At 57.7% G+C, this 115,343-nt stretch carries 98 protein-coding genes, 1 tRNA gene and 4 pseudogenes (2 of these 103 only partly in view); 27 read left to right on the plus strand and 76 right to left on the minus strand.

Annotation, left to right across the window (positions count from 1 at the left end):
* The 9 genes from pdxA to ffh form a co-directional block, all read right to left on the minus strand.
* Nucleotides 1-181: the beginning of a 4-hydroxythreonine-4-phosphate dehydrogenase PdxA gene (gene pdxA / locus CAY53_RS06060; RefSeq protein ID WP_104936370.1), read on the minus strand. Its footprint begins 851 nt before the window's first position; the window shows 181 of its 1,032 coding nt (coding positions 1-181); it begins with the start codon at nucleotides 179-181; its stop codon lies off the left edge, out of view.
* A gap of 1 nt (nucleotide 182) precedes the next feature.
* Nucleotides 183-560 (minus strand): YraN family protein, encoded by a 378-nt coding sequence (locus CAY53_RS06065; protein WP_104936371.1) that lies wholly within the window; start codon nucleotides 558-560, stop codon nucleotides 183-185.
* A complete protein-coding gene (locus CAY53_RS06070; RefSeq protein WP_104937465.1) occupies nucleotides 547-1,248 on the minus strand; it encodes a ribonuclease HII in 702 nt (233 codons plus the stop codon). The genes CAY53_RS06065 and CAY53_RS06070 overlap by 14 nt, the downstream gene beginning before the upstream one ends.
* 113 nt (nucleotides 1,249-1,361) lie before the next feature.
* Complete coding sequence (gene rplS / locus CAY53_RS06075) at nucleotides 1,362-1,712, minus strand: 50S ribosomal protein L19 (protein ID WP_104936372.1); 351 nt, start codon at nucleotides 1,710-1,712, stop codon at nucleotides 1,362-1,364.
* Between the two features lie 166 nt (nucleotides 1,713-1,878).
* Entirely contained in the window at nucleotides 1,879-2,646 is a 768-nt protein-coding gene (gene trmD, locus CAY53_RS06080) for a tRNA (guanosine(37)-N1)-methyltransferase TrmD (RefSeq protein WP_104936373.1), read from the minus strand.
* Nucleotides 2,636-3,193, minus strand: a complete 558-nt coding sequence (rimM, locus tag CAY53_RS06085; protein WP_104936374.1) for a ribosome maturation factor RimM — start codon at nucleotides 3,191-3,193, stop codon at nucleotides 2,636-2,638. The genes trmD and rimM overlap by 11 nt, the downstream gene beginning before the upstream one ends.
* Nucleotides 3,194-3,231: 38 nt before the next feature.
* On the minus strand, nucleotides 3,232-3,474 hold the full coding sequence (locus CAY53_RS06090) for a KH domain-containing protein (RefSeq protein WP_104936375.1): 243 nt from the start codon (nucleotides 3,472-3,474) through the stop codon (nucleotides 3,232-3,234).
* An 11-nt stretch (nucleotides 3,475-3,485) separates the two neighbouring features.
* A complete protein-coding gene (gene rpsP, locus CAY53_RS06095; RefSeq protein ID WP_104936376.1) occupies nucleotides 3,486-3,734 on the minus strand; it encodes a 30S ribosomal protein S16 in 249 nt (82 codons plus the stop codon).
* A gap of 59 nt (nucleotides 3,735-3,793) precedes the next feature.
* Entirely contained in the window at nucleotides 3,794-5,143 is a 1,350-nt protein-coding gene (gene ffh / locus CAY53_RS06100) for a signal recognition particle protein (protein ID WP_104936377.1), read from the minus strand.
* Between the two features lie 239 nt (nucleotides 5,144-5,382).
* On the opposite strand from ffh, the gene CAY53_RS06105 reads away from it, so the two are divergent.
* A complete protein-coding gene (locus CAY53_RS06105) occupies nucleotides 5,383-5,964 on the plus strand; it encodes a TSCPD domain-containing protein (RefSeq protein WP_245874904.1) in 582 nt (193 codons plus the stop codon).
* On the opposite strand, the gene CAY53_RS06110 is transcribed toward CAY53_RS06105, so the two are convergent.
* Nucleotides 5,961-6,350 (minus strand): thioesterase family protein, encoded by a 390-nt coding sequence (locus CAY53_RS06110; protein WP_104936378.1) that lies wholly within the window; start codon nucleotides 6,348-6,350, stop codon nucleotides 5,961-5,963. The genes CAY53_RS06105 and CAY53_RS06110 overlap by 4 nt on opposite strands.
* 218 nt (nucleotides 6,351-6,568) lie before the next feature.
* Between CAY53_RS06110 and dnaE the strand changes: the two genes are divergently transcribed.
* Nucleotides 6,569-10,108 (plus strand): DNA polymerase III subunit alpha, encoded by a 3,540-nt coding sequence (gene dnaE, locus CAY53_RS06115; protein WP_104936379.1) that lies wholly within the window; start codon nucleotides 6,569-6,571, stop codon nucleotides 10,106-10,108.
* 486 nt (nucleotides 10,109-10,594) lie between these two features.
* Nucleotides 10,595-10,915, plus strand: a complete 321-nt coding sequence (locus CAY53_RS13910; protein WP_219842743.1) for an IS30 family transposase — start codon at nucleotides 10,595-10,597, stop codon at nucleotides 10,913-10,915.
* A gap of 112 nt (nucleotides 10,916-11,027) precedes the next feature.
* Here CAY53_RS13910 and CAY53_RS06125 read toward each other — a convergent pair whose 3' ends face one another.
* From CAY53_RS06125 to CAY53_RS12605, 6 genes are all read right to left on the minus strand, one after another.
* Nucleotides 11,028-12,224, minus strand: a complete 1,197-nt coding sequence (locus CAY53_RS06125) for a DegT/DnrJ/EryC1/StrS family aminotransferase (protein ID WP_104936380.1) — start codon at nucleotides 12,222-12,224, stop codon at nucleotides 11,028-11,030.
* A 352-nt stretch (nucleotides 12,225-12,576) separates the two neighbouring features.
* On the minus strand, nucleotides 12,577-13,392 hold the full coding sequence (locus CAY53_RS06130; protein ID WP_104936381.1) for a formyl transferase: 816 nt from the start codon (nucleotides 13,390-13,392) through the stop codon (nucleotides 12,577-12,579).
* Nucleotides 13,389-14,006: a sugar transferase gene (locus CAY53_RS06135; RefSeq protein WP_104936382.1), complete on the minus strand. Its 618-nt coding sequence runs from the start codon at nucleotides 14,004-14,006 to the stop codon at nucleotides 13,389-13,391. Before CAY53_RS06135 ends, CAY53_RS06130 begins: the two co-directional genes overlap by 4 nt.
* A 56-nt stretch (nucleotides 14,007-14,062) precedes the next feature.
* Nucleotides 14,063-15,232 carry a glycosyltransferase family 4 protein gene (locus CAY53_RS06140; protein ID WP_104936383.1) on the minus strand — a complete coding sequence of 390 codons (1,170 nt, stop codon included), beginning with the start codon at nucleotides 15,230-15,232 and terminating at the stop codon, nucleotides 14,063-14,065.
* Nucleotides 15,233-15,291: 59 nt separating this feature from the next.
* Entirely contained in the window at nucleotides 15,292-16,275 is a 984-nt protein-coding gene (locus CAY53_RS06145; RefSeq protein ID WP_219842615.1) for a hypothetical protein, read from the minus strand.
* Between the two features lie 619 nt (nucleotides 16,276-16,894).
* The gene (locus tag CAY53_RS12605) at nucleotides 16,895-17,191 is read right to left on the minus strand and encodes a hypothetical protein (RefSeq protein ID WP_146106429.1); all 297 of its coding nucleotides are present in this window, start codon (nucleotides 17,189-17,191) and stop codon (nucleotides 16,895-16,897) included.
* Nucleotides 17,192-17,544: 353 nt separating this feature from the next.
* On the opposite strand from CAY53_RS12605, the gene CAY53_RS13445 reads away from it, so the two are divergent.
* Nucleotides 17,545-17,793, plus strand: a complete 249-nt coding sequence (locus tag CAY53_RS13445) for an IS30 family transposase (RefSeq protein WP_146106430.1) — start codon at nucleotides 17,545-17,547, stop codon at nucleotides 17,791-17,793.
* Between the two features lie 99 nt (nucleotides 17,794-17,892).
* On the opposite strand, the gene CAY53_RS06150 is transcribed toward CAY53_RS13445, so the two are convergent.
* The 22 genes from CAY53_RS06150 to CAY53_RS06255 form a co-directional block, all read right to left on the minus strand.
* Nucleotides 17,893-19,032, minus strand: coding sequence for a glycosyltransferase family 4 protein (locus CAY53_RS06150; RefSeq protein ID WP_104936384.1), 1,140 nt, complete (start codon nucleotides 19,030-19,032; stop codon nucleotides 17,893-17,895).
* Between the two features lie 57 nt (nucleotides 19,033-19,089).
* Nucleotides 19,090-20,148 carry a non-hydrolyzing UDP-N-acetylglucosamine 2-epimerase gene (wecB, locus tag CAY53_RS06155; RefSeq protein ID WP_104936385.1) on the minus strand — a complete coding sequence of 353 codons (1,059 nt, stop codon included), beginning with the start codon at nucleotides 20,146-20,148 and terminating at the stop codon, nucleotides 19,090-19,092.
* A 200-nt stretch (nucleotides 20,149-20,348) separates the two neighbouring features.
* The gene (locus CAY53_RS06160) at nucleotides 20,349-21,455 is read right to left on the minus strand and encodes an N-acetyl sugar amidotransferase (RefSeq protein ID WP_104936386.1); all 1,107 of its coding nucleotides are present in this window, start codon (nucleotides 21,453-21,455) and stop codon (nucleotides 20,349-20,351) included.
* Nucleotides 21,452-22,918 carry a lipopolysaccharide biosynthesis protein gene (locus tag CAY53_RS06165; RefSeq protein WP_104936387.1) on the minus strand — a complete coding sequence of 489 codons (1,467 nt, stop codon included), beginning with the start codon at nucleotides 22,916-22,918 and terminating at the stop codon, nucleotides 21,452-21,454. The genes CAY53_RS06160 and CAY53_RS06165 overlap by 4 nt, the downstream gene beginning before the upstream one ends.
* A gap of 136 nt (nucleotides 22,919-23,054) precedes the next feature.
* Complete coding sequence (locus CAY53_RS06170; protein ID WP_104936388.1) at nucleotides 23,055-24,179, minus strand: hypothetical protein; 1,125 nt, start codon at nucleotides 24,177-24,179, stop codon at nucleotides 23,055-23,057.
* Between the two features lie 91 nt (nucleotides 24,180-24,270).
* Nucleotides 24,271-25,365, minus strand: a complete 1,095-nt coding sequence (locus tag CAY53_RS06175) for a DegT/DnrJ/EryC1/StrS family aminotransferase (RefSeq protein WP_104936389.1) — start codon at nucleotides 25,363-25,365, stop codon at nucleotides 24,271-24,273.
* A complete protein-coding gene (locus tag CAY53_RS06180) occupies nucleotides 25,362-25,949 on the minus strand; it encodes an acyltransferase (protein WP_104936390.1) in 588 nt (195 codons plus the stop codon). The genes CAY53_RS06175 and CAY53_RS06180 overlap by 4 nt, the downstream gene beginning before the upstream one ends.
* Before the next feature lie 3 nt (nucleotides 25,950-25,952).
* Nucleotides 25,953-27,005, minus strand: a complete 1,053-nt coding sequence (locus CAY53_RS06185; protein WP_104936391.1) for a Gfo/Idh/MocA family protein — start codon at nucleotides 27,003-27,005, stop codon at nucleotides 25,953-25,955.
* 90 nt (nucleotides 27,006-27,095) lie between these two features.
* Nucleotides 27,096-28,802: a nucleotide sugar dehydrogenase gene (locus CAY53_RS06190; RefSeq protein WP_104936392.1), complete on the minus strand. Its 1,707-nt coding sequence runs from the start codon at nucleotides 28,800-28,802 to the stop codon at nucleotides 27,096-27,098.
* A gap of 113 nt (nucleotides 28,803-28,915) precedes the next feature.
* A complete protein-coding gene (locus tag CAY53_RS06195; RefSeq protein ID WP_245874742.1) occupies nucleotides 28,916-30,865 on the minus strand; it encodes a polysaccharide biosynthesis protein in 1,950 nt (649 codons plus the stop codon).
* Between the two features lie 237 nt (nucleotides 30,866-31,102).
* Nucleotides 31,103-32,545, minus strand: a complete 1,443-nt coding sequence (locus CAY53_RS06200) for a hypothetical protein (protein ID WP_104936393.1) — start codon at nucleotides 32,543-32,545, stop codon at nucleotides 31,103-31,105.
* Nucleotides 32,546-32,563: 18 nt separating this feature from the next.
* Nucleotides 32,564-33,334, minus strand: a complete 771-nt coding sequence (locus CAY53_RS06205) for a hypothetical protein (protein ID WP_104936394.1) — start codon at nucleotides 33,332-33,334, stop codon at nucleotides 32,564-32,566.
* A gap of 3 nt (nucleotides 33,335-33,337) precedes the next feature.
* Nucleotides 33,338-34,414, minus strand: a complete 1,077-nt coding sequence (locus CAY53_RS06210; protein ID WP_146106431.1) for a DUF6077 domain-containing protein — start codon at nucleotides 34,412-34,414, stop codon at nucleotides 33,338-33,340.
* A 396-nt stretch (nucleotides 34,415-34,810) separates the two neighbouring features.
* Entirely contained in the window at nucleotides 34,811-35,689 is an 879-nt protein-coding gene (gene rsmA / locus CAY53_RS06215; protein WP_245874743.1) for a 16S rRNA (adenine(1518)-N(6)/adenine(1519)-N(6))-dimethyltransferase RsmA, read from the minus strand.
* Nucleotides 35,655-36,659: a tRNA (adenosine(37)-N6)-threonylcarbamoyltransferase complex transferase subunit TsaD gene (tsaD, locus tag CAY53_RS06220; protein WP_104936397.1), complete on the minus strand. Its 1,005-nt coding sequence runs from the start codon at nucleotides 36,657-36,659 to the stop codon at nucleotides 35,655-35,657. Before tsaD ends, rsmA begins: the two co-directional genes overlap by 35 nt.
* Before the next feature lies 1 nt (nucleotide 36,660).
* On the minus strand, nucleotides 36,661-37,392 hold the full coding sequence (locus tag CAY53_RS06225) for an amino acid ABC transporter permease (protein ID WP_104936398.1): 732 nt from the start codon (nucleotides 37,390-37,392) through the stop codon (nucleotides 36,661-36,663).
* Nucleotides 37,393-37,401: 9 nt separating this feature from the next.
* Nucleotides 37,402-38,148 (minus strand): amino acid ABC transporter ATP-binding protein, encoded by a 747-nt coding sequence (locus CAY53_RS06230; protein WP_104936399.1) that lies wholly within the window; start codon nucleotides 38,146-38,148, stop codon nucleotides 37,402-37,404.
* A complete protein-coding gene (locus tag CAY53_RS06235; RefSeq protein WP_104936400.1) occupies nucleotides 38,145-38,825 on the minus strand; it encodes an amino acid ABC transporter permease in 681 nt (226 codons plus the stop codon). Before CAY53_RS06235 ends, CAY53_RS06230 begins: the two co-directional genes overlap by 4 nt.
* A gap of 45 nt (nucleotides 38,826-38,870) precedes the next feature.
* Nucleotides 38,871-39,620 (minus strand): ABC transporter substrate-binding protein, encoded by a 750-nt coding sequence (locus CAY53_RS06240; RefSeq protein ID WP_104937469.1) that lies wholly within the window; start codon nucleotides 39,618-39,620, stop codon nucleotides 38,871-38,873.
* A 393-nt stretch (nucleotides 39,621-40,013) separates the two neighbouring features.
* Nucleotides 40,014-41,861 carry an ABC-F family ATP-binding cassette domain-containing protein gene (locus CAY53_RS06245; protein WP_104936401.1) on the minus strand — a complete coding sequence of 616 codons (1,848 nt, stop codon included), beginning with the start codon at nucleotides 41,859-41,861 and terminating at the stop codon, nucleotides 40,014-40,016.
* Between the two features lie 374 nt (nucleotides 41,862-42,235).
* Nucleotides 42,236-43,039 (minus strand): dihydropteroate synthase, encoded by an 804-nt coding sequence (folP, locus tag CAY53_RS06250; protein WP_219842616.1) that lies wholly within the window; start codon nucleotides 43,037-43,039, stop codon nucleotides 42,236-42,238.
* A gap of 438 nt (nucleotides 43,040-43,477) precedes the next feature.
* Entirely contained in the window at nucleotides 43,478-44,317 is an 840-nt protein-coding gene (locus CAY53_RS06255; protein ID WP_104936402.1) for a DMT family transporter, read from the minus strand.
* Nucleotides 44,318-44,853: 536 nt separating this feature from the next.
* Between CAY53_RS06255 and CAY53_RS06260 the strand changes: the two are divergent.
* The 3 genes and pseudogenes from CAY53_RS06260 to CAY53_RS06270 form a co-directional block, all read left to right on the plus strand.
* A pseudogene (locus CAY53_RS06260) lies at nucleotides 44,854-45,735 on the plus strand (DUF262 domain-containing protein); the annotation flags it as partial.
* A 115-nt stretch (nucleotides 45,736-45,850) separates the two neighbouring features.
* Nucleotides 45,851-46,843, plus strand: coding sequence for an IS30 family transposase (locus CAY53_RS06265; protein WP_104936404.1), 993 nt, complete (start codon nucleotides 45,851-45,853; stop codon nucleotides 46,841-46,843).
* Nucleotides 46,844-46,869: 26 nt separating this feature from the next.
* Nucleotides 46,870-47,877 carry a hypothetical protein gene (locus CAY53_RS06270; RefSeq protein ID WP_219842617.1) on the plus strand — a complete coding sequence of 336 codons (1,008 nt, stop codon included), beginning with the start codon at nucleotides 46,870-46,872 and terminating at the stop codon, nucleotides 47,875-47,877.
* A 979-nt stretch (nucleotides 47,878-48,856) separates the two neighbouring features.
* Here CAY53_RS06270 and CAY53_RS06275 read toward each other — a convergent pair.
* From CAY53_RS06275 to malQ, 3 genes are all read right to left on the minus strand, one after another.
* Nucleotides 48,857-48,932: transfer RNA gene (locus tag CAY53_RS06275), tRNA-Glu, on the minus strand.
* A 104-nt stretch (nucleotides 48,933-49,036) separates the two neighbouring features.
* The gene (locus tag CAY53_RS06280) at nucleotides 49,037-49,606 is read right to left on the minus strand and encodes a flavodoxin family protein (protein ID WP_104936405.1); all 570 of its coding nucleotides are present in this window, start codon (nucleotides 49,604-49,606) and stop codon (nucleotides 49,037-49,039) included.
* On the minus strand, nucleotides 49,587-51,158 hold the full coding sequence (gene malQ / locus CAY53_RS06285) for a 4-alpha-glucanotransferase (protein ID WP_104936406.1): 1,572 nt from the start codon (nucleotides 51,156-51,158) through the stop codon (nucleotides 49,587-49,589). Before malQ ends, CAY53_RS06280 begins: the two co-directional genes overlap by 20 nt.
* A 217-nt stretch (nucleotides 51,159-51,375) precedes the next feature.
* Here malQ and CAY53_RS06290 point away from each other — a divergent pair, with 217 nt between their 5' ends.
* The 8 genes from CAY53_RS06290 (at nucleotide 51,376) to CAY53_RS06325 (ending at nucleotide 59,443) form a co-directional block, all read left to right on the plus strand.
* Nucleotides 51,376-52,695 (plus strand): sigma-70 family RNA polymerase sigma factor, encoded by a 1,320-nt coding sequence (locus CAY53_RS06290; RefSeq protein ID WP_104936407.1) that lies wholly within the window; start codon nucleotides 51,376-51,378, stop codon nucleotides 52,693-52,695.
* A 107-nt stretch (nucleotides 52,696-52,802) separates the two neighbouring features.
* Nucleotides 52,803-53,900 (plus strand): aminofutalosine synthase MqnE, encoded by a 1,098-nt coding sequence (mqnE, locus tag CAY53_RS06295; RefSeq protein WP_104936408.1) that lies wholly within the window; start codon nucleotides 52,803-52,805, stop codon nucleotides 53,898-53,900.
* On the plus strand, nucleotides 53,900-54,961 hold the full coding sequence (mqnC, locus tag CAY53_RS06300) for a cyclic dehypoxanthinyl futalosine synthase (protein ID WP_104936409.1): 1,062 nt from the start codon (nucleotides 53,900-53,902) through the stop codon (nucleotides 54,959-54,961). Before mqnE ends, mqnC begins: the two co-directional genes overlap by 1 nt.
* On the plus strand, nucleotides 54,961-56,175 hold the full coding sequence (locus CAY53_RS06305; RefSeq protein ID WP_104936410.1) for an amidohydrolase family protein: 1,215 nt from the start codon (nucleotides 54,961-54,963) through the stop codon (nucleotides 56,173-56,175). The genes mqnC and CAY53_RS06305 overlap by 1 nt, the downstream gene beginning before the upstream one ends.
* Complete coding sequence (locus tag CAY53_RS06310; RefSeq protein ID WP_104936411.1) at nucleotides 56,172-57,005, plus strand: menaquinone biosynthetic enzyme MqnA/MqnD family protein; 834 nt, start codon at nucleotides 56,172-56,174, stop codon at nucleotides 57,003-57,005. The genes CAY53_RS06305 and CAY53_RS06310 overlap by 4 nt, the downstream gene beginning before the upstream one ends.
* 12 nt (nucleotides 57,006-57,017) lie before the next feature.
* The gene (locus CAY53_RS06315; protein WP_104936412.1) at nucleotides 57,018-57,740 is read left to right on the plus strand and encodes a ubiquinone/menaquinone biosynthesis methyltransferase; all 723 of its coding nucleotides are present in this window, start codon (nucleotides 57,018-57,020) and stop codon (nucleotides 57,738-57,740) included.
* 1 nt (nucleotide 57,741) lies between these two features.
* A complete protein-coding gene (locus tag CAY53_RS06320; protein ID WP_104936413.1) occupies nucleotides 57,742-58,596 on the plus strand; it encodes a UbiA-like polyprenyltransferase in 855 nt (284 codons plus the stop codon).
* Between the two features lies 1 nt (nucleotide 58,597).
* Nucleotides 58,598-59,443 carry a DUF3108 domain-containing protein gene (locus CAY53_RS06325; RefSeq protein ID WP_104936414.1) on the plus strand — a complete coding sequence of 282 codons (846 nt, stop codon included), beginning with the start codon at nucleotides 58,598-58,600 and terminating at the stop codon, nucleotides 59,441-59,443.
* 120 nt (nucleotides 59,444-59,563) lie between these two features.
* Here CAY53_RS06325 and CAY53_RS06330 read toward each other — a convergent pair whose 3' ends face one another.
* The 5 genes from CAY53_RS06330 to CAY53_RS06350 all read right to left on the minus strand — a co-directional run bounded on the left by CAY53_RS06330 (nucleotide 59,564) and on the right by CAY53_RS06350 (nucleotide 64,580).
* Nucleotides 59,564-60,043, minus strand: a complete 480-nt coding sequence (locus tag CAY53_RS06330) for a single-stranded DNA-binding protein (RefSeq protein ID WP_104937471.1) — start codon at nucleotides 60,041-60,043, stop codon at nucleotides 59,564-59,566.
* Between the two features lie 120 nt (nucleotides 60,044-60,163).
* Complete coding sequence (locus CAY53_RS06335; protein ID WP_181040198.1) at nucleotides 60,164-60,532, minus strand: hypothetical protein; 369 nt, start codon at nucleotides 60,530-60,532, stop codon at nucleotides 60,164-60,166.
* Nucleotides 60,533-60,546: 14 nt separating this feature from the next.
* Nucleotides 60,547-62,265 (minus strand): hypothetical protein, encoded by a 1,719-nt coding sequence (locus tag CAY53_RS06340; protein ID WP_104936415.1) that lies wholly within the window; start codon nucleotides 62,263-62,265, stop codon nucleotides 60,547-60,549.
* A gap of 6 nt (nucleotides 62,266-62,271) precedes the next feature.
* On the minus strand, nucleotides 62,272-63,807 hold the full coding sequence (locus tag CAY53_RS06345; protein ID WP_104936416.1) for a YifB family Mg chelatase-like AAA ATPase: 1,536 nt from the start codon (nucleotides 63,805-63,807) through the stop codon (nucleotides 62,272-62,274).
* Nucleotides 63,789-64,580: a tRNA1(Val) (adenine(37)-N6)-methyltransferase gene (locus tag CAY53_RS06350; protein WP_181040199.1), complete on the minus strand. Its 792-nt coding sequence runs from the start codon at nucleotides 64,578-64,580 to the stop codon at nucleotides 63,789-63,791. Before CAY53_RS06350 ends, CAY53_RS06345 begins: the two co-directional genes overlap by 19 nt.
* Before the next feature lie 126 nt (nucleotides 64,581-64,706).
* Here CAY53_RS06350 and queD point away from each other — a divergent pair, with 126 nt between their 5' ends.
* Complete coding sequence (gene queD / locus CAY53_RS12615) at nucleotides 64,707-65,084, plus strand: 6-carboxytetrahydropterin synthase QueD (RefSeq protein WP_219842618.1); 378 nt, start codon at nucleotides 64,707-64,709, stop codon at nucleotides 65,082-65,084.
* Nucleotides 65,068-65,739 carry a 7-carboxy-7-deazaguanine synthase QueE gene (locus tag CAY53_RS06355; protein ID WP_104936418.1) on the plus strand — a complete coding sequence of 224 codons (672 nt, stop codon included), beginning with the start codon at nucleotides 65,068-65,070 and terminating at the stop codon, nucleotides 65,737-65,739. The genes queD and CAY53_RS06355 overlap by 17 nt, the downstream gene beginning before the upstream one ends.
* Nucleotides 65,740-65,799: 60 nt before the next feature.
* Here the strand turns inward: CAY53_RS06355 and CAY53_RS06360 are convergent, their stop codons facing one another.
* The 6 genes from CAY53_RS06360 to CAY53_RS06385 form a co-directional block, all read right to left on the minus strand.
* Nucleotides 65,800-67,422: a DUF4153 domain-containing protein gene (locus CAY53_RS06360; RefSeq protein WP_104936419.1), complete on the minus strand. Its 1,623-nt coding sequence runs from the start codon at nucleotides 67,420-67,422 to the stop codon at nucleotides 65,800-65,802.
* Between the two features lie 92 nt (nucleotides 67,423-67,514).
* Nucleotides 67,515-68,768 carry a peptidase U32 family protein gene (locus CAY53_RS06365; RefSeq protein ID WP_104936420.1) on the minus strand — a complete coding sequence of 418 codons (1,254 nt, stop codon included), beginning with the start codon at nucleotides 68,766-68,768 and terminating at the stop codon, nucleotides 67,515-67,517.
* Nucleotides 68,765-70,192 (minus strand): pyridoxal phosphate-dependent decarboxylase family protein, encoded by a 1,428-nt coding sequence (locus CAY53_RS06370; protein WP_245874744.1) that lies wholly within the window; start codon nucleotides 70,190-70,192, stop codon nucleotides 68,765-68,767. The genes CAY53_RS06365 and CAY53_RS06370 overlap by 4 nt, the downstream gene beginning before the upstream one ends.
* Before the next feature lie 11 nt (nucleotides 70,193-70,203).
* Nucleotides 70,204-70,887: an XTP/dITP diphosphatase gene (locus CAY53_RS06375; protein WP_104936421.1), complete on the minus strand. Its 684-nt coding sequence runs from the start codon at nucleotides 70,885-70,887 to the stop codon at nucleotides 70,204-70,206.
* 401 nt (nucleotides 70,888-71,288) lie between these two features.
* Nucleotides 71,289-71,696 (minus strand): GNAT family N-acetyltransferase, encoded by a 408-nt coding sequence (locus CAY53_RS06380; RefSeq protein WP_104936422.1) that lies wholly within the window; start codon nucleotides 71,694-71,696, stop codon nucleotides 71,289-71,291.
* A gap of 121 nt (nucleotides 71,697-71,817) precedes the next feature.
* Nucleotides 71,818-73,341, minus strand: a complete 1,524-nt coding sequence (locus CAY53_RS06385) for an LTA synthase family protein (RefSeq protein ID WP_181040200.1) — start codon at nucleotides 73,339-73,341, stop codon at nucleotides 71,818-71,820.
* 1,044 nt (nucleotides 73,342-74,385) lie between these two features.
* Here CAY53_RS06385 and CAY53_RS06395 point away from each other — a divergent pair.
* The 5 genes from CAY53_RS06395 (at nucleotide 74,386) to CAY53_RS06415 (ending at nucleotide 81,779) form a co-directional block, all read left to right on the plus strand.
* Entirely contained in the window at nucleotides 74,386-75,771 is a 1,386-nt protein-coding gene (locus CAY53_RS06395; RefSeq protein WP_104936425.1) for an FAD-linked oxidase C-terminal domain-containing protein, read from the plus strand.
* 12 nt (nucleotides 75,772-75,783) lie between these two features.
* Nucleotides 75,784-77,079, plus strand: a complete 1,296-nt coding sequence (locus tag CAY53_RS06400; protein ID WP_104936426.1) for a (Fe-S)-binding protein — start codon at nucleotides 75,784-75,786, stop codon at nucleotides 77,077-77,079.
* Nucleotides 77,080-77,148: 69 nt separating this feature from the next.
* Nucleotides 77,149-77,775: a LutC/YkgG family protein gene (locus CAY53_RS06405; RefSeq protein WP_104936427.1), complete on the plus strand. Its 627-nt coding sequence runs from the start codon at nucleotides 77,149-77,151 to the stop codon at nucleotides 77,773-77,775.
* A 3-nt stretch (nucleotides 77,776-77,778) separates the two neighbouring features.
* Nucleotides 77,779-79,953 carry an L-lactate dehydrogenase (quinone) large subunit LdhH gene (ldhH, locus tag CAY53_RS06410; protein ID WP_104936428.1) on the plus strand — a complete coding sequence of 725 codons (2,175 nt, stop codon included), beginning with the start codon at nucleotides 77,779-77,781 and terminating at the stop codon, nucleotides 79,951-79,953.
* 68 nt (nucleotides 79,954-80,021) lie between these two features.
* Nucleotides 80,022-81,779 carry an L-lactate permease gene (locus CAY53_RS06415; RefSeq protein WP_104936429.1) on the plus strand — a complete coding sequence of 586 codons (1,758 nt, stop codon included), beginning with the start codon at nucleotides 80,022-80,024 and terminating at the stop codon, nucleotides 81,777-81,779.
* Between the two features lie 220 nt (nucleotides 81,780-81,999).
* Here the strand turns inward: CAY53_RS06415 and gspE are convergent, their stop codons facing one another.
* The 15 genes from gspE to CAY53_RS06490 form a co-directional block, all read right to left on the minus strand.
* Nucleotides 82,000-83,739 carry a type II secretion system ATPase GspE gene (gene gspE / locus CAY53_RS06420; protein ID WP_104936430.1) on the minus strand — a complete coding sequence of 580 codons (1,740 nt, stop codon included), beginning with the start codon at nucleotides 83,737-83,739 and terminating at the stop codon, nucleotides 82,000-82,002.
* A gap of 1 nt (nucleotide 83,740) precedes the next feature.
* The gene (gspD, locus tag CAY53_RS06425) at nucleotides 83,741-85,957 is read right to left on the minus strand and encodes a type II secretion system secretin GspD (RefSeq protein ID WP_146106434.1); all 2,217 of its coding nucleotides are present in this window, start codon (nucleotides 85,955-85,957) and stop codon (nucleotides 83,741-83,743) included.
* A gap of 50 nt (nucleotides 85,958-86,007) precedes the next feature.
* Complete coding sequence (locus CAY53_RS06430; RefSeq protein WP_181040201.1) at nucleotides 86,008-86,754, minus strand: type II secretion system protein N; 747 nt, start codon at nucleotides 86,752-86,754, stop codon at nucleotides 86,008-86,010.
* Nucleotides 86,751-87,698 carry a type II secretion system protein GspN gene (gene gspN / locus CAY53_RS06435; protein WP_104936433.1) on the minus strand — a complete coding sequence of 316 codons (948 nt, stop codon included), beginning with the start codon at nucleotides 87,696-87,698 and terminating at the stop codon, nucleotides 86,751-86,753. Before gspN ends, CAY53_RS06430 begins: the two co-directional genes overlap by 4 nt.
* Nucleotides 87,695-88,219, minus strand: a complete 525-nt coding sequence (gene gspM / locus CAY53_RS06440; RefSeq protein WP_104936434.1) for a type II secretion system protein GspM — start codon at nucleotides 88,217-88,219, stop codon at nucleotides 87,695-87,697. The genes gspN and gspM overlap by 4 nt, the downstream gene beginning before the upstream one ends.
* The gene (locus CAY53_RS06445) at nucleotides 88,216-89,667 is read right to left on the minus strand and encodes a PilN domain-containing protein (protein ID WP_104936435.1); all 1,452 of its coding nucleotides are present in this window, start codon (nucleotides 89,665-89,667) and stop codon (nucleotides 88,216-88,218) included. Before CAY53_RS06445 ends, gspM begins: the two co-directional genes overlap by 4 nt.
* Before the next feature lie 310 nt (nucleotides 89,668-89,977).
* Nucleotides 89,978-91,027, minus strand: coding sequence for a type II secretion system minor pseudopilin (locus CAY53_RS06450; RefSeq protein WP_104936436.1), 1,050 nt, complete (start codon nucleotides 91,025-91,027; stop codon nucleotides 89,978-89,980).
* Complete coding sequence (locus CAY53_RS06455; protein ID WP_104936437.1) at nucleotides 91,024-91,731, minus strand: PulJ/GspJ family protein; 708 nt, start codon at nucleotides 91,729-91,731, stop codon at nucleotides 91,024-91,026. The genes CAY53_RS06450 and CAY53_RS06455 overlap by 4 nt, the downstream gene beginning before the upstream one ends.
* Nucleotides 91,728-92,156, minus strand: coding sequence for a prepilin-type N-terminal cleavage/methylation domain-containing protein (locus CAY53_RS06460; RefSeq protein ID WP_181040202.1), 429 nt, complete (start codon nucleotides 92,154-92,156; stop codon nucleotides 91,728-91,730). The genes CAY53_RS06455 and CAY53_RS06460 overlap by 4 nt, the downstream gene beginning before the upstream one ends.
* The gene (locus CAY53_RS06465) at nucleotides 92,137-92,664 is read right to left on the minus strand and encodes a prepilin-type N-terminal cleavage/methylation domain-containing protein (RefSeq protein ID WP_104936439.1); all 528 of its coding nucleotides are present in this window, start codon (nucleotides 92,662-92,664) and stop codon (nucleotides 92,137-92,139) included. The genes CAY53_RS06460 and CAY53_RS06465 overlap by 20 nt, the downstream gene beginning before the upstream one ends.
* On the minus strand, nucleotides 92,633-95,284 hold the full coding sequence (gspG, locus tag CAY53_RS13745; RefSeq protein ID WP_181040203.1) for a type II secretion system major pseudopilin GspG: 2,652 nt from the start codon (nucleotides 95,282-95,284) through the stop codon (nucleotides 92,633-92,635). The genes CAY53_RS06465 and gspG overlap by 32 nt, the downstream gene beginning before the upstream one ends.
* A gap of 253 nt (nucleotides 95,285-95,537) precedes the next feature.
* Nucleotides 95,538-96,230, minus strand: coding sequence for an ABC transporter ATP-binding protein (locus CAY53_RS06475; RefSeq protein WP_104936441.1), 693 nt, complete (start codon nucleotides 96,228-96,230; stop codon nucleotides 95,538-95,540).
* A complete protein-coding gene (locus tag CAY53_RS06480) occupies nucleotides 96,223-97,449 on the minus strand; it encodes a lipoprotein-releasing ABC transporter permease subunit (RefSeq protein ID WP_104936442.1) in 1,227 nt (408 codons plus the stop codon). The genes CAY53_RS06475 and CAY53_RS06480 overlap by 8 nt, the downstream gene beginning before the upstream one ends.
* Nucleotides 97,450-97,452: 3 nt before the next feature.
* Complete coding sequence (lysS, locus tag CAY53_RS06485) at nucleotides 97,453-98,940, minus strand: lysine--tRNA ligase (RefSeq protein ID WP_104936443.1); 1,488 nt, start codon at nucleotides 98,938-98,940, stop codon at nucleotides 97,453-97,455.
* Nucleotides 98,941-99,177: 237 nt separating this feature from the next.
* The gene (locus tag CAY53_RS06490; RefSeq protein WP_181040204.1) at nucleotides 99,178-101,547 is read right to left on the minus strand and encodes an ATP-binding protein; all 2,370 of its coding nucleotides are present in this window, start codon (nucleotides 101,545-101,547) and stop codon (nucleotides 99,178-99,180) included.
* A gap of 114 nt (nucleotides 101,548-101,661) precedes the next feature.
* On the opposite strand from CAY53_RS06490, the gene CAY53_RS06495 reads away from it, so the two are divergent.
* Complete coding sequence (locus CAY53_RS06495; RefSeq protein WP_104936445.1) at nucleotides 101,662-102,303, plus strand: hypothetical protein; 642 nt, start codon at nucleotides 101,662-101,664, stop codon at nucleotides 102,301-102,303.
* A 4-nt stretch (nucleotides 102,304-102,307) separates the two neighbouring features.
* Here CAY53_RS06495 and CAY53_RS06500 read toward each other — a convergent pair whose 3' ends face one another.
* On the minus strand, nucleotides 102,308-104,713 hold the full coding sequence (locus tag CAY53_RS06500) for a YfhO family protein (protein ID WP_104936446.1): 2,406 nt from the start codon (nucleotides 104,711-104,713) through the stop codon (nucleotides 102,308-102,310).
* A 147-nt stretch (nucleotides 104,714-104,860) separates the two neighbouring features.
* Here CAY53_RS06500 and CAY53_RS06505 point away from each other — a divergent pair, with 147 nt between their 5' ends.
* A complete protein-coding gene (locus CAY53_RS06505) occupies nucleotides 104,861-105,061 on the plus strand; it encodes a helix-turn-helix domain-containing protein (RefSeq protein WP_104936447.1) in 201 nt (66 codons plus the stop codon).
* A gap of 153 nt (nucleotides 105,062-105,214) precedes the next feature.
* Complete coding sequence (locus tag CAY53_RS06510) at nucleotides 105,215-105,673, plus strand: IS30 family transposase (RefSeq protein WP_181040205.1); 459 nt, start codon at nucleotides 105,215-105,217, stop codon at nucleotides 105,671-105,673.
* Here CAY53_RS06510 and CAY53_RS06515 read toward each other — a convergent pair.
* Nucleotides 105,662-106,878 (minus strand): annotated as a pseudogene (locus CAY53_RS06515) (ISL3 family transposase). The gene CAY53_RS06510 and the pseudogene CAY53_RS06515 sit on opposite strands and share 12 nt — an antisense overlap.
* A gap of 129 nt (nucleotides 106,879-107,007) precedes the next feature.
* On the opposite strand from CAY53_RS06515, the pseudogene CAY53_RS13460 reads away from it, so the two are divergent.
* Nucleotides 107,008-107,214 (plus strand): annotated as a pseudogene (locus CAY53_RS13460) (transposase); the annotation flags it as partial.
* An 8-nt stretch (nucleotides 107,215-107,222) separates the two neighbouring features.
* Here CAY53_RS13460 and CAY53_RS06520 read toward each other — a convergent pair.
* The 3 genes and pseudogenes from CAY53_RS06520 to CAY53_RS12620 form a co-directional block, all read right to left on the minus strand.
* A pseudogene (locus CAY53_RS06520) lies at nucleotides 107,223-108,014 on the minus strand (IS30 family transposase); the annotation flags it as partial.
* 186 nt (nucleotides 108,015-108,200) lie between these two features.
* Nucleotides 108,201-109,517 (minus strand): transposase, encoded by a 1,317-nt coding sequence (locus CAY53_RS06525; RefSeq protein WP_219842619.1) that lies wholly within the window; start codon nucleotides 109,515-109,517, stop codon nucleotides 108,201-108,203.
* A 402-nt stretch (nucleotides 109,518-109,919) separates the two neighbouring features.
* On the minus strand, nucleotides 109,920-110,120 hold the full coding sequence (locus tag CAY53_RS12620) for a hypothetical protein (RefSeq protein WP_146106435.1): 201 nt from the start codon (nucleotides 110,118-110,120) through the stop codon (nucleotides 109,920-109,922).
* Nucleotides 110,121-110,429: 309 nt separating this feature from the next.
* Between CAY53_RS12620 and CAY53_RS06530 the strand changes: the two genes are divergently transcribed.
* Nucleotides 110,430-111,770 carry a salicylate synthase gene (locus CAY53_RS06530; protein WP_104936450.1) on the plus strand — a complete coding sequence of 447 codons (1,341 nt, stop codon included), beginning with the start codon at nucleotides 110,430-110,432 and terminating at the stop codon, nucleotides 111,768-111,770.
* Between the two features lie 64 nt (nucleotides 111,771-111,834).
* On the opposite strand, the gene CAY53_RS13160 is transcribed toward CAY53_RS06530, so the two are convergent.
* From CAY53_RS13160 to pheT, 4 genes are all read right to left on the minus strand, one after another.
* The gene (locus CAY53_RS13160; protein WP_219842620.1) at nucleotides 111,835-112,149 is read right to left on the minus strand and encodes a hypothetical protein; all 315 of its coding nucleotides are present in this window, start codon (nucleotides 112,147-112,149) and stop codon (nucleotides 111,835-111,837) included.
* Complete coding sequence (locus tag CAY53_RS06535) at nucleotides 112,100-113,197, minus strand: transposase (RefSeq protein WP_219842621.1); 1,098 nt, start codon at nucleotides 113,195-113,197, stop codon at nucleotides 112,100-112,102. The genes CAY53_RS13160 and CAY53_RS06535 overlap by 50 nt, the downstream gene beginning before the upstream one ends.
* A 588-nt stretch (nucleotides 113,198-113,785) precedes the next feature.
* Nucleotides 113,786-114,076: an integration host factor subunit alpha gene (locus CAY53_RS06545; RefSeq protein WP_104936452.1), complete on the minus strand. Its 291-nt coding sequence runs from the start codon at nucleotides 114,074-114,076 to the stop codon at nucleotides 113,786-113,788.
* Nucleotides 114,073-115,343: the 3' portion of a phenylalanine--tRNA ligase subunit beta gene (pheT, locus tag CAY53_RS06550; protein ID WP_104936453.1), read on the minus strand. 1,186 nt of this gene lie beyond the right edge of the window; 1,271 of the gene's 2,457 nt are visible here — the last part of the coding sequence; the start codon falls outside the window, past its right edge — the gene reads right to left on this strand; it ends in the stop codon at nucleotides 114,073-114,075. Before pheT ends, CAY53_RS06545 begins: the two co-directional genes overlap by 4 nt.

Below are 115,343 nucleotides of genomic sequence, written 5' to 3' on the forward strand. Positions count from 1 at the left end.
GCCGGCGCGTGCCGGTCACCGCCGCCGCCCGGGCCAGGATATCCGTATCGCCAACCACGACCACGGGCCGTTCAGGGTCAGCCTGCCAGCCGTCTGTCCCGGCAAAGAGGCGCATGACGATTTCCGGCCCGATGCCGGCCGGGCAACCCATGCTGATGAGCAATGGCTTGGTCTGTCGCATGTCAGATGGCAGTCTCAAAGGCGTTTTCTATCTGTTCCAGATGCATGGCATGGCCTTCATGGTCAAGCTGAACCGCGATGACGTCAAAACGGGCCGGACATTGCTCCAGTCCCGCCTGCATCATATATTCCAAGGCTATTTTTGACAACCTGAGCCGTTTGGCCGCGGTCACGGCCTCGGCCGGGCTGCCGTAGCGGGCGGAGGAACGGGCCTTGACCTCGACAAAGACGAGGGTGTCCCGGTCCTGCGCGATGATGTCCACCTCGGCAAAGGCCCGGTAAAAATTGCGGGCCAGGATCTTGTAGCCTTTTGCCTGCAGGTAGCGGACCGCTGCCGCTTCCCCGGCCCGGCCGGCTGCCCTGCTGTCAGGTTTTTTCATCACGCCTGCCCGATGTGTTGTTGACAAAGTCCTGCACTCCACGAAAACTCATCCGGTGCTCAGGGCAGGGGCCGAAGCGGGCAATGGCATCCCGGTGTGCCCTGGTGGGATAGCCTTTGTTCTGCAGCCAGCCGTAGCGGGGATATTTTTCGTGGAGCTCTGCCATGAGCCGGTCCCGGTGGACCTTGGCCAGAATGGAAGCTGCGGCGATGGCGGCGCTCCTGCTCTCGCCGCGCACCAGTGTTTGCTGGGCCACGTTCAGGGGCATGGGAAACTTGCCGTCCACCAGCAGACAGGCGGGCAGGGCGCCGTTTTTCTCCGCACAGGAGAGCGCTGCCCGCTTCATGGCCAAAAGCGAGGCCTGCAGAATATTGATCCGGTCGATTTCCTGCGCGCTTGCCAGACCCAGGCCAAAGATTGCACCGTTTTCGTGCAGGATCCGGAAGAGCAGTTCCCGCTCTTTTTCGCTGGTTATCTTCGAGTCGCGGAAGATGCGGTACTCGCAGTCCGGCGGCAGAATGACGCAGGCCGCCACAACCGGCCCGGCCAAAGGCCCCCGGCCGGCCTCGTCCACACCCGCGACCGGCCTGATCCCCCGGGCCATGAGGCCGCGCTCGATGGCAAAGGTGTCGGCCGGATTTTTGACGGCAGGCAGGGGCAGGGTGGCAGTATCACGCCGGCGGCTCATGGCGCGCTCGCTTGCTGGCAGATGGCATACAAAAAACTCCGAAGGCCAGATGCAGGCGCTTGCCGTGCACATGGACTCCGGAGCTGGAAAGGCAGGCCGGCAATGCCGCCTGTTTACCTGTTCAGGCCACGCTCACGGATGCGGGCCGCCTTGCCGCGCAGTTCACGCAGATAGTAGAGACGGGAACGCCGCACCCGCCCCCGGGTCACAATTTCCACCTTCTCGAGCCTGGGGGAATGCAGGGCAAAGGTCTTTTCCACGCCCACGCCATGGGAGATCTTGCGCACCGTGAAGGTGGCGTTCATGTTGCCGCGCTTCCGGCGGATGACCACGCCCTGATACACCTGGACGCGCTCCTTGTTGCCTTCAATGATGCGGATATGCACCTTGACCGTGTCGCCGGGGCGAAAATCGGGCATATCGAAACGCATCTGCTCCAAATCAATCCTTTCAATGATATTCATAATATTCCCTTGTGAGATCTGAGGCGCACCTTACGCCTGAAGAGAGCAATTCATGCTTTTTTGTCATTTCACGGTACAGCCGGCTGCGCAGTACGGCTGCCGAAGGGATGACAGCCCATGGGCGAAATACCCCGAGGAGGCCTGAACTCCTGCTGGCAGGGGCTCCTCATGCCGTGCGTCCTCTCTGCGCCGCTTCGACCGCGGCAAGCAGGCCTTCCCTGTGCAGCAGTTTGCGCTCAGCCTGACTCAGGCTGAGTCCTGCAAGGAGGTCCGGTCGCCGCTCCAGGGTCAGACGGACGGACTCCAGAAATCTGTGCCGTTCCACGGCCGCATGGTCCCCGGAGAGCAGCACCCCAGGCACCGTCATGCCTGCAAACAGCGGCGGCCTGGTGTACTGATGGTGCTTCAGCAGGCTGCGGCTGAAACTGTCCTTCTCCGCCGAGTCCGCACAGCCCAATGCTCCCGGCAGCAGGCGGCACACCGCGTCAACAACCACCAGGGCGGCCAGTTCGCCGCCACTCAGCACGTAGTCGCCGATGGAGCATGCCTCATCGACAAAACGTGCGGTAAAGCGCTCGTCCACCCCCTCATAGCGGCCGCAAAGCAGGATCAGCTGATCGCAGTTCGTGGCATAGTCCTGCGCCCGCCCCTGCGAGAAGGGCAGGCCGCGCGGACTCATCAGAATCACCCGCCGTCGCTCGCCCACCCGCGGTACCGCGGCCAGGCAGGCGGCCAGCGGCTCCGCTTTCATGACCATGCCCTCGCCGCCGCCATAGGGCCGGTCGTCGGTTGTCCGGTGCGGGCCCGTGGCATGCTCCCGGATGTTATGGATACCGATGTCCAGAATCCCGGCCAGAATAGCCCGGCGCACAATGCCTTCGTTCAGTGGGGTGGTGAAAAAGTCCGGAAAGATGCTGAGCAGGTCAATGCGCATCGTGCCCCGAATCCCTTGCCACCAGCCCCTCGGGCAGGCTGAAAATCACGGCGTCCGCCTCCACCCGGGCAATAAAGGCCGCTACCGCCGGGATCAGGCTCTCGCCCTCGCCATGGCGAAGCACCAGCAGTGTCTGCGCCCCGTTGTCCATCACCGCCGTTATCCGGCCAAGGGGCAAACCTTCGCAGTCGCGGGCCTCCTTGCCCATCAGGTCGTGCAGGTACCACTCCCCGGCCTGAAGCTGGGGCAGATCCCTCCGCCTCACCCAGAGCGGGCAGCCGCGCAGCAACTCAGCCTCGTTCCGACTGTTGCAACCCGAGAGCTGCAACAGGGCGCCTTTGTCCGCCAGCCGCGCCTGCAGCACCTGGAACTCCCGTTTTTCTGCAGAGTCGCGGTCCCCTGCGGCGGAGAGAAAGACACGTCTGTAGGCCAGCATGTTTTCCGGAGCAGCCGTGCAGAGCGCCACGCTCACTTCACCACGCAGGCCGTGGGGCCGGGTAATCGTCCCCACCCGGACAAAGTCCTGCGCCGGCATCCGCTCAGACATGGCGATTCCGCTCCGCCAGGATGCAGGAGGTGTGTAGCTCAATTTGCGGCGGCTTTTTCCGCTATTTCCAACCGGGCCCGGCGGTCATCGGTTTGGGCGGCGGCCATAATCGCACGAATGGCCTTGGCTGTGCGGCCCTGTTTGCCAATGACCTTGCCGATGTCTTCCTGCGCCACGCGCAGCTCACAGGTGAGACCTTCTTCCGCTTCGCGCATGTCTACACAAACCTGATCCGGCTGGTCCACCAGGTTCTGCGCGATATAACGAACCAGCTCGCTCATCAGCAACAGTTTCAGGCCGCGCTGGCAGCCTGTTTCCTGATGAGGCTGCGCACGGTGACCGAGGGCACCGCGCCCTTGCCGACCCAGTGGTTCAGCTTTTCCGTATCGATTTTCACCGCAGCCGGGTCGCACTTGGGGTCATAGGTGCCCAGAATGTCCAGAAATTTGCCGTCGCGGGCGCATTGGCTGTCAGCCACGACGATACGGTAAAATGGACACTTTTTCCGACCCCTGCGCGTCAAACGGATATGCACTGCCATGTATTTTCCTCTTGTGATGGTGATGGGCCAGCAGCGGCCCAAGGTCTTTGATATATTTTTCAGCGGCGCAGGCCCTTGGGCACCTTGCGGTGCTTGGCACCCGCCAGAATGCCTTTTTCCTTCATCTGCCGCATCATCTTCAGCATCATGGCAAAACTCTTCAGCACCTGATTGACCTCGGCCACCGTGGTGCCCGAGCCTTTGGCGATGCGCTGCCGGCGGCTGGCGTCGATGATGCGGTGGTTGTTGCGCTCCTTCATGGTCATCGACTTGATGATGGCCTCGGTGCGCGCCAGTTGTTTTGCATCGGGCTTGGGCGCGTTCTGAAGCTGCTTCAGCTTGTTGATGCCCGGAATCATGCCCATAATCTGTTCCAGGCTGCCCATCCTCTTGATCTGCTGGATCTGGTCAAGAAAGTCGTCCAGGGAGAAGGTGTTTTTCTGGATCTTTTTGGCCAGCTTTTCGGCCTTCTTCTGGTCGACTACAGCCTCCGCCTTTTCAATCAGCGAAAGCACATCGCCCATGCCCAGAATGCGGGAGGCCACGCGGTCGGGGTGGAAGACATCCAGGGCGTCCATGGCCTCGCCCATGCCCACGAACTTGATGGGCTTGCCGGTGACCGACTTGATGGACAGGGCCGCGCCACCGCGGGCATCGCCTTCCATTTTGGTCAGGACCACGCCGGTAAGGGGCAGCTCGGTGTTGAAGGCGCCGGCCACGGTGACCGCATCCTGGCCGGTCATGGCGTCGGCCACGAAGAGGACCTCGGCAGGCGACACGGCCCCGGCAATGGCCTTCAGCTCGGCCATGAGTTCCTGGTCGATGTGCAGGCGGCCGGCGGTATCCAGAATGACCGTGTCCTGGCCCTTTTCCCGGGCACTGGCCACGGCTGCCCGGGCGATGTCCACCGGGTTCTGTTCTGCCGCGGAGGGAAACACCGGTACGCCTATCTGCTCGCCCAGAACGTGCAACTGCTCAATGGCCGCCGGGCGATAGACGTCAGCCGGAACCAGAAGCGGCCGGCGCTCCCTGCCTTTCAGCAGTCTTGCCAGCTTGGCCGAAGTGGTGGTCTTGCCGGAACCCTGCAGGCCGGCCATCATGATGACCACGGGCTGCGGCCCGTTCAGCTTCAGGGGCTGGGCCTCGCTGCCCAAAAGCCGCACCAGTTCATCGTGCACCACCTTGATGACCTGCTGGCCGGGGGACAGGCTGTCCAGCACATCCTGGCCCACGGCCTTGGCCGTCACCTTGGACACAAAGTCCCTGACCACACCCAGGTTCACATCCGCCTCCAGAAGGGCGGTGCGTACATCGTGCATGGCTTCCTGGATGTTTTCTTCCGTCAGGACGCCCTGGCCGCGAAGCTTTTTGAAAACGGATTCCAGTCGGTCGGTCAGATTCTCAAACATGGCATACCCGAGACAAAAGATGCATGCGGTGGCATGCAGGCGATTCTACCTATCACCATTTAAGATGCAAAGGATTTTCTTATCCTGATCAGCCGCAAATGTCAAGACTTTCAAGCGAATGGCCGCCTGTGGCGGGATTCTGCCGTTCTGTCCGTCTTTGCCGGTGTTTTCCGGACCGCTTTGTGCTAGATTTGCAGGCAACGTTTTTGCAGATTTGATGAATCGAATGCAAGGATACCATGATGGGAAAAGTGCAAGCACAGGGCCCGGCGGCCTGCCCGCTCTGCGGCAGGGCCATGGGCAAGGCCGATGTCGGCAGCGGCAAGACTGCAATCTGTCCGGACTGCGTCGCGCTGCTGGCCAGGGCGGTACGCGAGCAGCCGGAGCTGCTGCGGGAACTCTGGGCCGCCCAGCACGGCCAGCCGCCGGCGGCACCGCCGGGCAACGCCGTATCCGAACCGGAGCTGCCGGAGGTGCTGGACGCCAGACGCTACCGCACCATCGACCGTGACGGCAACAAGTGGTACCTGTCGGTCAGCGAGCTGAACGGCCGTCCGGTCGAGGTCTTTGCCTCCACCGCCTTTGACCGTGACCACGAACTCCAGTCACGCATTGCCAATCTCACCACCATTACCCGGCTTATTTCCATGGTGCTTCGCTATCTCTCGCTGGGCGAGACCCTCACCTATGAAAAATGCCTGAAACAGATTCAGCGCAGCTCCCGCCAGAAAGACGACCTGCCGGATATGCTCGTTGGTGTGCTGGGCCGTTACGTCATCAGCAGGACCGGCGAAGATTCGGCAGAAAAAGAGCCCTGTTAGCGGCCATTGGCCCTGGCCAGAAATTTTGTGTTTTCGATAATGAAGCGCTCGTGGCGGCCCCGGCCGATGATGCCGGCCTCGTCCTGCGCCTCCACCTCAAAAACCAGACGCCTTCGGTCGATTTCAACCAGTTTCGAGGTGCAGGACACCCGCCGCCCCATGGCCGTGGCGTGCTCGTGGGTGACATGCACCAGCGTGCCCACGGTGCCGTAGCCTTCCGGCAGGTGGGGCTGTACCGAGCGCAGGCAGGTCTTTTCCATGAGCGCGATCATGGCCGGCGTGGCCAAGACCGGAACCAGGCCGCTGCCGCAGTGCGGGGCGCTCAGTTCTTCCGTTACCGTGAGTGCTTCCTGGCCGGTGATGCCTTCCGGAATCGTAATTTCCATATCTTGCTCCGTTGCTTGCCAAAGTGGTGCGGGTTCCTTGCCGCCCCTTTTTATGCCACAGCCGGGCCTGCTTCCGCAAGGGGAGAGTCCGGCCTTTGCCTGCAGCCTTTTTCTGCTTTGGCCCGGCCGGAAATCGGGTAATATGCGGGTCGGAACCGCTCTGAACAGAACTGGAATCCAGAAAAATTCACAGGTATTTCAACATATTGTAAAAAATCATGGGCAACTTTGTTCATCTGCACCTGCACACCCATTACTCCTTTCTGGATGGCGCCATCCGTATTCCCGAACTGATGGACCGGGTACGGGAACTTGGCATGGATGCTGTGGCGATTACCGACCACGGGGTCATGTACGGTGCGCTGGAATTCTACGATGCGGCCAGAAAGGCCGGGATCAAGCCCATCATCGGCAGCGAACTCTACCTGGCCGAAAATGGCATGGATTCACGGGGTGCCAGGGCGGGGCGCAATTTTCATCTGGTTGCCCTGGCCATGAACGAAGCCGGCTACCACAACCTGGTGCAACTGGCTTCCATGGCCCAGGTGCACGGCTTTTACCGCAAGCCGCGCGTGGATTGGGAGCGGCTCTTCGAGCACAACGAAGGGCTCATCGTCACGAGCGCCTGTCTGCAGGGCGAGATTGCCTGGCGCTGCGTGCACGACGACCTGAAAACCGCGCGCCAGCGGGCAGTCGAGGTGCAGAAGGTCTTTGGCGACCGCTTTTATCTGGAGCTGCAGGAAAACGGCATCCCGGAACAGGCAGTGGCCAACCGGGCGCTCATGGAGATTGCGAAGGAACTGGGCATTGGCCTGGTGGCTACCAACGACTGTCACTATCTGCTGGCCGACGATGCCCAGGCCCATGCGGTGCTGCTCGCCATCCAGTGCGGCAAAACCCTGAACGATCCCGGCTGCTTCCGCTATTCCACCAACACGCTTTACGTGAAGTCGCCTGGGGAAATGGCCTCTGCCTTTGGCTATTGCCCGGAGGCCATCGAAAATACGGTCAGAATCGCCGAACGCTGCAACGTGGAATTCTCCTTTGGCAAGCCCTTTTTCCCCAAGTTCCCACTGGCCGAGGGCCATACCCTTGCGGGCGATTTCGAGGCCGCCTGCTGGAAGGGCTTCGAGACCCGCATGCAGGAGGTGGCCCGGCACCGCGAACTCGGCCCGGAGCTGCGGCAGCAGTACCACGACCGGCTGGTCATGGAGATCGATGTCATCAGGAAGATGGAGTTTCCGGCCTATTTTCTCATTGTGGCCGACTTCATCAACTGGGCCAAGGATCAGGGCATTCCGGTCGGGCCGGGCCGCGGCTCCGGCGCAGGCAGTCTGGCCGCTTTCTGCATGGCCATCACCGACATCGACCCCATTGCCTATGGCCTGATTTTCGAGCGCTTTCTGAATATCGAACGCAAATCCATGCCGGATTTCGACGTGGACTTCTGCCGCGACCGCAGGGACGAGGTGCTGGGCTATGTGCGCGAGCGCTACGGCGGAGACGACTACGTCTCGCAGATCGTGGCCTACGGCTCCATGAAGGCGCGCGGTGTGGTGCGCGACGTGGGGCGGGCCTTGGACGTGCCGCTGGCCGAGGTGGACAGGATCGCCAAGCTCGTGCCGGATGATCTGAACATCACGCTCACCAGGGCGCTGGCTCAGGAGCCGAGGCTCAAGGCGGCCATGCAGCAGGATCCCCTCATTCAGGAACTGATCAGGATCTCGCTCCGGCTCGAAGGTCTGGCGCGGCACAAGTCGGTGCATGCGGCCGGGGTGGTCATTTCGCCGTCTCCCATCACGGATTTCCTGCCGGTCTGCGTGAAGTCGGAAAAGGACGGCGATGTCCGGGAGATCGTCACCCAGTACGACAAAAACTATGTGGAAAAGGTGGGGCTCATCAAGTTCGATTTTCTGGGCCTGAAAACGCTCACCATGATCGACAAGGCGGTGCGCGGCATCGAGGCGCGATGCGGCAGGCACTTGGACATCAACCGGCTGGCCGTGGACGACCGGGAAACCTACCGGCTCCTCTGCCGGGGCGATTGCCTGGGTGTGTTCCAGTTGGAGAGCGACGGCATGCGCAATCTGGTGGTGCGGATGCAGCCGGAGCAGTTTACCGATCTGATCGCTTTGGTGGCGCTTTACCGGCCGGGTCCCCTGGATTCCGGCATGGTGGACGCCTTTGTGGACACCAAGCATGGCCGCCGGGAGGCCGAGTATCCGCTGCCGCAACTGAAGGATGTCCTGGAGGAAACCTACGGGGTTATCGTCTACCAGGAACAGGTCATGAAAATATCAAATATTCTGGCCGGTTACAGTTTGGGAGACGCGGACATCCTCCGCCGCGCCATGGGCAAGAAAAAGCCCGAAATCATGAAGCAGGAGCGCAGCCGCTTCATGGAGGGGGCCAGGAAAAACGGCATCGATCCGGAGCGGGCGGGGCATGTTTTTGATCTGATGGAGAAATTCGCGGGCTACGGTTTCAACAAGTCACACTCCGCAGGCTATGCCTTTGTCGCCTACCAGACCGCCTACCTGAAGGCCCACTATCCGGCGGAATTCATGGCCGCACTGTTGTCCTGTGACGTGGACAACACCGACAAGGTGGTCAAATACATTCAGGAATGCAGGCGCATGGGCATTGGGGTTCTGCCGCCGGATATCAATGCCTCGTTCCGGGACTTCACGGTCAGTGGCGACCGGGAGATCCGCTTTGGTCTGGCAGCCGTCAAGAACGTGGGCGGCGCGGCACTGGACGCCATCATCGAAGAGCGGGAAAAGGCCGGAGCCTACAGGTCGCTCACCGATTTCTGCATTCGCATCGACTCTGCCAAGGTGAACCGCAAGGTCATCGAAAGCCTGATCAAGGTCGGCGTGTTTGATTCGCTGAATGCCAACCGGGCGCAGTTGGCCGCCATGCTGGACGCGAGCATGGAGCGGGCCAAAGCGGTGTGGCGCGAGCGGCAAAGCGGGCAGATGAGCCTCTTCGGCGCCGGCCCGGTGGCCCTGCCGGAACATGGGGCGGAGGAGGTGGAGGCACCGGTGGTGGACAACTGGCCGGAACTGCAGCGGCTGGCCTATGAAAAGGAAATAGCGGGCTTTTATCTGACCGGGCATCCTTTGGAATCTGTGGCCGCCGAGCTGGAGCTGATGACGGATTTCCGGCTGGACAGGCTGGGTGAGGCGCTGAACGGTCAGGTCGTGCGCGTGGGCGGCCTGGTGGCTGCTTACCGAGAGCACAAGACCAAGAAGGGCGAGCGCATGGCCTTTGTGGTGCTGGAAGACCTGTCAGGCAAAGTGGATCTGACCGTTTTTCCGAGCCTCTTTGCCAGATACGATTCGCTGCTGACCAGCGATCAGCCGCTCATTGTGGTGGCCAATGTGGAACAGGCCGAGGAGGGGCCGAAACTGACCGCCGAGGATATCCGCACCTTGCCGGACGCGCTGGAGCACAGTTGCGAGCAGCTTGTGCTGCGCCTGCCGGCAGAGCGGCTGGCCCGCGAGCGGCTGGCCGGGCTCAAGGATCTTTTTTTCCAGCATCACGGCGGGGTTGCGGTCCAACTGGTGCTGGACTTTCCGGGCCGGGGCGAGGTGGACATCGATGCCGGGCCCGACCTGGGCGTGCGGCCGAACCGGGGCTTGTTCCGTGCTCTCAGGGCCGAGTTCGGCGATCAGGCGCTGCGTCTCAGGATGCGGGCGGCCAGGGCCGCGTCCAGAGGCGGCCGGGGCCGCTGGCGCAGAGAAGCGGAGGGCTAAGTGCTCATTGTCAATGCACCACTCGGTCAGGGTGAGAGAGGTGAAAGGGCAGGGCGGGATTCTGGTCGAGTTGGCAGCGCCAGGCAGCCGGCAGGAGCCTGCCATGTCCCGCAGCCATCTGATCCTAGCAGAGCGCATCGGCATCGAAGTAATTTGTAGCCATGGGCATGAGTTGCCGAACAATTGCTGCCTGCCCTGGCCCGCCACCACAGCACCATTTCCCGGGGGCCGCGCTATGACCGCCGCATGCGCCGCTCCGATCTGGTCGCCCGAACGGATTGCGAGCCGTCTGCGGCTGGACTATCCAGAGGATCAAGGCATGGGCACCAGTGGGAGACCATCTGCCCGCTGGATCTCTGCGGCCGCACTGCCTGGCGATGCCGGCAGCCGTCATTTGCGCCGCACCCACCGATGCCGCAGGCGGCAAGGCAGGTGCGGCCGGGGCAGATCCCGGGTGTATTGATATAGCCCGGCGGCCACAGCCTGTTGCAGGCGGATCTGGTCTGCGCTTCCAGGGGCCAGGCAGCGCTGCTCAGTTGCAAGGAGCGCAAGAGTCGCTTTCTGCTGCTGGCCAAGGCCCAAAGCAGAACGGCCGCCGCCTCGGGCGAGGGGCTTGTTCCGCGTTTGTGTGAGATATCACCAGACCTGCGAAAGACGTTGACGCTTGATAACGGTTCGGAAATGGCAGGCTTCAGGGGGCTGGAGTCGGCCACTGGCCTGCGCACGTATTTTTGCTGGCCGCATTCGCCCTGGCAGCGCGGCAGCAACTTACGGAGAAGATGCTCTTCACGGCAGCTCATCGGCTGAATAAGCGGCCCGCAACTGTTTAATCTACCATACTTCCGCTGAAGTTTTTAACCTTGCCCTCGCTGCTGCACTTGCATCTTGTGGTCATATACAGTCTTAAAGTCGAAATGCTCTAGCGGCCAGCTCTCCCCATTTCAGGAGTAGCCAGATGCATCACCTCTGTCAGCACCTCAATCGTCAGCTCCATATTTTCTTCACCGATTCCTGGATGCAGCAGGAACATGAGACTGGTTTCACCCAGTTCCCGGGCAAGGGGCAATCTTTCCTTGGGTCGCCAGCCGGTGTGCTCAAAGGCCTTTTCCAGATACACCTCGGAGCAGGAGCCTGAGTAGCAAGGCACTCCGCGCTGGTTGATCTCCCGCATGATACGATCACGGTCCCAGCCCGGCAGAAGCTGCTCCGGTTCCACAAAAACATAGCCTTTATAGGCGGCATGCTCGCTGCCTTCCGGCAGCAGAGGCACGCGCAAACCAGGGAGTTGCCGCGCCGCCTGCCAAAGCATCTGCAGGTTGTGCAGGCGCTCGGCGTGCCAGCCGGGCATGCGGCGCAGTTGAATGCGGCCAATGGCCGCCTGCATTTCCGTCATGCGCCAATTGGTGCCGAAACTCTCGTGCAGCCAGCGGAAACCAGAGGCATGCTTGCGTTCGTAAACCGCTTCCCAGCTTTTGCCGTGATCCTTGCAGGCCCACATCCGCGCCCACAGGGCGTGGTCATTCGTGGTCACCATGCCGCCTTCGCCGCCAGTGCTCATAATTTTATCCTGGCAGAAAGACCAAGCCCCCACGTGGCCAATGGCGCCAACCGAGCGCCCTTTGTATCTTGCGCCATGGGCCTGGGCGCAGTCTTCAATCACAAAAAGGCCGTGTTCCCCGGCAAGCGTCATTATCGCATCCATATCGCAGGGCCAACCCGCAAGATGAACGCATACTATCGCCCGTGTACGCGGACTGAGGACAGGGCGAATGGTCTCGGCACTGATATTCTGGGAATCGCGGTCTACGTCGGCGAACACCGGGACTGCGCCACAGTTGACAATGCAGGAGGCAGAGGCCAGAAAAGTCCTGGGCGTGACCACCACCTCATGGCCCGGGCCAATCCCCAAACCGTGCAAGGCCAGATCAAGGGCAACGGTGCCGTTGGCCAAGGCAATTGCATAATCTGTTTGCACCCAGGCGGCGAATTCCTGCTCAAACTTGCGGCACTCCTGGCCCGTCCAGTAGTTGACTTGGTTGGAGAGCAGAACCCTGCTGACCGCATCTGCTTCTTCTTGGGTATAGTGAGGCCAGGGAGCAAAGGGAGTGTTCAGCATGACAAAGTTGTCTATTTTTTGAAGAGGTATGTTTGTTGACCGCAACAAGTGTTTTGTGCTGCCTTCAATGCGATGCCGTGTTGTGGGTTGAACTGAATTTTTGGCACAGCCCAACTTGGACTCAACCTTTTTGCATTGGTCGGGCCGGATTGCCGATAACCGTTGTTTCCGGCGGCACATCCCTGTAACGAGCGGTTGTTTAGAATTTTTTGTTTAACAGCCCGTTGAAAAACTATATTTCAGATTTACAGGAATTGCAAAGTTTAAGTGACGCAGAATCAGTGAGTTGCCCTCCTGCCTTGCAAGGTTTTTGACTCGCAAGGCACATTGCTGCGGCTTTTTCAACGGGCTCTCAATCATTCTTTCCCTCATCAGTAGAGGGGGCAGGACAAGAAAACAATGAGCTGGAGTTGGGATCTGCCAAACTGGACAAAATTTGACGATTAATCAGCGTGTATCGTTTGCCATTTAATTCAATAAAGGCTCCATCGTAGGGGGGGAACCAAAAAGCTCGAATTTTCCGGTCAATGTCGTCGGTCGCGGGGTTCAGGCACTTCATATCTTCCAGCTCTTTTCTCGATAGATAGATTCCCCCTTTATTTTGTACTCGGTTAATACTGGCAGGATCATCAAGAACAGCATTAACAATTTCCATAAATAGGTCTTTAAGTACTTTTTGTGATTTTTTTTCAAGAGTTACCACTGTTTCAGTATAAAAATCAATTGGAAAATACTTTACTTTTATTATATCTCCCGTATCTATATTTTCATCTACAAAATGTGCAGAAACTGCCCATTTTGGTAAACCATGGAGAATTGCCAAGTTATATCCGCCAACTCCTTTAAAATCTGGGAGAGGTGCAGGATGAAAGTTTATGATTCCAATTTTTGGCATAGAAATAAACTCACATTTGAGCTTTTTCCAATACAATACTGAAAGACCAAGATCAAAAGATAGTCTCTCATTGCGCAGTGCCTGAATGGCAGATTCAGAATCAAAAAGTGGAATGCGGTAATTACGGGCCACATCTGATGTAATTGAATGTTGCAGATGCGTATCCGACAAAACTCCAACAACTTCTACATCTTTCCGGGTATCTAGCAACCATTGCAGGCATTTTGCAGCAACCTGCTTTCTACCAAGAAATAATATTTTTAATTTTTTCATAATTTTCCCTTGAATTTCACTTGCCCAATACCATTGGTATCATCAATATTTTCACGTAGCAATACCTTCTTTAAGGTTACTGCCAGAATTTTAACATCTACCCATAATGTCCAGTTGTCCACATACCATACATCCAGCTCAAATTTTTCTTCCCAGCTCAGGCTGTTGCGGCCGTTCACTTGGGCCCAGCCGGTTATGCCGGGTCTGACTTCATGCCGACGAGCCTGCTCGGCCGAATAGAGCGGCAGATATTCCATCAATAGGGGGCGTGGCCCCACCAGGCTCATGTCTCCCCTGAGTACATTCCATAATTCCGGCAATTCATCAAGGCTGGTGGCCCGCAGCCAGCGGCCCAACCTGGTCAGGCGTTCCGCATCCGGCAGGGGCCTGCCCTGCGCATCAAAGGCGCTGCGCATGGTGCGAAATTTTATGAGTTGAAACGGGCGGCCATGTAAGCCTGGACGGGTTTGACGAAAAAGTATCGGAGGCCCATGTGTTATCCGCACCAACATGGACAGGCCGAGCAAGGCGGGCCACATGAGGGCCAGTGCAATCGCGGTCATGCCCACATCAATCAGGCGTTTGCCAAAGCGCTTATAGCAGACAGATTGCATGATGATAAATTCCGTTGCCTTGAACGCAGCGATTTCTCATACAAGACTCAAGACAATCAAGATGCTGCAACAGTGGGAGGACATTGTCCGCATTTTGATGTTTTCGAACAAATCAGTTGAATCAGCCGTTGGTTGACCTTGCAGATGTCATAATGCTCCAGGGCAAGTTGCCGACTGGCCAGACCCATGGAAGTGATGAGTTCAGGGTGCTGCATGAATGCCATCATTTTTTCCGCCAGGAGCTCAGGGCTATGCACGGGCACCAAAAAGCCATTTACCCCATCGGCAACTGTCTGCCGGCACCCTGGAACATCGGTGGTAATGACCGGACGTCCCATCGCCAGAGCCTCCTGGGTACTTAGGGGAACTCCCTCCCGGTATGATGAGGGCAGCACAAAAACGCTCGTCTGGACAAGCCAGGGCTGTACCGGAACATGACCCTGCCATTCGACAATGCCTTCATCATACCATGCCTGCACCTCAGAACGTGTGATGGCTCCTGGATTCTCGTCAAGATCGCCAAGTAAAATAAATCGAACCTGAGGATTAATTTTTTTGACAATTCGGGCGGCATTTACATAATCTTCAACCCCTTTTTCACGGAGCAGCCGCGCCACCATTAAGAAGGTAAGGGGCTCCACTACAGGATGTGTAAAGGGCCACTTGTTCAAATCAACGCCAATGCCGCCGAGCAGGAATGTCTTGCTGGCTGGTAACAAGCGAGCAGCAATGAACTCATTTTGGTCGTCAGGATTGAGAAAAATCACTTTATCAGCGCAGGAAAGTCCCAGTTTATATAGCAGCATAACCAATCGTTTGAGCACACGACGCGCCAGAGAAAATCCTGTGGGGCTAGGAGTAAAAATGAATCCAAGACCTTCAATCAATGCAATCCGATACGGTACATCGGCCCACTTTGCTGCCAATGATCCGAATATTACAGGTTTGATAAAATAATTCAGAACGATATCTGGATGTATTCGCTTTAATAAACGGGCAAGTTGCCAAGTACTCAGAATATCGACAAATGGGTTCATGCCAACACGGCTCATAGAACAATCTATGGGGATAGCGCCTAGACTTTGAACAGCCATACGGGTCTCATCATCAAAGTTGGGGGCAAGTGTAAAAACTTGAATGCCCTTATCGCACAACGCCTTAATTAACTGACCCCGGAAATGTGTCAGGGATGGTGCATGAGATGTAATAAAAGCCAGTTTCAACATTATATTTTTTAAGTCAAATGTATTCAATGATATCAAAACTAAATACTATGATGAAAAGATTAAGTTTTACATTGAGTCATATTGTTTTTTGCTGATAAAATATAGAAATAACATAAATATATAGAAAAATAATTAAACATACGTAAGCGAATTGCAGTGCCAAGATTATCATTAGCTATAATCCAAATAGTTCCATATACGACGAAAAATATAATTAAGAACCTGTTAAATTTATCAGTAAATCTAATATTTAAGATTACATATATCAACATATAAATAAATGGTATTGATTCAATAACAAATACAAAAAATAATTTTATATTAATAATATATAATCCAAATAATTGATAAAGAGCGCTCTCTATATAATTAACAAGAAAAAATTTATAATTTGAAAAATCCAGCAGCATAGTACTTCCAGAATTCATTATAGAATCTGAAAAAAGAGTTCTATATTCCAATAAATTACTGAAACAACCAAAATAATTAGCAATAAATAAAATAATCATATATAGGAGAAAAATAAAAAAAATACGTGATTTGGTAAGTTTAATTTTCCAAACAATTAACGATATCAAAAAAGCAAAACCCAAATATGGTCTTAGCTTATACAAAAAAGTACCAAAGCATATTGATAAAATAAAATAAGGCAATTTATTTTTGTTAACCATAAATTTTTTTACAAATAAACATGAAAGCAGGAAAATAAACATCATAAAAACATCACGGTAAATGTCAAGTGTATAAAAAAATAGAGTTGGATAATATAGACAAATAAAAATAGCATATAAATATATTTTTTGCTGTTTATAATAATTCAATCCTACAATTTTTATAAATAATACGGGAATAAATATCTGATTAAGCAATAGTAGAAAATAAGAAACACCTTCTCTCGAATATAATGATGCATCATTCAAAAATCTTAATAATACAGGCCATATCTTAACTGCAACATCAGTAATACCAATGGCATAAGCATGATAATAGTCTGAATCATTTCCACCGCCTAAATTTATAGTAATTAAATTATTTTTTATCATAAAAAAAAGCACAATCTTGTAAAAAAATAAATTTATCAGTAGGATAAATAATATAATATTAGAGGATTTTAATTTTAACGACATAGTCATTTTATAATTTTATTAGAGGATGCATGCAAATTGCAAGTGCACTGGCGATTGCCTGGTTAAAAACCTCAGCGCAGTCTGGTAGTGTAAACATTTGCGCGGCCGGTTGTTCAGTTGCTCTGCGGCATCCAAAACCATCTTTTCCGTGATCTTGTGCAAGCTGCTGCCTCTTGGAAAATACTGCCGCAAAAGCCCACCCTCGTTTTCGTTTGTGCCACGCTCCACAGAGAATGCGGCCTGCAAAAGTACGCGCGCAGGTCTGCCCGCTCCAGCTCCCTAAACCCTGCCATTCCGGACCTTTATCCAGCGTCAAAGTCGTCCGCAGACATAGTGGTATCTCGCACAAACGCAGAACAGGCGCATCTTTGAAAGCGGCGGCCGTTTTGCTTTGGGCCCTGCCCAGCAGCAGAAAGCGACTTTTGCGCTCCTTACGATTGACCAGCGCTGACTTGTCTCTAGAGGCACAGACTAGATCCGCCTCCCCAGTCGCCTATGCGGGTTCTGCCTGCACGAGCTGTGGTTGCCGGGCTTATCAGCCCGTTGAAAAAGCCGCTGCAATGCGCATGGCGAGCAAAAAACCTTGTAAAACTGAAGAGCAACTCGCTGATTCTGCGTCATTTAAAATTTGCAATTCTTGTAGTCTGGAGCCTGAAATATAGTTTTTCAACGGGCTGTTATATCGCGTACGGGAAACAGGCGTCTGACCCGGGGCCGTACCTGCTTTGTCACCTCGGCCTCGATGGGTGCGGCGCAAATGGTGGCAACTGGTATCGGCAGGCTGTGCGGCGGCATAAATCCAGCGGTAGATGGTCTCCGGGCTGATGCGCATGGTTTGATCCTCTGCTGGATAGTCCGGGCGAATACGCCCTGCAATTTGCTCAGGCGCCAGTCGCTACGGGGCTTCTCATCGACTCGGGCGACCAGATCGGAGCGGCTCATGCGACGGTCATGGCGCGGCTCCCGGCACCGCCTGTATGGATTCGGCCAAGACACGTAGCGATTTTTCGGCAAAGCATTCCATGGCTACAAATAATTCGATAACAATGCATTCTTCCAAGGTCAGATGGCTATGGGACGTGGCGGGCTCCTTCTGGCTGCTTGGTGCTTGGCACTGCCAACTCTACCAAAATCCCGCCCTGTCCTTCTAACTTTTCATGCCCCTGCCCAGGTGGTGCGTTTGGAATGAGATTCTACCGGGCTCCTGTGTACTTTGCCCATCCCCACAGCCCTTGGGAGCGGGGTACAAACGAGAATACGAACGGACTCATTCGCGAATATCTGCCCAGGGGACTTGATTTCCGGGATGTGCAAAACGATGATGTTCTGCGGATTGTAGAAGGTCTGAACAAGCGCCCCAGAAAGTGTCTTGGCTTTCGTGCCCAGCGAGAGGCCTTTTTCACTTTGCCTGTTGCTTTTGGATTGAGAATCTAGGTTCCCTTTATACTGCAAATCCACACCAAATGACGAGGAGCCCTATTTTCTTTATATATTTATCGTTCATTTTTTGGTAATAAGTACTATTTCAATAATTTATATATCATCGCAAGCAGTTAAGTGATAATAAAGCTTTGAAAGAAACAATTTTTTATCAATCCACTCTTTTGCCATCTCGCGTACTTCTTCTTTGCCAAGATCACGGACTAAAAAAGCAAAGTTTATCAGTTCGCCAATGTCCCCCTCATTTTTTTTATAAAATTTCACATCTACGGGAAAAACGTCTTCAAAATCTCCACAAACGGGAAGTCCAAGCATTAAATATTCACGGACCTTTAGTGGGCAAGCCTGCTTCATTTTATTTCTATATAGTGCAAATGATGCCAAGCCTACCCAACACTGAGCACTCAGTTGCTTTATCTGTTCCTGTGACAAAACGCCATGCAGTCGTACTCGTGGATCATTGGTAAATCTATCTAATTGTGGTGGAACTTTACCTACTAAATGCAAAACAAATTGATGATTACTTTCAGTAATATTTTTTAAAAGAATGTCAAGCCCATGCCACGGTGCAAAATTTGCAACAAAAATAAATTCAGGAATATCTTTCTTTCTTTTATCAATAAGAATATTATTGCTAATTAGAATGCCATTAGGATAAATGAATTTAGTTTTTTTAGTTTTTTTAGTTCTGCTTATTTCATAATCAACTATTTCTTTTGTAACACCTATAATTCCTTTTGCATTATCAATTGCATAACGTCCAATAATAAGTTCCAGTATAGATCGTAGAAGTCCAATAAATTTACTGTACTGTGTTAACTCTGGAACTTCCATGGTATGATGTAAGAAAAATACAGGTTTTTTACATTTTTTCACGAACCATAACTGAAAGGGATCATGAACATAATATCGTAATAAAAATATATCTACATGATCCTGCTGCTGAAAAAGCCATCTAATATAGTTGTATCTCAGTTTTATCCAAGGAATAATTTTACTGCAAAATTTATCGCCATTTTCATTTTTTATCTTTTTATCCCTATATATAATATTATAACAACTATTTATATTATAAGGACAGTACATTTTTACTTCCCAACTTATACCTAGTTGATTTGCAGCATTCTGCTCATGCTGCATTTGCTGAATTATTCCAAAACTTGGAGAAAGCAAAGCAGCACTATGTAAGATATGAAGCACAGTTTTACCAGAATTACTATTTTTTAAATTCATACAGTCTACCTATTACTTATTTTAAAATTATTATTACCATCAAAGCTGATTTAGCTTTTAAGACTTAACAAGTCTCGATATAATTTTTTCAGCTGCCCTGCCATCTCCATAATAAAGAATTTTATGCTCCACATTTTTTCTTCTTAGAGCGCTCCCAATTTTCACTGGATCAGTACCTACCAATGTATTCCATCCGGCATCAACCAGTTCAACCCATTCGGTTTCATTCCGAAGTGTCACACATGGCTTGGCATGAAAATAGGCTTCCTTTTGGACACCTCCAGAATCTGTAGCGATCATTTCCGCATTCATCTCAAGCCAAATCATTTCCAAATATCCGACCGCCTCAGTTATATGCACATTGGAGGGCAAAGAAAGAGCGCACCTTTTAATCTGTGAACGTGTCCTCGGGTGGAGAGGCAGAATTACAGGTTTTCCAGCATCGCCAAGACCGGTTAAAATTGCCGCCAACAGCTTCTGATTATCCGTATTTTCAGCTCGATGAATGGTGGCAAGAATATATGCCTCCTTGCCAAGTTGCAGTGAATCAAACCACACAGGGCGTCGTGCGTGCTTACGGTAGAACAGTGCAGCATCAAACATCACATCACCAACCAGTTCCAAGCGCCCATTCGGAATACCTTCGTGTTTGAGATTTACCATGGCTGTTTCGGTTGGGGCAAATAATCGCTCCGATGCATGGTCGGTGAGAATTCGATTAATCTCCTCCGGCATGCGCCGGTTAAAACTTCTTAAACCGGCCTCCACGTGTGCCACCGGGAGATGTAGCTTCACGGCCGCCAGTGCACCAGCCAATGTTGAGTTTGTATCGCCATAAACAAGTACCCAATCCGGTTTTTCTGCCAGCATCACTTTCTCCAGAGCCTCAAGTTGACGCCCAGTCATCGCGGCATGCCCCACCCCACCAATACCAAGATTATAGTCGGGCTGTGGAATTTCCAATTCATCAAAGAAAATATTCGACATATTGGAGTCGTAGTGCTGCCCCGTATGGACAATTATTTCTTGTATATCATCACGTGTAGCTATCAGGCGAGATACAGTCGAAGCCTTGATAAATTGTGGTCGAGCACCAATGATAGTTAAGAGTTTCATTGAAAATGTAGGCCTCTAACAATTGTTAAAAACATTGTAGCAATGTGCATTGCAAGTAAAGAACTTCGTAAGGTAAAGGAGCAACTCAGTAATTCTGTGTTGCATGGAATTTCGAATTGCTGTAGCACAGGATCTGAAATATAGTTTCTCAACGGGTTACTAAGTGCAGTATCTTTCTTTCCAACAATCTGCCAAGCGTATTAATTAGCATGACTTATTATTTTTGATAAAATTTTTTTCAATTTCCTATATCTAGATATTAAATATTCATCATGCTGATGCGTTTTTGATTGCATAACTATATTAAATTCATGATTACTTAGATCTAATTTTTTTAAAATACTATTTATGGTGTTTTTCATTTCGGATTCATCGTAAATAGGCTTGTTTAATTCCTTTAATGCCTCATCGCGTGTTATTTGGCCCGAAACAATCATGCTTGATAAATGTGACTTTCTTTTGTCTACACCAAATTTTTCATAGAACCAATACTGTTGAATAAACTTTGTTAATTCATTTTCTAAATGTTTTCCTCCATAGTACTCAAAACCGCAGTATTTTTCAAGCTCCTTCATGGCATTAGTTCGATTATAGTCTATGAAATTTAGAGGACTAATCGTTTCTATCCTAAAAATAAATTTATCTATATCTTTTTTTATATCTGATATTAAATTAAGGTTGTTTAATTTTCCTTTTCCAAATTTCTTATGTATACAATTTATATTTCTTAGGTCATAGGCACTATGTGTATTTCCTTTTTGCAAAATACATTCAAGAGCGAAATTACTTCCAGACAAGAAGGTTTTTAAACAATTAGATTTTAGATATTTATATACACCAGCAAACAGTACATTATCCTGTGGTATAGCTAAGTTTGGGACGCCAGCGCGCATAAAAGCCTTTGTTAGCTCTTTAAATTGTATTGCATCTGGTTTAATAGTTTTCAAATTAAAATTTGGAAAATTAGATATCTTTTCAATATTCCTCTTGGAAACTTCTGTATCAAATCCGTCATCAATATGTACCGCCAAGATTTTTAATCCCCACTTTACAGAACCAAGATAAGCCAGGTATGATGAATCTAATCCACCTGATATACCCATGATACAATCATATTCAGTTCTACAACTTTTTAGTCTATTTATAAGTTTCTGTATTTTCTTCTGTCCTTTTTCATTGGGAAAATAAACTTTGCCCTTGATTTTAATTGCATTACTACAATAGTTACAATAACCTTCTTCATCAAAGGTTATGTATGTATCGGAGATATTATCCATAACACATCGTATACATTGTTTATATTTCATTTTTTCTTCACTGAGTAAGTTGATTTGTCACCCAACATCCTGCTGGAAATTTTCTGGTCAAAGCATAAACGGCCAGCACTAATCAATTCTGTCCACTCCTTGCAAAACAACCAGCCAACCAGAGGAAGAGCTGCTAACCAAAACAGAGCGTAATGAATCAACGCCGTTGGACCAAACAACACTGTTGCCACGGCAAAGGCGATGGTAAAGCCTACACATAGGTACAATTTGTTACGCGGAAACTGACGCCATACATGCGCTGAGGCTTCTGTTCCTGCCACGAAAAAAACCATATACGCCAACGCATTGGCCATAACTGCCCCACTGGCACCATGCTTGGGTACCAGCCAGAGATTCAACAGGACGTTAGCGGCGAGAGCGGCCAGCGTGACCCATACTGAAAGTTTGGTGCGGCGACTGATGCGAATCCCCACGCAGGTAATCTCGGACAACGTGTAAAGCAACGGTGGGGCAATGGCACAGAGCACTAGGTATTTGACGCTGATGTAATGCACAGGCAGTATATAATCGGTCAACCACGAAAAAATACCCGTCACGACAAAAATAGCGCATACCACCGATAGCGCTTGGCGGGCAACGGTATCCACGCGTACCATGTCAACGCCTTCCGCGACCCATTTGTAAACCATGGGGGCCCATATGACGGTAAAAATAGATTGAAAAATGGTCGCCGCGCCTGCAAATTTGCTAGCAACCGAGTAAATACCCAATTCACTCAAGGTTGATTGAGAGCGCAACACCAAGGTGCTAGTGGCAGTCAAACCCCAGTACGCCAAGCCTGAAATCATCAGGGGCAAGCCAAATTTGAGCAAAGCACGTGTTTGGTCCGGATTTGGCTGCGTTTCCAGTGCGAGCAACCATTCCTTGCGGGTGTTCCAAGCATACACTACTACCACAGTCAAAGTCGATGCTACAGTTATCCACAGCAGCGTCAAAAAATTACGCGTTGCACCTGTCCATAGCACAACTCCCAACAGTATCAATTGTGACGCTTTTGGCATGATTTGACTTATGGAAAATGCCAATCCACGCTCTTGCATGCGCAAGATGAGCGACAAAAAACGTGATATGTAGGAAGTTAAAATACAAACCAGAATCAATGGATAAAACCACGGATCCACTTCACAAAATAGCCAGGACGACAAGTTATTGCTAAATGGCAAGCTGACTGAGGCGCTTACTAACAGCAAATAAAATCCGGGCCGAAAACATAATTTTAATAATTGACTAGTATTACTGGTCTCATGAAATTCTCTTACGTAGGCTTGATCCAAGCCCAAGACTAACAATAGTAGGCAAAATGAAATCACCATATGCAGAATGTTGAGTCTTCCTACATCTTCAGGGCTAAATACCCAAGAGAATACCGGAACAGTAATTAAACCTAGTACGGCGCTAGCAATTGGGCCAAAGGCGAATCCTATAAAATTTTTAATTCCCATTGAAATTTAGAGCACAGTATGAATATAAAAGATACTGATTCAAAATTCTTGGTTATACCTTATCCTTGATGAGGTAATATTACTCAACGAAATTTATAGATTCCTAGTGAATTTATATAAGTGGTCACATAGAAGACTAACCAAATATTATATTAGCCCATATTTCTATATTTTCTTTCCAGGTTGAGGATCGGTCTATGAATTCTATTACAGATTTTTGCGGAAACAGGTGTTGTTTTTTTCCAGCAGAAATTTCAAGGGCTAGCGCCTCACCTATCCCATCAGTAGTATCGATAAGCCTTATGGCTGCTTTGTTTTCAATTAATTCTTGGTATGGTAACCAAGATCCAGCAATGATTCTACCGCCAGAATATAATACTTCTTGCATTGATGCGCTAAACTGGTCACTTGGCTGGATATTGATTAGAACATCAGTGCAACACCGTAATTCGGCAATATCCGCATATCCAAGAAAGTTATCAATTATTGAATAGTTTAAAATTTTATTTTTTTCTAATTCGCTGAGAATAATTTGTTTAGTCGATGGATCACCATAACCAAGATGAAAAACTAAAAAGCCTTTCTTGCGAATGTTCTCTGGAAGTAATGCGAATTTTTTGATAATCAGAGTTTGCATTTGGCTCCTGTGAGCATTATATCCGGCAGCAATTATAATTTTTTCTTCTGGGAATCCAAATTTTTTGCATGCGTCTTCTCTGGATAGTTTTTTTAGCTGAAATTTATTGATCTCATCCAAAACTGGCAGGCCAAACCTAGCAATTTTAAGCTTAGTTTTAGGAATAAAAAAATTTTTCTTATGAAAACGTTTCTTAGTTTCTGGATTTGTGAATACTATTTTATTAGATGACAAGTATATTACTTTTTGAAGTAATGCTCTCCACCCTTTCACTCTGCAAAAATCACTGCCTAAGATATTAAGGACAAGATTTTTTGTTTTCATTTTTATTAATATTATAAAAAACGATAGAAAAAAATGAACAAAGTGAATGATTATACAGTCATATTTTTCATCGAATTCACCTAATCCTTTTTTTATTGCATAACAAAAAAATATCTTATTTTTCAACCTGTTTCTTTGGGCCGTATTTAATAAAATATTAACTTGTTTCCTTGAATACCCTATTTCTGCTTTCCCATTGAAGGTAAGCAGGTCCACCAATATATTTTTGTTATACATTTGTCTAACGAAATCTTTAAGAAAGATACAATCTCCTTCTCCGATGATCAATATTTTTTTCATGACTCTGCAATAAGAATTGAAGTATGTGGTGAGATCTGGTGAATTTTCATTACAAATATGCCGGGTTTATCGTATACATATAGTATTGTTTCTAACATTGACATAATATAGCAACAATTTTATCCACATGGTTGTTCTGGAGATACGGGCTCATTGGCAGACTGATCACCAACTTTGCTGTATTCTCGGCTACCGGAGTAGGAGTGTGAAGATATAGCGATCGGTAGATTTCCTGGTTATTCAGAGGAATCGGATAGTGCACAGCAGTGGGAATACCTTCTCTTTTCAGGGCGACCTGAATCTTTTCCCTATCCTTGCTTAATATGGTGTATTGAGCAAAGACCGAGGTACGATCAGGCTGTTGAAGTATCCGGGAAAAATTGTTTTTATCCAGCATTCGGTTGTAACGGTCTCCGATTTCCTGCCGCTTTTCTATTTCCCAATCGAAACGATCAAGTTTGGCGAGCACCACCGCGCATTGCAGGGTATCCATGCGGCCCCCGACTCCAATGCGGGTATGCACATACCGTTTACTTTGCCCGTGCACACGGATTTCGCGACATGCCTGTGCCAAGCCTTCATCACTTGTAAATATAGCCCCCCCATCGCCATAACAGCCGAGAGGTTTACTGGGAAAGAAACTGGTACAGCCTATGGTTGAGAGATTGCAGCTTTTGCGCCCTTTGTACACCGCGCCAAAGCTCTGGGCCGCATCTTCGATGACCGGGATGTCCCCGTGACGTGCGGCCACGGCATTTATTTCATCCATATCCGCCGTTTGACCATACAGGCTGACCGGTATGATGGCCTTGGTTTTTGTAGTGATGGCCTCTTCAATCAGGCTGGCATTGATATTACAGGTATCCGCTTCGATGTCGACGAATACAGGAACGGCACCAAGTCGCACAATGGCTTCTGCAGTGGCCACGAACGTGAACGGGGTGGTGATAACCTCGTCACCAAGGCCGATGCCAAGGGCCATCAGGCTGATGAGCAGTGCCTCCGTTCCGCTGGCAACGGTGATGCAGTGCCTGGCACCCGTATAGGCGGCGAGGCGCTCTTCAAGTTCCTGTACCTCCGGCCCCATGATGTACTGACCATGTTCGAGAACGGCATTTATACGGGCCTGAATCTTGGGCTGCAGCGCCTGATACTGCGCCCTAAGGTCAATGAAAGGTAGATTCATGGCTCAATTCGCTCCAGTAGTGCTCCGCTTAAACGATACCGTGCGCCAGTGTGTGGGCAGGTGAATTGGCCATTGCCCTCAAGCGGCAGGGATATCTGTTCACCATATTCGCTCATCCAGCCGATCTGCCGGGCTGGTACGCCCACCATCAGGGCATAGGGAAGCACATCCTTATTGATGACGGCGCCGGCGGCAATAAAGGCGTACCGGCCTATGGTCACCCCGCAAACGATGGTGCAGTTTGCACCCAGAGTCGCACCCTGCCGAACTACGGTAGAGCGATACTCGTCTTTGCGGGATATGGCCGAGCGGGGGTTATAAACATTGGTAAAGACCATGGACGGGCCACAGAACACGTCATCTTCCAGAGTGACATTATCATAAACCGAGACGTTGTTTTGAATCTTGACGTTACTGCCAATGATAACCTTGTTGCCGACAAAGACATTCTGGCCCAAGGAGCACTGTTCGCCAATCACGGCTCCTGAACAGACATGCGCCCAGTGCCAGATGCGGCTGCCTTTTCCTATGCTCGCTCCTTCGTCAACAATGGCACTGGAGTGGACAAAGTATGCATTGTCCATCAGTCAATACTCCAGGGGCAGCGAGACGGTCCTGTTGTCGCGCGCCGACAGGTAGGTGGCGATCAGTACTTCCAGGGCTTTCAGACCTTCCCGGCCATCGGTTTCCGGTTCTGCCTCGCCGCGCAGGACATCGATAACGTTTTTGAAGTACAGGGGATGGCCAAAGCCGTAGACCGAGGTAGTCTGGTAATTGGCTTCCTTAACCTGGGCGTCGTAGTCCCTCGGCTCGGCAAATTCCCAGTGTTGAATGTCATTGACTGCCACCCCTCCAACCCGAACCGTGCCTTTTTCTCCGAGAATCGTGATCGAGCCCTCGAAGTTCTTCGGATAGGTGAGCATGGTCACGCTCATTGAGCCCATGGCGCCATTGCGCCAACGGATATTCATGACTCCAGTATCCTCGACTTCAATATTGCGTTCAAGCGTGCCGGTCATCGCCTGGATATCCGCAATCGGCCCGATGAGCCATTCGAGCAGATCAACATAGTGGCTCGCCTGGTTCATGAAGGCGCCGCCATCCAGCTCCCAGGTACCCCGCCATCTGGCACTGTCATAGTATTCCTGGGGCCGGGTCCAGAAGACGTTCAGGGTGACCATGTGAATCCGGCCAAAGCGTTTTTCAGTTATCGCCCTTTTCAGCAGTTGCAGGGTGGAATTCCTGCGGTTCTGCTTGATGACGAACAGGCGCACCTTGGCGGCATCACAGGCTTTGACCATGGCCAGACCGTCTTTCCATCTGGTGGCCATGGGTTTTTCGGTCATCACATGTACGCCATATTTGGCGGCCAGGATAGTCTGTTCCGGATGCAGGCCGCTGGGCGTACAGATGGAGAGCAGATCGATTTTGACCTCTTTGAGCATCTCGGCAAGGAGTCTGAATCCAGGCACCTGGAGTTCCTGCGACTTTGCCTCGAGTACGGCCTGGTCTGTATCGCAAATGGCGACCAGTTCCAGGTTGTCTGCATGTTTTTCAATAGAGGCAAAATGATTTTTGGAGATTCTGCCGCAACCGACAACCGCAATCCGAATCTTCCTGCCTGTGATGTTTGTGTGCATGGTTCTGATGCTTTTTGGATTGTTTGACTTTTTCAATACTGCACTGGTTCTTTGGCGATGTCAAGCCATCACGACGATGGCACTCCTGCCTCATTTGCCATTACGCACCATTTTCTTGATCCGCTGGATATGGCCGCGCCCTAGACCCTTGACTTCGCAGCCCAGTTCGAAATAGCGGGCAATGTGCTCGTCGCTGAGCAGGCCGAAGCAGTCAATAATCGCGGCCCTGGCGCCGATCATCTCTGTGACCTGCTCAGGGTTCAGGGCCCTGTAGGGCTCGTGAGGCACCGCCAGAATGACAGCATCGACTCCGGCCAGGGCGCCGGGCAGATCCTCGGCCATCCGCAATTCGCTCAGGTGCTCCTGGTTGCGGAAAAATCTCGCCCAGCTCTTGCCGGGCGCCGGATAGGAATCCTGCTTCTCAAACTCCCACCAGTGTTTGACATAGGGGTCGTGAGCTACCACCTCCGCACCCATCTCGACCAGTTTGCGTACGACCATTTCAGAGCCGCTGTAGCGGGTATCGCCTACATCCTGGCGGTACGAGGCGCCGAGTACGGCGATTCGCGAGGCAGCCACAATCCGGCCCATGTTGCGCAGCGCGTCACGAACCAGTTGGGCCACATGCAGGGCGCGGGTATCGTTGATATCTATGGCCAGCGGCGTCATCTTGAAGATATCGTCGTCAAAACCCATCAGGGTGTTGTAGGCCCAGACGCCCAAGCCGCCATCCTTGGGCAGGCAGTAGCCGCCAATGCCTGGCCCCGGAAAGATGATATTGTTGTGGGTAGGCCGCATCTTGATCGCCTTGATGACTTTCAGCAGGTCAACCCCGTTGCGCTCCGCAAAGCGGCTCCATTCGTCCAGAAAGGCAAGGATGGTGGCGCGGTACGAGTTTTCCACGATCTTGCAGGTTTCGGATTCGATAGGCCGGTCCAGCACGGTGAGGGGGAATTGCTCAACGTTGAGCACCTTACTGAGAAATTGCTGCACTCTGCTGCGGGCCTCATCGTTGACCCCGGAACAAACCCGCCAGAATTCCCGGATCGAGGCCACATACTGGCGACCCGGCATAACCCGTTCGTAGGAATGGGCAAGCAGGGGTTCAGGAACGCCGCTACTGTCTGCCCCATGCTTCTGGCCCAGGCCGCGTCGGCTAAAGGCCTTTTTCAGGATAGGGTAGGCCACGTATTCCGTGGTCCCGGGCGGCACCGTGGTTTCGATGAGCACAAGACAATGGGGCTGGATTCGCTCGCCAATAGCCTGCAGACTCTCCTCCAGCGCCTTGATCTCGGCATGGCCGTCGCGGACATTGCCCAGCGCGTTTTTGTGGTAGTCGCACTGCACATCCACTACCACCACATCGGCCAGGGCCAGGGCCTCGTAGGAAAAGGTCGCGGCGAGCGTCTTTTTTTCGTTAACGCAACGGGCGATCAGCGGTGCTACTTCCGGGTCCTCGGCTTCGACCGGGGCCCGGCCACGGTTCAAAAAAGGAATTTTCCAGTAGGAGCGTGAGCTTGGCCGCTGCATGCCAAGAACAAAGTACAGCGGCTCGCCTGTCTTCCGGTGGACCGCATCGGCCACCACGCCAGCCATTACCGCACCCACGAAGCCCACCCCCATGACCACGACGATTTCGCGGCCCAGACTGCGCTGTGCGCGGACGAGTTCCTGCAGACGCTGATTTTCCCGCTCAATGTCGGCAGGACCGGGCAGAGGAAAGGCCTGCCCATCAGGCGAGATCGAGACCTGATCACACGTTTGGGCTGGCTGGATGCGGGAGGAAGATGTGCTCATTGCTTGTGATCAATCCTGATGGACAATATTTTTGAGTCCAGATTTGCAGTGAAATATCTAGCCGTGTTCAGCTTCATCTGGAATCGGCAATTTTTTTCTGGATCACTCTTCCCTCAACAACTGGCATAGTCTGCCGTGTACTCCGGTACGATTTCATGCAGCGCGCTTTTTATACCACGACTATCATGTTGATTGGCTAGATGGACCAAGGTTTGCAGTTGACTGTGCAATTGCCGGCAGGAAGGCTGAATGTCACTTTTCAGCACCATAATTTTGCTGTGCTCTGTATCCACAATACCTTCGCCTTCAGTAATCAGCTCTTCGTACAGTTTTTCTCCTGCCCGCAAACCGACATAGGCAATCTCGATTTCTGTATCCGGATCCTTGCCGCACAGGAGGATGAGTTCTCTGGCCATTTCGGCAATCTTTATGGGCTGGCCCATTTTCAAGATGAAAATCTCCCCCCCCTCGCCCATAGAGCCCGCCTGCAGAATGAGCTGCGCTGCCTCGTCAACCGACATGAAATAGCGGGTAACCTCCGGGTGAGTGACGGTTACCGGTCCGCCCCGCTCGATTTGGCGTTTAAACAGGGGGATAACCGAACCGGATGAACCCAGCACATTGCCGAAACGCACTCCCATGAACAGAGTCTGGTGTTGTTTGGGCGCGGCCGCACGCCAGCCGGCGGTCAGGCAGGTATTTTGCCAGCACTGAGGATTGTACACCTGCATGAGCAGCTCCGTCACCCGTTTGGAGGCGCCCATGACATTGGTTGGCCGAACCGCCTTGTCAGTTGAGACGAGAACGAAACGCTCCACGCCATATAAGATGGCAGCCTCCATGACCAGTTGGCTGCCGAATATATTGTTATAGACTGCCTGCCAGGGGTTTCGTTCCACCAGCGGCACATGCTTGTAGGCAGCGGCGTGAAAGACCACCTGAGGCTGGTATGTGCTAAAAACATGCTCCAAAAGGCGGCGATCCTGCACCTTGCCCAGCACAGCCGCCGCCGGCACACCCTGGTGCTCGTGGCGCAACTCCATCTGTATCTTGTACAGGTTTTCTTCGCCTGCGTCAAAAAGCACTAGTTTGCCTGGCGAAAAGCGCAGAATCTGTCGGCACAGTTCCGAGCCTATGGATCCACCCGCCCCGGTAATCAGAATGGTTTTCCCGGTTAGATAGGCGCCGATCTGTGCATATTCCATGTGTATTTCCTGTCTGCCCAGGAGGTCTTTATAGTCAACCTCGCGAATACTGCGTACCGACAGTTTGCCATGAACAAGCTCACTAAATCCTGGCAAAATTTTATAAGGCAAAGCCGTCTCCTGACATAGGCGGACAATCGTGCGGATCCGCTGGGCATCTTGCCCCACCGAGGTGATAAGAATTTTCTGGGCATGGGTGAGTAGTGCCTGTTCTTTCAGATCCTTGATCAGGCCCACAATTGGCTTGCCATGTAATTTATAGCCAACAAGTGTTGGCTCGTCGCCCAGCAGGCCAACCACTTTGTACGGCAGATTGGAGTTGGATTCGGTTTCCCTGATTATTTTTTCTGCCTCGTCACCGGCGCCAATAAGGAGAATCCGTTCCTTGTTTTTATCTATATTCTTAATAGTTCTATTCCGAAAACTGACAAAATTGGTTTTTTGGTAGAGGAAGCGAATGGCCGCACGAAACAAAGAGATGAAGAGGAAAGTCAAGATCAGATCAAGCAGAAAAACAGATCGAGACAGTCCATCGAAGCGGTTGTAAAAGAAAACACTGCCTACAAGCACAGTGGTTGACAGAATTGAAGCAAAGCATATATGTAAAATATCATCAAAGCTTGTGTAGCGCCACATTCCTCTGTACAATCCAGCCAGATAGAAAATAGGTATTTTTATAACTATAATCAAAGGAATATATGTTATAAAGTTATGGTGCTGAATATGATAATTAAAATCAAAACGTATAACGTAGGCAAGGAAATGCGCAGCAATCAATAAAATAATATCAACAAAAAGGATGGCCCAGAAATGCCACCTTTGCATTGATGATATCAGTATATCTTTTTGCTTGTTCAAAAATATGGGTAACATTTGCTTTGCTCAATTTACAATGTGCCGGCAATCAAATTTCCTTTTTCTATAATATAGAATATATTCCAATTCTGGATGTGTGAATAATGCTATAGGATTTGTGTTTGATATTTAGCAGGAAATGTGTATATTTGCAGTTTGAATGTGCTAAAGTTCTTAAAGAACATTGACGCAATCGGTTCTTTCATAGTCAGAATTGGCAGATTTTACCGAACGTACATTCTAAATAATAATGCAGCCGATAATGTTCTTGCCACGTTCCTGGATCGTCTGTATCTCGTTTTCTATATCTCGGAATTTGGAAATTCCAACTTCTTCCACCAGAATGATATACTCATACTGGTCGATTTCATGGAGCGAGGCTAGCTGCTGGTCAACAAAGCACCATGCCTGCACAGTGCAGGATGCGAGTCGGTCGGCAAGACCCACTTGAATTTCCTGAATACGGGGCAAGGCAATAGTGCCCAGCAGGAGAACGCGCTCTCCTGCAGCAACGTGCATCCGGATATTCTCCACGGCGATGTCGAAGCGCTCCGCCCGATCAAGTCGGCTGAAGCGAGAGTTGTCACGCCATTGCAGCAACAGGCGATCCACGGCGAACATATGCCCACGTGTAGATTGGGGCGGGAAGACCGCCAGGCAGTTGAGTGGGTATCTGTCGAAAAGCTCGCTGTAAGAAAGCAGTCGACCGGACAAAAGGAGCGGGAGCGCAAGGAGTGTGGCAGTAGCACCAGCGCCAGCAAGGCCACCCAAAACCGCACCCTTGAGCAAAGCGCGTTTGCCGGAGTTGCCAGCAGCTTTGCGAGCGCCTGGTCTGGCCATCTTTTGGGGCTCTGTAAGACTACCATAGTTGTTGTACATGGTTTGCAGTTCGTTGTAGTATTGCGCCTGCTGGGAATACGTCTCTTGTTGAAAGTGTGCCAGATCAGGGTTAACATGCTCATATACGTATTTTTGCAATAACTGCGTGCCATTTTTTGGGTCAAACATGCCGGCAAGCAAAGAGAGGGCCTCTTCGGTCATGTTTTTGTCTGGCATGCTTATAGCCACTTGCACAATCTGCCGGTTATTCGGCAAGTGCACATTCATTGCCAGCCCCTGGTCGACTCTTTTTCCGTCAGTTCCTGGTACCCGTACGACCCGATGACTATTCATCGACTGCCCACCCAGTTCAATGGTACACATTTCACGGAAGTACTTGGGCTCTATTGAATATTTCTCAGCAAGAGGACGCCAGAAGGCATCTGAACGTACTTTTTCCAAATATGGATCAATGGGATCTATTGACTCACTCACATCACTTATGAGCACATTAATTATACCAATCACCTGATTGAGGGGGTCAATCTGCATACTAATGCTATTTTTAATGTATAGTTTTTCACTTTCAGTTCGTTCTAGATGATTTTTTATCTCAGATTCATAGTAAATTTTTAATTTTTTGTACATCAACATTTTATATTCATAGGATTGTTCAGGACTATATCCCGTATCATCATGTATGTACTGAATATCTCGGTGATTTTCATTGGTCTTGCTTTTGTTGATTGCAATAAATGCGCAAAAAAGAGCGCAAATCAAGGCAGCACAGGTGATTATGCGCCACTGCATCATAATCAATATAACCAATTGGCGTAGATCAATCTCTCGTTCTTTATCTTCCATGAGGATATAGCATATAAATTATTGATTAGTTTGTTTGTAAATATCGTATGAGCCGATCCGACTTTCTACTATCCAACCTAATTCTTTTAACTTCTCTTCATGTTTATTATTATGCCGTATAACCAAAACGCTCATTCCATTCTTGAGGTATTCCGATGTCATCGATTGCCACTGGGTTTGATCCAATAGATTTTCAAGCAGCATTCCAGTGCCTCTCCCCGTGACCGAGAGAATATTCGCATCATACTGGTGAATTTCTATAGTCACCTTTTCGGTGAAATATCCCCATTCCCCAGCATGATTTTGCCGTAAATAATCGGCAATCACGACAGTTTCATCCTGGAGCTTGAAGCGGTTCGAGCTGTGATAGAAATCACCCGAAAACTGTATGCGTCCTGCAAACAAAAACTGCCCGCTTGTGCCAATCGCAAGCAGGACAGCAAGCAGCGTGGCTCTTTTTCGCCACAGCCCCTTTTGCCTTCGCACCAGATCCGTGCCTGCACAGGCCAGGACGGTCTCCACCATCAAAACCCAGACAAAGCGAGGATAATAAGGCGGTGAGAATACTTTTGTCAACAACAGCCACGCAAGCGGCGGGCAGGCAAGCAAAATAAGCAGCACAAGCAGGGGCCACGCAGTTGTTCGCAAATCGGGCTTGTCACCTTTATGCAAAAGGCAATACAGCAGGGCCAGGAACCACAGCAGATAGTAATACCCACTGCCTATGACCCTTTCCGCGATCCATGCCAGTGTTGGCCAGAGCTGCGAGACTTCGTTCAGCGGGCCCATACGTTATTTGAGGATATGGTAGGCTATGCCTTGCGCCATAGCAGGGCTTCCTGCAAGAGCCAGGATCAGGCTTTGGCCAAAGCGCCTTGTTCGCCAAATTTGCCATAAACAGAAGGCAGCCAGTAACAAGGGCACAAAAACCGACGTCATGATGGTGGTCATGACTGCAGCCATTGTCACTGCCGTGAGTGCGCACCAATGCTCTCCCCGCAAACCCTGCGCTTGTTCCTGCACCAGCAGGAGAAACAGGAGGGGCAGGAAAATGGCAGCCAGCAGGGCCTTGCCCTGCCAAATGCGCAAAAGCAGGAAAGAGCCGGTAGACCATGCGGAAAAGCCGCCAAAGGCCAGGGCCGTACACATAATCAGCAGAAAAATCCAGTGATCTTCCGGATCGGGAAAGAAAGTCCGCGCGAGCAAAGAGTAGACCATGAAGGCCAGAGGAATCAGCACGCCTGGAAGAACGGTATGGCTCATGATGGCGGGATGGAGGCCCGACATCTTGGCATAGCAGGCGACCAGCAGGGGAAAAGGGGCGAGAATCCGCTGCCAGCCAACTCGCCATGGTCTCCTGGCGCCATCCTGATCAAGGCTGGCTCCTGTATAGGGACTGTGGCCATAAAGGGTATCGGTCTGCACGACACCAGTTACCAGGGCCACATAGGTGGCGTCATCCGCATCCTGGTGCTCCAGGAACACCGGAACGGCGGTCATGACGAGCATGCAGGCCAGTACCATGATGGGCAAGAGGGCTGGCTGACGCATGCGCTGGACCAAAGCGCGCAGCGGGGCCAAAAGCTCCTGCTTCAGCAGCATCAGGGAGGCAGCCGCGCAGAGCCCCCAGGCCATCGCAACCAAAACAAGCAGGCCCTTGAATTTGCCCCACCAGAGCGTACAGGGCAGAGCGATCAGCAGAAAGATGCCCCAGAGCAGAACAGTGCCAAAGACAATGGCGGACGCCACGCCCGGTTTCTGCCATTTCCAGCGTATGACCGGCAGGCAACCCACAATGTAGGGTATAATAAAAAAGAGCGAGACAATGAGCATACACTTCAGGACCAGCTCACCGATTCGCAGCATCATATCCATCTTATGCTATGCCTTTGTCAAGTGCCCGTTACCAGGCAGGTAAAGGAGAAAACAGAGATTTTTCGCCTCGCAGGCAGTACGGTTTTTCTTCTGTCAGCCCATGCAGTCGAGCTTTGCCCAACCGGAAGAGCCGCCTTGCAGCATCAGCGCATCAATGCCGCTGAAGCGATATCCCCGGCGCCCCTCAGGCGCTGACTTTGGCGGGGCGCGGCCGACGATTGGCATCTGATCAGGTCAACAGAGGGCCAACCATCAAGCCCCAAAATCCATGTCTGCAGCTTTATACCCGAAAGACCGTTACTCTACAAGCAATGCTCTCCGGTTCAGGCCCTGCATCATGCAGCCATGGCACGCACAGGCATCCGGGAGTGTCGGCAGGGGCGGGGAGCATCATGCCTGCATGATCCGGCACAGGCGCACGTAGTCGGCAAGCGAGAGCGTTTCGGCCCGGGCTGTGGCCGCGATATCCGCCGCCGCAAGCCAGGCGCAGAGTTCTGCCCGGTCGGCGGCCAGCGGCAGCAGGGCATTGGCCAGGGTCTTTCTGCGCCGGGCAAAGGTCGTCCGCACGATGCGGGTGAAAAGTGGCCGGTCAAAGGCACCCAAGGCTTCGAGCCGCTCAGGTTCCGGAAAAAAGCGAAGGCGTAAAATCAGGGAATCCACCTTGGGCCGCGGGTGAAAGGCAGAGGGCGGTACGGCAAAAAGCGGCTCCACATCGGCGCAGGCGGCCAGCAAAACCGTAGGCGCGCCGTAGTCCTTGTTGCCGGGCCGGGCAGCCAGGCGCAGCGCCAGCTCCCTTTGCAGCATCAGCACTGCCGAGTGCAGGCAGGCCCGCTGTGCCATAATCCGGAACAGGAAGGGGGTGGAAATGGCGTAAGGCAGGTTCGCCACGATTTTCAGGCGCTCACCGGGCCTGCAGAAGCTGGCCAAATCCACCTTGAGGATATCGGCGTGCACGAGCTGCACGTTTTGCGGCAGATCGCCTTGTTCCTCGTGCAGGCGTATGATGCCGCTGTCCGCCTCGATGCCCACGACCTCGTGCACTGCAGCGGCCAGGGGTCTGGTCAGGGCCCCCAGCCCCACGCCCACTTCCATGACGCGCTCCTGCGCCGAAAGACCTGCCGCAGCCACGATGCGGAGGGGCAGGTTCTCGTCCACCAGAAAATTCTGGCCCAGTCGCTTGTGGGGCGCAAGTCCCCGGGCCTCCAGGAGGCGTTTTGTTGCAAAGCGGTTCATTTCAGTGCAGGTGCGCGCGGGAATAGGCGTCGGCATCCGGCCCGCTGATCTCGCCCGCCTGAAAGGCATAAAAGCCTGCCATGGCAATCATGGCGGCGTTGTCGGTGCAGAAGATGGGCGAAGGCAGAAAGAGCGACAGGCCCTCTTCCCGGCAGCGTTTCGCGAGTTGCACCCGCAGATGCTGGTTGGCTGCCACGCCGCCGCCCAGAACCACCCGCTTATGCCCGTTTTCCCGTGCCGCGAGGAGGCTCTTTTCGACCAGCACCTCGCTCACTGCAGCCTGAAAAGAGGCGCAGATGTCCGGAATTGCGGCCGCATCCGGCCGCCCATTTGCAGGCAGAACATTCCTGACCGCAGTCTTGAGGCCGCTGAAGCTGAAGGTAAATCGCTCCTTGTCCAGCCAGGCGCGGGGGAAGTTGAAGGCCGTCGGGTCGCCGTGTTCAGCGAGTCTGGCGATAAGCGGCCCTCCGGGATAGCCCAGACCCAGCATTTTGGCCACCTTGTCAAAGGCCTCGCCCGCAGCGTCGTCCAGCGTGCGGCCCATGCAGACAAAAGCCGCAGGTCCCTCTACCCGGAAAAGCGCCGTGTTGCCGCCGGACACCAGAAGAGCGGTGTAGGGAAAGTCCGGGGCCAGGGGCTCCAGGAGACAGGCCAGCAGATGCCCGGCCAGATGGTTGACGCCCACGCAGGGCAAATGCCTGGCCAGCGCGACAGCCTTGGCAAAGGTGAAGCCCACCAGGAGCGAACCCACCAGTCCCGGCCCCTGGGTGGCGGCCAGCAGCTGGATGTCGTCAAGGGTGAGGCCGGCATCCTGCAGGGCGGCGGCCACCACCGGCTGTATCATTTCGATATGACGCCGGGAGGCCAGTTCGGGCACAATGCCGCCAAAGGGCCTGTGGATATCGTGCTGGCTGCTGATGCGGTTGGCGAGCACGCGGCGCCTGTCCGCCTCCACCACGGCGGCTGCCGTGTCATCGCAGGAGCTTTCTATGGCAAGGACGAGCATGTCAGGAGTTTCCGAATCCGGGAATGGCCAGTCGCTGCTCCAGCTTTTTCAGGAGCAGCATGGCCATGCTGACCAGCGCGAGATAGTACAGGGCAATGGCCATGAAGACCTCGGTAAAGCGGAAATGCTCCGTGGCAATGGTCTTGCCCTCGCCGGTCAGTTCCATGCAGGTCACGATATAGGCCAGCGAGGAATACTTGATCAGATAGATGATTTCATTGCCGCAGCCGTGCAGTGCGCGGCGGAATGCCTGCGGCAGGATGATGTAGAACAGTGTCTGCCAGGCGCCGAAACCCAGGGCCAGCGCCCCCAGGTATTGCCCCTTCTTGATGGAGAGAAAGGCGCCGCGCACATATTCGCTCTGATACGCGCCGCTGCAGAGCATGAAGCCAATCACCGCCGCCTGATAGGGCGACAGATACATCAGTGTCTTGAGGCGGTCCGCAAGCCGGGGACTGAAGGCCCTGAGCGGCTCTTCCAGGTGCATGTACAGGTCGGGCAGACCGTAGTACAGCACAAAGAGCTGCACCACAAGCGGCGTGCCGCGGAAGAGCGCCGCATAAAAATCGCCCAGCTTGCGCAGCCATCTGGGGCCGCAGGCCCGGCAACTGCCCGCCAGCAGGCCAATGGCCACCCCGCCGCAGGCCGCAGGCACGATCAGGGCCACGCTCATCCAGAGGCCCCGGTTCAGCGCGGCAAAGAGTTCGTGATAAAAGGGCGAAAGTTCCGGCATTGACGCGCCTCAGCCCACTTCGCCCAGATGGTTGCAGAAGGCCCGGGCCCGGCTGTCCGAGCCGGCGGCCAAAAGTAGCGCGGGCTCCCCCTGTTCCACGATTTGCCCTGCCTCCATGTAGAGCAGTTCGTCCGCCAATGTGGCGATCAGGCCCATCTGATGGGTGGCCATGAGCATGGTCATGCCCTGGGCGGCCAGCTCCTTGATGACCGCGATCACCTCGCCAATCAGCTCCGGATCGAGCGCACTTGTGGGCTCGTCCAGCAGCAGGACCCTGGGGTCCATGGCCAGCGCCCGGGCAATGGCTACCCGCTGCTTCTGTCCGCCGGAGAGCTGCGCCGGATAGAGATCGGCCTTGTCGGCCAGCCCGACCTGCTCCAGCTCGGAGCGGGCCCGGGCCTCGGCCTCCTTTTTGTTCAGCTTCTGCACCTTTCTGAGCGGAGTCGTGATGTTCGCGAGCGCGTTCAGATGGTCGAACAGGTTGAAATCCTGAAAAATCATGCCCACCTGCTGCCGCAGGCGGTACAGGCTCTTTTTGTCGCGCAGGTCAACCGGCCGGCCTTCCAGCCGGATTTCGCCTTCGTCCGGCTGCACCAGACAGTTGATGCACTGCAGAAGCGTGCTCTTGCCACCGCCGGAAGCGCCGATCAGTATCTTGATTTCACCCGGATTCAGGCTCAGGCTGACGCCCTTCAAGATACGCTGGCCCGCAAAGGATTTGCCGAGGTTTTTCACTTCGAGAACAGGCGTGCTCATGGTCGGGCTTCCCCAGAATAGCCGGGAATGCGCACCCGGCGCTCCAGTCGCCTGAGCGCTGCGACCCCGACCCAGGTCAGAAGGAAATACAGCAGCCCGGCGGCCAGATAGAGGGGCAGGTGCTGGTAGGTGCGCGAGGCCACAAACTGGGTACGGGCCATGATTTCCGGCGCGCCGATGACAAAGGCCAGGGCCGAATCTTTGAGAATGATCGAATATTCGTTGGACCAGGCCGGAATGGCCAGCCTGAGCGCCTGCGGCAGGATGATGCTGCGGATGACCGCCTGGTTGCTCATGCCGAGCGCGCTCGCGGCCCGGAATTGACCGCGCGGGAGCGAGAGTATTGCGCCCCGGAAGATATTGGCCTGGTAGGCGCCGGTGGTCAGCCCAAGCACCACGGCCACGGCGGCAAGAGCCGGAATTTGCAGGTGCAGCAGGGGAAAGAGGCCGAAATAAAAGAGAAAGAGCAGTGTCAGCACCGGTACGCCGCGGAAGAACCAGAGGTAGGCCGAAAGCGCCTGGCGCAGCCCCTGCGGCCCATAGACCAGGCCTGCGGCGGCGGGCACGCCGATGCAGAGGCCGATAGCCATGGCGGCAATCACGATGAGGGCGGTGTTCACCGTGCCTGCGAGCAGATAGGGCAGGGCGGTCAGTACGGTGTCGAGCTGGCTTTCCATGGGGCAAAAGGAGGCGGGCGGCCCGCAAAAGCCGCCCGCTCTTTTTTATTTGTTCAGTTCGTATTTCTCGATCAGCTTCTGCCATTCCGGCGAGGCCATGAGCTTCTTCAGGCTGGCGTTGACCTTGGCCAGCAGCTCGGTATCTTCCTTCCTGACCGCATAGCCAAAGTCCTCTTCAGGCATGCCGAAGGTGCCCAGGATCCTGATTGGCTTCTTGCCGGCAGCGTCGTTGGCAGGTGCGTCATCCATGGTCGCCGCGTCGATGCGGCCGTTCAGCAGGTCCTCCACCGCGAGCGGCGAGGAGCTGTAGTAGCGGATGCTCACATTGTAGCCCTTGGCCGCTGCCTCTTCCTTCAACCATTTGGCCTCCGGAGTGCCCTGCTGCACACCCAGGGTCTTCCTGCCGGTGAAGACCTCGTTCACCGTGAGTTTGCTGTCCTTTTTTGCCACCATGACCAGCTTGACCACCCAGTAGGGCTCCGTGAAGGCAACCTGCCTGGCCCGTTCCTTGTTGATGGTCATGCCCGAGGCGATGATGTCGATTTTTTTGGTGACCAGGCTGGTGACAATGCCATCCCACTCGATGGGCATGTGGGTGACTTCCATGCCGAGGTCTTTGGCGATCCAGTTCATGGCCTCCACGTCAAAGCCGCTGGGCTGACCGCTCTTGTCGATGAAGGCAAAGGGCGGGAAGTTGGCGTCAATGCCGTTGATGAGTTTTTGCTTTCCGGCGGCAAGAACCGGGCTGGCGGCAAAGTACAGGGCGCAGAGGACGAGCAGGAGCAGTTTTCGCATGGCAGATTCCTTCAGGTTGTGGGATTCAGGGTATGGGGCGGATTGCCTCTGAACGGGGCCCTGAAAGCGGGCGGCCTTCATCATTGGCAAAACGGCTCTGGATATAGTGAAAAACACTCCCGGTGTCAATCCTTGGGATGCAAGGGCGCCGCTTCCGCCGGCCAGGATCGGCTTGGGCCGCGTCCGGAGGCTGGCAAGGCGCCTGGCGCCGTGGGCAGCGGCTGCTGTGCACACAGCCTGATCCCAAAAAGAACGTTGGCGCCAGGGCCTTTTGGCCCATAAAAATGCCTTTGCCACACAAACACAGCAAGAACATGGGGAGCGATGGGTGGCTCTTGAGGCGGGAGCTCCCCTGGCCAAGAGGGGCTCATGTTGATTGCCCCTTGCGGCCCCTCACTTGCCCAGTTTCTCTTCCAGTTCGCTCCAGCGCTGGTACATGGCCTCAACCGCCTGGCTCAGGGCCTGCTGCCTTTGCCAGTATTCGGCAAGCTTTTGGGCATCGGCCATGATGTCCGGCTCCTGCATGCGGGACTGCAGGGCCTCCAGTTCCGCCTCGGTGCTCAGAATGTTCGCCTCCATCTGCTCGTATTCCCGCTGCTCCAGATAGGACAGGCGGCCGGGCCGGGCCTGCTTCTTTGGGGGATCGGGCCTCCTTCCCGCAGGCTGGGCGGTTTTGGCCGCTGCGCTCTGGGCGCTCCTGTCCCTGAGCCAGTCCAGCCACTGCCCGCAGTCGGCAAAATAGGCGCATTGGCCCTGGCCGTCAAAACCCAGCACCACGGAGCAGAGCCGGTCCAGAAGCAGGCGATCGTGCGTGACCAGCACCAGCGCGCCCGGAAATTCGGCCAGACTCTCTTCCAGAACGTTCAGTGAGGGGATGTCCAGATCGTTGGTCGGCTCGTCCAAAAGGAGGATGTCCGCAGGCCGGAGCATGAGCCGGGCCAGGAGGATACGCGCCTGCTCGCCGCCGGAAAGCCGGGCCACCGGCGTTTCAAGCTGGTCGGCTCGAAAGAGGAAGCGACGCGCCCAGCCCGCCACGTGCAGGCTTCGTCCCTGATACACCACACTGTCGCCCTCCGGCGCCAGGGCACGGCGCAGGGTCTGGCTCTGGTCCAGTTGTTCACGTTTCTGGTCAAAGCTTACGATCCGCACATTGTCGGCAAGCCGGATGGTTCCGCTGTCTGGCAGCAGCTCCGGCCGCTCCTCCGCGCTGGCCGCCAGAATGCGCATCAGTGTGGATTTGCCGCAGCCATTGTTGCCCGCCAGTCCCAGTTTGAGGCCGGGCGTGAGCAGGAGGTTCAGCCCGGAGAAGAGGGGGCGCTCAAAGGCCTTGGCCAGTCCGTGCGCTGCCAACAGCTTTCTGGTCTTGCGGTCGGTGCCCTCAAAATGGATGCCTGCCTGACCCTGTGCCCGGTTGCGCGTCTGCAGCCCGGTCAGTTCTTCCTGCAGACGGTTGGCTGCGTCAATGCGGTATTTGGCCTTGGTGGCCCGCGCCTTGGGGCCGCGCCGCAGCCACTCCGTTTCCCGCCGCATGGCGTTTGCAAGCCGCTCTTCCAGAACTCTCCGGCTCTCCAGAAGCTCCCGCCGCTTCTCGACAAAATCCGCATACCCGCCCCTGTTGGCAAACAGACCATGGGGATACACCCTGTCGAGTTCGATCACCCGATTGACTGTATTTTCCAGAAAGCGGCGGTCATGGCTGACCACAAGGCAGGCCTGGGGGCTGTCCGGCCAGTTCGCGGTCAGAAGCTGCTCCAGCCAGAGGATGCCCGCAATGTCCAGATGGTTCGTGGGTTCGTCCAGGATGAGCAGTTCCGGCCTGGACAGCAGGGCGCGGCACAGGGCCAGTCGCTTGCGCAGGCCGCCGGAGAGCGCTGCCACCCTTTGGCTGGAGTCGGTAAATTCCGCACGGCTGAGGAGTGTGTGTATTCGGATGTGCAGCTCCGCTTCGCCCAGATGCAACCCGCGGCCCGCAGTCTCCAGTGCGGCATAGAGGCTCTGGCTGTCGTCAAAGCGGTCACTCTGGGCCAGATAGCCGATGCCGAGCCCTTTTTGCAGCACAATGTCGCCGCTGTCCGGTGTTTCCAGCCCTGCCAGAATGCGGAGCAGGGTGGATTTGCCGGAACCGTTCGGGCCGATCAGCCCGATGCGGTCGCCGGGCTCAATGCCGAAGCGGAGTTCCCGGAAGAGTTCCTGTGCGCCAAAGGCCTTGCCTAAGGCCTGAACCTGCAACAATGCGGCCATGTGTTCCCTGGATGGTGGTAAAAAATGGAATGGATGCAAATGAAGGGTGCGGCACGCCGGACATGGTGCGGGGTGGATGCCCATTGGCAATGCCTCATCAGCCGGGGCGTACGCAGGATGCAAAGAGCTGGGGCCGTCTCCGGCCTGTGGCCTGTTTTCGCAGGCCGCATTGGCCATGGTAGCCCGGAACGGACGAAAAGGGCAATGGTCTTTTGCGGCAGTATGCTCCAGGAGGTGGCGGTTTCCGGCAGGTCACGGGGAACGGCCTGTCAATGCCGCAGAACGGCTGCACAGGCGACCGCGCACCGTTGAGCGTCCGCCGACCTTTTTGACCAGGCCCCCAGGGCCGTACCTGCAAGTCGAATACAGCGAACCTACCGGTTGATGTGCCCTTGCAGGGCAGCCTGCACCATAAGCGCCTCCCTGGTGGCGGCCACGTTGTGGACGCGCAGGATGGCGACGTTCTGTGCGGCACAGAAGGCAGAGACCAGGGCGGTGGCGAGATCCCGTTGCTGTGCTTCGCGCTGGCCCGTGATTTCGCCCAGAAAGCTCTTGCGGGAATGGCCGATCAGCAGGCGGCAGCCAAGGCGGGTAAAGGCCGGCAGATTGCGCAGAATGGCGAGATTGTGAGCGCTTGTCTTGCCAAAGCCCAGACCGGGATCAAGAATCATGCGGGCACGATCAATGCCCGCAGCCTCCAGGCATTCGATGCGGCGGACAAGGTAGCCCGCAATTTCCGCCACCACGTCCTCATAATGCGGGGCCAGTTGCATGGTGCGCGGCTCGCCCTGCCGGTGCATGAGCACCACCTCCGCCCCGCTCTCCCGCAGCACGGCAAGCATGGCCGGGTCTTCCTCCAGCGCGCTGATGTCATTGACGATGTTCGCACCCGCCAGCAGCGCCTGCCGGGCCACCTCGGCCTTGGTGGTGTCGATGGAAACCGGCAGACCGCTCTGCTCCCGGATGGCGCGTACCGCTGGCAACACCCGCGCCAGCTCCTCTTCGGGCGGCACCGGCTCCGCACCGGGCCGCGTGGATTCGCCGCCCACGTCAATGATATCCGCTCCGTCCGTCAGCAGTTCCTGAATGCGTGCCCGCAGATTGGCCTCCGTGCAGTACCGGCCCCCGTCCGAAAAGGAATCCGGCGTCACGTTCAAAATGCCCATGATTTGCGTCATAACTGGTTCTCCCTGTTTGATTTATATTTCTGGTAAACGAGCACAGCCGGGGAGCGGCGAACCGGGGCTTTTGGACCCCAACAGGCTGTCAAGGCCGTGAGCTGCCGGTTCAAAGGCCGCCAGACGAAGACCGGCCACACAAATCGCCCTATAACTGACAGAGGCTGCAATACAAAAAGAGGAGAAGAAGGCCTGAACCCGCCAATCATAACCTGTGGCAATTCTGCGTTTTTCTCTTTTGTACGCTTGTTTATAAAGTCCGTTATCATACGGGACTGCCTCTTTCCAGCTCCGCTGGCCTGGAATGCACGAAACGGCCTCTTTGTCATCACTGCCCCTGCAGCTCAAGCCAACGGCCGGGCAATCCTTGCAGGTCACCCGTGATCTGGCCATGCTGGCGCAACGTTATCAGGTCGTGTACGAAGCCATCGGGCGGGCTCAGCCCAAATGCAGCATCACGGCCCCGCCCATGACCAACAATATGGCCAGTACGCGGACCGGGGAAAGCTTTTCACCAAGAAATATCACGGCCAGGAACATGCCGAAAATAACCGAGCTTTCGCGCAGGGCCGCCACCAGGGCGATGGGGGCCACGGTCATGGCCCAGATGGCGACGCCGTAAGAACCCAGTCCGGCCAGACCGCCGCCGATGCCTACCACGGCCCGCTTGCGCAGGTAATGCAGGTAGTCTTTGCCGTAGCGACCCAGCACATAACAGTGCAGAGGCAGGATGTTCAAAAAGAAAATCCAGCATGCGTAGCTCAAGCCGTCGCCGCTGGCGCGCGCGCCGTAGCCGTCGGCAAGGGTGTAGCCCATGATGACAAAGGCGGTGCGCAGGGAGTAAAAAATGCCTTTAAGACCGGCCTTGCGACTCACTTGCTGTTCCAGGGCAAGGGTCAGGATACCCGAGCAGAGCAGCAGCACGCCGCCCCAGCCGGCGAGGCTCAAAGGCACGTCCAGAACGCAGAGCACCAGGGCCGTGAGCATGGGCGCGGTGCCGCGCATGATGGTGTAGCCTAAGGAAAGGTCTGCCACCTTGTAGGCCGCCGTGATGCAGAGATAATAGGCAAGGTGGCAACAGCAGGAGAGAGCCAGAAAGCCCCAGGTGTTTTTATCCGGCAGGGGTAGAAAAGGCAGCAGGCAGAGCGCGCCGAGGCCGCCGCCCAGCGCGTTCATGGCAGACTCGTACAGTTTGTTGGCCCCGCCTTTGACGATGATGTTCCAGGAGGCATGCAACAGGGCCGCGCCGAGCACAAGAAAGATGATCTGGCCGGACATAAGGCCACCTCGAAAAATAAGTTTGCGCCGTTCAAGGGGATTTTCCTTGGTCTTTTTGAGTGGCGAGAGCTTGCGGTCCGGCTGGGTTTCGCTATTTGTAACCGCTATCCAGCCGGTTTTTCAAACCTTGGCCGCATCCAAGGCTCCCTTTCAACCTTCGGGCGCAATACCCCAGGTCCGACCAGGGTACAGTATCTATCCAGGTTGCAGGGCAGGTTGCGCAGGCCGATTTCAGTCCTGGCCCGCACAACGCCTGTGCTGCCTCCTAGGGACATGGCGGGCTCCTTCTGGCTGAGTGGTTGTTGGTGCTTCCAACTCTACCAGAATCCCGCCTTGTCCTTCTAACTCTTCAAGCCCCTACCAGATGGTGCACTTGGAATTAGAATCTACCCCTCTCGGGAGGCTTTTTCAATTTCCCTGTTGCTTTTAGTTTGACAATCTAGCTTGCCATCGGTTTATATCAGGTGCCTTGTTTTATGCCTCCAATCTCGTGACTACATGGTCTAGACATTTTCATTTACACGGGATAGTTATCTATGGCCTACTCGACCTTCAAGACCAACCCTATCGACCTGATTGAACTGTTGAAAGATTGTCACTGCGGCAAGCTGCAATTGCCCGATTTTCAACGTAGTTGGGTGTGGGACGAGGACCGTATTAAAGCCCTGATCGCCTCAATCTCTCGCTCGTTCCCAGTCGGTGCGCTGATGGCGCTGGACACGGGCGGCGAAGTGAACTTCAAGCCACGTCCAGTAGAGGGTTCTCCGGCCCAAGCGAAGAACGCAACACCGCAATCCTTGCTTCTGGACGGTCAGCAGCGCATGACTTCACTGTATCAGGTGACGCTACGCAACAAGGTGGTCGAGACGGTCACGCCAAAAAACAAAAAGGTAAGACGTTGGTTCTACATCGACATCCGCAAGGCGCTGAATCCGACAGTTGACCGGGAGGAGGCCATCATTGGCGTGCCTGAGGACCGGATCAAACGCACCGCTTTTGGTCGTGACGTGGCGCTGGACCTGTCAGCACCCGCCAACGAATACGCACAGCTGATGTATCCGTTGACTCAGGTGTTCGATTGGGATCCTTGGCAGGATGGCTTCGACGAGCATTGGCGAGGCAATGAGCATGAGAAAGAGCGCAACATCTTCCGTATCTTCAAGCATCAGGTCCTGGAGAATTTCAAATCCTACCGCGTGCCGGTAATTTCACTGGACCGCGATACGTCCAAAGAGGCGGTGTGCGTGGTGTTTGAGAAGGTAAATACGGGTGGCAAAGCGCTGGATGCCTTCGAATTGGTCACGGCGATGTATGCAGCAGAGGGTCATGAGCTGCGCAAGGACTGGTATGGTGATGACAAGCACAATGGTCGGCACCGACGTTTCGTGGACACGATGCGCTTGGCTGATTCCGAGGCGGTAGATTCTCATTCCAAACGCACCACCTGGTAGGGGCATGAAGGGTTAGAAGGACAGGGCGGGATTCTGGTAGAGTTGGCAGCACCAACAACCACTCAGCCAGAAGGAGCCCGCCATGTCCCATACCCATCTTACTCTGGAAGAACGCGTCAGCATCGAAATATTTGTGTCCATGGGCATGAGTTGCCGGGAAATGGCCAGACGCCTGGGCAGGAGTCACAGCACTGTTTCCCGGGAGCTGCGCCGCAACGCAGGCTCTGCAAAAAAAGGTTATCGTGCGCAGAGCGCAGAGCGGCGTGCCCACAAAAGACGAAAGAGAGCAAGGCATTACCGCTGTATGCGCCGTCCCGAACTGATCACCTGGGTCGATGAAAAGTTGCGTGCAAACTGGTCTCCCGAGCAGATCGCGGGCCGCATCCGTCTGGAGTATCCAGAGGATCAAAAAATGCGTATCAGTACAGAGACTATCTACCGCTGGGTCTATGCAGCAGCACAATTCGGCGATACCAGCTACCGCCATTTACGCCGTGCCCACAAAAGGCGAAGGCGGCAAGCCAGGTATGGCCAGGGACGGCGCCTGTTCCCCGGACGTATTGATATCAGCCAGCGGCCGGGGATTGTTGCCGGGAGAACCCGCTTTGGTGACTGGGAAGCCGACCTTGTCTGTGCCTCCAAAGGAAAGGCGGCGCTGCTCACCTGTAACGAACGCAAGAGCCGCTTTCTCCTGCTGGCCAGGGTACAAGACAAGACAGCCGCGTCCTTCAATGCGGGGCTCATTTCCTGCCTGCGTGCTGTGCCGTCAAAGCTGAGGCAGACCTTGACGCTTGATAATGGTTCGGAAATGGCAGGCTTCAGGGCGCTGGAGGCAGCCACTGGCCTGCGCACGTATTTTTGTAAACCACATGCCCCGTGGCAACGTGGGACGAACGAAAACAGCAACGGGCTTTTGCGGCAGTATTTTCCCAGGGGCATCAGCTTGCACAAGATCACGGAAAAGATGGTTTCGGACGCCGCAGAACAACTGAATAACCGGCCGCGCAAATGTTTACACTACCAGACTCCCGCTGAGCTTTTTAACCAGGCCCTCACCGGTGCATTTGCAATTTGAATTCACCGGCGGGGATTATCGCCAACGTGAGCAATACGGACTTCCTGCAGGCGATCTCGCTGTTCTACACGCGCCAGCGCCGACGGGAGGCCGAACGTGCCGGCAAGGCAGGCAAGGATCTTCCGACCGTGATTGGTAACCGCCAAGCACTATTGAACTTGCCGCTGTCGGCCTACAAGCGGTACGAAAAGCAGGTAGAGCATGGCTTCGTGCAGGCGGCGAAGTTCCTGCACATGCAGCACATCTACCGCATCTTCGACCTGCCCTATCAGTCGCAAATCGTGCCGCTGGCGGCGATTCTTGCTGACATCGGCGAGGCATGGGAGCACGAGGCGCACCGCGCCAAGCTTGTGCGATGGTACTGGAATGGAGTGTTCGGCGAATTGTACGGCTCAGCGGTTGAGTCTCGCATCGCCCGCGATTTCATGGAGGTGCCTTGCTGGTTACAGGGCGGGCCGGAACCATCAACGGTGAGCGAAGTGATCTTCCGCGCCGGCCGCCTGAAGACCATGCACGCGCGCTTGTCTGCCGCCTACAAAGGCATCAACGCACTGCTGATGAAAGAAGGCGCGCAGGATTTTCGATCCGGACAGAAGTTCGACCATACGGTGTTTTTCGGAGAAAACGTCGATATCCACCACATTTTCCCGAAGGACTGGTGCAAGAAGCAGGGTATCAAGCCAGCGATATACGACTCCATCATCAACAAGACGCCTCTATCGTTTCGCACCAATCGCATCATCGGCGGTGTGGCACCCTCCAAATACTTGGCCAAGTTGGAGAACGGCGACAAGCAGACCCCGGCCATTGAACGGACCAGATTGGACGAGTACCTTCGAACACACTTGATCGATCCGACCATACTGCGTAATGATGACTTCGAAACCTTTATGGAGGATCGGCAGCGACAACTGCTTAGGCTAATCGAACAAGCGATCGGCAAGGCTGCCTACACTGGAGATGAGTCGGAAGAGGGTGTAGATGTGGAAGGCGATGCAGATGCGGTCGAAGCCGAAATGGTGATCGCATCATGATCGACAAAAAAATGTCTAACAACAGGTTGCAGCCGACGTTGTTCTGCTACGATCCCCAACGCGGCTGAACCTAGGGAGTAGATTCTCACTGCAAATGCACCACTTGGTCAGGGTGAGAAAAGGTGAAAAGGACAGGGCGGGATTCTGGTAGAGTTGGCAGTGTCAAGCACCAAGCATCCAGAAGGAACCCACCATGTCCCATAGCCATCTTACACCGGAGGAACGCATCGGCATCGAACTATTCGGAGCCATGGGATAATTTGCCGAAAAATCGCCACGTATCTCGGCCGAAGTCATACAAGCATTTGCCGGGAGCTGCGCCAGGGTAGCTCCAAAGCCGGCTACTGTGCCCGGACTGCTGACTGTCGGGCCCGAAAAAGACGAAAGACGCCGCGCCCACCGATGCCGCAGGTGGCAAGGCAGGTACAGGCACGGCAGACACCTGTTTCCCGGGTGTATTGACATATCTCAGCGGCCACAGCCTGTTGCCGACAGAACCTGCTATGGAGAGTGGAGGCCAATTTGGTCTGCGCTGCGGGAGGCAAGGCGGCGCTGGTCAGCTGCAACGAACGCAAAAGCCGGTTTCTGGTGTTGGTCAAGGCCTAAAGCAAGAGGGCCACCTCGTGCAATGCGGTTCTTATTCCTCGCTTGTGTGCTGTGCCATCAAGCTTGAGGCAGACGCTGACCCTTGATTTTTCTGCGGCCTGAATCTCATACACGGTTTTCACTTGGCTGAAATGAATCGTTTGCGGGCTTCAGGGCAGGCGTCCCGATCTGGGACAGATGCTCCCTGCAGCCCAGCGCCAGCACTGAAAGAGCCCTCCGGAACCAGATTCCAGGAGGGCTCTTTTTGTCCGCGCCGGGCAGGGCTGCGCAATCAAGCGGCCTGACAGAGGGGCAGAACTGAAAAAGCCCCCTCGGAACTTCCGTTCCAAGGAGGCTTGTCTGGTGCAAGTCAGCAAACTGGCTGAAATTATATTGGTGACCCCAACCGGGTTCGAACCGGTGTTACCGGCGTGAGAGGCCGATGTCCTAGACCACTAGACGATGGGGCCGCGCGGCCTGACGGCGTTTTGGTGGGCGATTATCTAAAATATCCGTGATGCTTTGTCAAGCGGCATTCCACCCTGGCTGGCATGGAATGGGCAATTCCCCGGTTTCAGGGATCTGCTCCGATGTGCCGCCCCAGTTCGAAGGCGGCCTGCATGCTTTCCGGCCGCTTTCGAACCGCGCCCCGGGCATCCACGCCCCGCACCACCACCTCGTCCCGGAAAACGATATTCATCGCATCGAAGGCATAGCGCAGGGTCAGGCGTGCGCCGTCAAAACATTTGGGACCACCGGTGGCCGCCACGCCGACGAAGTAGCCAAAGCGTCCCCTGCACGCGCTTTCCTGACCCAGGATGTGTTTCCGGCTCCAGAAGACCTGGCAGCGATCGACAAAGGCCTTGGCCTGGGCAGGTAGACCGTAGAAATAGATGGGCGAGCCGATGATCAGGTGCCTGACCTGTGCGATTCGGGCCGCCAGAGCGCTCATGTCGTCATCAAACGCGCAGAGGCCGGCGCGTTCACAAAGGCCGCAGGCGGTGCAGGGCGCGATCCGCATCCGGGCCAGCCGCACGACTTCGGCGTCCCCGCCTGCGGCCTGGATGCCATCCAGTACGCGGGCCAGAAGCATTTGCGTGTTGCCGCCTTCGCGTGGACTGCCGTTAAGTATGAGGACGCTCATCAGCCTTCTCCGGCTTCGGGGCCGCGGGCAGACGGCCGAACAGGCCGGTCAGGTCCCGGAGCCATTCGGCCAGCCCCTCATCGATGCGTTCGGCCGGACAGCGCCACAGCCAATTGCCCTCGGCCTGGCCTGGTCTGTTCATGCGGCAGTCGTTGCCAAAGCCCAGGAGATCCTGCATGGGAAATATGGCCAGCCGGGACGGGGCGGACATGGCCAGATAGATCAGATCAAGATGAAAATCGCCGGGATGGTCGCTGTGCGCCCGGGCCAGACGCCTGGCCTCCTGCCTGGAGGACTCGGGCACCTCCGGGTTCATATACCAGCCAACGGCGGTCTCGTTGTCATGGGTGCCGGTATAGATGACGCTTTCAGCCGGGCAGTTGTAGGGCAAATAGGGATTGTCCGGGTTCATGTCAAAGGCGAAGAGCAGAATCTTCATGCCAGGCAGGCCCAGGGCGTCGCGCAGCGCTTCGACTTCCGGGGTGATCACGCCCAGGTCTTCGGCGATGCAGGGCAGATGGCCCAGCCGTTTGGCCATTTCAAGGAAAAAGGGCAGGCCCGGACCAGGCCGCCAGGAGCCTTTGACCGCGGTTTGTTCCCCGGCCGGCACCGCCCAATAGGCTTCGAAGCCTCTGAAATGATCGAGCCTGAGGACGTCGGCGAATAAAAAATTTTGGCGCAGCCGCTGCTCCCACCAGTCGTAAAGGCGGCTCTGCACGGTTTTTTCGGCAGCGTTCCAGCGGTAGAGCGGATTGCCCCAACGCTGGCCGGTTTTGCTGAAATAGTCGGGCGGCACACCTGCAACATGGGTGGGCAGGCCGCTCGCGTCCAGTTCGAAAAGCTCCTGATGAGCCCATACGTCCGCACTGTCCAGGGCCACGTAAATGGGCATGTCGCCGATCAGGCGGACGCCCTGTTCGGCGGCGTGGCTTCTGAGGCGCTGCCACTGCCTGAAAAAGAGATATTGCAGAAAGCAGTGCCTGCGAATTGCCGTGTCGAGCTGTCTGCGCGCCCTGTCCAGGGGCGCTTGCTTGCGGCGGCGCAGCTCTTCCGGCCATTGGTACCAGGCGGCTCCGCCCTGGCTTTCCTTCAGGGCCAGAAAGAGACCATAGTCCAGCACCCAGGGATTTGCGGCCATGAAATCCTCCAACTGGCCGGCATGGGCGGGGCTCTGAAAGGCCGCCCAGGCAAGGGCGAAGAGGACTCTCTTGTGCTGGACTACCCTTTCATAATCAACGGTAAAAGCGGAAAAATCCGGACAGGCAAGCTGATGCGCCTCAAGGAGGCCGTCTGCCATCAGGAGTTCCGGGCTTATCAGGAGCGGATTGCCGGCCAGGGCCGAAACACTGGTGTAAGGCGAATGGCCTGTTCCGGCGCTCACAGGCCCCAGGGGCAGAATCTGCCAAAAGCTTTGCCCTGCACGCTGCAGAAAGTCCACGAAACGATAGGCGGCCGGTCCCAGATCCCCGATGCCGCACGCTCCGGGCAGGGAAAAAACCGGCAGGAGTACTCCGCTTGATCTTTGACTGAAAATGTTTACCTGTGTGGCCATCAATTGTCCCCAGAAAAAGAAAGGTATAAAAGCATCCTTACGCGCTGGCCACTTCTTTTTACCTGAAATAGCGGGAAAATGCTCCTGTTATCCCGCCGTGGCGAAACAGGGCCCACATGCATTCTCTGTTTGAGATTAGGCTGCATATCCTGTAAAATATAACGTTCATCCCTGTCTTCTCTGCCGGAAGACAGCACCATTCTCAGGGGGGAATGCTGTGTTATCAGACATCAAAAACGATCTTCTCGAGGCGGGAAAGGATGAAGGGTGCATCACCTTTCAGCACCTGAACGAACTCTTGCCCGATCAGGTCAAGGATCCTGGCGCCATTGAGGAACTGTTTGATTTTCTGGGCGAGAACAACATCGAGATTGTCACCCAGGAAAAATCCGGCAAGCGGATGACGCTGGCCGGTGAAGAGTGGACGGGCCGGAAAAACGCCGAGGAAGAAGGTGCGTCCGAGGCTCTGCCTGACAACGAAGACCACGAGCCGGAGGAGACCACGACCACCTATCTCCGGGAGATGGGTCAGTTCGACCTGCTCACACCCGAAGAGGAAGCCAGGTATTCGAAGACCATTCGGGAAGGTTTTGACGCCATCATCATGCTGATTCGGGAAGACAGGTCGGGAACCGAAGAAATCCGGATGCTGGCCGAGCGCATCGATCTGTGGGAGCGCCGTGACCCGATTCTGAAGCCCAAAAAGCAGCAGCTCAACTACATGCGCCAGTGCGTGCGCCGCGCCAACAGCAGGCACCCGGACTGCAGCGAACTCTTTGAACTGGCCACCAAGATCGAGGCCTACAATCGTAAGGTAGAGATTGCGAAGGACGCCATGATCCGCGCCAACCTCAGGCTCGTGGTGTCCATCGCCAAGCGCTACATGTATCAGGGCCTGACCCTGGCCGACCTGATTCAGGAAGGCAACCTGGGGCTCATGCGGGCCGTGTTTCGCTTCGACTACAAAAAGGGCAACAAGTTTTCGACCTATGCCTCTTGGTGGATCCGGCAGGCCATCACCCGCGCCATTCTGGACAAGACCCGCACCATCCGCCTGCCGGTGCACTTTCTGGAGTTGAGGAGCCAGTTCTTCAAAGCCTTTTATTCGCTCCTGAAGGAGCTGGGCCGTGAGCCCACGCCGGTGGAAATATCCAAAATGACCGATCTGCCCATGGACAAGATTCTGGCCATTCTGGAGGCGTCCCGCGAACCGATTTCCCTGGAAACGCCGGTGGGCGACGATGATTCGACCCTCGGCGATTTTCTGGAGAATCAGGACTCCGAATCGCCCTACGAGAGTGTGCAGAACCGGGAGCTGGCCAATCGGGTCAATGAGGTGCTCTCGACCCTGACCGAACGGGAAGAAAAAATTATCCGGCTTCGCTTCGGCATTGGCGAGCAGGCCGAATATACCCTGGAGGAAATCGGCAAGCGTTTCAAGGTGTCCCGCGAGCGCATCCGCCAGATCGAAAAGAAGGCGCTCATCCGCCTGCGTCACTCCAGCCGCCGGGAGAAACTCCGTTTTTTCCTTGATTGATCCGTTCGTTGCGATACCTGGCAACAGCCCCTTTCCCAAAAGGGGCTGTTGTATTTTCGGACTGCCCGCTTGTTTTGCGGCTGCCCTTTCCTGTCAGCAGGAATGACATGGACCTTTATATCGAACAGGCCGGACTCGGCCACATTCTGGAAAAGGTGCGCGCCGGCAAACGGCTGAGCCTTGCAGACGGCAAAACCCTTTACGAGCACCCGAATATTCTGGCGCTCGGCTATCTGGCCAATATCGTGCGCGAGCGGCTGAACGGCAAACGGGTGTACTTTATCTACAACCAGCACATCAACTACTCGAATATCTGCGTCAACCTGTGCAAGTTCTGCGCTTTTGGCCGTGAACGGGAAGACCCGCTGGCCTATGAGATGACGATCGACGAGATCCGGCGGAAGGTGCGGGAGCGGCTGGACGAGCCGATCGACGAGATCCATGTGGTGGGCAGCGTGCATCCGGATCTGCCCTTTTCCTGGTATCTGGAGATGCTGAAGGCCATTCACGAGGAAAGGCCCGGGGTGCATGTGCAGGCCTTTACCGGGGTGGAAATCCACCATCTGGCGCAGTTGGCCGGCAAATCCGTGGCAGAGGCGCTCAAGGAGCTGATGGCGGCCGGGCTGGGATCCATGCCCGGTGGCGGGGCCGAGGTGTTCAGCCCAAGGGTGCGGGCACTCACCTGCCCCAAAAAGATCTCCGGCGAAGAGTGGCTGCAGGTGGCCCGAACTGCCCACAAGCTGGGCCTCAAAACCAATGCCACCATGCTCTATGGCCATATCGAAACCCTGGACGAACGGCTGGAGCATCTGGATGCGCTCCGCCGCCTGCAGGACGAAACCCAGGGTTTTCTGGCCTTTATTCCCCTGGCCTATCATCCGAAAAACAACGAACTCGGCCAGGGCCGCAAGGCCACCACCGGCATCACGGACCTGAAAAACATCGCGGTGAGCCGGCTCATGCTGGACAATTTCCCGCATGTGAAGGCCTACTGGATCATGCTGGGCCAGAAGATGGCGCAGGTGGCGCTGGCCTTTGGCGCGGACGATCTGGACGGCACGGTCACGGAAGAGCGCATCACCCGCATGGCCGGCGGCGAGGCCGGGCAGGTGCTGGGCCATCAGACGCTCATCCGCCTGATTCGCGAGGCGGGCCTGGAACCGGTGCAGCGCGACACCCTCTACTCCAGTCTGAAGGTCTGCTGATGGCGCTCCCAGACCTCATGTCCCGCGTGGCAGCGGGGGAACGCGTTTCGGGCGGGGAATGGCTGGTGCTTGCGCGGGAGGCCAGCCTGCAGGAGCTGGGCTTTCTGGCCCATGCCATCCGGATGCGGCTGCACCCGGAGCCGCTCGTCACCTATGTGATTGACCGGAACATCAACTACACCGACATCTGCATCTCCGGCTGCAAGTTCTGCGCCTTCTTCCACGCGCCCGGAGACAGGGGCACGGTGCTGTCCCGGGAGGCGCTGGCGCAGAAAATCAGGGAAACCAGGGCCCTTGGCGGCACGCAGGTGCTGCTGCAGGGCGGCCTGCATCCGGACCTGCCTTTCTCCTTTTATGAGGAGATGCTCCGCTTCATGAAGGGCCTGGACATCCACGTGCACGGCTTTTCGCCGCCGGAAATCCAGCACTTCAGCAACTTGTCCGGCCTCCCCACCCGCGAGGTCATCAAGCGGCTGATAGCGGCCGGGCTGGACTCCATTCCGGGCGGCGGCGCGGAGATTCTGAACAACCGGGTGCGCCGGGAACTGGCGCCCAACAAATGCGATGCCGACACCTGGATCCGCATCATGGGCGAGGCGCACGAACAGGGGCTCAAAACCACGGCCACCATGATGTTCGGCCATATCGAGACCCTGGAGGAACGGCTGGAGCATCTGGAACGCGTGCGCAATCTGCAGGACCGCACAGGCGGCTTCACGGCCTTCATCCCCTGGCCCTTTCAGCCGGACAACACGCCTCTGGCCGCCAGCCGGCATATCGAAAAGACGAGCGCCGTGCACTATCTCAGGATGCTGGCCCTGAGCCGCATCTTCCTGGACAATGTGCCGAACCTGCAGGCTTCCTGGGTGACGCAGGGGCCGAAAATCGCCCAGCTCGCTTTATTTTTTGGGGCCAATGACTTTGGCTCCACCATGATCGAAGAGAACGTGGTGGCCGCGGCGGGCGTACATTTCCGGCTTTCGGAGCAGGAAATCCGCCGTCTGGTCACTGACGCCGGCTTCACGCCGCATCAGCGGCTCATGGATTATACGCTGGTCTGATGGCGATCGTTCTGCATACCGCCGCCTGGCTGGTCCCCGTGGCCGCGCTGCCCATCAAAAAGGGTGCGGTGGCGGTGGCAGCCGGGAAAATCGTAGCCGTCGGCCCGCTCGCCGAGGTGCAGGCCCGCTTTCCCGGCGTGGCCACGCACGATCACGGCGAGGCCGCGCTCACGCCGGCGCTCATCAATGCCCACAGCCATCTGGAGCTGGCCCATCTGCACGAATTGTCCCAGCAGCCGCACGTGGGCAGCTTCACTGCCTGGGTGGCCAAACTGCTTGCCCTGCGCAGCCAGAAGGGCGACAACGGCGCAGCGAGCGCCGCACTTGCCGAATGCCGGCGTCTGTATGACGAGGGCGTCTCCGTGCTGGCGGATATCGGCAACAGCGATCTGCCGCTGGATCTGATGGATCGCTTTCCGGGCAGGCTCCTGGCCTTTCACGAATATCTGGGCATAACGGAGCGGGACTCGGACAGGAACCGGGCACGGCTTCAGCTCGAAGCGGACAGCCGCCTGTGTAGCGCCCATGCGCCGTACTCCACCCATCCGGCTTTGCTGCAGGCCCTGAAGAGCCGCGCCCGGCGCCTGGGCCAGATCCTGCCCATTCATGTGGCCGAGCCGCCGGAGGAGCTGGAGCTTTTGCGCAGCGGCGGCGGCGAGATGGCAGCCTTCTCCCGTGCCCGCGCGCAGGACGAACTCCACTTTCAGCCCGCCGTGGCGCCGACGGAGGGCAGCATCCACTACCTCTACCGGCTGGGCCTTTTGGATGCGGAGACCCTCTGCGTCCACGCCGTGCACCTGAGCGAGGCCGAGCTGGATATTCTCGCCGGCACCGGAGCCAAGGTCTGCCTCTGCCCCGGCAGCAACCGCTTTCTGGGCGTCGGCAGCGCGCCGGTCCTGCGCTTTCTGGCCCACGGCATCCTGCCCGCCCTGGGCACGGACAGCAGCGCCAGCAATCCCGAACTCTCGCTCTGGCGGGAAATGCGGCTTCTGGCCGAAACGCCCGGCCTGAAGCCCGAGACCATCTTCGCCATGGCCACCCTGGGCGGCGCAGCGGCCCTGGGGCTGGACAGGGACTTCGGTTCCTTGGCAGTCGGCAAAAGCGCCGATATGATCCTGGTGCCCCTGGACAGGGCCGTTCCGGATCCGGCGGGACTCATGCAGGCGCTGGTCAGCCCGCCTGGACGGCACGTCATCAAAAGGATTGCGCCATGACAGCCACAGCCCGCATCGGCATGGTCAACTACATCAATGTGGCGCCGATTTACGAAATCTGGAAGGAAAAGCGCCTGCCCGCGTACTGGCAGGTGATCGAGGGCCATCCACGCCAGTTGAACGAGCTGCTCCTGGCGGACCGGATCGACATGGGTTTTGTCTCGGCCTTTGCCTATGCCCTGCACCCGGAGCGCTACCGGATCTTTTCCGGCCTGTCCATCAGCGCCACCGGCCCGGTGGGCAGCGTGTTCCTGTTTTCCAGGCTGCCGCCCGCCCAACTGGATGGCCGGCGGATCATCCTCACGAAGCAATCCGACACCTCCATCCGGCTGGTGCAGATCATCCTCGAGGAATGGTACCGGATCCGGCCCCGCTATGAGCAGGGACTGGTCTATGGGCCGGACTCGCAGGCCGGGGACGCGGCAGCGGTGCTGGCCATTGGCGACGATGCCCTGCGCATCAGCCGCGAGGGCAGCTACCCGGTGGCCATGGACCTGGGCGAAGCCTGGATGCGGCACACGGGCCTGCCCTTCGTGTTTTCAGTCTGGGTGGTGCGGGAGGATTTTGTGCGCGCGCAGCCGGAGGAGGCCCGCCGCATTCGGGAATGCCTGCTGGCCTGCCGCAGGGAAGGCCGGGCGCGGCTCCCCGAAATCTGCCGCAAGGCGGCGGCCCGCATTCCCATGGACTGCGGGGCCTGCGCCGGCTACCTGCGCGCCATCGAGCACGATCTGAGTCCGGTCAAGATCCAGGCCCTGGAGAAGTATTTTTCCTTCCTCGTCAGCCGGGGTGAAGTGCCCGAGAGCGCGGTGCCCGTCAAAATCTTTTCATAAGGCAAAAGCATCATGCCAATCCTGCCCAAACCGGAAGAAAAGAAGCAGTTTGTCCGGGAAAAATTTGCTGCCATAAGCCGGCGTTACGACCTGCTGAACTCCCTGCTCTCGCTCCACATCGACCGCTACTGGCGCTGGCGCGCGACCCGCCTTCTGGCGCACCGGCCCACGGGCTGGGTGCTGGATCTCTGCGCCGGCACCCTGCCCCTGGCCCTGGAACTGACCCGTCAGGCGAAAAGCCGGCAGGTGCTGGCCGTGGATTTCTGCGAAGACATGCTGGGCGCCGGCCTGAAAACGCTGCATCGGGACGGCCGTCTGACCCGCATCCACCCGGTCTGCGGCGACGGGGAAAGGCTGCCGGTCGCCACGAACACCTGTCTGGGCTGCACCATTGCCTTTGGCATCAGGAACCTGGGCAGTGCGGAAAAGGGGCTGGCGGAAATGCAGCGCATCCTCGCGCCCGGCGGCCGGCTGGTGATTCTGGAATTTTCCCGGCCCGGCAATCCGCTGGTCAGGCCGCTCTACCATTTTTATCTGAACAAATTTCTCCCCGCAGTGGGGGGCCTCATTTCCGGCGACAGGCAGGCCTACCAGTATCTGGCCGAGTCCATCGCCGCCTTTTACGCGCCGGAAACCCTGATGCGGATGATGCGCGAGGCCGGCTTTTCCGGGGTGCGGCGCGTGCCCCTGACCTGGGGCATTGCGTCCCTGTATATCGGTGACAAAGGAGTCTGAGATGTGGCAGAAGCTCGCTGTTCTCCTGGAAATGATCAAGTTCAGGCATTCGGTGTTCGCTCTGCCCTTTGCCCTGATGGCGCTGGTGCTGGCCGCCGGTGGCTGGCCGCCTCTGCGCGTGCTCTTCTGGGTCGTTGTGGCCATGGTGAGCGCCCGCACCGCCGCCATGACCTTCAACCGCATTGTGGACCGCCGCTTCGATGCGGAAAACCCGCGCACCGCGGGCCGCGCCATCCCCGCCGGGCTGGTGGGTCTGAAGGAATCCTGGCTTTTGGTCCTGGGCTCCTCGGCCCTGTTTTTTTTGGCCTGCGCACTCATCAACACCTGTACGCTGGCGCTTTCGCCCTTTGCCCTGGGGCTCGTTCTGTTCTACTCGCTCACCAAGCGTTTCACCTGGCTCTGCCACGTGGTGCTGGGGCTGGCGCTGGGGCTGGCGCCCGTGGGCGGCTGGGTGGCGATGACCGACAGCTTTGCCGGCTATCCCTGGTCGCTCAGTCTGGGCATTCTGCTCTGGGTGGCGGGCTTTGACTGCATCTATGCCTGCCTGGACGCGGATTTCGACCGCCAGGCCGGGCTCTGTTCCATGCCCGCCCGCTTCGGTCGGAAAAACAGCTTCCGGGTGGCCGTGATCTGCCACACCCTGGCCTTTCTGCTCTTCACCCTAACCGGCCTTTTGATGCACCTGAACGGCTGGTACTATCTGGGCATTGTCCTGACCGCAGCCGCACTGTTCTACCAGCACCTCATCGTGAAGCCGGACGATCTCTCGCGGATCAAGATGTCCTTCTTCTCCATGAACGGGCTCATTGCCCTCACCCTTTTTCTGAGCACCTGTCTGGCGCTTGCCACGGCCTGATATGTTTCCTCGCGCCTGTCTCTTCCTGCTGTCCCTGCTGCTCACCGCCACCACCGCTGCCGCAGCGGTGCGGGAGCTCTTGCCTTCGGAGGTGCTGCCCCATGCCCTGGCCGTCATCTTTTCCGGGCAGGAGCAGTTGCACTACGAGATCACCTGGAGTGGCGGGATCAAAATCGGCGAGGTCAGGATGGCCGTTGTGCCCGTGCCCTCCCGGCCGGGCGACTTCAGGATCGTGGCCAGCGTCAGGAGCAGTGGCCCGCTCGAATCCTTTTACCCGGTGAACGACACCTTCCAGTGTCTGGTGAGCGGCGACATGAAGCTGCCCCTGGGCTATGCGGTGCTCCAGGTGGAGGGACACGGCAACAGACGGACGCTCCGTGAGAGCATCTACAATCAGAAGGCCCGTGTGGTCAGGTACAGGAAAAACGGGGGCCCGGAAACGCTGCACTCCATGAGCGGCACGGCCTACAATGAAATTGCCGCCTTTCTCATCACCCGGGCGCTCAACTTTTCGGCTGACAGCGCGCACAAGCCCCTCGTGGTGCCTGCCTTTGTGGACGGCCGCCGCCACGAGGTCAGGGTGCGGCTGATGCGCCAGGAACCCAGGCGCTCCATCTTTGGCACCATTCCGACCCTCAAGGTGCAGCCCATCATGCAGTTCAAAGGCCTGTACGACAAGAGCGGCAGCACCGTGCTCTGGATCTCGGACGACCGCTGCCGGGTGCCGGTGGAGATCAAGTCCCGGATCGCGATCGGCGCTCTGGTGGCCCGCCTGAGCGAGTATCGAAACCCGGCCTGCCCGGAACTCTCCGTGCAGAAAGGCGGCAGACCGGAGGAGGGCGACTAGGATGGCTCAGGGGCAGACCCGCCCCGACCTTGCCACAGGTATTACCCCTGGCTGATGCCGGCCATTGCGGCCGGGGCGACGGGCGAAGTCCTCCTGTTTGCCCTTTGGAGCGTGCAATCGCTAAAACGGCACATCCTCGCCGGAACCGCTGCCGCCGTACGGGCCTGCCGGCTCCGGAAAGGGATCGCCACCGCCCTGGCCGCCGTAGCCGCCACCGCCGCTGCGCCGCCCACCACCGCCGTACTCGGGGTAGTCGCTGCCCGCGCCCCCGGCACTTCTCGAATCCAGCATCTTCATCTCGCGGGCCACAATCTCCGTGGTGTAGCGATCAGCCCCGCTCTGGTCCTGCCATTTCCGGGTCTGAATCTTGCCTTCGATATAAACGCGACTGCCCTTGTGCAGATACTGGCCGCAGATTTCAGCCAGCTTGCCCCAGACCACGATGCGGTGCCACTCCGTCTGTTCCTGGGTCTGGCCATCCTGGCCTTTCCAGCGTTCGGTGGTGGCCATGCGGAAGCTGGCCACCTGGGTTCCGCTCTGGGTGTAACGCAGCTCGGGATCGGCGCCCAGATTGCCGATCAGAATGGCTTTGTTGATCATATACCTGTCCTCGTTGTGGTTCGTAAAAAAGGAGCGGCCCCAGGCTGTCCACAGGGCCGCCCTGCTGTTTGCCTCTTGTCCTGCATACCGCATCCGGCCTGCGCCTGTAAAGCCCGACGCCTATTTTATCCGGGCGAATTTCGTGATCCTGGTGGCTTTTTTGGGGCTGGCCGGCGGTCCGTCCTCATGGGCCTTGAGCGGTATTTTGACGGCCTTGATGAAGTGTGGGTTGCCGCCCATGGTGAAGATCTCCTGCCCCGTGAACTGCGGCTCCCGAAGCGTCCAGACCACGGTCTGAATCGGCATGGACAGCAGGTGCAGGGTTACGTGCCACCACTCGTCACGCCGGGTTTCGTCCCGCTCGATGGGGCCAACCAGGGCATAGATCAGCAGTTGGGGTTCCCTGGCCGCCACCACCACCAGATCGCCCTCGTTGGTGTCATCCTTGAAAGACAGACTGCGTTTCAATTCCGCCACAAGGCGTTCCATATTCCCTCCCTTGTCTATTCTTTGCCCGGCGCTGGACCGGGGTGGATGCATTCCAGCATGGCCTGGGCCTCGTTGCCCGAAACGGCCAGTGCAAAATGACTGCTTTCGGCCAGACCAATGGTAGCCGCAAAGGGCAGGGCAACCTGGTGCACGAAGAGCTTCTGCCGGTTGCTCAGGATGGCCACGCCCCGCTCGTTCCTGGCCGAGGACAGGTAGCGCAGCAGCCAGGCGCCGGCATCCGCGACCTGCCGGTTCCTGAGAAAGAGATACACCGAGGCCCTGAGCGGCGCCCGCCACTCTGTCTGCGGCTCGGGCGCCACCGCTTCTTCCCCGCCCGCGGCCAGTTGGTTTTCCATATGCTGGAGCATGTAGAGATTGTCGGCCAGCACCAGTTGCCCGAACATGGGGGCAATCGCCGGCTGCATCATGCCGTCGGCCATGCCGATGATCGTGGCCTGGGAGCCGTGGCTCAGGCTGACCGTGCGCTTGGGGAAGTCCTGAAAATGGCGTTTCAGGTCGCTCTGTTCCTGTGCCGACAGTCCGGTCGTGAAGCGGCTGTACAGCGCAAAAAGCGGCTTCATCTGATTGTTCTGGTTGCGCTCGCCCCGGATGACCAGACCCAGTTCCGGGGCAAAGTGCCGGTAAAATCTGTCCGGGGTGAAGGACAGGCGGCCCAGAAAATTGCCCGCCGCAGCCAGGAGCGGAGCCCCCAGCTCGGTTGAGCTGATCAGGTCCGCCACCTTTGCGGCCACGGCCGGGGTCAGCCAGTTGCTCCAGAGGTGCAGCAGGGTCGCCGCATCCTGCGAGGCCGCGGCCGGAGGCCGGCCGGCTGCGGCCAGCCCACGCTCCCGCCGCCAGGCGTCCAGGACGCCCGGAGCAAAACGCAGGGTCAGATTCAGGCTGTCTGCACGGCTGCGCACCCTGTGGTCAATGATCGCCTGCTCGGGCGGCATATCCTGCCACAGGGGCTCCAGCGCCGAGGCCCAGAGCGGCTGGACTCTGAGCCCTGCGATATTGGCATAGCAAAAGAATTCACCGGCCTTGTCAGGCAGACGCCGATGCCGGGTGAGCCAGGCCTTTTCACCGTGGGCAGCCTGGATGCCGCCGATCATGTGCAGCACCGCCTGGTCAAGGCAGTGGGCGAGCGCTTCCCGGGCAAAGGCGCAGAGGGTGAGACCATAGGCCTGGCAGGCGTAGAGGATGCGGCCGTCCTGCAGGCGGTACCGACGGATGGGCAAACCCAGATAGGCCAGCTTCTGCCCGGGCGGATCCGGCAGGAGCTGCAGTTGCCGGTTTGCCAGGAGTGGCGTATCCTCCGGCAGAAAAAACACCATGCTGGCGCACAGGGAGGGCAGCAGCCCGGAACTGGCGCTGCGGTTGGGCAACAGCGCCAGCATGCCCCGGCCGGCCAGCAGTTCCGGCACCAGGGGCAGGCCCTGCAGGGATTGAACGAGCTGCAGACGCCTGGCGAAGCGAGCCGTGACCGTCTCCTCCACGCCAAGCTGGCGCAGGGTGTCCTGGAAATCCGCGCGGGCCAGCTGGCGGGCCATGGGACTGGCCGCCACCTGACCGGCAAAGCGCGCCATATCGTTCCAGTGCATGAACAGAAGGGTATCGGCCGGCAGGAGTTCATCGGGCCTGGGCGGGTCGTCGAGCCCCCTGGCCAGCCACCAGGCCACGGGTGCGGCCAGCAGGAGGAGGATGAGGACAAGCAGTCTCTGATGCAGATTCATGGCAGCTCAGGCGGGGCCGGAAAAGGCCAGACGGCGGTACTGCACCGCCTCGGCCACATGGACGTCGCGCAGGGCGGGCGCGGCTTCCAGATCGGCAATGGTGCGGGCGATTTTCAGAATACGGTAATAGGCCCTGGCCGAAAGTCCCAGACGGTTCACCGCCTGATGCAGGAGCGCGCTGGAGGCCGCGTCCAGCGGGCAGTGTTTTCCGACTTCCCTGGTACCCATCTGGGCGTTGCAGTAGAGCTGCTTTTCCCGGGCAAAGCGCTTGGCCTGGATCAGCCGCGCGGCCTGCACCCGCTTGCGGATGGCGGCCGAAGGCTCGCCGACCGGCTGGTTTAACAGCTCCTTGACCGGCACCGGCGGGGCTTCGATGTGCAGATCGATGCGGTCCAGAAGCGGTCCGGAAATCCGGCTGCGGTAGCGCTGCACGGCCAGGGGGGAACAGGTGCAGGGCCGCGCCGGATCGCCCAGATGGCCGCAGGGACAGGGATTCATGGCGGCCACCAGCATGAAGCGGGCCGGAAAGCGCAGGGAGGAGGCGGCCCGGGCGATGGTGACCCCGCCATCTTCCAGCGGCTGGCGCAGCACCTCCAGCACCTGCTTTCTGAATTCCGGAAGTTCGTCCAGAAAGAGCACGCCATTGTGGGCCAGAGACACCTCGCCCGGCCGGGGCGTCTGGCCCCCGCCTATCAGGCCCGCATCCGACACCGTGTGGTGCGGCGAACGAAAAGGCCGCACGGTGATGAGCGGCGACTCGGCCGGCAGGAGCCCTGCACAGGAATAGATGCGGCTGGTTTCATAGGCCTCGGCCAGGGTGAGGGCCGGCAGGATGGAGGGCAGCCGCCTGGCCATCATGGTCTTGCCCGTGCCCGGCACGCCACAGACCAGGATATTGTGGCCGCCGGCCGCAGCGATTTCAAAGGCCCGCTTCACCGACTTCTGGCCGCGCACCTCGGCAAAGTCCGGCAGATCCTGCCGTCCCGCCGCAAACACCGCCGCAATGTCCGCCTGGGCCGGCGTCAGGCTGGCCCGGCCGGCCAGAAAGTCCAGAGCCTGTTCGAGCCGTGCCGCGCCGTACGCCGCAATGCCTTCCACCAGGGCAGCCTCGCGCACATTGTCCAGCGGCACCAGCATCCGGCGGCAACCGTGGGCCCGGGCGGCCAGCGCCATGGGCAGCACGCCGGGCACGGGCCGGAGAGCGCCGTCCAGGGAGAGTTCGCCGCAGACCATGACGCCGTCCAGCAGCTCCGCTGCCAGAGCGCCGGCCGCAGCCAGGATGCCCAGAGCCATCGGCAGATCGTAACCGGTGCCTTCCTTCCGTACCGCGGCCGGGGCCAGATTCACCGTGATACGGCCCAGCGGAAAGCTGTAGCCGGAATTCTTGATGGCCGCCCGCACCCGGTCCTTGGCCTCGCGCACCGCGCCCTCGGCCAGGCCCACGGTGGCAAAGGAGGGCAGACCCTGGGCCAGATCCACCTCGACCTGCACCATACGGGCATCAACGCCTGCAAGCGTGGCGCTCAGGGCCTTGGCCAGCATGCTTCCTCCTGATACAGGCGCTGCATGGCCGCGGTATATGTTCCTTCCGGCCCGGCATGCAGATAAAAGGGTGGCAGCACCGTGCAGGCATCGCCCCCGTTTTTCAGGGCTTCAACCAGGAACAGCCTGGCCTGAACCGCGCCCGGATAGCTGTACAGCATCTGCACCCGCTTGGGCGCCAGGCGGCAGCTCATCAGCGCCATCTGCAACGCTGCCTGACTTGAGGCCCGATAGATGAAAACCGCCCGGCCCCTGTTCCTGAGGCCAAAGGCCGCGGCACGAACGAAGTCGGCCACACCGGCCGACAGATCGTGGCGTGCGCTGGCCTCCTGCGCATCCGGGCGGATACGGCCCCGGCCCTGCTGATAGTAGGGCGGATTGCACAAGACCAGATCAAAGGATTCCGGCCGGATCACGGTACCCAACTGCCGCAGATCCGCTTCCCGCGTCTGCACCCGGTCCGTCATGCCGTTGACCGCCGCGTTTGCCGCAGCCAGCCGGGCCAGCTCCGGCTGGCGCTCCAGCAGGGTCACCGTGCAGGAGGGCACACGGTAGGCGGCAATCAGCCCGACCACGCCACAGCCGCAACCCAGATCCAAAATCCGCCAGCCCGGCCTGGGCCGCACAAAATGGGCCAGGAGCACCGCATCCATGGAAAAACGGTAGCCGTGCCGGGGCTGGAAGAGCAGGAGGCGGCCGCCAAAAAGCCGGTCCTGACTGACTTCTCCCGCGGCTGCCGGAGAGACCTGTGCAGGCTGGACGCAGGCGCTCATGGGGGACACCGCCCGGGCCGCCAGGGCGAAAAATGCAAAAAACAGACTCGACAGTTCATGGCCAACATGTTTACCATTGAGCGCATACCGGGCGCAAGCCCGGCAACTGCACAGAGAGAGGAATGCGTGGATATCTTTATTGAAAGCCAATTTTCCGGCGGTCACCATCTCCGGGCCTATCCCGGCAACTGCGAACGGCCGCACGGCCACAACTGGAAGGTCAGGGTCACGGTCCGGGCGCGGAAACTGGACCGGCTCGGCATGGGCATCGATTTCCGGGAACTGAAGAGCCGTGTGGCCAGCGTGCTGGCGCAACTGGATCACCAGGATCTGAACGAACTCCCCGCCTTCAGGGAGATCAATCCCTCCTCGGAAAACATTGCGCTTTTTCTCTATCAGGCGCTGGAGCCGCTCCTCCACGACGGGCGCTATGCGCTTTTTTCGGTGGAAGTGCGGGAAACCGACAACACCGGGGTGATCTACTACGGTGCAGACCAGCGCTGAACTCGCGCTCTGCGAGTGTTTTTACTCCATCCAGGGCGAGTCCGCCCGCGCCGGTCTGCCCTGCCTTTTTTTTCGCCTGGCGGGCTGCAATCTGCGCTGCCTCTGGTGCGACTCCACCTACAGCTTTACGGGCGGCAGGCCGTGCACCGTGGCCGAGGCAGCGGCCTGGGCCCTGGGGCATGCCTGCCCACTCGTGGAGCTGACCGGCGGAGAACCGCTGCTGCAGGAGGGCGCCTATCCGCTGATTGAGCGACTTTTGGCGGGCGGCAAAGAGGTTTTGCTGGAGACCAACGGCACCCTGTCCCTGGCCCGGGTCCCCCTGGAAGTCAGCGTGATTCTGGATGTCAAATGCCCCGGCTCCGGCATGGCAGCGTATTTTTGCCCTGAAAATCTGGAACTGCTGGCACTCCGGAAAAAGCGAGGCAGTACGGATGAAGTCAAATTTGTGCTGGCCGATGAAACGGATTTCTTCTGGGCCCTGGACTTTGTGCGGAGGCACGGGCTCCACGCCCTGGTGCCGGTGCTCTTCTCCCCGGTCCGGCCGGGTCTGGAGCCGGAGCGTCTTGCCGAGCTGATGCTCGCCCATCAGGCCCCGGCCCGCCTGCAACTGCAACTCCATACCCTGCTCTGGCCAGGGCGGAAAAGGGGCGTGTAGCAGCGGCCGGAAAAAGTCGGCGTCCTGCCCCTGCCTGCGGGCAGCCCTGTCGTCGGCTCCTCATGTGCCGCGCCGTTTGGCGAGAAAAACCCTATACTCCAGGTCCGCGTCAAGATCCGTCACCACCTTGGGCTTTCCGGCCGGATATTCCCACTTTAAATCAGCTCGCTCCACATACACGGCAATGTCCAGTTCCGGCCCCTGCACTTTTATCCAGCGCTTTTCCGGGCGGATCTCGTAGCTGTAGGCGCTTTGCCCCTGTTCCACCGGCAGGCTCTCCCGTAACACCTGCCCCAGATCGAGTTCTGCCTGGACAGTGTCCTGGTAAACGACGCTCAGCCTGCCGCCCCGGCTGGTTTTGATACGCACATCGCCATTGGCATATTCGCGCTCCTGTCTTGCGTCAAGATGCATCAGCGCGTAATCGTAAGGCGCAATGTGCAGCAGCTCCTCTTCTGGGGCACGCTCCAGACTGGCACGAACGCTTATTGCAGGAGGAAGAGTAGGGTGCCGTAGTATTTCGGACACTGTCGCGGGAATTTTCGCCTCCTGCCCGTAGCGGCTCAGAAAGTCCGCAATTTCCGCCATCCGCTCCCGGTTGGCCGGAACCTCTTCCAGCGCAGCGAGGCGTTTTGTCTGGGACCACACACTCAGATCGATCGCGCCCAAAGGTGTCCACACGCCGACAAGCACCAGGGGCACAAGCAGAGCCAGGGCCATGCGGCAATCCTTGCGCAAAAAATGCCACCCACAGGAAAAAATCAGCCACAGCGAGGCCAGCAAAACAAAATAGCGGTTCGGCGTCAGGCCGTACTGCCGGATGCGCAGGCATACGGCGCCCAGGGCACAGACAGAGAGCAGGCCGGTCAGCAGCAGGAAAGCACGGTCAGTGGCGCGCAGGGCTTCCGTTTTCAGCCAGAGGAGCAGCAGGCTGAAACTGGAGGACCAGATGACCAGATGGACTACGCTGGGGTGGCTTTGGCCCATGCCGACCAGCCAGATCAGACAGTAGAAGGCCACCAGCACGGCATAGGCAAAGGACGAGTAGTAGAGGATGCCGTAGAGTAACTGCTCCTTTTTACCCATACTGGTGGCTTCAGCCTCTTCGGAGGCCCTGTGCGCCGTCCTGGCCAAAAACAGCAGGAACAGAGCAAAGGCGGCCAGGATATTGCCGTGGCGCCAGACCGAGGTGAGGTGCTTGATATCAAAAAGCCATTCGGCAGTGAGTAGAAAAATACCGTAAATGATAACAAACAGCAGAAAAAGCGTGCCGAACAGCAGCCCGTTTTGCGCCAGCACCCGCAGTTGACCTGCGCCCCGCCGCGTTTGGGCCAGCACGAAAAGCAGCAATAACAGAAAGTACAGGGCAAAACAGTGCAGCTTGACCGTATGATCCAGGGCAGCGTCAAAGCGGTACACGAAAAAATAGGCCAGTACCGCCGAGCCCAGGGCGAGGGCTGCCCGCCACAGGCGGTTTCCGGGCCAGCCCAGGGCGTCAGAAATAACGAGCAGGGCAGAGGCGCAGAGAATGTTATAAAAAATCAGTCCCCCCTGCCACCCCAGAAGGCCCGAGGCCGCGCACAGGTAACACAGCGCTGCCACACCGACTGCCGCCACACTGGCCGGAGATTGCCCCGCCAGCGCCTTGACCTCATCCCTGCATTCCTCAAAAAATGCTCTCATTCGTTCAATCTCCAATCAGCATGAAATTCGGGCGCCAAAGCAGGCCGCTCCCCTGGCCGCCCGCCCCTGCCCATGGCAGGTGGGTTGCGGCATCAGCGATGGGGCGTTTTCCGCAGCAGGGTGCAGGGCGCAAGCTGCACCGCAGGCGCCAGGGTGAGGCGCACGCATTGGCTGGGTCTGGCCTGGGCAAGCGGTCGGCCGTCGGCATCATGAAGCGCCGTAATCCGGGCGGCAAGCGGCTGCAGGCGCTCCGGCAGCAGGCATTCCAGCCGATCGCCCGGAACGAGGGTATGGCGGGCTTCGACAAGCAGCGGCTCGGCTGTCCGCGCAATCCCCGCCGGCACGCTGCTCTGCGCAAGCCTGGCGCTCCCATGCAGCATGTCATCTGCATCCGGCTGGCCCAGAAAAAAATTGTCGGTGTGGCCGCGGGTGCCGATGTTCGCGAGTTCGGCAAAAAAGCGGGCCGGCATGGTCAGGCTCTCCAGTCCGGCGCCCCTTGCCTGCTGGCCGCCTATCCAGTTCAGGGCCTGGCGATACAGGTGCACGGTCTGCGCCACGTAGGCCACGGATTTCATCCGGCCCTCTATCTTCAGGGCATCCACGCCCAAAGCCACCAGCACCGGCAGATGGCCCAAAAGGCAGAGGTCTTTGGAGTTGAACACGTAGGCGCCGCGCTCGTCTTCCTCTATCGGGAAATACTGGCCCGGCCGCTTCTCCTCCACGAGAGCATAGGAGTAGCGGCAGGGTTGGGCGCAGTCGCCCCGGTTGGCGTCCCGGCCCGTGAAATAGGCGCTGAGCAGGCAACGGCCCGAATAGGCAATGCAGAGCGCGCCGTGAATAAAGACTTCGAGCCCGCAGCGCACAGCCTTGCGGATGGCCGCGATTTCCTCGCAGCCCAGTTCCCGGGCGAGGTTCAGGCGGGCCAGACCCTGCTCCTGCCAGAAAAGCGCGTGCTCCCGGTTGCTGACATTCATCTGGGTGGACAGGTGCAGCGGCATGCCCGGCGCGTGCTGCCGTGCCAGCCGCAGGATCCCGGGATCCGCCACGATGCAGGCATCCACCCCCGCTTCCTGCAAAAAGGCCAGGGATGCCGCCACGCCGTCCAGGTCGCGGTTGTGGGCAAAGATGTTCACCGCCGCATAGACCCGGACCCCGTGCGCGTGGGCAAAGGCCACCCCCTGCCGGACTTCATCCTCGCTGAAATTGGCGGCCCGGGCGCGCAGGCTGTGCTGCCTGCCGCCCAAATACACGGCATCCGCGCCGTAGTGCACCGCCACCTTCAGTTTTTCCAGATTGCCAGCCGGCGCCAGGAGTTCCGGCAGGGCAAGGGCAGGGGCCGCGCTCATGCCGCCTGCTCCGCCAGCATGGTCTTGCCGCTTTGCACCACAGTCTGCAAAAAGGCATCGATTTCCGGCCTGCCAATCGCTGGATTCGTGGCAATGAAGCGCATGGCCAGTTCACCGCCCACAAAGCCGGTGCCCACCAGATAGCGGCCTTCGCGTTGCATCCGCGAGCGAATGGCCTGCAAGAGTGCAGCCGCATCCACCCCTGCAGGCGGGCAGAAGCGGAAGCACAGGTTGAAGGATTCCCGTGGCGCCACCATCTCCAGTTCTGGCAGGGCCTGTACGCGCTCTTCTGCGTATTCGGCAAGCGAGAGGCAGTTTTCCACCCGCGCGGCAAAGCCCGCCCTGCCGTAAAATTTCCAGTCCAGAAAAGCTTTCAGACTGTCCACCCGGCGACCACACTGCAAGGACAGTGTGCCCAGATCACGCAGCGAGCCGTCCGCTTCGCTGCGGAAAATATAGGTCTCGTCACCCGCGCTCAGGGTCTGCTGCAAAACGCCCATATTGCCGCGCAAAAGCAGGAAATTGCACATCAGCGCGGTGCCTGGCATCTTGTGGAAATCCAAGGTAAAGGAATCCGCCTTTTCCAGATGCGGCAGAAACTGCGCACGTAGCTTCTGGCTGAAAATCACCGGCCCGCCCCAAGCGCCGTCGCAGTGCAGCCAGAAGCCATACTTTTCGCGCAGCGGCAACAGCGGCGCTACCGGATCAAAGGCACCGCGCACCGTGGTGCCCTGGGTGGCGCAGACAAAAAAAGGCCGGCCGCCGTTTGCCGTGACCCGTGCCAGTTCCGCCTCCAGCGCATCCGTGCGCATGCGGCCGTGTTCATCCACGGGAATTTTGATCAGGTGATCGCTGCCCAGGCCCAGCACGTTGGCAGCCCGGTCAAAGGAGTAATGGGCCTCGCAGTTCACAAAGGCGAAAAGTTCCTGTTGGGCGAAGAGGCCCTTGTTCTTGGCCTGGCTTGCCTGATTGCGGGCTATGAGCAGCGCTATCAGGTTGGCGTTGCTGGAGCCGGTCGTCATCTGGCCCGATCCCTTTGGAAAGCCCACCAGGTCCAGCATGGCCTGCAGCAGGTATTGCTCCATCAGGGTGGAGACCGGTGCGGTTTCAAAGGTGCAGGCCGAGGTGTTGCTCAGCGCGGTCACCATTTCACCCAGCACTGAAGGCAGGTTTGCGGATGACCACATGCGGTTCATGTAGCCCGGATGCCCGGTTTTGACCGAGTAGCGCAGATACAGTTCCACCCAGCGGAAGATTTCGTCCCAGTCGCCCGGCGGGGCAGGGCGGTCAAGTTCCAGACGTCTGGCCAGCTCGGCAGGCGGCAGGTATGTCACATAGCCGCCTTCAGCCTGCCCGTCCCGGTATGCCCCGGCCAGCTCGGCCAGCCGCTGGAAGATCTGTGCCGCGTCCATTGGTTTGTCCATGGCGCCGGTCTTCACACCATCCTGTCCTTTGACCAGTCGTTGTGCAGAAACTGGTGGTGGTCGGGCTTGGGCAGCCTCTGCTCGTGCAGGCGCTGCGCAAGCCAGCGCTGCACCTTGTCGAACTCGGAGACGAATTCGGAGAGCGCTTTGCCCCGGTGGCTCACGCGGCCCTTTTCCGCCATGCTCAGCTCGGCAAAGCTCCTGCCCAAAGGCGGGTAGAAAAAGATCGGATCATAGCCGAAACCGTTTTCTCCCCGTTTTTCCGTAAGGATCTCGCCCTGGCAACTCGCCTCCCAGGTGAGCGCCGGGCCGCCGGGTGTGGCCAGCGACAGGACACAGGTGAAATGCGCCCCCCGCTGCGTCTGCCCACGCATCTCCTCCAGGACCTTCGCGCAGTTGGCGGCATCGTCCCCGTGTTCGCCTGCATAGCGTGCCGAGAACACGCCGGGCCGGCCGCCCAGCGCATCGACGCAGAGGCCGGAATCATCGGCCAGACAGGGCAGGCCCAGGACCTTTGCATAGTGCAGCGCCTTCTTGTAGGCATTGTCGTCAAAGGTCTGGCCGTCTTCCACGGCCCCAGGCAGGGGGCCGAAGTCCAGGAGCGACTGCACCTTGACCGCGTGGGCCGACAGGAGATCCTGAATTTCTTGGACTTTGCCCGCATTTTTAGTGGCCAGGATAATCAGACTTTGCATGGTTGTTCTTTTCCTCTGATGGCATTGGAGAAGCAGGAGCGGAGCCGGACATGAACACTGCTGCACCAGCCTGCTGCCGCAGAAAATCGTGCTGGTACGGTTCCAGAATGATGAAATGGTTTTTCAGGATCTGTCTGCAAAAAAAAATATGGACAATATATAAGGATATTGACATCAGAACACAGCATATCATCAATAGTGCAACAAAGCATATATGATCATGATTTTTTGCCTTGATATCAGTATAAATATCATATTTATGATTGAAATCATGATGCATTATTACATCAAATAGCAAAAATATAGGTGCTGTCTACGGTATTTTCTATTTTTGACCAGATATTGCATGGATCATAATCAAAAAAGACAGGAGCCTTCCATAATTTATATAGAAACAGTATTTATATGCTATGTTTTCTGAGCATGCCAATTTTCATTTCCCCTACATCTTCAAAACCATATTTTCTATAGAGCCTATCAGCCGGTTTGTTGGCGATGAGCATGATATAGCTGGTGGTATCCGTATGCTTTGCAAACCAGGTATCAAGGTGCTGCATGATCGTATGGCCAATGCCCTGGCGCTGGTACTCTTCGGCCACCATGACATCCGTCACCGCAAAAGAGACAGCGCCATCGCCAATGATCCGGCCCAGACCAATGAGGCTTTCGCCATCGTATACGCTGACCACATGAAGAGAGTTTTGCAGGGCCTGCCGGGCCTTGGCCAGAGGCTTTGGTCCCCCGATTTTTGAACGCAGGCGCAGGGCATTGTAGGCTTCAGGTGTTGGCGCTTCCTTTTTGAGTTCCATTTTTTCAAGGCACCTCCATATCTTTTGGCCGTACGCAACCGGTTAACAACTGACGCCTGCTCCCCGGTGTGCAGGCGACTTGAATGCACCAGAATCTACCGGGTCCTGGCGGGCTGTGGAATTAGCGGGCAAAATGGAAAAAGTCCATGATCAAGCCGATGACTTCGCGGTAAGCCGGGTCATTGGGATCAATAACCTGCACACCGCTGGCATCGGTCTTGTAAAAGGTAAGCTGTATATTGGATATATGAGCAAATTTGGAATCATCCTGCTGCATAAAGATAGAATTGCCGAGGAAATTATTCTTAACATTGCAGATCTGGAGCAAGTCAAGGACAGTAGGAGTCATTGAGAGAGAGTTCCGGTAATTGGCATCAATTTGCATGGGATTGACACCTTTATAGTGAATTATAAATGGAACTTTATCGACAAAATACAGAACATCGCTCGAAAAAGTCTGCTTGAATTCCGGTGATGGATGGGTTGCATGATCCGTGGTAACCACCAGAATCGTATTATCGTACAAGGTGCTGGATTTGAGTTTTTTCAGGAATTCACCAAACCAAATATCATGATTATAAAACTTGTTCAAATATGGATTTGAACCATCACCGTATTTGGCATCTGGGCTATCCAAGCCATGGTGGGTTCCAAGGATGTAGGCGCCGAGGAAAAACTTTTTCTTTTCTTTGGATAATTGCTGAAGATTTTGATAGATAAAATCATACATTTCCTTATCAGTTAAATTCATATTCTTTGGATGAGCATAAATTTTATTAAAGCCAATGGTATACATCCAGGAGTTAAATACACTTGGATTGGGATGTGGTGAGACAAAAACAGTGTTGTACCCAAGATCATTTAAGATTGTCGGTAATGATACAACGGAAGAATACGTATTTTTCAAAATAAAATCAGGAACAGTAGTGATATCTATATTACTATTTAATGATTGTACTCCAGGGTTGAGTTGGTATCCTGATATGAGTTGTCCGCGAATTCCATTGAAGGTTGCTGCGGTATGATTAAAATAATTGACAATATTTATTGAGTTGTTTTTCAAATCCCACAAATTTTTGGTAATTTCTTCGCTTAAAACTCGATAGCTTGTGCCCTCCATAAATAAAATTATGACATTATATTCTTTATGCTCTTGAATATTTATATTGTAATCTTTGGAATAGCAAGGGATTTTATTTCTGATAAAGATTTCTTTATTAATATGTTCTGGTTTGTAAGTATAGATTTTAACAACATCATGTGCAGTATTAACAAAATTATGTATTGGAAATGTAATGATATTTATTTCGCAATATAAAATAATAAAAAAGACAATACAAATAGATAATATATTTCTTATATTACAAATATATTTTACTTTTCTGGAAACAATGAAATCTACAAAATAAAGTAAGAGATATCCCAAAATTATAGAAATGATACTGAAAATATGACTGCCAATATCATGAAATTGATTGATATTAAATACGGTCAGTGAGGCTAAGTATTCACCGGTGCTATATATATTTGCCAATTGACAGGCATTTATAGTAATTGCAAATATTAAAAATATCGTTAATATGGTTGAGCGTGAACAGATTAAAATAAACATCAATAAAATCGACTCAATTGCTAATGGTAGCATGAATGGAGAAAATCTCGCTATACAACAACAAAACAGCACTTTTATTAATGTACTGATGATATAATACAATTGGTATCTGGGCTTGGCGCTCGACATATTTCCTCAGTGTTTCTGCTTTTCATCGTTTCACACTACCTGGATCATTGCTGCGCAAGAGAGCATGATACTTGATAGCCGCTATCAAACATCGTTGCTGTGAGCGCAAGATGCATCGGCAGCCTGCGAAAAGGCAGTGTTGCAACAGATTGGCGAACGACAGCTCCGATACTCCGCAGGGCAGCACGCTGTGGACTGGCCCCTGCTGAGGTGCTGGCTATAGCCCACCTGTCGTTCCATGCCGGGCATTATCTCATAACGGAAGATATTTTCAAGACTCTAATAAGCCGGCAATGTCACTCCCGAGACGCGCACATATGCTCGGGCCTGTAGCATATGCTGAAAGAGGGCGGTGCGCTCTTCCTTTGCATATCGGTTTGCGAGCCCCCGGAAAGGAGCACGGGGAAATCGATCTGCACCACATCGGCTGCAGCGTGGCCAGTCACGCCGGATCTCCGGCAGTACAGCCCCAGGGGGCTCTGCGACGAGCCCGTCCAGAGGCGCGTCAGGTCCAACCTGCCTGTTCCGGACGGGGGTCAATATACAATTTTTCGGTTCTTCCGCTTGTACGGCCGGATGCCGCAATCGTTGCTCCTGGCTTTTGCCTGCTCACTTTGCGATAACAGGCACGGTCAGGTGGCGGTTGTCAATGCTCCTCTGTTCGTACCGCGCTGCGCGCTCTTCGCAAAAGCATGGGTTTTTCTGTTGGGTTTTATCACGTTACTTTCGAGATTCCGGCACCTTATCTGCTCTGCCCTTCGCAAGGTGACAGTGAAGAACTTTTTTAATGAATAATTTGATTGGAATTATATAATATTACCGTACATTTTTGTCAGGGCGAAAAGCCGTGCTCTATGGCCTTCCCCTCGGCGACACTTTCTGGCTGACTCCGCACCTCCGGCTAGATCCGACCATCACGCGGTCATCACGACTGCAAGGAGACTCCCCATGGCGCATCAGACCCTGATCAAGGATTTTGAAGCACTGCTCGGCGCAGAGAACGTATTCAGCTCCGAGGCTGACCGTATAAGCTATGCGTATGATGCGGCCGTGTTGCAGCCCGTCATCCCGGCCTTTGTGGTACGCCCCACCACAAAGGAACTGCTCGGCAACTGCGTGAAAAAACTGTACGACAACGGCATCACCATGACGGTGCGGGGGGCGGGCACCAATCTTTCGGGAGGCACCATTCCCGATACCTCTGAAACGGTGGTCGTCTTGACCACTGCCCTGACCAAAATCCTTGAAATCAATGCAGACGACCTTTATGCGGTCGTGGAACCGGGTGTCATCACCGCCCATTTCGCCGCCGCCGTAGCCCAAAAGAATCTTTTTTACCCGCCTGACCCCGGTTCCCAATCCGTGTCGACCATCGGTGGCAACATCGCCGAAAATGCGGGGGGGCTGCGCGGCCTCAAGTACGGCGTGACCAAGGATTACGTTATGGGTGTCGAGTTCTTCGATGCCACTGGTGAAATCGTGAAATCCGGCTCTCGCACGGTCAAATGTGTAACCGGATATAATCTGGCCGGTCTGATGATCCAGTCCGAGGGCACCCTGGGCATTTTCTCCGAGGCGGTGCTCAAGCTGGTGCCGCCGCCCAAGGCCAGCAAAGCGCTGATGGCCGTGTTTGCCGATGTGCAGAACGCCGCCGATGCGGTGGCCGGTATCATCGCCGCCCATGTCGTGCCCTGTACCCTCGAATTTTTGGACAACAACACGATTGTCCGCGTCGATGATTTCACCCGCGCCGGCCTGCCTCGCGAAGCCGGCGCCATCCTGCTCATCGAGCTGGACGGCCATCCGGCTCAGGTGGCGGATGACGCCGCGGCCGTGGAAAAGGTGCTGCAGGCCAACCACGCCACAGCCGTGCACGTGCCAAAGGATGCAGAGGAAAAGCTCAAACTCTGGGAGGCCCGCCGTCTGGCCTTGCCGGTGCTGGCCCGCTGCCGGCCCACCACGGTGCTGGAAGACGCCACCGTGCCGCGCTCGCAGATTCCGGCCATGGTCAAGGCGGTCAACGACATCGCCGCCAAGTACAAACTGGACGTGGGCACGTTCGGCCATGCAGGCGACGGCAATCTGCATCCCACCTTCCTCTGCGACAGGCGCGACGCCGACGAATTCAAACGGGTGGAGGAGGCGATTGACGAGATGTTCGATACGGCCATCAAGCTCAAGGGCACGCTCTCGGGCGAGCACGGCATCGGCACGGCCAAGGCCAAGTGGATGGAAAAGGAAACTTCGCGCGGCACCATCCTCTTCTCCCAGCGCCTGCGCCGTGCTCTGGATCCCAAGGGTCTCTTAAACCCCACCAAGCTGGTGGGCATCTGAAGGAGGGCGCTTATGAGCGATGTACATGAACTGGCCCAGCGGCTCATGGCGCTGGACGACAGGCTGATTGCCTGCATGAAGTGCGGCAACTGTCAGGCCGTCTGCCCGATGTTCGGGGCCTCCGGTATGGAGGCCGATGTGGCCCGTGGCAAGCTGGCCCTGATCGATAATCTGGCCCACGAGATTTTGCGCGATCCGGCGGCCCTGGCCGATAAGCTGGGGCGGTGCCTGCTCTGTGGCTCCTGTCAGGCTGCCTGTCCGCCCGGCGTCAAAATCATGGACATTTTTATGGAAGCCCGCGAGCTGGTCCATGATTATATTGGGCTGCACCCGGCCAAGAAACTCATCTTTCGTCAACTGCTGGCCCACCCCGGGCTGTTCAACCTGTCCATGCGCCTGGGAGCCCCCGCGCAGCGGCTGCTGTTTCGTTCCAGCCAGGATGTCCAGGAGACGGTGTGCGCCCCTGTGCTGGATTTCATGCTGGGTGATCGGCATATCCATCCGCTGGCAGCGAGGCCCTTGCACGCCCGCTATGGCGCGCTGGACGAGCCCAGACTTGCTGGCGGCATCAAGGTGGCCTTCTATCCCGGTTGCGTGGGCGACAAGATGTACACCGAGATGTCCGAGGCCTGTCTGAAAGTGCTGCGGCACCACCAGGTCGCGGTCTTCATGCCCTCTGGTCTGGCCTGCTGCGGCATTCCGGCTCTGGCTTCCGGCGATGCCAAGGGCATGCTCTCCCAGCTCAGGGCCAACCTGCGGGCGCTCGCAGGGGGTGATTTCGACTACATCTTAAGCCCCTGCGCCTCCTGCACGGCCACGATCGCGGAACATTGGCCTGCATACGCCAGGAGGCTGAGCGCCGCCAAGGCCCGGGAAGCCGCGATCCTGGGCGCCAAGGCCATGGATATCAACGCCTTTTTGGTCGATGTGTTGCAGGTCAGGCCGGCTGCCGCGTCTGCCGGTGATGCCATCCCGGTGACCTACCACGATTCCTGCCACCTCAAGAAGTCCCTGGGCGTGGTCAGCCAGCCCCGGGATGTGATCGAGGCCAATCCGGCCTGCCGACTGACCGAAATGGCGGAGGCTGACCGCTGCTGCGGCTGCGGCGGTTCCTTCAATCTGTTTCACTATGACTACTCCCGCAAGATCGGGCAGCGCAAGCGCGACAATGTGGTGGCGAGCGGCGCGAAAATTGTGGCAGCCGGCTGTCCGGCCTGCATGATGCAACTGGAAGACGTACTGTCCCACAACGGAGACGATGTGCGTGTGAAGCACACGGTCGAACTGTATGCAGAAAGCCTGAAATGACCCACGCCGCGCCGGCCGGGGCGCTCCGGCGGGCGCAGGCAACACCCTTCAAAACCAAGGAGTCCCTTTATGAACCATGAGGAACTGGTCGCGGCCTTTGTTGCCAAGGCCCAGGCTGTCAATGCCGTGGTGCAGGAATTGCCCGACATGGCGGCGGCCCTGGATTATGTAGTGGATATCTGCGAAAAAAAGGCCCCGGCAGAGATGCTGGCCGACGAGCCTGGCACGGCCCAGGGGCCCCTGGGGCCCAACAAGGTGCCTACCCGGGTGCAGAAGATCGTCGCGGCGCCGGAGCTGAACGATGCGGATTTTGCCAAACTGGCCGCAGCCTGCGAGGCCAGGGGCTTTCTCTGTCTGAAAGGGGGGCTGCGCCAGTATCTGGCCGGCATTGACATGGGCCTGTCCACGGCCGAGCTGGGCGTGGCCGCGAGCGGTACCTGCATGCTCAATACCGACAGCGAAGACGTGCGTCTGGCCGGCATGATTGCGGAGATTTCCGTGCTCCTCCTGAAGAAGTCTGCCATTTATCCCGATCTGCCGTCCATCACCCAACTGGTCCGCGAGCGCATGGCGGCCAACACGGCCACCTATACCACACTGGTCACCGGCCCGAGCCGCACCGCTGATATCGAACGGGAGCCGGCGGTAGGCGTGCACGGCCCACTGGAACTGCACATCATCCTTCTGGAGGACTAGGCCATGCATGACGCACTGAAAAGCCGCTCGGGCTATCACAGGGAAATTGACGAGGCCCTGCACGACGACTTCCTGCGCAAGACGCTGGACAAGTTCGCCGTCGCCTACCGCGCCAGCCGTGCCACCGTGTTTCAGGAGGTGGACGAGCAGGCGCTGGTCAAACAGGTGGCCGACGCCAAGGACTATGCCTGCCAGCACATGGAGGAACTGTACGCCCAGTTCAAGGCCGAGGCGGAGAAGCGGGGCGTCCACGTGCACCGGGCGGAGACCGCCGAGGAGGCCAACCGCATCATCGCCCGTATTGCGAAGGAGAATAACGTCAGGAAGGTGCTCAAGTCCAAGTCCATGACCGCCGAAGAGATCGGGCTGAATCCGGCTCTGGAAGCGGAAGGCCTGGTCGTTGACGAAACCGATCTGGGCGAGTGGATCATCCAGATCCGGCACGAAGGTCCATCCCACATGGTCATGCCGGCCATACACCTCTCCCGCTATCAGGTGGCGGACGATTTCACCAGGGTGACCGGCGTGCAGCAGGACACCGATATCCAGCGCCTGGTGAAGGTGGCCCGGGTGCAGCTCAGGCGCAAGTTCATTGCCGGTGAGATGGGTATCAGCGGCTGCAACTTCGCGGTGGCTGAAAACGGCGCGGTTTCCACGGTGACGAACGAGGGCAACGCCCGCATGGTCACGACCCTGCCCCGGGTGCACGTGGTGGTGGCCGGACTGGACAAGCTGGTCGCCTCGCTGGACGACGTGATGGTGGCGCTGCAGGTGCTGCCCAGAAACGCCACGGCCCAGCGCATGACCTCCTACTTCACCCTGATGGACGGCGCGGGCGAGTGTCAGGCCAATCCGGACGGCAAGAAGGTCATGCATGTGGTCTTTGTGGACAACGGTCGCACCAGGATTGCCAAGGATCCGCTCTTCAGGCAGATCTTCCGCTGTGTCCGCTGCGGCGCCTGCGCCAACGTGTGCCCGGTCTTCCGCCTGGTGGGCGGTCACAAGATGGGCTATATCTATATCGGCGCCATCGGCCTGATCCTGACCTACTTCTTCCACGGCAAGGACCGCGCCCGCATTCTGTCCCAGAACTGCATTGGCTGCCAGTCCTGCGCCAATGTCTGCGCCGGTGGCATCGACCTGCCACGGCTGATTCGCGAGATCCGTTCCCGCCTGACCCAGGAAGAAGGCTCGGATGTGCTGGGCGGTCTGGCGGCTCTGGCCATGAGGGACAGAAAGACCTTCCATCGCCTGCTGAAGTTTGCGAGCTTTGCCCAGAAGCCCTTTACCGGCAAGGCGCGTGTCACGAAAGGCGCCCGCATCCAGCGGCATCTGCCCATGATGTTCCTGGGCAAGCAGGGTTTCAAGGCGCTGCCGGCCATTGCCGACCAGTCCTTCCGCGATCGCTGGCCGCAAATCAACCCGCATCTGGACAAGCCCGTTATGCGGGTGGCCATTTTCAGCGGCTGCGCCCAGGACTTCATCTATCCCGAGGACCTGGAGGCCTGCGTCAGGATTCTGGCCGCCAAAAACGTGGCCGTGGATTTCCCCCTGGCCCAGACCTGCTGCGGCCTGCCGCTGGAAATGATGGGGCAGCGCAAGACCGCCATTGCTGTGGCCCGGCAGAATATCGAGGCCTTCCGCGAGATCAGTCCGGACTATATCATCACCCTGTGTGCCAGTTGCGCAGGCCAGCTCAAGCACCACTATCCGGAGATTCTGGCCGGACCGGGTGTGGAGGAGGTCAAAAAATTCGCGGACAGGATTATTGACTTCAGCTCCTTTGTCCACGACGTGCTGAAACTGGAGCCGGAAGATTTCAAGCGCTCTGGCGAGAAGGTCACCTACCACGCCGCCTGCCACCTCTGTCGCGGTCTGGACGTACACAAGGCGCCCCGCGAACTGATCAACGATGCGGCGGAATATGTGCCCTGCGAGGAAGAGGAGGTCTGCTGCGGCTTCGGCGGCAGCTACTCCGTCAAATTCCCGGAAATTTCCGCCCAACTGCTGGACAAGAAGCTTGATCATCTGGCGGCCACCGGCGCGAGCCGTCTGGTCGTGGACTGCCCTGGCTGCGTCATGCAGCTCCGTGGCGGCGTGGAGAAGCGGAGGATGCAGGTGCAGGTGGAGCATATCGCCAATCTGCTGGCCGAAAACCTGAAGACCAAGGACAAATAGCCTGTTGCTGCCGGGTCCCTGCCAGACCCGGCAGCATTACCCATCACCATCACTTGTGGGAGAGATTTATGTCGGTAGGAATTTTGGCTTTACTGGCTGTTGTGCCCATTCTGGTGGCCTTGATCCTGATGGTCGGCCTGCGTTGGCCGTCCACAAGAGCCATGCCCCTGGCCTTCATCACCAGCGTGATTCTGGCCATGCTTGTCTGGAAACTGAGCGCCCTGCAGGTAGGCGCGCTCTTCATTCAAGGCACTATCAATGCCATTGGCGTGTTGATCATTGTCTTTGGCGCCATCCTCATCTACTACACGCTGACCTACAGCGGGGCCATGGAAACCATCCAGGCCGGCATGACCAAGGTCAGCCCGGACCGCCGCGTGCAGGCCATTGTCATTGGCTACATGTTCGGGGCCTTTATCGAAGGCGCCGCCGGTTTCGGCACCCCGGCCGCCCTGGCCGCGCCGCTGCTGCTGGGCCTGGGCTTTCCGCCCCTCTGCGCGGCGGTCATGTGCCTGGTCTTCAACTCCTTTCCAGTCACCTTCGGCGCAGTCGGCACCCCGGTCATTATGGGCTTTGCCAGCCTCAATACGCCGGACATCGCCCTGAAGGCCCTGGCAACCCAGGATACCACCCTGCTGTTCAAGCTGATCGGCCAGACCGTCACCCTGATGCACGGCCCCATGGCCTTTATCCTGCCCATCTTCATGCTGGGCTTCATGACCCGCTTCTTCGGCAGGAACAAGTCCTGGAAGGAGGGCTTCGCAGCCTGGCCCTACTGCATCCTGGCCGGCGTCTGCTTTGCCGTGCCCTACTTCCTGGTAGCCTGGCTGGCCGGGCCGGAAGTGCCGTCTCTGATCGGCGGCGCGGTGGGTCTGGGTCTTCTGGTCTGGCTCACCAAGATGGGCGTCTGCGTGCCGAAAGGCAACTGGCAGTTTGCCCCCCAGGCCGAGTGGAAGCCCAGTTGGACCGGCTCCATCAAGGCCTCTGACGTGACCGAGTACAAGGAACACATGAGCCAGCTCATGGCCTGGATGCCCTACATCCTCTGCGGCCTCATTCTGGTCGTGACCCGCGTGCCGTACTTTGGCCTCAAGAGGCTCATGAATGGCGCGCTGACCGTGGGCTGCGGCGCGAAAGTGACGCTGGGCTGGCCCAGCATTCTAGGCGTGGTGGAGAAAGTCAAGCCGGACGGAACCGAGCAGATGTTGAGTGCCAGCATTGATCTCCTGTGGTTACCCGGCACCATCCCCTTTATTCTGGTGGCCCTGATCACCATTGCCCTGCACGGGATGAGCGGCGCCAAGGTGGCTGGCGCGTGGAAAACGACCTGCAACAAGATGGTGGCCCCGACCATCGCCCTGATTGCGGCGGTCTCCATGGTCTCCATCTTCAAGGGCTCCGGCATGACCACAGAGGTGCTGGCCGATGGCAGCACGATGCCCTCCATGCCGCTGGCCATGGCCACGATCTGCGCGGCGGCAACCGGTCAGGCCTGGCCGGCCCTGGCCTCCTACATCGGTGGCCTGGGCGCCTTTATTACCGGGTCCAATACGGTCTCCGACATGCTCTTCGCCAACTTCCAGTGGGATGTGGCCCAGCAGCTCGGCTACAACGTGAAGCAGAGCATCGCCGTGGTGGCCGCCCAGGGCGCAGGCGGCGCCATGGGCAATATGATCTGCATCCACAATATCGTGGCTGCCTGTGCCGTTCTGGGCATGATCGGCCGTGAAGGCGACATCCTGAAACAGACCATCTGGCCCTTCCTGCTCTACAGCATTCCGGTGGGCATTGTGGCCTGCATCCTGTGCTTTGGGGTGTACGCGTAAGGAGCTCTCCCAGCTCCACGAACAGGGCCGCATGGCGATGCCGTGCGGCCCTTTCCTTTGCCCGGCAAAATGATCAGGAGCGGATTTTTCCGAAGGGCGGATCGGGCAGGAAGCTCTTCCTGACCGCGGCTGGTGTGCAGGCCTTCCCGGAACCTGCGCAGGCTGCACGGAAAGTCTGGCGGCGCAAGAACCCGCCTGCGACCCCGGGCGCAGCCCTCCTTCAACTGACCCGAAACACCTCTTCCAGCGTGGTCAGGCCGGCCAGCACCTTGGCGATGCCGTCGCTGCGCAGGGTACGCATGCCGGTCTCGTCTGCGCGTTCCAGAGCCGCGGCCCGGATGGCGCCGGCCTCGGAGGTCCTGAGCAGCAGGTTTTTCAGGGCAGGGCTCAGGCGCATCAGCTCGAAGACCCCGATCCGGCCCCGGTAGCCGGTATGCAGGCAGGCCGGGCAACCCCGGCCACGATAAAAGACCCGGCCTTCGGCGTCCTCCGGCAGGCCGGCCAGACGCAGCAGTTCCGGCCCGGGCCGGTAGGCTTCCCGGCAGTCCGGGCAGATGCGGCGCACCAGGCGCTGGGCCATGATGGCCTGCACCGAAGAGGCCACCAGGAAGGGTTCCACGCCCATGTCGATCAGCCGGGTCACGGCGCTGGCCGCGTCGTTGGTGTGCAGGGTGGAAAACACGAGGTGCCCGGTCAGGGCCGACTGAATGGCGATCTGCGCGGTTTCCTGGTCCCGGATCTCGCCCACCAGGATCACGTCCGGATCCTGGCGCACGATGGTGCGCAGGCCGTCGGCAAAGCTCAGCCCAATGCGGCTGTTGACCTGCATTTGGCTGATGCCGTCAATCTGGTATTCGATCGGATCTTCGATGGTGATGATATTGATGTCCGGCGTGTTGATGGTGTGCAGTGCGGAATAGAGCGTGGTGGTCTTGCCGCTGCCGGTCGGTCCGGTCACCAGGATGATGCCGCCCGGCGCGGCGATCAGCCGGCGGAAATGGCGGAAGTCCGCCTCGGCGAGACCCAGCTTGGCCAGGGGCAAGAGGGTGTTGGCCTTGTCCAGCAGCCGCATGACCAGCCGCTCGCCAAAGGCTGTGGGCAGGGTGGAAACCCGGATGTCCACATTGCGGTGGGCAATGCGGATTTCGATGCGGCCGTCCTGGGGCAGGCGCTTTTCGGCGATATCCATGCCGGCCATGATTTTCACCCGGGAGATCAGCCTGGCCTGGGCATGGCGGGGCGGCTCGTACATGTCGTAGAGGATGCCGTCCACCCGTTTGCGGATGCGCACCCGGTCGCGGCAGGGCTCGATGTGAATGTCGCTGGCCCCTTCCCGCACCGCCTGGGACAGTACCAGATTCACCAGCCGGATGACCGGGGTGTCGCTGGTATCGTCCAAAAGATCCGTGCTCTCTTCGATGGCGGAGAGAATGCCGGCCGGGTCTTCCTCGTCCATATCCTGCATGACCTGACTGGCCAACTGGGGCCGGGTCTGGTCCGAGGCATTGGCAAGGGCCCGCTGAATCTCGGCCTCCGGCACAATCACCCAGGGCATGCCGTCCCAGTCCAGCAGCCGGGCGAGTTCATCGGCCTGCTGAAAGAAGGCGGGATCGGCCAGGGCCAGGAAAGAACGCGTTGGGGTGGCTACGGGCAGCAGCCGGTATTTTTTCAGTTGGGCCAGGCCAAGCTTGCCCACGAAAAAGGGGCTGATATCGTCCGGCACCCTGGCCAGGCTTTCACAGCCGAACTGCTGCGCCAGCGCGGCGGCGAGCTTTTCCGGGCTGAGCGCCCCCTGATGCAGCAGGATGGCGCCCAGGCGCGGGGGCGCTGTCTCGCCCCTGGCCGCCGCTTCCGCCTGAGTGCGCAGGGCCGCGGTCACGGCAGCGGGGGCCACGCCAAAAGAACGCTGCAGGATTTCGCCCAGTTTGGGCGCTGTCAGCCCCTGTGCTGCTGCAGGCATGTCAGCGGCTCCGCCGGGCCTGTAGCCCCTTCAGGTGCAGGGCTGCGGCGTTGCGCAGCTCCAGCGCCGTCTGCACCGCAGGCCCCTCTGCCGCAGCCTCCGGCAGCGGCAGGGCCAGTGCCTGTTCAAAGCGGGCCAGGGCTTCCTGCCTCCGGTCCTCCTGCTCCAGCAAAAGGCCCAGGTGCACCAGGGCTGCCAGATTGTCGCCATCGGCCTCGAGCGCGGCCAGCAGATAGCGGCGGGCCATGGCCAAACGGCCTTCCCGCAGTTTGGCCGCACCCAGGTCGGCCAGCACCGAGGCATCCGTGCCGGCCGGCCGGCGGCGCAGAAAGCGGTCGGCCGCGTCGCCTGGCTCCCGGTGCGCCTCCTCGGCCTGGGCGCGTTTTTCCGCAAAGACCCGTTCCGCCTCTTCCGCGCTCTGCAGAATGTGCGGGGTGATAAAAATGAAGAGATTGGTTTTCTTTTCCGCCTTGCCCCGGCTCTTGAAGAGCCAGCCCAGGATGGGAATATCGCCCAGCCCCGGCACCTTGTATTCGCCATTTGAGCTGTCCTGACCGATCATGCCGCCAATCACCACGGTCTGCTCGTTCTGGACCACCACGGTGGTGTCGGCCGTGCGGGTGGTCGTGGTGGGATTGCCGTTGTTCAGTTCCTTCAGCTTGATGACCTGCACGCCGATGTCCATGCGCACGGCGTCCGTCTGATTGATCTGCGGCGTAATCTCCAGCGTGGTCGCCACGTCCTTGTATTCGTAGTTGGTATAGTCCCGCTGTGCCTCGGTGGTGTTCTTGCTGACAATGTAGGGCACGTTCTCGCCCACCTTGATGGCCGCCTTTTTGTTGTCTGTCGCCAGGATCTGCGGGGTGGCGATGATGTTGATGTCCTCGTCGTTCTTGTAGGCGTTCAGCACCGCGCCCAGATTGGGAAAGGTAATGCCTCCGATTTCAATGCCCTCTTTCAGAACGCCCAGGGTAAAGCCGGCGGGCAGCGTCGCCTTGCCGGCATTCATGCCGTTGATGATGTCGTAGGGCTTGTCCGCATTGCCGCTGAACCCGGTATAGAGCCGGCCCTTTTTGTCGGCAAAGGTGCCGGCCCCGCCCCACTGCACGCCGATATTGAAATCCTTGTCCGCCTGCACCTCCATGATCAGGGCCTCCAGATAGATCATGCGGCGGGGCACGTCGAGCTGGCGCACAATGGCGGCCACCGCCTCGAATTCCTCACGCGGGCCGTTGATCACGAGCGCATTGGTTTCGGTGTCGGCCACGATGTTGATGTCCCTGGTCAGGACCGGCCGGCGCAGATTCTTGTCCGCGTCCGCAGCGCCCGAGGCGGCCGCTTCCTCCCGGGGCAGATCCATCAGCACCTTGGCCAGCTCTTCGGCCCGGGCATGCTGCAGCGGCAAAACCTGCACCTGCTCGGGCCGTGTGCCGGCATCCACATCCAGTTTTTTGACGGCCGCGCGAATCCGGTCCAACTGGGCGGGCGGGGCCGAGACCACCAGCGCGTTGGCGCGGTCGTAGGGCAGAATCCGGATCGGGCTGGAGAGCTTACCCTGCTTCGCATTGCCGGAAAAGAGCTGGTCCACCACCTTGGCCGCGCTGGTGGCAGAGGCGTGCTGCAGAGGTATGATGACCAGCTCCTCGTTTTTGGCCGGCACGTCCACGGAGCGGATGATTTCCAGCAGTCTTGCGATATTTGACTGATAGTCCGTGATGGTGATGATGCCCGAATCCGCGTGGGCCACCATGACCGCCGTTTTGGGCACGAGCGGGCTCAGCATGGCGCGCACCTCTTCCGCGCCGGCGTAGTTGAGCTGCACGATGCGCGTGATGATGCGATCTTCCGGGCTGAGCGCCCCGCTGCGCACCGTGGCGACGTTTTTCGCGCGCGCCTGCAGGGAGGGCACGATTTTGACCACCGAGCCGCTGGGCACGGCCGCATAACCGTTGACCTCCAGAACCGACTCGAAGATGCGGTAGGCCTCGTCCGTCGATACCCCGCTTGGCGAGATGATGCTCACCCGGCCCCTGACCTCCCGATCCACGACAAAATTGGTGCCGGTCAGCTCGCTGATGTACTTGATGAAGACATTGATGTCCACATCGTTGAAATCCATGGTCACCTGTCCGCCGCCGGACTGGGCGGGCGGCGCGGCCGGAAGGGGGGAGGGCAGGAAGAGCAGGGCGGCCAGGAGTGCGAAGACAAATTTCTGCATGATTAAAAGTTCTTGTGAGATTTCAATGTATTCATGGGTCAGGCTTGCCTTCACTGTTCCGGGCCTTCCCAGGGTACTTCCAGCCGCCGCAGGGCATCCGCCCCGGTGCGTACCGGCACGCCGTCCCTTGTCCTGGCCGGCTCCTGCGGCGTGGAAGCGCCGGTATTGACCCGGCGGCCAGGCAGGCTTTGCGGCACAATGCGGCCCGATTCCGAGCGGAGATCCGAGAGGGAAAGGGGGGCCCTGGTCGCGCCTTCGTCCGCGGCGCCGGTGCTGCCCTCTGCCGCGGCCACCGGGCCGGCCGGCCGGCTGTCCGTATTTTCCCGCTCCTTCAGCAGCAGAAACTCCGGCCCCCCGCTGGCCGCCAGCTCCACCCGGCCCCGTTCGATGCCCACGATCTTTGCGCCCTGCACCTGGTCGCCGATGCGGTAGAGCCGCTCCCGGCCCTCCGGGCCGCTTTTGATGATGGCCCGCGCCGCAGCCCCCCTGCCCGTGACCGTGCCCAGAAGCTGCACCGGGCCCTTTTCGGCGGCCACCGTGCTCAGGCGAAAATCCCGGCCCTCTGCCGCGCCCTCGAGGGCCGCGGCAAAGAGGTTGCGGCCCACAACGCTCTTGAGGGCCGCCTCGTGGGTCAAAAGCCCGCCCTGGTCCGGAGCCGCGCCGGCATCCAGGGACTGTGCCGTGCCGCCCGGGCCCAGCACGGCATCCACCCGGCCTTCCAGCCAGCGATAGGCGAAATGCACCGCTGCGTACAGCGCCAGCATGGCGAGCGCCAATTGCCAGATACGTTTTTTCATGGCGTTGTGCCCTGTGCCTCTGATTGCAGTGAAGCGGGAGCAGCCGGGGCCAGCTCCAGGGGGGAGAAGGCCAGGGCCGGATCGGCCAGTGTGCCGGAAAGCATCACGGCCAGCGGCCGGCTCCCGGCCTCCAGGCGCATGACCTGCCATTCCGGCTGCTCACGCACCCGGGCAAAGAGTTCCGGCCGGGCTTTGAGCTGGCCCTGCATGCTGATGCGACTGGCAGCAGCCGGCCAGGCCAGCGTCACGGCGCCGGCAAAGCTGCCCTGGCCCAAGGGGGACTCCAGGGTGCCACTGGTCAGGACGAGCCGCCGGCCGTCCTGCCGGAGCCGGGTCGAAATCCGGGCATAGGGCAGGACTTCGTGGCCCAGAACCGGGTGCCGGAGCGGAATCGCGCCGTCCTGCGCGCTCAGCCGGCCCTCGAGCGCGGACAGCAGCCCGCTGCGCATCTCGAATTGCGCCGCAAGCGTGCCGGAGAGCCGGCCCTTGAGTTCCCGACCGAGCATTCGGCCCAGCCAGGGCTGGCCGGCCAGATCGAGGCTCTGGACTTCGGCCGAGCAGCTCAGGGCGCTGTCCCCATGCGCGCTGGCCCTGCCCGTCACCGTGCCGCCGGCCAGCTCCGCGGCAAAGGCAAGCCGCCACTGCCGCCCCCTGAGGAACGAAGACCACTCCGGCTGCAGGCTCAGGCGTTCCACGCTCAAGTCGCCGCCGCCATGGCCCTGGGCCCTGATCTGCCGCAATTCCAGCCATCCCGGCCAGCGCCAGCGCGCGGCGCCCACCTGCCACTGCCACCTGGGCAGGGCCCGGTTCAGGGCCCGCTCCGGGAGCTGCCGCACAAAATCCTCAGGGAAGAGCCACCACGCAAAGAGCGCCGCCAGCGCCAGGAGCAGGAGACTGCCCGTCAGCACGCGGCCCAAGGTCCGCAGGAACGCCGCCCCGCTCATGGCCGCTTCTCTCCGCCCGGAGCGGCCACGGCCTGCACGCGCAGGCTGACGTCCAGGGGCTCGCCCTGTTTGCCGCTGCCCTGAATGACCATCCGCTCCACAGCCACCAGATTGTCCGGCGCATCCACCAGGTCCAGAAAGCGGCCCAACTGCGCCAGCCCGACGGCCTTGAGCTGCAGCTCGACCGTGCTCAGACCCGCTGCAGTCTCCGCCGCTTCCACCGGCTGCATGGCCTGCACGTGCGGCTTGATGCGGCTTGCGGCCGCGGCTTCCTCCAGAAAGGCGAAGAGACTGAAATCCTTTTTCCGCCGCCCGAGCTGGGCAGCCTGTTTCTGCTGCGCACCCGGGGCCAGATGACGCTGCAGCTCCTGCATTGCAGCAAGCTGCCGTTTTTGCGAGGCAATGCCGTTTTGCAGCCGCTGGGATTCGTCCCAGAGGGGCAGCAGCAGAAACTGCAGCAAGACAAAGGCCAGAACCACAATGGCGGCTGCGGCCACCGCCTTTCTTTCCCGGGTCGTCATGGCGCGCCTCCTGTCCGTTTCAGACTCAGTTCAAAGCGCACCGGGCTGTCTGCACTGCTTTTGTCCATGGTGGAGGAGAGGATGCGCACCTCGTGAAAGAGCGGTGAGGCGGCCAGCAGCGCGCGGATGCGTTCCACATCGCCGAAACTTTTGGTCTGTCCGCGCAGCAGGGCCCTGTCCGGGTCCAGCGTGAAACGCTGCACGGTGAGCTTGAGATCTTCGGGCAGGCGCTTCGACAGTTCGGCCAGCACGGTCAGCGCGGCCGGCCGGCCGGGAGCGAAGAGCGGCGAGGCGGCCGGCCCACCGGCCCTGAGCGCTGCCTGCATTTCCATATAGGGATCGTGCACCACCTGAACGGTCGGGAAGGCTGAGCGGTATATCCCTTCCATTTCGTCGTGCAGGCGGGCGCTTTGGGCTTTCAGACTCTGTACCCGGCCGGCCAGCAGCAGGCAGGCAAGACAGGCGGCCAGGGCCAGCGCCGCCGGGATCCGGCCCTTTTTGCCCCGCAGGCCTGGCCAGAATCCGCTTTTGGGGGCGAGTTCGCCGCGCCGGAAATTCAGGGAGGCAGGACTCTTCTGCTGCAGGGCCGCGAGCGCACAGGCCAGCGCCGCGTCAAAGTCCGGAGCCAGGGCCCGGCCTGCCAGCTCCGCCTGCCAGCGGCGCACCGGAATCTGCAGGGCCCTTTCCAGCTGGCCCGGCAGCTCCGCATCGCCGGCCAGGGGGCCGCAGAGCCAGAGGCCTGCCGGGGCACCTGCATCCGGCGCAGCTTGCTGACGAAACAGGCTCAGGCTCTGCCGGATGGCCAGCGTCAGTGCCGGGACGCAGGCCGCAGCAGTCCCGGCCGGTACGGACAGGGCCCGGCAGCAGGCCATGCGGCTGTTGTGCACAAGGGCCAGTTCCGCCGTTTCCGCAGCCAGGTGCAGCACCAGCGCGTCCGGCTCCGCCGCCCCGATCTGCGAGGCCAAAAGCGGCAGAGCCGGGCAGAGGCAATCCGGATCGCAGGCCTTCTGTGCCGGCGGCAGCAGGGCCTGCAGCAGCGTCTTGTCCGCGGCATAGGCCAGCAGTCTGGCGCCTGCTGGATCCGTGTCGATCAGATTGAAGGCGCCGATTGCCCGCTCCGCCGAGCCTGGCCTCAGCAGCAGCTCCTCCAGGGCCGAGGGCAGGGCCAGGGTCTGCTGTTTCGTATCCTGAAAGGGCAGACGCAGATTGTGCACGATCAGCAGCGCCAGCGGCAGGCCCAGCACGCAGGCGCAGCCCCGGCCCCGCCGGGGCAGGGCCGCCACGAGCCGCTCCAGCGCTGCCCCAAGCGCGTCAGCCCCGTGCCGGCCCGGCTCCAGCGGCAGCCGCGCCGTGGCCGTCGCCACGGGCCGTCGCCCACTCAGCTCCAGCACCACCGCGCTCAGTTCCCCCTCGCCCAGCGCTATGCCCAGACCTTGCCGCCTCTCCATGCCTTGTTATGCTCCATGCACCCCGGCGCCTGCGAAACAGGCGCGGCAATCTCCAAAGAAAAAGGGCAGATCCAGCTCATGCCGCTGCCAATTGTCGTCATAGCCCGGAAACCGGGCAAGTCTGTGCGTGCAGTACCCAGGGGGCGCCTGTCCGCATCGCTCCGGCAGGGCCGGAAAAGCCGCCCCTTGCCGATGTCCCGAAATGGCGAAGACGCGCCGTGCACGCTGGATACTGTTTTCGGCCCGGCTTGGCAAGGGCAAGTGACGGGCCAATTTTTGCCCGCATGCCCAATGCGGCCCCGGCAGGCCCCTAGTCAATCTGCCAGTGCCGCAGCACGGGCGCGCCCTGGTCGCGACGCTCGATCAGGCCGCTGCCCAGCCGCCGGAAACGGCCCTGCCAGGCCAGGACCTGTACCGCAAAAAAGCGGCTCTTCACCGTGAACAGCGGCATATCGCCACCCAGGTCGGCGGGCAGGCCCGGCACCAGGGCGAGCCAGCCCGGATCGGCCAGTGCGGCCAGGTTTTCCGGATCGCTGCGGAAGGCGCCGATGTTTCGCACATTGTCCATGCGCATCTCCGGCAGCAGGGCCAGGAGCACCGCTTCCGGCGCGGTGTTCGGGTTGAGCATCGCATCATCGCCCAGCACCGTGATGTAGGCCGCGATCCCCTCGTGCTCCGCATCTCCGTATAACAGCGCCCGGCTCATGCCCCGCACCAGGAGCAGCTCCTCCTCCGAGCGGATGGGGGCGTTCCGGGGCGCATAGGGTGGCTCCTGAGCCTGGTACCAGCCGTCCTCCGCGCCCAGCGGCCGCTCGGTCTGATCCCGATCCACCCAGTCGGCCAGGGCGTCCAGGAGCGGGTCAATCTCCTCGGGCTGGATGGCAAAGCGGCCAGAGGCCAGAAAACGCCGCCAGACTTTCCGGTAGCGTGCCCGTGCCTGCGCTTCGGCCTGGGCCCTGTCGGCGGCCCCGGCCTCCGGCGGCCGCTCGTCGGCTGTTTTGCCCAGGGCGTTGACCTGCAAGCGCCCGCTCAGATCGGCGATGCGTACCGTGAGTTTCGAGTCCCCGCCCGCAAGCGCCTGGATCCTGGTTTCATCCAGTCTGTTCCAGACATCGAAGAAGGAATCGAACTGGTTTTTCGACTGATCCATGAGGAGCGCGGCACGCGCCAGCTCCTGGCCGCCCAGGAGCAGGGCGTCCAGCCGCAGTTGCCGGGCCAGGCCAAAGGCCGCATCCGTCTGGCGGTTCACGCTCTGCATCAGTTGCAGGCTCAGGGCCGCCAGGAAGACCAGGGCCGCCAGCACCAGGACCAGCGCCATGCCCCGATTGCAGCCCCCCCTGGGCATGCCCAGGCGGCTCATGGCCTCTGCCCCGGCAGGCGGCGCTGTCTGGCCGGCGTCAGACCCACGGGCAGCGGTACGGTGGTGCTGTAGCTCCGGCTTTCCCGCTGCTCAGCATCCAGCCAGAAGGACAGCCGGATACGGAGCGCAGCCGGCACCTGGGCGTTGCCCTCCTGACCCGCGGCAGCCACGGCGGTGAAACGCCAGGGGCCGCCCTGCCGGTTCAGCGGCTCGAAGGCCACGGCACGCAGGCCCTCTGCCAGCACGAAAAAGGCCCTGTCCACAGCCTCGGGATCACCGGCCTCGCCCAGAAGCAGCGGCACATCGGCGCGCAGCAGTTTGAGCCTCCGGCTCCCGCCCGCCTCCCGTTCCACCCTGTAGGCGATCAGGGCCGGGCCGCGGTAGCCGGCCTCCGGCTCGAGGGGCAGGTGGCGGGCCGCAAACACCAGTGTGTCGCTCTGATCCTCGCCCAGGCGCTGGACTGCAGAGCTGCCTGCCTGAAAGGGCAGCGCGGGTTCAGGACAGGCGCCTGCCAGATCCTCGGCCAGCCGGGCCAGTGCGGTTTCGGCCTGCACCAGCACCCCGCTCTCCGCCGTGATGGCCTCAACCGCCCTGGTCGAGCCGCTTAGGGCCGTACCCAAAAGCGCCATGACCAGCGCCAGGAGGCTCATGGCAATCATGAGTTCCACCAGGGTGAAACCGCGGCATCCTGTGCAGCCCTTCATGGTGCGGTCTCCTGCGTTTCGCTGTCCGGATGCCGCATCAGGACGGTGCGGACGGTGAAGAGCGGCTGCCTGCCGCCACGCGGCCGTACCCGCAGCTCCACCAGCTTGAGCCAGCCTGCGCTGCCGGCCAGACCGCTCTCTTCGGGGCCGAGTTCATGTACCCCCTGTTCCCAGAGCAGATCCGGGCTCTCCGGACCGAAATCGCCCGCCTCGTCAGCCACCTGGTCAAAGGGCTGCAGGCGGCATGCCGTCAGTTTGTGCCGGGCGAGCAGCGCGGCCCGGGTCTGGAAACGGGCTTCGGCCGCCCGGTCCGCGTTTGTGGCCTGCACACTGAACAGGAGCAGGCAGCCCGCCGCCAGAATAGCCACGGCAAGCAGCAGCTCCATCAGGGCAAAGCCCCGGCTGTCAGCGGAACAGGTCGGCACGATGCACATCCACCGCGCCGGGCAGCAGCCTGACCCGGCCGAGAAAGGGGCTGGGCGCGAGCGTCAGCATTGCCCCGCCTGCGTCTTCCAGCGTGAGCAGGGCTGGCTGGACATAGCCCCTGGCGCTGATGAAGAGGCGCGGCGTTCCCCGGTCGCCGGCCGTTCTGGTGCGGATGCGCACCGCTCGCAGCCCTGCCGGGAGCAGGACCCGGCGGACCCGTTCCTGCGCCCCTGCCTGGGATTTCGCCGGTTCGGCGAGGAGCGCATGCTGGGTGGCATCATAGCGGAGCACCCAGGCGCGCTGCTCCTCGCGGGCGCGGCCGGCCGTTTCCTGCAGCAGCGCCATGCCGGCCCTCGCGCCCCGCTGCAGGGCATCGCCGCGCAGAAAGAGGCCGATTTTCGGCAGCGCCAGAGTGCTCAGCAGCGCCAGCAGCGCCAGCGTCACCAGCACTTCGATGAGGGTGAAGCCCCAGGCCCTATTGCAGTTCCCAGTTGTTGACGTCCGCATTCCTGCCCTCGCCGCCAGGCTGTCTGTCCGCGCCGTAGGAAATGAGGTCAAAGTCGTCGTGCAGACCCGGGCTGAGGTAGACGAAGTTCCCGCCCCAGGGGTCTTTCGGCACCTTGCCCCGCTCCAGATAGCCTCCTTGCCGCCACCTGTGGGCCTGCGGGCCGGCGACCGGCGGGGCGACCAGGGCCTGCAGACCCTGCTCGGTCGTGGGATACTGCCCGTTGTCCAGCCGGTAGAGTTTGAGCGCCTGCTCGAGGGCGCTCATCTGCACCATTGCCTGGGTGCGGCGCGCATCCTCGGGTCTGTCCATGATTCTGGGGACCACCAGCACGGCCAGGATGCTCAGAATCAGCATGACCACCATGACTTCGATGAGGGTGAAGCCGCGTGCGTTTTGATGAAAGGTCCGCAGCCGTGCGCGCAGCGGCAGCAGACACAGAACGAGGCCGATGCCGCAGGCCGGCGCCAGCCCCAGGTGCAGTGCGAGCCAGGCAAAGGCCAGGAGAGGCAGGAGCGCGAGCGCGCAGAGGAGCCGGAGCGCGGGCTGCTGTTCGATAAGCGCCGCCAGCGGTGGCGACAGGCGGTAGTACAGGCCGATCAAGGCCTGGCCCAGAGGCTTGGTGCTGAGCATGGTGTCCCTGAATTGTCGTAAGAGGATGACCGCCGGATGGCTGATGCTGCCAAAGGCGGCGGTGGCCAGAAAGCAGGCGTCTGCGGTGTGGAAACGGCGCTCCGGGCCGTAATGCGCAGCACCGTCTTCGGTAATCGCATAGGCCCGCACGTGGTAGAGGGTGCCGGGCTGCAGGCCGGAAAGCAGAACCTCGAAGGCGCCGGGGCCGCTGCCTGCAGCCACATGACCGCGCAAGGCGGTGGCCGGCGGCTGCGGCCCGTTGTCGGCCGCACTCACGCGCTCCAGCACGGGATGGGCAGCGGTGCTGAACACCAGGCCCCGTGCCCGTACCGCAGCCCCCAGTTCCGGCAGAATCTCGCCGCCGGAGCGGGCGCTACTGCGGGTAATGGCCAGGGGCTGCAGGGTGCGCAGGGCCGTACTCACCGTGCCGTTCTGATTGACAAAGGCATTGGTGTTGTACAGGCTGGCCGCCGCAAAGCGGGCCAGGGCCATGGACGTGAGCCGGCCCTGCGCCACGGTGCCGACTACCAGCACATTGCCCTCCGCATCCAGGGCCGCGGCATAACCCACGGCCTCGTCGCCGCCAAAGTCGAAGAGCGCCACCTTGGGCGGCTGAGGGCCCGGCTCTGCGGGCAGTTCGGCCGCAAAGACCGGCGTGGGTGCCAGCCAGCGCAGAAGGGCCAGAGCCTGACGGCATGGCCAGGGCAGGCGTTTTTGGGAGAGCGGGTCCTCCTCCGTGCTTTTGGCATCCGGCGCTGCGGTTTCCGGGCTCCCGGGCGCGTAGGGCGTCTCCGCCTCTTTGGGCGGCCTTGCGGCCGGCGCTGATCCGGCATGGCGGCGAAGCCTGGGTCGCCTTTTGGCCACCCCGCTCAGATGCGGGTATTTGCCCGGCGCCTCCAGTTGCGCCACCGGCAGAAAGGGCTCGTCCAGCGAGCCGTTGGCCGCCGCATAGGAGGCCACCAGAAAACGGCGCCTGCCGCCTTCTGTGGCAAAGCCGCTGGCCACCACCCCCCGGTCGCTCACCGCCACGTCAAAGAGCACGTCGTCTTCCGGGCTCGCCGGATGAATCGCCGCGCCCCGCAGCCCGAAATCCGGATCCAGCCGGCCATCCATAAAAAAACGGAACAGGGCCGTGTCCCGCCGGCCCGGCTCGCCCACGGCTCCGGCCACATAGACCAGCCCATCCTTGTCCGCAGCCAGCCGGTAGCCCTCGCTTGGAATCATGCCGTGGGGCATGGCCACGCCCTGGTCGCCAAAGTCTGTATCCAACAGGCCGTCCTTGTCCAGCGCCACCAGCATGAGCGACACCCGGTCGCCCCGGCGGAAGGTGCCGGAGAGCAGCAGGCCGCCATCTTCCCGCAGCAGCAGGCCCTCGGCCCGGGATTCGTCGCCCACGGTCACAAGGGTGATGCCCCGTTCGCCAAAAGCGGCGTCCAGCTCGCCCAGGGCATCGTAGCGGGCTGCTGCGGCCACGCTGCCGTTGGTGCCGCCCACATTGCCGGCTATCACGATTCGGTCGTCCGGGGTGATCGCCAGCGCCGTGATCTCGTCGTCCCCGCCGCCCACGGGCGTCACTGTAATGCCGTTCAGGCCGAAATCCCTGTCCAGCGTGCCGTCCGGGAAATAGCAGGCCAGGGCGAAGTCCCGTGACGCGCCGTTCGACGTGTAGCCGCCTGCCACGATGCGGCCATCCGAAAGCTGGCCCAGGGCAAGGGCCTCGTCGTCGCCCAGAGCGAGGGAGGTGATGAGGGCGCCCTCATGGTTGAAGCCGGTATCCAGCGTGCCGTCCGGATTGAAACGCAGCAGCGAAAAGTTCTTGGCCGCACCGGGATTGACCGAGCCGGCCACCACGATTCTGCCGTCCGGCTGCACCAGAACGGCATTGGCGCTGTTGCGACCGCCCAGCTCCACCGCGACCCGGCCGTCGCGGCCAAAGGCGGCGTCCAGGCTGGGCGCGGCCGGGGCCGGCGCGGTCCGGGCCAGGCTCAACAGAAGTATCAGACAAAGGAAACGAATAAACAGCAGCATACAGCAAAAGTGCCGGGCAGGTGCAGGCAATGCGGGCAAAACGGGAGGGCCTCTTCCCGCTGAAAAAACCCTTATACCATACTTGCCTCCAAATCTAAATACCCTGCAAAAAGGCAGGGGCATCAGGCGGCTGGCTATGTCGGCGTGCAGGCCGAGTCCGGCGCCATGACGGCCAGCGCGCTGTGCAGCCGCAGGGCCATTCTGGCGCCTGCCGCTAGGCCTGAAAGGGGGCCAGGGTGCCGTCGGCAAGCCGCAGACAGCGATCCATGGCCTCTGCCAGTTCGAGGTTATGGGTGACCATGATGACCGAAAGGCCCTGGCTGCGGCTCAGATCCTGCAAAAGCTGGAAGACCTTCTGCCCGCTCTCCGCATCCAGGTTGCCGGTGGGTTCGTCGGCCAGCAGCAGCGCCGGCTGCATCACCAGGGCCCTGGCCAAGGCGACCCGCTGCTGTTCGCCGCCGGAGAGTTCGCCGCTCCGGTGGTGCAGGCGTTCGCCCAGGCCGACCCGTTCCAGCAGTTCGCCGGCCCGGCTCCGGGTTGCCGTTGTCAGCTTCCCGGCGATGCGGGCAGGCATGAGGACGTTTTCCAGCGCGCTGAATTCCGGCAGGAGATGGTGGAACTGGAAGATGAAGCCGATTTCGCCGTTGCGGTGCCTGGCCAGACTCGTGCCGGACAGCGCCAGCAGATCCCTGCCCTTGAAGAGCAGGGTGCCGGAATCCGGCCGGTCGAGCGTGCCCAGAATCTGCAGCAGCGTGGTTTTGCCCGAGCCGGAAGCGCCGACGATGGCGCAGGACTCCTGCGGCGCCATGACAAAGTCCAGGCCGTCCAGAACGGCAAGCCGTCTGTCGCCGCTCTGATAGCTCTTGCAGAGCGCCTGCGCGGTCAAAAGCGGTGTTGCCTCACTCATAGCTCAGGGCCTCTGCAGGTTGAACCCCGGCTGCCTTGCGCGAGGGGTACAGGGTGGCCAGCAGGGTGATCACCAGGGCCGACACGGCGATCAGGGTCACATCCGCGGGCACCACCTTGATCGGAATCGTGGACATGGGGTAGACGTTGGCCGGCAGTTCGATGATTTTGCAGGTCTTCAGAATGCGGCAGAGGCCGAGGCCGCTGAACACGCCCAGAATGGTGCCGGTCACGCCGATAACCAGGCCCTGGTACAGGAAGATGCGCATGATGGCGCTGGTGGTCGCGCCCATGGATTTGAGGATCGCGATGTCCCGGTTTTTTTCCATCACCAGCATGATGAGCGCGCTGATGATGTTCAGGGCTGCGACCAGGATGATCAGGTCAAGGGCAATGAAGATGCCCAGCTTTTCCAGCTTGAGCGCGGCAAAGAGGTTTTGGTTGAGCTGCATCCAGTCGCGCACCACATAGGAGCTGCCCAGCCGCTGGCCGATGGCTGCGGCTACGGCGTCCGCTCGCTCCACGTCCTGCACCCGCACCTCGATGGCGTGCACCGCTTCCGGCTCCAGCCCGGCCAGACTGCGGGCCAGATCCAGGCCCAGATAGCCTGCGTTGGCGTCGTATTCGTACATGCCGGTGGCGAAGATCCCGCTCACCGAGGCCACCCGCAGCTTGGGCAGCACGCCCATGGGCGTGAGCGGGCCGTTCGGGGCCAGCAGTTGCACCCGGTCGCCGGGCAGCACCTGCAGCGTGCGCGCCAGATCGCTGCCCAGGACGATCGTGGGCGGCTGCTCCTGATTCAGACTCTCCAGGGCACCGCTTTTCATCTTTTCGCCGATGGCAACGACCTTTTGGTTGCTTTCCGGGTCAATGCCGTGCAGCACCACGCCGCTCGAGGTGGCGTTCGAGGTGATCAGGGCCTGGGTGTAGATGACCGGCGTTTGCGCCACCACTCCGGGCGTGGCCGCCACTGCGGCCATCAGCTCCCGGGGCTGCCTGATCGCGCCGGCATAGCTCTGCACGATAACGTGGGAGTTGATGCCGATGATCTGGTCGCGCAGACCTTCGGTGAAGCCGGTATAGACTGCGAGCACCACAATCAGCGCCATCACGCCCACAGCCACGCCCAGAATGGAGATGAGCGTGATCAGCGAGATGAACTTCTGCTTGCGCTTGGCCCGCAGGTAGCGCAGGCTGACAAACCAGGCAAAGGCAGGCATGGGCTATTCCGCGCTTTCCGGTTTGAGCAGGGGGAAAAGAATCACGTCGCGGATGGAGGCCGAATCGGTCAGGAGCATCACCAGGCGGTCGATGCCGATGCCCTCGCCCCCGGCGGGGGGCATGCCGTATTCCAGCGCGCGGATATAGTCCCTGTCCAGCACCGGGTGGATCTCCTCGTCGTCGCCGCGCCCGTCGATCTGCTGCTGGAAGCGCGCCTCCTGATCGATGGGGTCGTTCAGTTCGGAAAAGGCGTTGGCGATCTCCCGGCCCGTGATGAAGAGTTCGAAGCGGTCGGTGAGTTCCGGGTTCTCCTCGTTGCGCCGGGCCAGAGGCGAGATCTCGGTCGGGTACGAGGTGACAAAGGTCGGGTCGATGAGTTGCTCTTCCACCAGGAGCTCGAACAGTTCGGCCTTGGCCTTGCCCGGCCCGGCTTCGGGCTGGAACTTGACGCCCCTTGATTCCGCCAGCCGCATCAGGCCCGGCCCATCGTGCAGAAGGGCCGGATCCAGGCCGCCCACCTGCACCAGGGCCTCGTCCATGCTGAGCCGCCGCCAGGGCGGGGCCAGATTGACCTTTTGCCCCTGATAGGTGATGCTGGTCGAGCCGCAAACCTTTTCCGCGAGTTCCGAAATCAGGGCCTCGGTCAGGTCCATCATGTCGTGGTAGGTGGCAAAGGCCTGATAAAATTCCATCATGGTGAATTCCGGATTGTGCCGGGTGTCTATGCCCTCGTTTCTGAAATTGCGGTTGATTTCAAAGACGCGGTCAAAGCCGCCCACCAAAAGCCGCTTCAGATACAGCTCGGGCGCGATGCGCAGGTAGAGATCCATGCCCAGGGCATTGTGGTGGGTCTGGAATGGTCTGGCGTTGGCACCGCCGGGCACGGCCTGCATCATCGGCGTTTCCGCTTCGAGAAAGCCGCGGCTGCGCATGAATTCGCGGATCAGGCGGATGATTTCGACCCGCTTGCGGAAGGTGGCGGCCACCTCCGGGTTGACGATCATGTCCAGATAACGCTGGCGGTAGCGGGTTTCGACATCGGTGAGCCCGTGGAATTTTTCCGGCAGCGGCCTAAGCGATTTGGTGACCATTTCAAGCCGGGATGCTTCCAGGGAGAGTTCGCCGGTCCTGGTTTTGAAGAGCTGGCCTTCGGCGCCCACGATATCGCCCACGTCCCACTTTTTGAAATGCTCATAGGCGGTCTCGCCCACCAGATCGCGGCGGGCATAGATCTGCATTTCACCGCTTGCGTCGCGCAGATGAAAGAAGGCCGCCTTGCCGAAACGGCGCAGGCTCATGATGCGGCCGGCCACACGGTATGTGGTGCCTGCCGGGTCGTGCTCCTCGGCCGCAAGTTGTTCGCCCTGTGGCAGGATTTCCGCAAGATGCTGCGGGGCTTTGAAACGGTTGCCGTAGAGGGCCACGCCCTCGGCGGCCAGGGCAGCCGCCTTGTCACGGCGCAGGGCAAGGAGAGTGTTGGGATTTTCCATGAAGAGCGGTGTAGCTTGAGGGTGAATGGTTTCAACCTGTTCCGTCCCGGGTGCGGGGCAGGGGTGGGCAGCCTGCGGGCTGGCCCCGGGCGCTCCCCTGCAGCGCGGGCTCAAGGGGACAGAGCCCCTGTCCACGGCCCCTGCCTGTTCACCTGCCCTGAACAGGCGGGTGAAACGATGCGGGGAAAAGACGCAGAGTAGTTTTTTCAGACGGGCCTGTCAATTTTTTTGCGGCCTTCAGGCCGGCTTCGGCGGATCGGCGAAATCCAGCACCGGCTCCCAGAGCAGGCAGACGCGCACGTCGAAGATGTCGCTTTTTCTGGGCGCCACGCTGATGCTCTCAAGCGCTGCGGCGGCCGGATCCAGGCTCGCCAGCAGTTCCTGCATTTTGCCTTGCGCCTCGGCCTGAAGCGCGGCCAGTTCCGCGGCGATCCGCGACACCTCGTCCTGGGCCGCCTGCACGTCCTGCCGCTCTTTCATGAGATGGCCCGCGCTGCGCATGCCCTGGGTCGATTTGCCAAGTGCGCTGCCCTTGCGGCCGAGAAAGGCGCCCACAATGGCTGAACCCACGGCAATGACCGTGTCCAGCCCCCGGGTGCGCACGTCTATCTTTTCCTTGTCCAGTTTGGCCTCTGCCTTTTGCAGTTTGGTCTGTAGCTGCTGCTGCTTTTTGTCGTAGCTCGCCCTGAGGGCGGCCATGGCTTCGTCCTTTTTGGCGGCCAGTGCGGCGCCCAGGCGCTCACGGAAGGCCGCCTCGCTTTCGCCCGGCGCGGATTCCAGATTCAGGGCCCTTACCGTAAAGAGGGGCAGGGCGCCGCTTCGATAGAGGTGCTCGGCCAGTCGTTTTTTCTCGGCGTCAAAGGTCTTCTGCAGGCTCATATCCGCAGGCAGAGCGCCGAAGAGCGCTGCCGGAGCGCTCGTGGTCAGCAGCTCCGGCGTCACGGCAAACGGCCGGGCCTGTTCCCACGATACAGCCGCGCCGGCTGCCGGCATGGGGGCCTGGAGCTGCACGGTCGTGGTCTGGTCTATGCCCCGGCGCGCATCGGCATGACGCACCCGGGCCAGGCCCAGGACGGTGGCCCGGTAGTGCTGGTTCGCTCCGGATACGGGCGAAGGTACAAAGTATTGGGTGACGCCGCCTGCGACCAGGGGCCTTTCGGCGGAGAATCCGGGTGCGGCATCCGCGGCGCTTGCCGAAACAGCGGCCGGCCTCTGCGTGGCGCCTGCCTGCAGTTTGGCCAGTTCAGCCAGGGTCACCGGGCCTTTCAGATACGAAAGCGTCCAGCGGGTCTGGAAGAGCAGCGGGGCCTGCCGGTGGGCGGAACAGAGCAGAAAGCAGCGTTTTTCAAGACCGGCCAGCAGCGTTCTCAGTTGCTCCCTGTTGCCTGCCGCTTCGCCGCCCATGCCGGACAGCACCCGCTCCTGATCCTGCCTGGTCTGCAGGCGGCCCACAAACCAGGAGCCGATATTGGCCATGCCCTTATAGTCCAGATCCACCGGGTTCTGGGTGGCAAGCGCCACGCCGAGGCCAAAGGCGCGGGCCTGCTTGAGCAGAAGCAGCATCGCTGCCTTGGCGGGCGGATTGCTGTTTGGTGGAAAATAGCCAAAGATTTCATCCATGTACAGAAGGGCACGCAGTTCGCTGCTGCCCTCCTGCCGCCGCATCCAGCCAATCAGCCGGCCCAGGAGCAGGGTGACGAAGAACATGCGCTCCGCATCCGACAGATGGGCCAGGGAGAAAATGCTGACCCGCGGCCTGCCGGAGCCAAGCAGGTTCTGGATATTCAGCGCCTCGCCCGTGGTCCAGCCCTGAAAGGCGGGACTCGCCACCAGGGTGTTGAGCCGCATGGCCAGTTCCATCCGCCTGTTTTCGGGGTAAAAGCTGTCCACCGGAAACACGCCGACCTGGGCAAAGGGCGGTTGGGCCACGGCCGCAATGAGCGTGGCGAGGGAAGGGGCTTCGCCTTTTGTCCAGAAGTGCAGCACAATGGTGGCCAGCAAAACGTGCTCGCGGCTCTTGATCGGGTCAGCCTCTATGCCCACGAGGCTCAGCAGCGAGGACACCGCAGCGTTGACAAGCCCGCTCAGGGTGTCCCGGTCGGCCACTGTGTCCGGGTCCGGCGCATCCATGCTGTCCAGCACCGAGACCGGCCGGCCGGCCGTAGTGCCCGGCGTGAATACGGCAAAGTCCGCGTTTTCCCGGAGTCTTCGGATGCGGGCGCCGTCCTGTCCCCAAGTGGCCAGACCTTTTTGCCACTGGCCCGCGGTTTCTGCGGCCAGCTCCTGCACGCTGAGGTTCCTCCGGGCTGCCGCATCCGCGTCTATCCAGGGGGCAAATTCGGCAGGGGAGAGTTCCGGAAAGCTCAGCAGGAGGTTGGCCATATCGCCCTTGGGGTCTATGACGATGGCCGGTATTTTTGCCAGCGCGATTTCTTCCAGCAGGGCAATGCCCAGGCCGGTTTTGCCGCTGCCGGTCATGCCGATAATGGCCGCATGGGTGGTGAGTTCCCGGGCAGGCAGCAGAAAGACTCTGCCGGTTTTGCCGCCATCCAGCTCCCGGCCCAGATAGAGACGGCCCGGCTGTTCAATGTTTTCCAACGCGCTCATGAAAGCATCCTCAGGAGGTAGGGCGCACATTTCTGCTTGTGCATCCGCGGAATTCATCTTTTACTGGCCAGTGTGAGGTCCTATTTTCCCAAAATAAACCGGAGCCTTCCCGCTGTGCAAGACCGTCGTTATTCCTGGCTTGTTTCGCTGTGCCTGGCCGCGCTTTTTGCCTTTCCCCATGCGGCCTTCCGCTACCGGGCCAGCATCCGGCTGCTTGTTGACTTTGATATCATGGTCGAGGCGTGCGGGCTCAAACCGCCGGTTCTGCAAGTATACTATGACCAGGGCCGGGGCTTCAGCGAAAAAAACAGTGTGCGGGTGGTGCTGCCGGAACAGAAGAGCAAGCATATTCAGGCTTATTTGCCGGTGACCAGGCTGTACCGCCTGCGCCTGGATTACCTGAACGGGCCGGGCACGGTGAGGCTGAGCCGGATGACGGTTACGGATCCCTTTGGCCCGGTGCTGCTGTCGGAGATTCCGGTGCGACAGTTTGTGGGCCACCAGACGCAGCAGGTTGTGCAGGATGGCAATGCCTTGCGGGTGCAGAGCGAGGCCAATGCGGATGATCCGCATCTTGCCCTGAATTTTGAGCCGGCCCTGCGGGCGTCTGGGGCTGGCAAATTCTGGTCCAGCCTGGTGTTTGGCTGCAAGGTGTTCGGGATCATGGCCGCGGCGCTGGAAATGTTGTTCCTCTGTATCGGCAAAAGTTTTCTCAATGCGCGCTTGGGCATCGGGAAAGCGAAGGCTGGCAAATAGCTGCTCAGTATGCGGCAATTCTTGGATGGCGCCACCAGAGGAGAAGGGTCAGCAGGAGGCTGATACCGGTCAGTGCCAGTCCAAGTATCATAAAGGGCGGCCGATAGATCAGCTCAACATGGTGCCTGCCCGGCGTGGTCAGGGCAAGTCCGGAGAAGGCAAAATCCAGACACAGGAGACGCTCTTCACGGCCGTCAACCTGCACGTGCCAGCCCGGGTCATGGGGCACCGGGAAAAACAGCAGGCCCGGACGCCGGGTTGTGATGTCACCCACGAAATGCTCTTCGTCCCAGTGTGTCAGCAGCAGGGCATCGCCCTCGTCTGGCTGCGCCATGTGCTCGGCAGGCGGGCCGCTTACCCTGGCGATGCCGGGCTGCGCTTCTGCACTGACCACAGCGGTTGAGGTGATCCGATTTCTCTCTTCAAGGCTCAATTGCTGAAAGGCCTCGGGGCTGATCTGATGATAAAACATGCACCCAAACGAATGCACATGCTCATTCCTGTAAATATCGATATTGCCAAAACTTTTGAGGTAGGAAAAACCGGAAGGCGCAGAATTTCCCAGGTCCCTTCGCTGAAGAAAATATTTAACTGCCAGCAGATCCTGTAGATTTTTGTGATCTTCCAGGCCACGACTGTAGGATAATAATGACCTTGAAAGATTAAATGCCTGATAGAAATTTTTCTTTCCCTGGCCAGGAAAAGCAAGATATGAAGTTGTCCCGAAATAGTTTTGGATGAGAGCATCATTCAGACTAAATTCACTATAGTTTTTCTCAATTCTGAAAAATGAATCATCTATTTTCTTGATATAATCCAGAGCTGATTTCGTATCTTTGTTAAAATATGCCACTTGACGTTTTTCAAAAAACGGTAGAAATTGCCCAGGGATTGAGCCAGCCACTACACGAGATGAGATAATGATCTCTACTATTAATAAAGCTAATAGAAAATTTTTTATAAAAATATGGTTCTTTTTATTGTATATTAGCAGGGAAACGCAAAATATAATGGAAAATGCTATTGATACTGCAATAGTATTTAAATTAATTTTGAAATTACCAATATATTTATATTTAGCAAGGTACAGAAAAAAAAGTGTAATGATAATAAGAATCACAAAAGATATCTTTTTAATTTTTGAGATGAATTTTTCGTTATCTTTTCCATAAAAAAAATTTTGTAAAATTATCATGAAGGTGAAGAGGGCGTAAAAGCTGCAGTAAAATGACAAATGTTTGAATGAATGACTGATGAATATAAGTAATGCTGTTTTTATGTAGGGTATGCTTATAATTATCATAGAGATTAATGGAAATATCCATAGCATCCTTATATTTTTCTCTCTTATTACCAAAGGAACAAGAAAAAATAAGAATGCAGCTATACCGATATATAGAGTTGAATCCTCGAAATAGTTTATAGATCCATGATAGAATAGCCAGGAGAACAGGGCATCTGGGGAAAAGAAACGCGCTACATTGTGAATGATATTATCAATGCTGGCAAAATTGAACAATTTTTCAATAAAGGAAGTCTGTGTAACCGTAGAGAACGATTTTTTTATCCGATCAGAATAAAAATATCTGTATACATCAGGAAGCAGGAAATATGACCATATGGCAATGCCAATAAAATAAAAACAGATAAGTTTTATATATAAAAAAAATATTTTGGCCGGCTTCCTTACCTGGTTAACGCAGCGATAGAGCACATAGAAAAATCCAAAAAAACCAATATGCAGAATTTGTAATTCTAATTTTATGGATAGCAAACCAACAAGTAAAACCAGGGGTAACCAGATTTTTTGTTGGAACCAGAGTTCAAAAAAATAAAGAAACATAGCCGCAAAAACGGCATAGTTCGGATAATGATACCAATGGCTATTGAGTACCATATAGCCGCTGAACGTATAGGCCAATGCTCCAAAAAATGCCAAGGCCCTTGAAAAATTGAGTTTTTGCAAAAAGGCATGGAAAAACAGGGCGGCGGCCAGAAATTTTAACAGAATGATAAATGAGATGGCCTCTGCAATATGATCTGCCCCAAAGGCAAGATAAATAATATTAAATGGATTTAACCCTGCTGTCAGATTATAGACATTCTCCCCTAAACCAAATTGAAATGACCAGAAAGGAATATGCCCAGATAGTAAGTTCTTAACCCGAAAATATTCTATAGGGTAAAACTGCGATATCGTATCTACAGCGTAGTAATCAAAAATAAATATCTTATCGAAAATGAAATACTCATGAAAGATATAGCTCCAGATCAATAGTATGACCAGAGCCAGGGTATATGTTTCATGTGCCGCAGCCAGGCTTGCTGCCTTGCGGCATGCCAGGGTCATCCTCGGGCTGATGCCTCTCCAGCTTGAAACTGCGGCGCCTAACCTGACAACACTCATCATCTAATTTATTTTGCCTCTTTTTCTGGGGATGGCTGGTAGATTCTCATAGCAAATGTACCACTGGCGGCAACCTGGACGCTAAAGGGACGCAGCGGCATTCCGGTAAGCTTGGACGGGCCAACATCCAAACATCTCAAGGGGGCCGCCATGCTCCACAGCCATCTTACCATGGAAGAGCGTATCGGTATCGCAGTATTTATGTACATGGGCATGAGTTGCCGGAAAATTGCAGCCTATCCTGGCCGAGGCCATACGACCATTTTCAGGAAGCTGCGGCGTAGCAGCTCAAAGGCGGCTATCCTGCTCAACGGCAGACACGCGCAAAAAGCAAAAGATGCCGCGCCATGATCGTCGGCATGAGCCGCTTCGAATTGTTCGCCTACCTCGATGAAAAGCCCTGCCGCGACTGCTCTCCCGAACAAATGTGGGGCGAATTCAGGTCCGGCCAAGGCAAACGGGTTTTTCCTGGGCGCATTGATCCTGAGCAGCGCCCGCGGCCTGTTGCCGACAGATCCCGCTTTGGGATGGGGCGCCGATCTGGTCTGTGCCTCCAGGAGCAAGACAGCGCTGCTCAGCTGTACCGAACGCAAGAGTCGCTTTCTCTTGCTGGCCAGGGTACAGGACAAGACAGCCGCGTCCTTCAATGCGGCACTCATTCCCTGCCTGCGTGCTGTGCCGCCAAAGCTGAGGCAGACCCTGACGCTGGATAATGGTTCGGAAATGGCAGGCTTCAGGGCTCTGGAGTTGGCCACTGGCCTGCGCACGTATTTTTGTAAACCACATGCGCCGTGGCAGCGTGGCACAAACGAAAACGAGGGCGGGCTATTGCGGCAGTATTTTCCAAGGGGCATCAGCTTTCACAAGATCACGGAAAAGATGGTTTTGGACGCCGCAGAACAACTGAACAACCGGCCGCGCAAATGTTTACACTACTGGTTCCTCGCTGTTTCATGTGGGTAGGGCAAAAGAGAGGCCCGCACCCAGGAGGTAGATCATGGCGATCAGATTCTTCGTGGACCGGTAGCCACGCGCCCGAGACCTGGCCGCCTGGATCAGGCTGTTCGTGCCTTCCAGAATGCCGTTGCTGATCCTTGAAGTGAACCAGCGCAAGATGCCGTCCCAGTGCCGTTTGATGGTCGCCGCTGCCTGTTTCATGGGTTCCAGCCGGCAGTGCGTCGCCCAGAAGTACCACCTCTTCAGGAAGGCCTCCGCCTGGCCGGGGGCCTGCTGGAACAAGTCCTGAAATGTCGTTTTCAGTTGCCAGGCCCGGGCCGTTTTCAGATTCAGCCCGGACATGGTGAGTGCCGCCAGACACTCCTGTTGCGAGGCAGGTAATTTGTCACGGTTTTTCAGCCACACATACCGGCTCTTCGCCAGCTCGGGCCGAGTCTTCGCCTCCTCGCGCCGCACCTGGTCCACCGCGTCGCCCAGCACCTTCATGATGTGGAACCGGTCAAAGGTGATGTGCGCCTCGGGGCAGTTCGCCTCCACGCCGGAAATGAACGCGGGCGACATGTCGCAACACACCTCGTTTACCTTTGCGGGATCGCCGCCATGGGCCGCAAGCTCTTCCTTGAAGCGCTGGATTGTGGCGGCATCCCGGCCCCGGTGGCGAACAGCACCTTGTGGCTTCGCAGGTGGGCGAACACGGTGACGTAGTTGTGGCCGCGTTTGCTCGTTGTCTCGTCCACGCCAAAGGAAGCGACGTCGGCGCAGGAGATGCTCGTTCTGGCCTCCTCCACATGGTGATTCACCACGCGCCAGAGCCGGGTGTCATGCTCGCCCACATGCTTTGCCAGGCTTCGTGCTGGCATGGGCTTGGCGAGGCTCATGACCAGGGCCTCGAACAGCAGGGTGAAGCCGCTGCCTGGACGCGCCCAGGGCACGGATACCTGCTTGACGCCGCAATGGTCGCATTTGACTCGGGGCAGCTTCGCGGTCAGCCAGGCTTCGTGCTGGAAAAAGTTCAGGTGCCGCCAGCTCTTTTCCGTGGTGTCGTATGCCTTGAGGTCTGCCTGGCCGCATTGCGGACAGACAAAGACGCTGCCCCGGGGAAAGGCCAAACGAATATCCAGGCGCTTTTGCTCTGCGGCAAACTCGCAGGACTCCACCTGCCACGGCGGAGTCAAACCAGGGGCCATTTGGAAAAGGTCGGTGTCACGCATGGATTAAAACCTCAAGAAGGGAAACAAGGAAAAAACACCTTGCCCACATGAAACAGCGAGGAACCACACTACCAGACTCCCGCTGAGCTTTTTAACCAGGCCCTCACCGGTGCATTTGCAATTTGAATTCACCCCCCGTGGCAACGTGGGACGAACGAAAACAGCAACGGGCTTTTGCGGCAGTATTTTCCCAGGGGCATCAGCTTGCACAAGATCACGGAAAAGATGGTTTCGGACGCCGCAGAACAACTGAATAACCGGCCGCGCAAATGTTTACACTACCAGACTCCCGCTGAGGTTTTTAATCACGCCCTCACCGGTGCATTTGCAATTTGAATGCACCGGGCATGTGGTTTACAAAAATACGTGCGCAGGCCAGTGGCTGCCTCCAGCGCCCTGAAGCCTGCCATTTCCGAACCATTATCAAGCGTCAAGGTCTGCCTCAGCTTTGACGGCACAGCACGCAGGCAGGAAATGAGCCCCGCATTGAAGGACGCGGCTGTCTTGTCTTGTACCCTGGCCAGCAGGAGAAAGCGGCTCTTGCGTTCGTTACAGGTGAGCAGCGCCGCCTTTCCTTTGGAGGCACAGACAAGGTCGGCTTCCCAGTCACCAAAGCGGGTTCTCCCGGCAACAATCCCCGGCCGCTGGCTGATATCAATACGTCCGGGGAACAGGCGCCGTCCCTGGCCATACCTGGCTTGCCGCCTTCGCCTTTTGTGGGCACGGCGTAAATGGCGGTAGCTGGTATCGCCGAATTGTGCTGCTGCATAGACCCAGCGGTAGATAGTCTCTGTACTGATACGCATTTTTTGATCCTCTGGATACTCCAGACGGATGCGGCCCGCGATCTGCTCGGGAGACCAGTTTGCACGCAACTTTTCATCGACCCAGGTGATCAGTTCGGGACGGCGCATACAGCGGTAATGCCTTGCTCTCTTTCGTCTTTTGTGGGCACGCCGCTCTGCGCTCTGCGCACGATAACCTTTTTTTGCAGAGCCTGCGTTGCGGCGCAGCTCCCGGGAAACAGTGCTGTGACTCCTGCCCAGGCGTCTGGCCATTTCCCGGCAACTCATGCCCATGGACACAAATATTTCGATGCTGACGCGTTCTTCCAGAGTAAGATGGGTATGGGACATGGCGGGCTCCTTCTGGCTGAGTGGTTGTTGGTGCTGCCAACTCTACCAGAATCCCGCCCTGTCCTTCTAACCCTTCATGCCCCTACCAGGTGGTGCGTTTGGAATGAGAATCTACCAGGGGGTGATTGTGCCCCTGCCTGTCAGTTGTGCCATCTCGAAATGACCATCATGACACAATCCGAAGCATCAGCCGTATTCGGCAGCCAAACGACCAATATGAGCAGGTTCAGGTTGCCGATTTGAGCAAAAAGCAGTGCTGCAGGGGCATCGGCCCAGCCCCTGGGGCTGCCAACACCAAACAGGGCCCGCAGCAGGATCCCCAAATTGAACCCGGCAACATGGATGATGTAGCGCTTCTCCACATTGGCCAGCCCGCGAAGATGCACCCGCCGCATGCCGCCCCCGGTCAGGACAGTGGGCAAAACTGCGTTCCACCCGCTCGCCCCGCGCCCGCATCAGCGCCTTGCCCTTTTCGGATTTCAGCTGGCCTCGGTTCCCGTACACCGCTTCCCGGGCATCCATGTCGCCTTTCCAGCGCAATCGCCCCTTGTGCGCCGGTTCACTGATCCGGCTTGTGCAGGAATCCGGCAAATCCTTCAGTACGTTCCGGCTGTGATAGCCCTTGTCCGCCACCAGAGCAAAGGGCTCGTCAATGCCGGGCGCTCCTTCCTTGTCCCTGACCGCGCACAGCTTGGCCTGGGCATCCTCGAGTGTGGTGGCAAGTGTTGTCGTGTCGCCCCGATCCGCAGGATGCACCACAGCCGAAACAATGGCCCCGGATTCCAAGTCAACCACATGCTCGGGCTTGTACGCCATATGCGTACGGCCATCCTTGAGTTTGGCTATGCGCGCATCCTCATCGGTGCTCGATTGCCAGTCCTTGTTGGAGGTCTTTCTGCCCTGGCGCTTGCGGTCAAAGGCGATCAACTCCGCCCTGCTCGGCGTCCTGATGCCGCTCTCTTCAGCCAGGCGTTCAAGCATTTCCTGATACGTTTCGCCCGTATCCCGACGGACAATGCTCTTCATGGCCGCATTGGCCTCCATGCTAGAAGCGTCGATCCCCAGGTATTTCCCGTCAAGCAGATTGGCCTGCTCCAAAATCCGCAGCACAAAGACAAACATTTCGTGATGCACCTCAAGCGGCAGGCGCCCCCGGATGCGGCACAGGGAGGAATGGTCGGGCACGGATTCGGTGGGGCCGAGCCCGAGGAATTCGCGCAGAGAAAGGGAGTCGGCACAGCGCCAGCAGATGCCGCGTTCAGAGTCGATGCCCTCGAAATAGCCGATCAGAAGCATGCGGAAATAGCGGCCCGGCGGGATGGACCGGCGGCCGAGCTTTTCGGCATAGAAGGGCGCACAGAGCCTTTCGAGGAAGGCGTCAAATGCTTTCTCATGCAGGAGCTTCTGCAGCCGCTCGTAAAAGACATGCCCCTGACTTTGGGGCAGCTGATCATAGATCAGCCACATGCTCTTCTGCTCTGCCTGCCTCCGGCCAGGACTCATACTGCCTCCTCGACACAATTTGATCGCCTGTGCACCATTATGCCTTGCCTGAAGAGTTTTTCAAAGGGCTGATAACGGAGATTTTGACAGCGCGATCCTGTTTAATATTTATTCTGGATGTGCATCTTTTTTTATGAATTCTGACTGTTTTGTAAGAGAATTTTTGGTTCACTTACATGCGTGATAAAAATTGAGTTTAAACAATTGTTATGAGTGATTTCATAATTTATTATAAATAATAGTATAAAATGTTATCTATTATAATATTTATATATTGACAGTTATATCTCTCAAGCATAGATAGGGGCCATGAACGAGCATCGTGAGCATCACTTTATATATGTATTGGCCATTATGATTAAGGCAAAAGTATTACGCTTTAAGTAAAAATAAAACGTATGTTTACACATCCACTTCAAAAGATCCATGCAAGTTTGGCATGAGTCCACAAGCTTTCAAGACCATTTTCCCCATGTGTAAATATACATTGGATTTTCTCATGCGCCACTGCATCAGATAGTAATAATTGAGGCAATCACCAAAGAAGCCTTCATCAGCTCCAGTATCACCATTCACAAGATTTTCCGGTTCGCAGAATCTCACGATTCTTTCGTCCAAAGCAGTGGAGCGCTTGTTACGGTATTGGGAGGGCTTGGAAGGAAGGGATTGGCGATTTGTGATGCGTTTAAATCAAAGGTGAAAATCAGTGCAATTTGTTAAATTGTAGTCTTTGAAATCTTTGAACAGTATGAATATTTGCTCTTTTCAATCATGACTAATCCCCATGATTTTATGGTGTCATGCTAGACAAGAGTATTATTGTTATATTAATTTGTAATTAATAAAATGATTGCAAATAATATATCAGCTATAGGACTAGTTAAAATTCATGTTTAATTGGAGGTCATTAAAATGTTCACAAAAATATTTGATAATATATTGCATGATGATTTGTATGCAGCATGTATTATAGCTGAAAATAGTCCTTATAAAGATTATGCTGTTTATGAGAATCAAGGAAATTATTTTATTGGATTAGGAATAAAGTCATATATTAATTTTGGGTTAGAAAGTACTATAATATACAATAATGGGAATAAAAGCGAAATATCTAACAAAGATTTTGCTTGTTCTATGAATAATGCTGTAAAAATGATATCAGATAAAGAGTGGAGAGGAATTGGATTGGCGCATTTTGAATTATCAAGATATTTATATTCCATACATCCTCTTCCTTATGCATCAACATTACTAAAATTAATTATACCAATCGTAGAAATATCAATAGTTAATAATAAAATATCTATATCTTCATCTAATAAATCATGTGCTGATGAAATTTATAATTTTATCGATAAAAAATTTAATGAAATAAAAAATAAAAATAATGATAATATAATAAATCGTGCAAACACTTTATTTAATACAAAAATTAACTTATATGGAGAAAATGAATATAAATCAAATGTAGCATCTGCAGTTTTTGATATTAATAATTTAAAATATCAAAAAGTTATTATTTCTAGAAGAGTTCCATTACAGAGAAGGATTGATATGATTGCCAGTTATTATTCTGGAAGAAAATCAAATTCTCCTGCAAGATCATATATTTTAAATATAGATGGGTTTCAAGCAGCAGGATTTAGCCCGGAAACCGTTGTTGAAGTTAATAGCGATAGAATAGTAAGTACACAGCCATTGGCAGGGACAAGAGCAATATCTACAGATTTAATGGAGGATAAAAAATTAGAAAGTCAACTTATCAATGACACTAAAGAAATAGCTGAGCATGCTGTCTCTGTAAAGTTGGCATTTGATGAGATAAATAAGATATGTGATAATGAATCAATATATTTGAGCTATTTTATGAAAATAATAAAAAGAGGACCTGTGCGCCATCTCGCCTCTCGCCTTCGGGGTAAAATGAAAGAGAATAACACTTCATGGGATGCATTTAATGCACTTTTTCCTGCGGTTACTGCAACTGGTATTCCAAAGAAAGAATCAATTGAAGCAATACATGATTATGAAAAAAATGATCGTGGTTTGTATAGCGGATGTATCATGCTTTATGACAGTAATGACTGCATGGATGCGGCACTCGTATTACGTAGTTTTTATCAAACAGCAAAATTATCTTGGATACAAGCTGGAGCTGGAATAGTAGAAAAATCAACTCCCGAAAGAGAATTTGAGGAAACATGTGAGAAGTTATATACAGTATCTAATTATATAAAATATATGAATCCCTAACAGCCCTTTGAAGAAATGTTGATTTTTCGAAGGGGACACAAAGTGGCGATTGTGCCCCTGCGTGTCAGTTGTGCCATCTCGAAATGACAATCATGACACAATCCGGAGCATCAGCCACATTCGGCAGCCAAACGACCAATATAAGCAGGTTCAGGTTGCCGATTCGGGCAATAAGCAGTGCCGCAGGGGCATCGGCCCAGCCCCTGGGGCTGCCAAAACCAAACAAGGCCCGCAACAGAATCCCCAAATTGAACCCGGCAATGTGGATGATGGAGCGCTTCTCCACATTGGCCAGTCCGCGAAGATGCACCCGCCGCATGCCGCCCCGGTCAAGACAGTGGGCAAAGCTGCGCTCCACCCGCTCGCCCCGCGCCCGCATCAGCGCCTTGCCCTTTTTCGGATTTCAGCCAGCCACGGTTCCCGTACACCGCATCCCGGACCGCCGTATCCCCATGCCAGCACAATCGCCCCTTGTGCGCCGGTTCACTGATCCGGCTTGTGCAGGCATCCGGCAAATCCTTCAGTACGTTCCGGCTGTGATAGCCCTTGTCCGCCACCAGAGCAAAGGGCTCGTCAATGCTGGGCGCTCCTTCCTTGTCCCCGACCACGCACAGCCTGGCCTGGGCGTCGTCAAGTGTGGTGGCAAGCGTTGTGGTGTCACCCTGATCCGCAGGATGCACCACAGCCGAAACAATGGCCCCGGATTCCAGATCAACCACATGCTCGGGCTTGTACGCCATGTGGGTGCGGCCATCCTTGAGTTTGCCTATGCGTGCGTCCTTATCGGTGCTCGATTGCCAGTCCTTGTTGGAGGTCTTTCTGCCCTGGCGCTTGCGGTCAAAGGCGATCAATTCCGCCCTGGTCGGCGTCCTGATGCCGCTCTCTTCAGCCAGGCGTTCAAGCATTTCCTGATAGGTTTCGCCCGTGTCCCGGCGGACAATGCTCTTCATGGCAGCGTTCGCCTCCATGGCCTGGGCGTCGATGCCCAGATATTTCCCGTCAAGCAGCTTGGCCTGCTCCAAAATCCGCAGCACAAAGACAAACATTTCGTGATGAACTTCCAGCGGCAGGCGCCCCCGGATGCGGCACAGGGAGGAATGATCAGGCACGGATTCGGTGGGGCCAAGTTGCAGGAATTCGCGCAGGGACAGGGAATCGGCACAGCGCCAACAGATGCCGCGCTCGGAATCGATGCCCTCGAAGTAGCCGATCAAAAGCATGCGGAAATAACGGCCCGGCGGGATGGACCTGCGGCCGAATTTTTCGGCGTAGAAGGGAGCGCACAGCTTTTCGAGGAAGGCGTCAAATGCTTTCTGGCGCAGGAGCTTCTGCAGCCGCTCGTAAAAGACATGCCCCTGACTCTGGGGCAGCTGATCATAGATCAGCCACATGCTCTTCTGCTCTGCCTGCTTCCGGCCAAGACTCATGACGCCTCCTCAACATAATTTGATCGCTTGTGCACCATTATGCCTTGCCTGAAGACTTTTTCAACGGGTTGTTAGCCTGTTCTCAGCCTGACCGAGCGGTGTTTTGGCAATGGGAATCTTACCCATATGGGGGGATATGTTATCAAGCAGAAAACGGAGGAAGGAGGGGGGTGGCGGATAAAAAAACGCCTGGTGCGTCGGGCACTGCCAGAGAGGGTCGGGAAAAGTCGGCAGCCTGCCCGATCTTTTTTCATTCGCGCAGATAAGGGCCACGGCTTCCTGGGCCGGTGCTTCGGGAGCACCAAAGCAAAGGACCTGAGGCCCGCAACGGGGCGGACTTTGACTGCCCCGTGCGGGCATGCTTCGGAACGGCAAAGATACCGTCGTGGCAATCCACGGCAGAGGCGTGGCCCTGGCCATGTTCACCGGTCAGGATGACGGTGAATTTGGGCATGCCGTTCTTCCGGACAATTGGCCGGGGTATGCGGAGTTTGCCATGTGCCGCCGTACCTGGCCTATGCAAAAGGGCAACAAAAATGGCCAGCGTTCCTCTGAACGCTGGCCACGAAAACACGGGGCAGGGGCGGCTTATGCCTGATTCAACCGTTCCCGCAACTGCTTGCTGGGCCGGAACGAAACCATTTGGCGTTTGGTAATGGTCATACTTTCGCCGGTACGGGGGTTGCGGCCGCGGCGGGGCGATTTTTCCCGCACGGTGAGCGTGCCAAACTGTACCAGCTTGACAGACTCGCCTGCCACCATGGTCTCCTTCATGACGGAAAAAACCTTGTCCACGATCTCGGCCGCGCTCCGTTGGGAGATCTGAAGCCTGTCCGCGATGGTCAAGGCCAGTTCCTTGCGGGTTACGTTTGTGGTCATACTGTCGCTCCTTCGCGAAGATGGGCATCAAAGTGCCGTATCAGGGCCTGCACGATTTTATTGTGGACCTTGTCGGCCGCGGCGCTATCCAGGGTGCTGTCGGCCGACCGGTAGGTGATGGAGAGCGAGACGCTTTTTTCCCCTGGAGCCAGTGGCTTGCCCCGATATATGTCGAAAAGCCGGACCGACTCAACATATTTCTGCTTTTGGGCCAGCACGGCATCCACCAGTTCGCCTGCGGCAAAGTGCTCGGGCACCACCAGGCTGATGTCGCGGCTGGTGGCCGGAAAGCGGGCAAGCGGGATGAACTGTTTGCCTTTTTTCGGTACCTGGGCAAGCGCTTCCAGATCCAGGTTCAGGAAGTACACCGCTTGCCTGAGGTCAAAGGCCTGCAGTACCGTTTCCCGCACCGCACCCAGATAACCCAGGAGCTTGCCGTCGAAACGGAGGCACATGCAGGCGCTGCTCTCGATATAGGGCTCGTTGGCGACCGCCTCTGCCACGAAAGCGATGCTCTCCTTCGCTCCGTGAGCCAGCGGGTAGCCCAGCCGCCGCAGAAGCTGGACGGCCACGCCCTTGAGGTCCGCAAAGTCGGCCTGCTGTCCGCTAAAGTAGAGCGGCTCCGCATGCGGATAGCGCTGCCCGCTCAGCACTGCACAGAGTTGCATCCGCTCCTCCGGCTGTACGCCGGCCTCGCGCGCGCAGAAGACCTTGCCGATTTCGTAAAGCCGGATATCCGGATTCTGAACGTTGCTGTTGCGTTCGATATTTTCCAAAAGGCCTGCCAGGAGCTGAGTACGCAAAACCGATTGTTCTTCGCTCAAGGGATTGCGCAGGCGCACCATCCGGCGGCGCGCATCCTCCGGACCCAGGCCAAGCATGTCGGGATGGGCCGGGCTCACAAAACTGTAGTTGATGGCCTCGTAAAAGCCCTGACTGGTCAGGTTGCGGCCGATTTCCCGCCGCAGCACGCGCATGAAATCTTCTGCCGGCGAATCCAGGCGGAGCAGCGGTTGGGTGGCCGGGATGCTGTCGTAGCCGATCATTCGTGCCACTTCCTCTATGAGGTCGACCTCCCGCTCGATGTCCATGCGGAAGCTCGGCACGGTCACCGCAAATTGGCCGGCTGTCTGCCGGGTCACCGTAAAGCCGATACTCTGCAGCCGCCGCATGACTTCGTCTTCCGGCACTGCCTGCCCCAGGAGCGTATTGAGGCGCGAGCTGCGCAGGACGAGCTGAATGAGGGGTTTTTTGCCGGGATATTCGT

Origin of the sequence: Desulfobulbus oralis, from assembly GCF_002952055.1 — a bacterium.
In the GTDB taxonomy this organism is placed as follows: domain Bacteria; phylum Desulfobacterota; class Desulfobulbia; order Desulfobulbales; family Desulfobulbaceae; genus Desulfobulbus; species Desulfobulbus oralis.

Coding starts and splice junctions, on each gene's coding strand:
- CAY53_RS06315 (WP_104936412.1), top strand. CDS start 57,018: ATGCCAATCCTGCCCAAACCGGAAGAAAAGAAGCAGTTTGTCCGGGAA.
- CAY53_RS06165 (WP_104936387.1), bottom strand. CDS start 22,918: ATGGGAATTAAAAATTTTATAGGATTCGCCTTTGGCCCAATTGCTAGC.
- CAY53_RS06185 (WP_104936391.1), bottom strand. CDS start 27,005: ATGCACACAAACATCACAGGCAGGAAGATTCGGATTGCGGTTGTCGGT.
- CAY53_RS06320 (WP_104936413.1), top strand. CDS start 57,742: ATGTGGCAGAAGCTCGCTGTTCTCCTGGAAATGATCAAGTTCAGGCAT.
- folP (WP_219842616.1), bottom strand. CDS start 43,039: ATGACGCAAATCATGGGCATTTTGAACGTGACGCCGGATTCCTTTTCG.
- CAY53_RS06255 (WP_104936402.1), bottom strand. CDS start 44,317: ATGTCCGGCCAGATCATCTTTCTTGTGCTCGGCGCGGCCCTGTTGCAT.
- CAY53_RS06210 (WP_146106431.1), bottom strand. CDS start 34,414: ATGATGCTGCGAATCGGTGAGCTGGTCCTGAAGTGTATGCTCATTGTC.
- tsaD (WP_104936397.1), bottom strand. CDS start 36,659: ATGCTCGTCCTTGCCATAGAAAGCTCCTGCGATGACACGGCAGCCGCC.
- CAY53_RS06200 (WP_104936393.1), bottom strand. CDS start 32,545: ATGGAAGATAAAGAACGAGAGATTGATCTACGCCAATTGGTTATATTG.
- CAY53_RS06380 (WP_104936422.1), bottom strand. CDS start 71,696: ATGGAACTCAAAAAGGAAGCGCCAACACCTGAAGCCTACAATGCCCTG.
- CAY53_RS06455 (WP_104936437.1), bottom strand. CDS start 91,731: ATGAAGGGCTGCACAGGATGCCGCGGTTTCACCCTGGTGGAACTCATG.
- malQ (WP_104936406.1), bottom strand. CDS start 51,158: ATGGCCACACAGGTAAACATTTTCAGTCAAAGATCAAGCGGAGTACTC.
- CAY53_RS06415 (WP_104936429.1), top strand. CDS start 80,022: ATGTCGGTAGGAATTTTGGCTTTACTGGCTGTTGTGCCCATTCTGGTG.
- CAY53_RS06395 (WP_104936425.1), top strand. CDS start 74,386: ATGGCGCATCAGACCCTGATCAAGGATTTTGAAGCACTGCTCGGCGCA.
- CAY53_RS13160 (WP_219842620.1), bottom strand. CDS start 112,149: ATGCGGGCGCGGGGCGAGCGGGTGGAGCGCAGCTTTGCCCACTGTCTT.
- dnaE (WP_104936379.1), top strand. CDS start 6,569: ATGGGCAACTTTGTTCATCTGCACCTGCACACCCATTACTCCTTTCTG.
- CAY53_RS06405 (WP_104936427.1), top strand. CDS start 77,149: ATGAACCATGAGGAACTGGTCGCGGCCTTTGTTGCCAAGGCCCAGGCT.
- CAY53_RS12605 (WP_146106429.1), bottom strand. CDS start 17,191: ATGCGCATCAGCCCGGAGACCATCTACCGCTGGATTTATGCCGCCGCA.
- wecB (WP_104936385.1), bottom strand. CDS start 20,148: ATGAAACTCTTAACTATCATTGGTGCTCGACCACAATTTATCAAGGCT.
- ldhH (WP_104936428.1), top strand. CDS start 77,779: ATGCATGACGCACTGAAAAGCCGCTCGGGCTATCACAGGGAAATTGAC.
- CAY53_RS06535 (WP_219842621.1), bottom strand. CDS start 113,197: ATGAGTCTTGGCCGGAAGCAGGCAGAGCAGAAGAGCATGTGGCTGATC.
- rsmA (WP_245874743.1), bottom strand. CDS start 35,689: ATGCCGACGCCTATTCCCGCGCGCACCTGCACTGAAATGAACCGCTTT.
- CAY53_RS06110 (WP_104936378.1), bottom strand. CDS start 6,350: ATGGAAATTACGATTCCGGAAGGCATCACCGGCCAGGAAGCACTCACG.
- CAY53_RS06310 (WP_104936411.1), top strand. CDS start 56,172: ATGACAGCCACAGCCCGCATCGGCATGGTCAACTACATCAATGTGGCG.
- CAY53_RS06430 (WP_181040201.1), bottom strand. CDS start 86,754: ATGAAAAAACGTATCTGGCAATTGGCGCTCGCCATGCTGGCGCTGTAC.
- CAY53_RS06090 (WP_104936375.1), bottom strand. CDS start 3,474: ATGAGCGAGCTGGTTCGTTATATCGCGCAGAACCTGGTGGACCAGCCG.
- CAY53_RS06450 (WP_104936436.1), bottom strand. CDS start 91,027: ATGAGCCGCCTGGGCATGCCCAGGGGGGGCTGCAATCGGGGCATGGCG.
- CAY53_RS06340 (WP_104936415.1), bottom strand. CDS start 62,265: ATGAATCTGCATCAGAGACTGCTTGTCCTCATCCTCCTCCTGCTGGCC.
- CAY53_RS06280 (WP_104936405.1), bottom strand. CDS start 49,606: ATGAGCGTCCTCATACTTAACGGCAGTCCACGCGAAGGCGGCAACACG.
- CAY53_RS06245 (WP_104936401.1), bottom strand. CDS start 41,861: ATGGCCGCATTGTTGCAGGTTCAGGCCTTAGGCAAGGCCTTTGGCGCA.
- CAY53_RS06105 (WP_245874904.1), top strand. CDS start 5,383: ATGATGGGAAAAGTGCAAGCACAGGGCCCGGCGGCCTGCCCGCTCTGC.
- CAY53_RS06160 (WP_104936386.1), bottom strand. CDS start 21,455: ATGAAATATAAACAATGTATACGATGTGTTATGGATAATATCTCCGAT.
- rplS (WP_104936372.1), bottom strand. CDS start 1,712: ATGAATATCATTGAAAGGATTGATTTGGAGCAGATGCGTTTCGATATG.
- CAY53_RS06360 (WP_104936419.1), bottom strand. CDS start 67,422: ATGAGAGCATTTTTTGAGGAATGCAGGGATGAGGTCAAGGCGCTGGCG.
- CAY53_RS13445 (WP_146106430.1), top strand. CDS start 17,545: ATGAGATTCTACCGGGCTCCTGTGTACTTTGCCCATCCCCACAGCCCT.
- CAY53_RS06330 (WP_104937471.1), bottom strand. CDS start 60,043: ATGATCAACAAAGCCATTCTGATCGGCAATCTGGGCGCCGATCCCGAG.
- CAY53_RS06170 (WP_104936388.1), bottom strand. CDS start 24,179: ATGAAAAAAATATTGATCATCGGAGAAGGAGATTGTATCTTTCTTAAA.
- lysS (WP_104936443.1), bottom strand. CDS start 98,940: ATGGAAAATCCCAACACTCTCCTTGCCCTGCGCCGTGACAAGGCGGCT.
- CAY53_RS06375 (WP_104936421.1), bottom strand. CDS start 70,887: ATGCAAAGTCTGATTATCCTGGCCACTAAAAATGCGGGCAAAGTCCAA.
- CAY53_RS06370 (WP_245874744.1), bottom strand. CDS start 70,192: ATGGACAAACCAATGGACGCGGCACAGATCTTCCAGCGGCTGGCCGAG.
- CAY53_RS06225 (WP_104936398.1), bottom strand. CDS start 37,392: ATGCCGGAACTTTCGCCCTTTTATCACGAACTCTTTGCCGCGCTGAAC.
- CAY53_RS06505 (WP_104936447.1), top strand. CDS start 104,861: ATGCTCCACAGCCATCTTACCATGGAAGAGCGTATCGGTATCGCAGTA.
- CAY53_RS06125 (WP_104936380.1), bottom strand. CDS start 12,224: ATGCTGAACACTCCCTTTGCTCCCTGGCCTCACTATACCCAAGAAGAA.
- gspE (WP_104936430.1), bottom strand. CDS start 83,739: ATGCCTGCAGCAGCACAGGGGCTGACAGCGCCCAAACTGGGCGAAATC.
- gspN (WP_104936433.1), bottom strand. CDS start 87,698: ATGAGCGGGGCGGCGTTCCTGCGGACCTTGGGCCGCGTGCTGACGGGC.
- CAY53_RS06140 (WP_104936383.1), bottom strand. CDS start 15,232: ATGTTGAAACTGGCTTTTATTACATCTCATGCACCATCCCTGACACAT.
- CAY53_RS06345 (WP_104936416.1), bottom strand. CDS start 63,807: ATGCTGGCCAAGGCCCTGAGCGCCACGCTTGCAGGCGTTGATGCCCGT.
- CAY53_RS06265 (WP_104936404.1), top strand. CDS start 45,851: ATGTCCCATACCCATCTTACTCTGGAAGAACGCGTCAGCATCGAAATA.
- CAY53_RS06135 (WP_104936382.1), bottom strand. CDS start 14,006: ATGCAATCTGTCTGCTATAAGCGCTTTGGCAAACGCCTGATTGATGTG.
- CAY53_RS06500 (WP_104936446.1), bottom strand. CDS start 104,713: ATGATGAGTGTTGTCAGGTTAGGCGCCGCAGTTTCAAGCTGGAGAGGC.
- CAY53_RS06465 (WP_104936439.1), bottom strand. CDS start 92,664: ATGCGGACGTCAACAACTGGGAACTGCAATAGGGCCTGGGGCTTCACC.
- CAY53_RS06400 (WP_104936426.1), top strand. CDS start 75,784: ATGAGCGATGTACATGAACTGGCCCAGCGGCTCATGGCGCTGGACGAC.
- CAY53_RS06150 (WP_104936384.1), bottom strand. CDS start 19,032: ATGAATTTAAAAAATAGTAATTCTGGTAAAACTGTGCTTCATATCTTA.
- CAY53_RS06130 (WP_104936381.1), bottom strand. CDS start 13,392: ATGAAAAAATTAAAAATATTATTTCTTGGTAGAAAGCAGGTTGCTGCA.
- CAY53_RS06350 (WP_181040199.1), bottom strand. CDS start 64,580: ATGAGCGCCTGCGTCCAGCCTGCACAGGTCTCTCCGGCAGCCGCGGGA.
- CAY53_RS06190 (WP_104936392.1), bottom strand. CDS start 28,802: ATGAGCACATCTTCCTCCCGCATCCAGCCAGCCCAAACGTGTGATCAG.
- CAY53_RS06305 (WP_104936410.1), top strand. CDS start 54,961: ATGGCGATCGTTCTGCATACCGCCGCCTGGCTGGTCCCCGTGGCCGCG.
- CAY53_RS06525 (WP_219842619.1), bottom strand. CDS start 109,517: ATGAGTCCTGGCCGGAGGCAGGCAGAGCAGAAGAGCATGTGGCTGATC.
- CAY53_RS06175 (WP_104936389.1), bottom strand. CDS start 25,365: ATGAATCTACCTTTCATTGACCTTAGGGCGCAGTATCAGGCGCTGCAG.
- mqnE (WP_104936408.1), top strand. CDS start 52,803: ATGGACCTTTATATCGAACAGGCCGGACTCGGCCACATTCTGGAAAAG.
- CAY53_RS06480 (WP_104936442.1), bottom strand. CDS start 97,449: ATGCCTGCCTTTGCCTGGTTTGTCAGCCTGCGCTACCTGCGGGCCAAG.
- rpsP (WP_104936376.1), bottom strand. CDS start 3,734: ATGGCAGTGCATATCCGTTTGACGCGCAGGGGTCGGAAAAAGTGTCCA.
- CAY53_RS06230 (WP_104936399.1), bottom strand. CDS start 38,148: ATGAGCACGCCTGTTCTCGAAGTGAAAAACCTCGGCAAATCCTTTGCG.
- CAY53_RS06205 (WP_104936394.1), bottom strand. CDS start 33,334: ATGGGCCCGCTGAACGAAGTCTCGCAGCTCTGGCCAACACTGGCATGG.
- CAY53_RS06530 (WP_104936450.1), top strand. CDS start 110,430: ATGTTCACAAAAATATTTGATAATATATTGCATGATGATTTGTATGCA.
- CAY53_RS06180 (WP_104936390.1), bottom strand. CDS start 25,949: ATGGACAATGCATACTTTGTCCACTCCAGTGCCATTGTTGACGAAGGA.
- ffh (WP_104936377.1), bottom strand. CDS start 5,143: ATGTTTGAGAATCTGACCGACCGACTGGAATCCGTTTTCAAAAAGCTT.
- CAY53_RS06145 (WP_219842615.1), bottom strand. CDS start 16,275: ATGATAAAAAATAATTTAATTACTATAAATTTAGGCGGTGGAAATGAT.
- CAY53_RS06475 (WP_104936441.1), bottom strand. CDS start 96,230: ATGAGTGAGGCAACACCGCTTTTGACCGCGCAGGCGCTCTGCAAGAGC.
- CAY53_RS06335 (WP_181040198.1), bottom strand. CDS start 60,532: ATGGAACGCCTTGTGGCGGAATTGAAACGCAGTCTGTCTTTCAAGGAT.
- mqnC (WP_104936409.1), top strand. CDS start 53,900: ATGGCGCTCCCAGACCTCATGTCCCGCGTGGCAGCGGGGGAACGCGTT.
- gspD (WP_146106434.1), bottom strand. CDS start 85,957: ATGCAGAAATTTGTCTTCGCACTCCTGGCCGCCCTGCTCTTCCTGCCC.
- CAY53_RS06365 (WP_104936420.1), bottom strand. CDS start 68,768: ATGAGCGCGGCCCCTGCCCTTGCCCTGCCGGAACTCCTGGCGCCGGCT.
- CAY53_RS06445 (WP_104936435.1), bottom strand. CDS start 89,667: ATGGAGAGGCGGCAAGGTCTGGGCATAGCGCTGGGCGAGGGGGAACTG.
- CAY53_RS06240 (WP_104937469.1), bottom strand. CDS start 39,620: ATGCGAAAACTGCTCCTGCTCGTCCTCTGCGCCCTGTACTTTGCCGCC.
- gspM (WP_104936434.1), bottom strand. CDS start 88,219: ATGACGACCCGGGAAAGAAAGGCGGTGGCCGCAGCCGCCATTGTGGTT.
- CAY53_RS06385 (WP_181040200.1), bottom strand. CDS start 73,341: ATGCTACCATTAGCAATTGAGTCGATTTTATTGATGTTTATTTTAATC.
- CAY53_RS06235 (WP_104936400.1), bottom strand. CDS start 38,825: ATGGAAAGCCAGCTCGACACCGTACTGACCGCCCTGCCCTATCTGCTC.
- CAY53_RS06545 (WP_104936452.1), bottom strand. CDS start 114,076: ATGACCACAAACGTAACCCGCAAGGAACTGGCCTTGACCATCGCGGAC.
- CAY53_RS06070 (WP_104937465.1), bottom strand. CDS start 1,248: ATGAGCCGCCGGCGTGATACTGCCACCCTGCCCCTGCCTGCCGTCAAA.
- rimM (WP_104936374.1), bottom strand. CDS start 3,193: ATGTCTGAGCGGATGCCGGCGCAGGACTTTGTCCGGGTGGGGACGATT.
- CAY53_RS06065 (WP_104936371.1), bottom strand. CDS start 560: ATGAAAAAACCTGACAGCAGGGCAGCCGGCCGGGCCGGGGAAGCGGCA.
- CAY53_RS06490 (WP_181040204.1), bottom strand. CDS start 101,547: ATGAGCGCGTTGGAAAACATTGAACAGCCGGGCCGTCTCTATCTGGGC.
- trmD (WP_104936373.1), bottom strand. CDS start 2,646: ATGCGCATTGACCTGCTCAGCATCTTTCCGGACTTTTTCACCACCCCA.
- CAY53_RS06325 (WP_104936414.1), top strand. CDS start 58,598: ATGTTTCCTCGCGCCTGTCTCTTCCTGCTGTCCCTGCTGCTCACCGCC.